The organism is Azospirillum brasilense (assembly GCF_005222205.1).
In the GTDB taxonomy this organism is placed as follows: domain Bacteria; phylum Pseudomonadota; class Alphaproteobacteria; order Azospirillales; family Azospirillaceae; genus Azospirillum; species Azospirillum brasilense_G.
In genome coordinates this window covers 1,289,227-1,400,808 of record NZ_CP032346.1, presented here as the reverse complement: position 1 = coordinate 1,400,808, position 111,582 = coordinate 1,289,227, and the positions used below count along the sequence as shown (strand labels likewise).

106 protein-coding genes, 1 tRNA gene and 2 riboswitches (2 of these 109 cut by a window edge) are annotated in these 111,582 nt (G+C 70.1%); of the genes, 36 read left to right on the top strand and 71 right to left on the bottom strand.

The window, feature by feature from the left end:
* From D3869_RS20400 to D3869_RS20380, 5 genes are all read left to right on the top strand, one after another.
* Positions 1-185, top strand: partial view of a PTS sugar transporter subunit IIA gene (locus tag D3869_RS20400; protein WP_014199776.1) — the 3' end only. Its footprint begins 217 nt before the window's first position; 185 of the gene's 402 nt are visible here — the last part of the coding sequence; the start codon falls outside the window, past its left edge; its stop codon occupies positions 183-185.
* 4 nt (positions 186-189) lie between these two features.
* Positions 190-531, top strand: coding sequence for an HPr family phosphocarrier protein (locus tag D3869_RS20395; RefSeq protein ID WP_247895808.1), 342 nt, complete (start codon positions 190-192; stop codon positions 529-531).
* Entirely contained in the window at positions 521-2,293 is a 1,773-nt protein-coding gene (gene ptsP / locus D3869_RS20390) for a phosphoenolpyruvate--protein phosphotransferase (RefSeq protein ID WP_137141656.1), read from the top strand. The genes D3869_RS20395 and ptsP (D3869_RS20390) overlap by 11 nt, the downstream gene beginning before the upstream one ends.
* 297 nt (positions 2,294-2,590) lie before the next feature.
* On the top strand, positions 2,591-3,319 hold the full coding sequence (locus D3869_RS20385) for a hypothetical protein (protein WP_137141655.1): 729 nt from the start codon (positions 2,591-2,593) through the stop codon (positions 3,317-3,319).
* An 8-nt stretch (positions 3,320-3,327) separates the two neighbouring features.
* Positions 3,328-3,897 (top strand): hypothetical protein, encoded by a 570-nt coding sequence (locus tag D3869_RS20380; RefSeq protein WP_247895807.1) that lies wholly within the window; start codon positions 3,328-3,330, stop codon positions 3,895-3,897.
* Positions 3,898-3,915: 18 nt separating this feature from the next.
* Here the strand turns inward: D3869_RS20380 and D3869_RS20375 are convergent, their stop codons facing one another.
* Both D3869_RS20375 and D3869_RS20370 read right to left on the bottom strand, forming a co-directional pair.
* Positions 3,916-4,695 (bottom strand): hypothetical protein, encoded by a 780-nt coding sequence (locus D3869_RS20375; protein WP_137141653.1) that lies wholly within the window; start codon positions 4,693-4,695, stop codon positions 3,916-3,918.
* A gap of 198 nt (positions 4,696-4,893) precedes the next feature.
* Complete coding sequence (locus D3869_RS20370; RefSeq protein WP_137141652.1) at positions 4,894-5,940, bottom strand: TerC family protein; 1,047 nt, start codon at positions 5,938-5,940, stop codon at positions 4,894-4,896.
* 658 nt (positions 5,941-6,598) lie between these two features.
* Between D3869_RS20370 and D3869_RS20365 the strand changes: the two genes are divergently transcribed.
* The 6 genes from D3869_RS20365 to D3869_RS20340 all read left to right on the top strand — a co-directional run bounded on the left by D3869_RS20365 (position 6,599) and on the right by D3869_RS20340 (position 12,721).
* Entirely contained in the window at positions 6,599-7,057 is a 459-nt protein-coding gene (locus D3869_RS20365; RefSeq protein WP_137104512.1) for a hypothetical protein, read from the top strand.
* A 53-nt stretch (positions 7,058-7,110) separates the two neighbouring features.
* Positions 7,111-7,329: riboswitch (cobalamin riboswitch) on the top strand.
* Between the two features lie 116 nt (positions 7,330-7,445).
* A complete protein-coding gene (locus D3869_RS20360; RefSeq protein ID WP_137141651.1) occupies positions 7,446-9,359 on the top strand; it encodes a TonB-dependent receptor plug domain-containing protein in 1,914 nt (637 codons plus the stop codon).
* Positions 9,356-10,204, top strand: coding sequence for an ABC transporter substrate-binding protein (locus D3869_RS20355; RefSeq protein ID WP_137141650.1), 849 nt, complete (start codon positions 9,356-9,358; stop codon positions 10,202-10,204). Before D3869_RS20360 ends, D3869_RS20355 begins: the two co-directional genes overlap by 4 nt.
* Positions 10,201-11,208, top strand: a complete 1,008-nt coding sequence (locus tag D3869_RS20350; RefSeq protein WP_137141649.1) for a FecCD family ABC transporter permease — start codon at positions 10,201-10,203, stop codon at positions 11,206-11,208. Before D3869_RS20355 ends, D3869_RS20350 begins: the two co-directional genes overlap by 4 nt.
* A complete protein-coding gene (locus D3869_RS20345; RefSeq protein ID WP_137141648.1) occupies positions 11,208-12,011 on the top strand; it encodes an ABC transporter ATP-binding protein in 804 nt (267 codons plus the stop codon). Before D3869_RS20350 ends, D3869_RS20345 begins: the two co-directional genes overlap by 1 nt.
* Complete coding sequence (locus D3869_RS20340; protein ID WP_137141647.1) at positions 12,008-12,721, top strand: DUF6925 family protein; 714 nt, start codon at positions 12,008-12,010, stop codon at positions 12,719-12,721. Before D3869_RS20345 ends, D3869_RS20340 begins: the two co-directional genes overlap by 4 nt.
* A gap of 61 nt (positions 12,722-12,782) precedes the next feature.
* Here the strand turns inward: D3869_RS20340 and D3869_RS20335 are convergent, their stop codons facing one another.
* The 9 genes from D3869_RS20335 to D3869_RS20295 all read right to left on the bottom strand — a co-directional run bounded on the left by D3869_RS20335 (position 12,783) and on the right by D3869_RS20295 (position 19,239).
* Positions 12,783-14,921, bottom strand: coding sequence for a heavy metal translocating P-type ATPase (locus D3869_RS20335; protein ID WP_137141646.1), 2,139 nt, complete (start codon positions 14,919-14,921; stop codon positions 12,783-12,785).
* Complete coding sequence (locus D3869_RS20330) at positions 14,918-15,280, bottom strand: YtxH domain-containing protein (protein ID WP_137141645.1); 363 nt, start codon at positions 15,278-15,280, stop codon at positions 14,918-14,920. The genes D3869_RS20335 and D3869_RS20330 overlap by 4 nt, the downstream gene beginning before the upstream one ends.
* A complete protein-coding gene (locus D3869_RS20325) occupies positions 15,273-15,617 on the bottom strand; it encodes a hypothetical protein (protein ID WP_137141644.1) in 345 nt (114 codons plus the stop codon). The genes D3869_RS20330 and D3869_RS20325 overlap by 8 nt, the downstream gene beginning before the upstream one ends.
* The gene (locus tag D3869_RS20320; protein ID WP_137141643.1) at positions 15,614-15,988 is read right to left on the bottom strand and encodes a hypothetical protein; all 375 of its coding nucleotides are present in this window, start codon (positions 15,986-15,988) and stop codon (positions 15,614-15,616) included. Before D3869_RS20320 ends, D3869_RS20325 begins: the two co-directional genes overlap by 4 nt.
* A complete protein-coding gene (locus D3869_RS20315) occupies positions 15,985-16,326 on the bottom strand; it encodes a cation transporter (protein ID WP_137141642.1) in 342 nt (113 codons plus the stop codon). The genes D3869_RS20320 and D3869_RS20315 overlap by 4 nt, the downstream gene beginning before the upstream one ends.
* Before the next feature lie 17 nt (positions 16,327-16,343).
* Positions 16,344-16,820: an HMA2 domain-containing protein gene (locus D3869_RS20310; RefSeq protein WP_137141641.1), complete on the bottom strand. Its 477-nt coding sequence runs from the start codon at positions 16,818-16,820 to the stop codon at positions 16,344-16,346.
* Positions 16,821-16,976: 156 nt separating this feature from the next.
* Positions 16,977-17,303: a DUF3325 domain-containing protein gene (locus D3869_RS20305; protein ID WP_137141640.1), complete on the bottom strand. Its 327-nt coding sequence runs from the start codon at positions 17,301-17,303 to the stop codon at positions 16,977-16,979.
* Positions 17,300-18,919 (bottom strand): PepSY-associated TM helix domain-containing protein, encoded by a 1,620-nt coding sequence (locus D3869_RS20300; RefSeq protein WP_137141639.1) that lies wholly within the window; start codon positions 18,917-18,919, stop codon positions 17,300-17,302. Before D3869_RS20300 ends, D3869_RS20305 begins: the two co-directional genes overlap by 4 nt.
* The gene (locus D3869_RS20295; RefSeq protein ID WP_137141638.1) at positions 18,916-19,239 is read right to left on the bottom strand and encodes a DUF3649 domain-containing protein; all 324 of its coding nucleotides are present in this window, start codon (positions 19,237-19,239) and stop codon (positions 18,916-18,918) included. Before D3869_RS20295 ends, D3869_RS20300 begins: the two co-directional genes overlap by 4 nt.
* A gap of 280 nt (positions 19,240-19,519) precedes the next feature.
* Here D3869_RS20295 and D3869_RS20290 point away from each other — a divergent pair, with 280 nt between their 5' ends.
* Positions 19,520-19,876 (top strand): hypothetical protein, encoded by a 357-nt coding sequence (locus D3869_RS20290; protein WP_137141637.1) that lies wholly within the window; start codon positions 19,520-19,522, stop codon positions 19,874-19,876.
* Positions 19,877-19,990: 114 nt separating this feature from the next.
* Here the strand turns inward: D3869_RS20290 and D3869_RS20285 are convergent, their stop codons facing one another.
* From D3869_RS20285 to D3869_RS20275, 3 genes are read right to left on the bottom strand one after another with little or no spacing between them, the layout of a single operon-like run.
* Positions 19,991-20,773, bottom strand: coding sequence for an ABC transporter ATP-binding protein (locus D3869_RS20285; RefSeq protein WP_137141636.1), 783 nt, complete (start codon positions 20,771-20,773; stop codon positions 19,991-19,993).
* A complete protein-coding gene (locus D3869_RS20280; RefSeq protein ID WP_137141635.1) occupies positions 20,767-21,762 on the bottom strand; it encodes an ABC transporter permease in 996 nt (331 codons plus the stop codon). Before D3869_RS20280 ends, D3869_RS20285 begins: the two co-directional genes overlap by 7 nt.
* 1 nt (position 21,763) lies before the next feature.
* Entirely contained in the window at positions 21,764-22,801 is a 1,038-nt protein-coding gene (locus tag D3869_RS20275) for an ABC transporter substrate-binding protein (RefSeq protein ID WP_137141634.1), read from the bottom strand.
* 132 nt (positions 22,802-22,933) lie between these two features.
* On the opposite strand from D3869_RS20275, the gene D3869_RS20270 reads away from it, so the two are divergent.
* Positions 22,934-23,245: a hypothetical protein gene (locus D3869_RS20270; protein WP_137141633.1), complete on the top strand. Its 312-nt coding sequence runs from the start codon at positions 22,934-22,936 to the stop codon at positions 23,243-23,245.
* A 15-nt stretch (positions 23,246-23,260) separates the two neighbouring features.
* Here D3869_RS20270 and D3869_RS20265 read toward each other — a convergent pair whose 3' ends face one another.
* From D3869_RS20265 to D3869_RS20245, 5 genes are all read right to left on the bottom strand, one after another.
* Positions 23,261-24,460 carry a sensor histidine kinase gene (locus D3869_RS20265; protein ID WP_175426534.1) on the bottom strand — a complete coding sequence of 400 codons (1,200 nt, stop codon included), beginning with the start codon at positions 24,458-24,460 and terminating at the stop codon, positions 23,261-23,263.
* The gene (locus tag D3869_RS20260; RefSeq protein WP_247895806.1) at positions 24,457-27,519 is read right to left on the bottom strand and encodes a hybrid sensor histidine kinase/response regulator; all 3,063 of its coding nucleotides are present in this window, start codon (positions 27,517-27,519) and stop codon (positions 24,457-24,459) included. Before D3869_RS20260 ends, D3869_RS20265 begins: the two co-directional genes overlap by 4 nt.
* Positions 27,519-29,039 carry a bifunctional metallophosphatase/5'-nucleotidase gene (locus tag D3869_RS20255; protein ID WP_137141630.1) on the bottom strand — a complete coding sequence of 507 codons (1,521 nt, stop codon included), beginning with the start codon at positions 29,037-29,039 and terminating at the stop codon, positions 27,519-27,521. Before D3869_RS20255 ends, D3869_RS20260 begins: the two co-directional genes overlap by 1 nt.
* A 145-nt stretch (positions 29,040-29,184) precedes the next feature.
* On the bottom strand, positions 29,185-29,511 hold the full coding sequence (locus D3869_RS20250) for a DUF2218 domain-containing protein (protein ID WP_137141629.1): 327 nt from the start codon (positions 29,509-29,511) through the stop codon (positions 29,185-29,187).
* Between the two features lie 54 nt (positions 29,512-29,565).
* A complete protein-coding gene (locus D3869_RS20245) occupies positions 29,566-30,201 on the bottom strand; it encodes a PadR family transcriptional regulator (RefSeq protein WP_137141628.1) in 636 nt (211 codons plus the stop codon).
* Positions 30,202-30,442: 241 nt separating this feature from the next.
* Between D3869_RS20245 and D3869_RS20240 the strand changes: the two genes are divergently transcribed.
* The 4 genes from D3869_RS20240 to D3869_RS20225 are packed head-to-tail and all read left to right on the top strand — an operon-like array spanning position 30,443 to position 34,090.
* On the top strand, positions 30,443-31,372 hold the full coding sequence (locus D3869_RS20240) for a siderophore ABC transporter substrate-binding protein (protein ID WP_137141627.1): 930 nt from the start codon (positions 30,443-30,445) through the stop codon (positions 31,370-31,372).
* 12 nt (positions 31,373-31,384) lie between these two features.
* Positions 31,385-32,362, top strand: a complete 978-nt coding sequence (locus D3869_RS20235; RefSeq protein ID WP_432613426.1) for an ABC transporter permease — start codon at positions 31,385-31,387, stop codon at positions 32,360-32,362.
* The gene (locus D3869_RS20230) at positions 32,352-33,335 is read left to right on the top strand and encodes an iron chelate uptake ABC transporter family permease subunit (RefSeq protein WP_175426533.1); all 984 of its coding nucleotides are present in this window, start codon (positions 32,352-32,354) and stop codon (positions 33,333-33,335) included. The genes D3869_RS20235 and D3869_RS20230 overlap by 11 nt, the downstream gene beginning before the upstream one ends.
* Positions 33,332-34,090 (top strand): iron ABC transporter ATP-binding protein, encoded by a 759-nt coding sequence (locus D3869_RS20225; protein WP_137141625.1) that lies wholly within the window; start codon positions 33,332-33,334, stop codon positions 34,088-34,090. Before D3869_RS20230 ends, D3869_RS20225 begins: the two co-directional genes overlap by 4 nt.
* Positions 34,091-34,249: 159 nt before the next feature.
* On the opposite strand, the gene D3869_RS20220 is transcribed toward D3869_RS20225, so the two are convergent.
* The 8 genes from D3869_RS20220 to D3869_RS20185 form a co-directional block, all read right to left on the bottom strand.
* Positions 34,250-35,338: an alpha-hydroxy acid oxidase gene (locus D3869_RS20220; protein ID WP_137141624.1), complete on the bottom strand. Its 1,089-nt coding sequence runs from the start codon at positions 35,336-35,338 to the stop codon at positions 34,250-34,252.
* Between the two features lie 121 nt (positions 35,339-35,459).
* On the bottom strand, positions 35,460-36,197 hold the full coding sequence (locus tag D3869_RS20215) for a tetratricopeptide repeat protein (protein WP_247895805.1): 738 nt from the start codon (positions 36,195-36,197) through the stop codon (positions 35,460-35,462).
* Complete coding sequence (locus tag D3869_RS20210; protein WP_137141623.1) at positions 36,197-36,883, bottom strand: Fe2+-dependent dioxygenase; 687 nt, start codon at positions 36,881-36,883, stop codon at positions 36,197-36,199. The genes D3869_RS20215 and D3869_RS20210 overlap by 1 nt, the downstream gene beginning before the upstream one ends.
* An 82-nt stretch (positions 36,884-36,965) precedes the next feature.
* Positions 36,966-39,269 (bottom strand): TonB-dependent receptor, encoded by a 2,304-nt coding sequence (locus D3869_RS20205; RefSeq protein ID WP_137141622.1) that lies wholly within the window; start codon positions 39,267-39,269, stop codon positions 36,966-36,968.
* Between the two features lie 370 nt (positions 39,270-39,639).
* On the bottom strand, positions 39,640-41,166 hold the full coding sequence (locus D3869_RS20200) for a glycosyl transferase family protein (protein ID WP_137141621.1): 1,527 nt from the start codon (positions 41,164-41,166) through the stop codon (positions 39,640-39,642).
* Between the two features lie 135 nt (positions 41,167-41,301).
* On the bottom strand, positions 41,302-41,673 hold the full coding sequence (locus D3869_RS20195; protein ID WP_137141620.1) for a hypothetical protein: 372 nt from the start codon (positions 41,671-41,673) through the stop codon (positions 41,302-41,304).
* Positions 41,674-41,695: 22 nt separating this feature from the next.
* The gene (locus tag D3869_RS20190; RefSeq protein ID WP_247895804.1) at positions 41,696-42,250 is read right to left on the bottom strand and encodes a hypothetical protein; all 555 of its coding nucleotides are present in this window, start codon (positions 42,248-42,250) and stop codon (positions 41,696-41,698) included.
* 89 nt (positions 42,251-42,339) lie between these two features.
* Positions 42,340-43,098, bottom strand: a complete 759-nt coding sequence (locus tag D3869_RS20185; RefSeq protein WP_137141618.1) for a phosphatase PAP2 family protein — start codon at positions 43,096-43,098, stop codon at positions 42,340-42,342.
* A 220-nt stretch (positions 43,099-43,318) separates the two neighbouring features.
* On the opposite strand from D3869_RS20185, the gene ahcY reads away from it, so the two are divergent.
* Positions 43,319-44,623, top strand: a complete 1,305-nt coding sequence (gene ahcY, locus D3869_RS20180; protein ID WP_137104541.1) for an adenosylhomocysteinase — start codon at positions 43,319-43,321, stop codon at positions 44,621-44,623.
* A gap of 214 nt (positions 44,624-44,837) precedes the next feature.
* On the opposite strand, the gene D3869_RS20175 is transcribed toward ahcY, so the two are convergent.
* The 5 genes from D3869_RS20175 to D3869_RS20155 form a co-directional block, all read right to left on the bottom strand.
* Positions 44,838-45,425, bottom strand: coding sequence for a hypothetical protein (locus D3869_RS20175; protein WP_137141617.1), 588 nt, complete (start codon positions 45,423-45,425; stop codon positions 44,838-44,840).
* 79 nt (positions 45,426-45,504) lie between these two features.
* The gene (locus tag D3869_RS20170; RefSeq protein WP_247895803.1) at positions 45,505-46,452 is read right to left on the bottom strand and encodes an Hsp33 family molecular chaperone; all 948 of its coding nucleotides are present in this window, start codon (positions 46,450-46,452) and stop codon (positions 45,505-45,507) included.
* A gap of 111 nt (positions 46,453-46,563) precedes the next feature.
* The gene (gene argF / locus D3869_RS20165) at positions 46,564-47,478 is read right to left on the bottom strand and encodes an ornithine carbamoyltransferase (RefSeq protein WP_137141615.1); all 915 of its coding nucleotides are present in this window, start codon (positions 47,476-47,478) and stop codon (positions 46,564-46,566) included.
* The gene (locus D3869_RS20160) at positions 47,478-48,632 is read right to left on the bottom strand and encodes an aspartate aminotransferase family protein (protein ID WP_137141614.1); all 1,155 of its coding nucleotides are present in this window, start codon (positions 48,630-48,632) and stop codon (positions 47,478-47,480) included. Before D3869_RS20160 ends, argF begins: the two co-directional genes overlap by 1 nt.
* A gap of 150 nt (positions 48,633-48,782) precedes the next feature.
* A complete protein-coding gene (locus D3869_RS20155; protein WP_094306504.1) occupies positions 48,783-49,586 on the bottom strand; it encodes an ABC transporter permease in 804 nt (267 codons plus the stop codon).
* An 80-nt stretch (positions 49,587-49,666) separates the two neighbouring features.
* Between D3869_RS20155 and D3869_RS20150 the strand changes: the two genes are divergently transcribed.
* On the top strand, positions 49,667-50,227 hold the full coding sequence (locus D3869_RS20150) for a regulatory protein RecX (protein WP_137141613.1): 561 nt from the start codon (positions 49,667-49,669) through the stop codon (positions 50,225-50,227).
* Between the two features lie 85 nt (positions 50,228-50,312).
* The gene (locus tag D3869_RS20145) at positions 50,313-51,086 is read left to right on the top strand and encodes a hypothetical protein (RefSeq protein ID WP_247895802.1); all 774 of its coding nucleotides are present in this window, start codon (positions 50,313-50,315) and stop codon (positions 51,084-51,086) included.
* Positions 51,087-51,282: 196 nt separating this feature from the next.
* On the opposite strand, the gene rpmB is transcribed toward D3869_RS20145, so the two are convergent.
* The 5 genes from rpmB to D3869_RS20120 all read right to left on the bottom strand — a co-directional run bounded on the left by rpmB (position 51,283) and on the right by D3869_RS20120 (position 56,342).
* Positions 51,283-51,585 (bottom strand): 50S ribosomal protein L28, encoded by a 303-nt coding sequence (gene rpmB, locus D3869_RS20140; protein WP_094306502.1) that lies wholly within the window; start codon positions 51,583-51,585, stop codon positions 51,283-51,285.
* Positions 51,586-51,748: 163 nt separating this feature from the next.
* On the bottom strand, positions 51,749-52,591 hold the full coding sequence (locus D3869_RS20135) for a phasin family protein (RefSeq protein ID WP_137141612.1): 843 nt from the start codon (positions 52,589-52,591) through the stop codon (positions 51,749-51,751).
* A gap of 196 nt (positions 52,592-52,787) precedes the next feature.
* A complete protein-coding gene (gene meaB / locus D3869_RS20130) occupies positions 52,788-53,786 on the bottom strand; it encodes a methylmalonyl Co-A mutase-associated GTPase MeaB (protein WP_137141611.1) in 999 nt (332 codons plus the stop codon).
* Between the two features lie 81 nt (positions 53,787-53,867).
* A complete protein-coding gene (locus D3869_RS20125; RefSeq protein ID WP_137141610.1) occupies positions 53,868-54,440 on the bottom strand; it encodes a biliverdin-producing heme oxygenase in 573 nt (190 codons plus the stop codon).
* 42 nt (positions 54,441-54,482) lie between these two features.
* Positions 54,483-56,342, bottom strand: coding sequence for an ABCB family ABC transporter ATP-binding protein/permease (locus D3869_RS20120; protein WP_094306498.1), 1,860 nt, complete (start codon positions 56,340-56,342; stop codon positions 54,483-54,485).
* Positions 56,343-56,587: 245 nt separating this feature from the next.
* Here D3869_RS20120 and D3869_RS20115 point away from each other — a divergent pair, with 245 nt between their 5' ends.
* Entirely contained in the window at positions 56,588-58,657 is a 2,070-nt protein-coding gene (locus tag D3869_RS20115; RefSeq protein WP_137141609.1) for a methyl-accepting chemotaxis protein, read from the top strand.
* 134 nt (positions 58,658-58,791) lie between these two features.
* On the opposite strand, the gene D3869_RS20110 is transcribed toward D3869_RS20115, so the two are convergent.
* From D3869_RS20110 to D3869_RS20100, 3 genes are all read right to left on the bottom strand, one after another.
* Positions 58,792-59,253 carry an SH3 domain-containing protein gene (locus D3869_RS20110; RefSeq protein ID WP_137141608.1) on the bottom strand — a complete coding sequence of 154 codons (462 nt, stop codon included), beginning with the start codon at positions 59,251-59,253 and terminating at the stop codon, positions 58,792-58,794.
* A 134-nt stretch (positions 59,254-59,387) separates the two neighbouring features.
* A complete protein-coding gene (locus tag D3869_RS20105; RefSeq protein ID WP_088123940.1) occupies positions 59,388-59,711 on the bottom strand; it encodes an AzlD domain-containing protein in 324 nt (107 codons plus the stop codon).
* An 11-nt stretch (positions 59,712-59,722) separates the two neighbouring features.
* Positions 59,723-60,451 (bottom strand): AzlC family ABC transporter permease, encoded by a 729-nt coding sequence (locus D3869_RS20100; protein WP_137141607.1) that lies wholly within the window; start codon positions 60,449-60,451, stop codon positions 59,723-59,725.
* A gap of 225 nt (positions 60,452-60,676) precedes the next feature.
* On the opposite strand from D3869_RS20100, the gene D3869_RS20095 reads away from it, so the two are divergent.
* The gene (locus D3869_RS20095) at positions 60,677-61,564 is read left to right on the top strand and encodes a phytanoyl-CoA dioxygenase family protein (RefSeq protein ID WP_137141606.1); all 888 of its coding nucleotides are present in this window, start codon (positions 60,677-60,679) and stop codon (positions 61,562-61,564) included.
* Positions 61,565-61,634: 70 nt separating this feature from the next.
* Positions 61,635-62,294, top strand: coding sequence for a PAQR family membrane homeostasis protein TrhA (gene trhA / locus D3869_RS20090; RefSeq protein WP_137141605.1), 660 nt, complete (start codon positions 61,635-61,637; stop codon positions 62,292-62,294).
* Positions 62,295-62,347: 53 nt separating this feature from the next.
* Here the strand turns inward: trhA and clpB are convergent, their stop codons facing one another.
* The gene (gene clpB / locus D3869_RS20085; protein WP_137141604.1) at positions 62,348-64,978 is read right to left on the bottom strand and encodes an ATP-dependent chaperone ClpB; all 2,631 of its coding nucleotides are present in this window, start codon (positions 64,976-64,978) and stop codon (positions 62,348-62,350) included.
* Between the two features lie 238 nt (positions 64,979-65,216).
* On the opposite strand from clpB, the gene D3869_RS20080 reads away from it, so the two are divergent.
* Complete coding sequence (locus D3869_RS20080) at positions 65,217-65,771, top strand: NUDIX domain-containing protein (RefSeq protein WP_137141603.1); 555 nt, start codon at positions 65,217-65,219, stop codon at positions 65,769-65,771.
* Positions 65,772-65,844: 73 nt separating this feature from the next.
* Positions 65,845-66,639, top strand: a complete 795-nt coding sequence (locus D3869_RS20075) for an MOSC domain-containing protein (protein WP_137141602.1) — start codon at positions 65,845-65,847, stop codon at positions 66,637-66,639.
* Between the two features lie 79 nt (positions 66,640-66,718).
* Here the strand turns inward: D3869_RS20075 and D3869_RS20070 are convergent, their stop codons facing one another.
* Both D3869_RS20070 and prmC read right to left on the bottom strand, forming a co-directional pair.
* On the bottom strand, positions 66,719-67,159 hold the full coding sequence (locus D3869_RS20070) for a DUF4167 domain-containing protein (protein ID WP_137104554.1): 441 nt from the start codon (positions 67,157-67,159) through the stop codon (positions 66,719-66,721).
* 287 nt (positions 67,160-67,446) lie between these two features.
* On the bottom strand, positions 67,447-68,301 hold the full coding sequence (prmC, locus tag D3869_RS20065; RefSeq protein WP_137141601.1) for a peptide chain release factor N(5)-glutamine methyltransferase: 855 nt from the start codon (positions 68,299-68,301) through the stop codon (positions 67,447-67,449).
* 146 nt (positions 68,302-68,447) lie between these two features.
* Between prmC and D3869_RS20060 the strand changes: the two genes are divergently transcribed.
* Complete coding sequence (locus D3869_RS20060; RefSeq protein WP_137141600.1) at positions 68,448-68,807, top strand: endonuclease domain-containing protein; 360 nt, start codon at positions 68,448-68,450, stop codon at positions 68,805-68,807.
* A 9-nt stretch (positions 68,808-68,816) separates the two neighbouring features.
* Here D3869_RS20060 and prfA read toward each other — a convergent pair whose 3' ends face one another.
* The 7 genes from prfA to D3869_RS20025 all read right to left on the bottom strand — a co-directional run bounded on the left by prfA (position 68,817) and on the right by D3869_RS20025 (position 78,818).
* Positions 68,817-69,890, bottom strand: coding sequence for a peptide chain release factor 1 (gene prfA / locus D3869_RS20055; protein ID WP_094305560.1), 1,074 nt, complete (start codon positions 69,888-69,890; stop codon positions 68,817-68,819).
* Positions 69,865-71,208, bottom strand: a complete 1,344-nt coding sequence (gene hemA / locus D3869_RS20050) for a glutamyl-tRNA reductase (RefSeq protein WP_137141599.1) — start codon at positions 71,206-71,208, stop codon at positions 69,865-69,867. The genes prfA and hemA overlap by 26 nt, the downstream gene beginning before the upstream one ends.
* 115 nt (positions 71,209-71,323) lie before the next feature.
* Complete coding sequence (ispG, locus tag D3869_RS20045) at positions 71,324-72,460, bottom strand: flavodoxin-dependent (E)-4-hydroxy-3-methylbut-2-enyl-diphosphate synthase (RefSeq protein WP_137141598.1); 1,137 nt, start codon at positions 72,458-72,460, stop codon at positions 71,324-71,326.
* A gap of 132 nt (positions 72,461-72,592) precedes the next feature.
* Positions 72,593-73,945 carry a helix-turn-helix domain-containing protein gene (locus D3869_RS34505; protein WP_282190175.1) on the bottom strand — a complete coding sequence of 451 codons (1,353 nt, stop codon included), beginning with the start codon at positions 73,943-73,945 and terminating at the stop codon, positions 72,593-72,595.
* A 217-nt stretch (positions 73,946-74,162) separates the two neighbouring features.
* A complete protein-coding gene (ptsP, locus tag D3869_RS20035; RefSeq protein ID WP_137141597.1) occupies positions 74,163-76,463 on the bottom strand; it encodes a phosphoenolpyruvate--protein phosphotransferase in 2,301 nt (766 codons plus the stop codon).
* A 1-nt stretch (position 76,464) separates the two neighbouring features.
* Positions 76,465-77,556: an NAD(P)H-dependent flavin oxidoreductase gene (locus D3869_RS20030; RefSeq protein ID WP_137141596.1), complete on the bottom strand. Its 1,092-nt coding sequence runs from the start codon at positions 77,554-77,556 to the stop codon at positions 76,465-76,467.
* A gap of 26 nt (positions 77,557-77,582) precedes the next feature.
* On the bottom strand, positions 77,583-78,818 hold the full coding sequence (locus D3869_RS20025; protein ID WP_137141595.1) for an aspartate kinase: 1,236 nt from the start codon (positions 78,816-78,818) through the stop codon (positions 77,583-77,585).
* 156 nt (positions 78,819-78,974) lie between these two features.
* On the opposite strand from D3869_RS20025, the gene ubiG reads away from it, so the two are divergent.
* Positions 78,975-79,736, top strand: a complete 762-nt coding sequence (gene ubiG, locus D3869_RS20020) for a bifunctional 2-polyprenyl-6-hydroxyphenol methylase/3-demethylubiquinol 3-O-methyltransferase UbiG (RefSeq protein WP_137141594.1) — start codon at positions 78,975-78,977, stop codon at positions 79,734-79,736.
* Positions 79,737-79,877: 141 nt separating this feature from the next.
* On the opposite strand, the gene ptsN is transcribed toward ubiG, so the two are convergent.
* From ptsN to D3869_RS19975, 9 genes are all read right to left on the bottom strand, one after another.
* The gene (gene ptsN / locus D3869_RS20015; protein ID WP_137141593.1) at positions 79,878-80,336 is read right to left on the bottom strand and encodes a PTS IIA-like nitrogen regulatory protein PtsN; all 459 of its coding nucleotides are present in this window, start codon (positions 80,334-80,336) and stop codon (positions 79,878-79,880) included.
* 34 nt (positions 80,337-80,370) lie between these two features.
* The gene (gene hpf, locus D3869_RS20010; protein ID WP_137141592.1) at positions 80,371-80,967 is read right to left on the bottom strand and encodes a ribosome hibernation-promoting factor, HPF/YfiA family; all 597 of its coding nucleotides are present in this window, start codon (positions 80,965-80,967) and stop codon (positions 80,371-80,373) included.
* 123 nt (positions 80,968-81,090) lie between these two features.
* Positions 81,091-82,668: an RNA polymerase factor sigma-54 gene (gene rpoN / locus D3869_RS20005; RefSeq protein WP_137141591.1), complete on the bottom strand. Its 1,578-nt coding sequence runs from the start codon at positions 82,666-82,668 to the stop codon at positions 81,091-81,093.
* A 16-nt stretch (positions 82,669-82,684) separates the two neighbouring features.
* Complete coding sequence (gene lptB, locus D3869_RS20000) at positions 82,685-83,509, bottom strand: LPS export ABC transporter ATP-binding protein (protein ID WP_175426532.1); 825 nt, start codon at positions 83,507-83,509, stop codon at positions 82,685-82,687.
* Positions 83,510-83,528: 19 nt separating this feature from the next.
* Positions 83,529-84,440, bottom strand: coding sequence for an LptA/OstA family protein (locus D3869_RS19995; protein ID WP_247895801.1), 912 nt, complete (start codon positions 84,438-84,440; stop codon positions 83,529-83,531).
* Positions 84,437-85,174, bottom strand: a complete 738-nt coding sequence (lptC, locus tag D3869_RS19990) for an LPS export ABC transporter periplasmic protein LptC (RefSeq protein WP_137141590.1) — start codon at positions 85,172-85,174, stop codon at positions 84,437-84,439. Before lptC ends, D3869_RS19995 begins: the two co-directional genes overlap by 4 nt.
* A 26-nt stretch (positions 85,175-85,200) precedes the next feature.
* A complete protein-coding gene (locus D3869_RS19985; protein WP_137141589.1) occupies positions 85,201-86,229 on the bottom strand; it encodes a KpsF/GutQ family sugar-phosphate isomerase in 1,029 nt (342 codons plus the stop codon).
* Between the two features lie 200 nt (positions 86,230-86,429).
* Positions 86,430-87,056, bottom strand: a complete 627-nt coding sequence (locus D3869_RS19980; RefSeq protein ID WP_137141588.1) for a ribonuclease D — start codon at positions 87,054-87,056, stop codon at positions 86,430-86,432.
* A gap of 123 nt (positions 87,057-87,179) precedes the next feature.
* Positions 87,180-87,266: transfer RNA gene (locus D3869_RS19975), tRNA-Leu, on the bottom strand.
* A 228-nt stretch (positions 87,267-87,494) separates the two neighbouring features.
* Here D3869_RS19975 and D3869_RS19970 point away from each other — a divergent pair.
* Complete coding sequence (locus tag D3869_RS19970; RefSeq protein WP_137141587.1) at positions 87,495-88,484, top strand: complex I NDUFA9 subunit family protein; 990 nt, start codon at positions 87,495-87,497, stop codon at positions 88,482-88,484.
* 172 nt (positions 88,485-88,656) lie between these two features.
* Positions 88,657-89,832: an MFS transporter gene (locus D3869_RS19965; RefSeq protein WP_137141586.1), complete on the top strand. Its 1,176-nt coding sequence runs from the start codon at positions 88,657-88,659 to the stop codon at positions 89,830-89,832.
* A 34-nt stretch (positions 89,833-89,866) separates the two neighbouring features.
* Here D3869_RS19965 and D3869_RS19960 read toward each other — a convergent pair whose 3' ends face one another.
* Positions 89,867-90,667, bottom strand: coding sequence for an undecaprenyl-diphosphate phosphatase (locus D3869_RS19960; protein ID WP_137141585.1), 801 nt, complete (start codon positions 90,665-90,667; stop codon positions 89,867-89,869).
* A 392-nt stretch (positions 90,668-91,059) separates the two neighbouring features.
* On the opposite strand from D3869_RS19960, the gene D3869_RS19955 reads away from it, so the two are divergent.
* The 5 genes from D3869_RS19955 (at position 91,060) to D3869_RS33155 (ending at position 98,921) form a co-directional block, all read left to right on the top strand.
* Positions 91,060-92,508 carry an NAD(P)-dependent oxidoreductase gene (locus D3869_RS19955; RefSeq protein WP_137141584.1) on the top strand — a complete coding sequence of 483 codons (1,449 nt, stop codon included), beginning with the start codon at positions 91,060-91,062 and terminating at the stop codon, positions 92,506-92,508.
* Positions 92,509-92,642: 134 nt separating this feature from the next.
* Positions 92,643-97,190 carry a glutamate synthase large subunit gene (gltB, locus tag D3869_RS19950; protein WP_137141583.1) on the top strand — a complete coding sequence of 1,516 codons (4,548 nt, stop codon included), beginning with the start codon at positions 92,643-92,645 and terminating at the stop codon, positions 97,188-97,190.
* Between the two features lie 187 nt (positions 97,191-97,377).
* Positions 97,378-97,833, top strand: coding sequence for a GNAT family N-acetyltransferase (locus tag D3869_RS19945; protein WP_137141582.1), 456 nt, complete (start codon positions 97,378-97,380; stop codon positions 97,831-97,833).
* A gap of 101 nt (positions 97,834-97,934) precedes the next feature.
* The gene (locus tag D3869_RS19940) at positions 97,935-98,603 is read left to right on the top strand and encodes a glutathione S-transferase family protein (protein ID WP_137141581.1); all 669 of its coding nucleotides are present in this window, start codon (positions 97,935-97,937) and stop codon (positions 98,601-98,603) included.
* Positions 98,604-98,750: 147 nt separating this feature from the next.
* Positions 98,751-98,921, top strand: coding sequence for a hypothetical protein (locus D3869_RS33155; protein WP_014198041.1), 171 nt, complete (start codon positions 98,751-98,753; stop codon positions 98,919-98,921).
* 36 nt (positions 98,922-98,957) lie between these two features.
* Here the strand turns inward: D3869_RS33155 and chrA are convergent, their stop codons facing one another.
* The 4 genes from chrA to D3869_RS19920 all read right to left on the bottom strand — a co-directional run bounded on the left by chrA (position 98,958) and on the right by D3869_RS19920 (position 102,818).
* Positions 98,958-100,349, bottom strand: coding sequence for a chromate efflux transporter (gene chrA, locus D3869_RS19935; RefSeq protein WP_137141580.1), 1,392 nt, complete (start codon positions 100,347-100,349; stop codon positions 98,958-98,960).
* Between the two features lie 92 nt (positions 100,350-100,441).
* Positions 100,442-101,815 (bottom strand): sensor histidine kinase, encoded by a 1,374-nt coding sequence (locus D3869_RS19930; protein WP_137141579.1) that lies wholly within the window; start codon positions 101,813-101,815, stop codon positions 100,442-100,444.
* Complete coding sequence (locus D3869_RS19925; RefSeq protein ID WP_137141578.1) at positions 101,812-102,471, bottom strand: response regulator; 660 nt, start codon at positions 102,469-102,471, stop codon at positions 101,812-101,814. The genes D3869_RS19930 and D3869_RS19925 overlap by 4 nt, the downstream gene beginning before the upstream one ends.
* Before the next feature lie 5 nt (positions 102,472-102,476).
* On the bottom strand, positions 102,477-102,818 hold the full coding sequence (locus tag D3869_RS19920; protein WP_137141577.1) for a PepSY domain-containing protein: 342 nt from the start codon (positions 102,816-102,818) through the stop codon (positions 102,477-102,479).
* A 148-nt stretch (positions 102,819-102,966) separates the two neighbouring features.
* Here D3869_RS19920 and D3869_RS19915 point away from each other — a divergent pair, with 148 nt between their 5' ends.
* Entirely contained in the window at positions 102,967-103,173 is a 207-nt protein-coding gene (locus D3869_RS19915; RefSeq protein ID WP_109069165.1) for a DUF6494 family protein, read from the top strand.
* Positions 103,174-103,294: 121 nt separating this feature from the next.
* Here the strand turns inward: D3869_RS19915 and D3869_RS19910 are convergent, their stop codons facing one another.
* Genes D3869_RS19910 through D3869_RS19885 form a run of 6 tightly spaced genes read right to left on the bottom strand, consistent with a single transcriptional unit; the run spans position 103,295 to position 109,120 of the window.
* Complete coding sequence (locus D3869_RS19910) at positions 103,295-104,062, bottom strand: 3-oxoacyl-ACP reductase (protein ID WP_137141576.1); 768 nt, start codon at positions 104,060-104,062, stop codon at positions 103,295-103,297.
* A gap of 17 nt (positions 104,063-104,079) precedes the next feature.
* Complete coding sequence (locus D3869_RS19905; RefSeq protein WP_137141575.1) at positions 104,080-105,057, bottom strand: ABC transporter substrate-binding protein; 978 nt, start codon at positions 105,055-105,057, stop codon at positions 104,080-104,082.
* A gap of 7 nt (positions 105,058-105,064) precedes the next feature.
* Positions 105,065-105,811: an ABC transporter permease gene (locus D3869_RS19900; RefSeq protein WP_137141574.1), complete on the bottom strand. Its 747-nt coding sequence runs from the start codon at positions 105,809-105,811 to the stop codon at positions 105,065-105,067.
* On the bottom strand, positions 105,811-106,581 hold the full coding sequence (locus D3869_RS19895) for an ABC transporter ATP-binding protein (protein WP_137141573.1): 771 nt from the start codon (positions 106,579-106,581) through the stop codon (positions 105,811-105,813). Before D3869_RS19895 ends, D3869_RS19900 begins: the two co-directional genes overlap by 1 nt.
* 11 nt (positions 106,582-106,592) lie before the next feature.
* Positions 106,593-108,041 (bottom strand): acyl-CoA reductase, encoded by a 1,449-nt coding sequence (locus D3869_RS19890; protein ID WP_137141572.1) that lies wholly within the window; start codon positions 108,039-108,041, stop codon positions 106,593-106,595.
* Positions 108,041-109,120 carry a long-chain fatty acid--CoA ligase gene (locus tag D3869_RS19885; protein WP_137141571.1) on the bottom strand — a complete coding sequence of 360 codons (1,080 nt, stop codon included), beginning with the start codon at positions 109,118-109,120 and terminating at the stop codon, positions 108,041-108,043. The genes D3869_RS19890 and D3869_RS19885 overlap by 1 nt, the downstream gene beginning before the upstream one ends.
* Positions 109,121-109,196: 76 nt before the next feature.
* A riboswitch (TPP riboswitch) is annotated at positions 109,197-109,325 on the bottom strand.
* Positions 109,326-109,666: 341 nt separating this feature from the next.
* On the opposite strand from D3869_RS19885, the gene D3869_RS19880 reads away from it, so the two are divergent.
* Positions 109,667-111,391, top strand: a complete 1,725-nt coding sequence (locus tag D3869_RS19880; protein ID WP_137141570.1) for a DUF5672 family protein — start codon at positions 109,667-109,669, stop codon at positions 111,389-111,391.
* Positions 111,392-111,406: 15 nt separating this feature from the next.
* Here the strand turns inward: D3869_RS19880 and D3869_RS19875 are convergent, their stop codons facing one another.
* On the bottom strand, positions 111,407-111,582 hold the final stretch of the coding sequence (locus D3869_RS19875; protein WP_137141569.1) for an acetylornithine deacetylase/succinyl-diaminopimelate desuccinylase family protein. 1,108 nt of this gene lie beyond the right edge of the window; only the last 176 of its 1,284 coding nucleotides appear in the window; its start codon lies beyond the right edge, outside the window — the gene reads right to left on this strand; it ends in the stop codon at positions 111,407-111,409.

Genomic DNA, 111,582 nt, shown 5'->3' with positions numbered 1-111,582 from the left:
CCAACCTCGCCATCTCCATCATGGACAAGGCGAAGGTCGAGGTGATCGCCGGCGTGAACCTGCCGATGCTGATCAAGCTGGCCAGCGTGCGCCGCCAGGAGACGCTGACCCACGCCGTGACCGCCGCGCGGGAGGCCGGTCAGAAATACATCAACGTCGCTTCCTCGCTGCTGTCGGACGGGTGACCCGATGAGTTCTCCAGACGAGAAGGCGCCCATCCAAGGCGCCCCTGGCATTGACGGACAGAATCCGGAGAGGAATCCCGAAATCTGCCAGACCGTCACGATCAGCAACCAGCGCGGCCTGCACGCCCGCGCGGCGGCGAAGTTCGTGAAGCTGGTCGCCACCTTCGATTGCGAGATCGAGGTGCGGCGTGGCGAGACGCAGGTGTCGGGCGAATCCATCATGGGCCTGATGATGCTGGCCGCCGGCCCCGGCACCTCGGTGGAGCTGTACGCCTATGGCCGCGAGGCCGAGGAGGCCATGGCGGCGCTCGTGGATCTGATCACCCGCAAGTTCGATGAAGACTGACGTTCCGGCCGCCGGCCAGGGGCGGTCGTTGCGCGGGCTGGGCGTTTCGCCCGGCATTGCCATCGGCCCGGCCCATGTGGTGGAGAGCGGCGCCGTCCGCGTTCCCGAATACACGCTCGCCGCCGATCAGGTGGAGGCCGAGGCCGCGCGCTTCGCCGACGCCTGCGGCAAGGCGCGCCGCCAGATCCGCAAGCTGAAGGCCAAGGCGCTGGTGCTGCCCGGCTCGGCGTCGGAGGAGATCGGCTTCCTTCTGGACGCCCATCTGGCGATGGTCACCAACTCCCGCCTGACCCGCGGCGTCGAGCGTCGCATCCAGCAGGAGATGGTCAACGCCGAGGCCGCCGTCCAGGCCGAGATCGCCACCATCGCCCAGACCTTCGCGAGCATGGAGGACAGCTACCTCGCCGGGCGCATCGCCGACGTGCGCGAGGTGGGACGGCGCCTGATCCGCAACCTGATGCGCCACGAGTATCAGGCCTTCTCGATGCTCAACCCCGGCGCGGTGATCCTGGCCGAGGAGCTGACCCCGGCGGACACCGCCCTGCTCGACCCGCGCCGCGTCGCTGGCTTCGCCACCGTGCTCGGCGGCGCCGAGGGGCACACGGCGATCATGGCGCGCTCGCTGGGCATTCCGGCGGTGCTGGGCGTCGGCGGGCTGCTGTCCGGCCTGAAGAACGGGATCACGGTCATCGTCGACGGTGTCCAGGGGCGCGTCATCATCGACCCCACACCCGAGGTGCTGGAGGACTACCGGCAACGCCGCGCCGAGCGCGAGCGCGAGCGCGAGCAGCTGAAGGGCCTGCGCAAGCTGCCGGCGGTCACCCGCGACAACACCGCGGTGACGCTCCAGGCCAATCTGGAGCTGCCGCGCGACCTCGACCACGCGCTGGAGAACGGGGCGCAGGGCATCGGGCTGCTGCGCACCGAGTTCCTGTTCATGAACCGCGACCAGTTGCCGGACGAGGACGAGCAGTACACCGTCCTGCGCTCCATCGTGGAGGGCATGGGCGGGCGCACCGTCACCGCCCGCACCATGGATGTCGGCGGGGAGAAGCTGGCCGGCTGGATGGCGGGCCGCTACGGCGAGCCGGCGAACCCGGCGCTCGGCCTGCGCGCCGTCCGGCTGGGCCTGCGCGAGCCGAAGCTGCTGGAGACGCAGCTCGCCGCCATGCTGCGGGCCGGCGTCCACGGGCCGCTGCGCATCCTGCTGCCGATGATCTGCTCGGTCGCCGAGGTGCAGCGCGTGCGCGAGATGATGGGCCAGGTGGCCCGCCGCCTGCGCCGTCGCGGCGTGCCCATCGCGGACCCTCTGCCGCCGGTCGGCGTGATGGTGGAGGTGCCGGGCGCGGCCCTGTCCGCGGACGCCCTGGCCTACGCCGCCGACTTCTTCTCCATCGGCACCAACGACCTGACCCAGTACACGCTGGCCATCGACCGCGGCGACGAGCAGGTCGCCTCGCTCTACGACCCGCTGCACCCGGCGGTGCTGCGCCTGATCCAGTTCACCATCGAGGCGGCGCTGCGCGCCCGCATCCCGGTGTCGGTCTGCGGCGAGATCGCCGGCGATTCGCGCTACACCGCGCTTCTGCTCGGGCTGGGCGTGCGCGACCTGTCGATGGTGCCGCCGGCCATCCCCCTGGTGAAGCGCCGGATCCGCAAGCTGGACCTCCAGGAGGCCACCCGCCGCGCCCGCGTCATCATGGACCAGAGCGACAGCGGGCGCATCGCCGCCCTGCTGGACGACTTCAACGCCGTGGGCTGACGCGGTCGGCCATCTCCGCGCCCGCCGGACCGGAACCGGCCGACCGGCGGCGCGCGCGACCGGCCGATCCGCCAGCCCGCGACAGGCCGGCCCCCGACACGCCCGGCCGCAGCCCTGATGCGCATTCCGATCGCGGAGACTCCCCGATCGAGCGAATGCCCGGGTTGTTGACAACCCCCCATTGTGAAATACTGGCTCGCCCATCCGGGGAAGCGCGGCTTCCGGCGGACAGACCGGAACCGGCGGGCCTCCATCTTCAGGAACGTGGGTCTTCAGGATCACGGAAAGGCAGGCAGGATGCGCTCTGGGCAACGGAACGGCGGCCGCGCGCCGGATGCCGCCCTTGATCTGACCAAGGCCTTCGACCGGCGCGACACGCTGTTCACCAGAGCCGCGGAGCAGATGTCCGACATCGTCGCCAACCCGCCGAGCGGCCCCCATGCCTTCGACCTGCTGAACGGCGGCATCCGCGAGTTGTCGAGCCTGATGGTCCGGCAGTTGCCCCTGTCGACGGCGCGCGAGGCACGCCTCGCCCACGCCCTCTGCCAGGAGGGGATCGTCGAGGACACGAAGGCCCTGGCCCTCGGGGAGGGCGTGGCCCTGTTCCTGGACCAGCTCCAGGCCGCCGCCGAGCAAGCGGGCATCGGTCCGGCCGTGGGCCGGAATCCGGTGCCGGACGCCCTGGCGGCGGCACCCGCCCAGGACCTGGCGGGGGTTCTCGCCACGCTGCGGGCCTGCCGCGCCGCGATGGCGGACCAGGGAGCCGGCGCCGAGCGGCTGCTCCCCCTTCTCGACGATGCCGTGACGGCTCTGGAGCGCATCGCGCAGCGCGAGGCCATCGCCCGCTTCGACCAGGCGGCCGACGCCATCGAGGCCGCGATGCCGAAGGCCCTGCCGACCAAGCCGACCGGCCGGATGCTCGCCGCCGGGGCCAAGGCGGGGAGCGTGGCCCTGGACGCGGCGCGGCGGATCTATCAGGCTATGGCGTCGGAGTTCCTGTCGCCGAGGAAAGAGGTCGGGGAGTGACGGTTGCCTTGCCCATCACACCGCCGTCAACCGGGTTTCTCAAGGATCGCATCGCCGGGCCGCTTGCCCGCGGTCTGGTGACGATCCTGCGCGGTCGCCGCGGCGATCCGCCCCCCGCCGAGCCGGCGGCGACCCGCGTCGACATCCACCGGCAGCCGTTGCGCACGGCGCTCGACTGGCACCAGGACATGATCGCCGTGTGGAAGCGGAATCCCACGTTCGGTCCGGGCCTGCACGACGACCTGAAAAGCACCGGGCTGCTGCCGCGCTGCGTCATCCTGACGGCGCGGGACGGCGGGCCATTGTGCTTCCGCTACATCGGGGAGCCGACCCGCCGGGTCTTCGGCGACCGCTGGGCCGACCAGAACATCGGCAAGCCCCATCTCGAGGACGTGCACAGCGCCTACGCCCAGGCCATCGACGCGCAGTACCGGGAGGCGGTGGAGGGCGGGGAGCCGGTGTACAACCATCTGGTGATCACCGGACTTCCCCGTCCGCCCGTCAATTACCGGCACCTCCTGTTCGGCTGGTCACTGGGCCACCGCCGTCAGGCCCTGCTGGCGCTGATCGACGGCTGAATCAGGCGGTCCCTCGCGTCACGCCGCCTGGGCGAGGTCCGCGGCGAGCTGCGCCAGATCGCCGAGGAACTGCGCGCGGCTGAAGCGCACGAGGTGCATCGGCAGCGTCTTCAGGCCGATCTGGTTGTAGGTGATGGCCGGCTCGTCGTCGATGTGGCGCGGCCCCATCTTCCGTTCCGCCCAAACCGGGACGATGTCGGGATCGACGACCGAGATGAACCAGGTCGGCGACCACAGCAGCCACGCCGCCAGCTTGTTCACCCGCTGGCAAATCGGGAACAGCCCGCGACCCTGGAAGTCGGGCCGCGTCCATCCCGCGTTCGTCCACACCACCCGACCGCGCGTGCCGTTGGCGGTGTCGGACGTGCAGGTGCACCATTCGCCGTCCGGAGCCTGGGTGGCCGGGTCGTCGTAGAACACCGTCATGGCGTTGAAGCGGTCGCCGATGGACTGGGCGGTGCAATCGTAGAGCAGCCCGGCCTGGGCGGTGACCACGTCGCCGGAGGCGGCCGTCCCGCGGATCCAGAAGGCGTTGGCCGGGGTCAGGGAGCGGCAGGCCGGATGGGCCGCCGGAAGCATCGGCTCCCAGGAGCCAGCGGCCACCGCCGCCTCGTTGACCCGCACCAGCTCCGGCATGTCGAACGCGACGGAAAGCGTGACCCCGCGGCCGGACGCCAAGGCGACGAGTTCGTCGCGGGCCGCCTGGAGCAGGCCGGACAGGGGTCCCGACGGGATGGGAAGCGCGGACAGGGCGATGGAGGCCGGTTGAGCGCCGTTGAACTGCGTGCCGATAAGCATGGATGTCTCTTCCTTGGGTTGGAAAGGGTTGGCGAGGATCGCCAAGCGGGGCGCCATCCGCCCCGCACATCCACATCATCGTCGTCGTGAAACCGGCATTACCACTTTTGCGAATACCATGGCCCGGAAACGCGCGGGGCGCCCGATCCACCGGACCGGACGCCCCGCCTTTTGCCCTTGCCCTTTGGACCGGGCGTCTTACCGGCCCTTGCCGTCCGAGGACGCCGCGGCCGCCTCGCTGGAGGACGCCGGGGCCGAGCCGCCGGCACCCTTGGCCGGGCTGCCGGGCACCCACCAGCGGCGGGCCTCGCCGTCCGCGGCCTCCGGAGCCGCCTCGCCACGGGTCTTCAGCATCGAGAAGACGATGGAGCCGCCGACCAGGACGGCCGTGATGCCCAGCGCCAGCGCCGTCGGCATCTTGTAGATGTCGACCAGCATCATCTTGGCGCCGACCACCACCAGAACCAGCGACAGGCCGTACTTCAGGTAATGGAAACGGTGGATGATCGAGGCCAGCGCGAAGTAGAGCGCGCGCAGGCCGAGGATCGCGAAGACGTTGGAGGTCCAGACGATGAACGGGTCGGTGGTCACCGAGAAGACCGCCGGGATGGAGTCGACGGCGAAGACCAGATCGGTGAACTCGATCAGGATCAGCACGAGGAACAGCGGCGTCATCATCCGCACGCCGTCGCGCATCACGAAGAAGTTCTGCCCCTCGTAGCCGTCGGTCATGCGGAAGCGGGAGCGGACGAACTTGACGATCCGGTTGTTCTCCATATCCGGCTCGTCGTCCACCGACATCAGCATCTTGATGCCGCTGAAGATCAGGAAGGCGCCGAAGATGTAGATGATCCAGTGGAATTCCTGGATCAGCGCCGTGCCCGCCACGATCAGCACGCCGCGCATCACCAGCGCCCCCAGGATGCCCCAGAACAGCACCCGGTGCTGGTACTGCGGCGGCACCGCGAAATGGGTGAAGATCAGCGCGATGACGAAGATGTTGTCGACGCTCAGGCTGTATTCGATCAGGTAGCCGGTCAGGAACTCCAGCCCCTTCTGCGACCCTTGGAAATGAAAGACGCCGGCCGCGAAGATCATCGCCAGAGTGGAATAAGCCGCGCAGCGCATCAGCGCCTCACGGCCGGAAATCACATGGGATTTCTTGGAAAATACACCAAGATCAAAGGCCAAAAGCACGGCAACGAAGACGGCGAAGCCGGCCCACATTAAAACGATCTGGTCCATGGAACTGTCCCTTGCTTCATGCACTCCGCTCCCGCAAGCGGAGACTTCGATCGTCACATGAGCAGTCCGACATCACCGGTGCGCCACGGCGGGACGCATCGGCCAGAGGGGCCCGGACTGGAAACGAGGCCGCGGGTCTGCGGCCAACGCAAAGACGCGCGCAACGGCTCGGCCGCGGCGCGTCGGAACACCCGCCTCCATCATTCGTCGTGGAGGCGTGGCGGTCAGTCAGGATGTTGGTTCGCTGCGGTCCATGTCGATGTCTCCCAAAGGCCCGTCGGGTGCCATCGTCCGGCGGTGGACCTTGTGGGGAGCAGGACCCATGGGAAATGTCGGGGCCAGCTTCCGCAAGGCCGCGCCAAGGCGACGGCTCTATGGGAAGTCCGACATCACAGCGCCGGGCGACGCTGCCAGAGGGGCCCGGACCTCAACCGTCATGTAGTCAGGCCCTCTCCCGGCGACAAGAGGGGGGCGCGTCCTTTCCGGATCGTGGTCGGTGCGATGGCCGCAGGCAACGACACCAGCCGGTTGATCGCCCATGGGTTGCCGGCGTTCCGGTCCGGGAGCCGGCTTTGCGAATTCCGTGTCGCCCATGGATGATTCCGAACCGGTGGGTTGTTCGTAGCGATTGACGGTAATTCACGGCAGGACACCCACAATGATGCGGCGTTCCATTCTGCTCGGCTGCCTGCTGGCAGCCGGATTGGCCGGTTGCGGCCCGCGTTTCGAGACGGTCGCAAGCTATTTTCCACCCGTCAGCGAGGCGGGAAAGCTCTGTGTCGCCCAGTGCAAGCAGGCGCAGACGATCTGCCAATCCGCGAAGGAGCTGGCCGTTCAGACCTGCCGGGCCGAGGCGACGACCCGCGCCCAGGGCGAATATCAGGCCTATCTCCGTTCCTTGCCCAAGGATGCGGACAAGAAAAAGATCAAGACATTCAGCGATTTCGACCGGAACCCCAGCTGCTACAGCAATCTCACCTGCTCCTCCGATTACAATGATTGCTATAAATCCTGTGGCGGCCGGATCGAAGCGCAGACCTATTGCGTGGGCAATTGCAAGGAGATGGTGCCGCCCATGCCGGATGGGTCCGCGGTCGGGCCGAGAACCACGCTCTGACACAGGCTGGACGAAAGGAACGGATTGCGGCTTGACCGGAGCCGCTCCGTCCGCGTAGCGTCGCACCCGACGGTTGCCCGAAAGGGCTGAAAATGGGAACACGGTGCGGACTCCGCGGCAAAACGCCGTGCGAAGGTCCAACGCCGGGGCTGCCCCCGCAACTGTAAGCGGCGAGTCGTCCATCGGAATGCCACTGGGATCGCGATCCTGGGAAGGCGATGGGCCGACGATAACCCGCGAGCCAGGAGACCTGCCGTCAGTCGTGGTCACACGCGAACACGTTCGGGCGGGGTGCACCGAAGGTCGTCGAACCGGGACTCCGTTCGTGGAGCGTCCGGTGGGACTTCGTTCGCGGTGACGTGCCACCGGCGTCCCGCCCGAGGTCTCAATGAGTGTCCGCATTCCCCGCCTTCACCGGACGGCGTCCTTCGCCGCCCTTCTGGGAAGCCTTGCCTTCTCCACCTCGGCCTTCGCCGATTCCACCACCATCACGACGCTTCCGCCGGTCTCGGTGACCGCCAACCGCGTCCCCACCGCCGCCGAGGAAACCGGCAGCGCCCTGACCATCATCACCCATGAGGAGCTGGAGCAGCGCCAGACCCGTCTGCTGTCCGACGCGCTGCGCGCGGTGCCCGGCGTCGCCGTCAACCGCACCGGCCCGATGGGCACCCTGACCCAGCTCCGCATCCGCGGGTCCGAGGGCAACCAGACGCTCGTCCTGATCGACGGGATCGAGGTGAACGATCCCGCCGCCGGTTCCGAATACGATTTCGCCAATCTGCTGGCCGGCGATGTTGAGCGCGTCGAGGTGCTGCGCGGCCCGCAGAGCGCGCTCTACGGCTCCGACGCGGTCGGCGGCGTCATCAACATCGTGACCCGCCGCGGCGCCGGCGCCCCCCGGTTCCGCGCCGCCGTCGAGGGCGGGTCCTTCGGCACCGCCGCCGGGCGGGCCTCCTTCGGCACCGGGACCGACCGCTACGATCTGTTCCTCAGCGGCCAGGGCGTCACCAGCGACGGCGTGTCGGTCGCCGACAAGCGGCTCGGCAACCCGGAGAAGGACGGCTACCGCAACGGCACGCTGACCGGAAACGCCGCCGTCCGGCCGACCGAGCGCAGCGAGATCGCGGTGACCGGCCGCTACACCCGCTTCCGCACCGACACCGACGGCTTCATCGGCGGGCGCGGCGCCGTCGATGACGGGACCAGCACCGCCGGAGAGCAGTATTTCGGGCGGCTCCAGGGCAAGATCGCCCTTCTCGACGGGAAGTGGGAGCACATCGTCGGCCTGACCCATGGCCGCCAGCAGCGCGACTACCGCGACGACGCCAAGACGGTGACCAGCCGCTACGACGGGCGCAAGACCAAGGCCGACTACCAGACCAACCTTACGCTGAGCAGCGGCCCCGCCGACCATGTGCTGACCGCCGCCGTGGAGCATGAGGAGGACAAGGCAATCAGCCGCAGCGCCTACTCCAGCTTCGACCGCTCCATCGGTTCCACCGGGCTGGTGGGGCAGTACAAGCTGGGCCTGTTCGACCGGCTGACCCTGACCGGCAGCGTCCGCCACGACGACAACGACCTGTTCCGCGACGCCACCACATGGCGCACCACGGCGGCCTACCTCATCGAGGAGAGCGGGACGAAGCTGCGCGCCTCCTACGGCACGGGCGTCAAGAATCCCACCCTGTTCGAGCTGTACGGCTACACCGCCACCTACGCCGGCAACCCGAACCTGAAGCCGGAACGGGCGCGCGGCTGGGACGCCGGCTTCGATCAGGCGCTGTGGGGCACCCGGGCGTCGGTGGACGGCACGTGGTTCGACCAGCGCATCCGCGACCTGATCACCGGCACCGGCCGAACCTCCGTCAATATGCCGGGCGAATCCCACATCCGCGGCTTCGAGCTTGGCCTGTCGGTGGAGCCGCTGGACCGGCTGACCGTCCGCGGCTCCTACACCTGGACCGACGGCGAGGATTCCACGGGGGCGGAGCTGGTGCGCCGGCCCAAGCAGCTCGCCAGCCTGAACGTCAATTACCGCTTCCTGGAGGACCGGGCGAACGCCAACCTCGGCGTCGTCTACAACGGGCGGTCCAGCGACTGGGCCTACGATCCCTTCTACAACCGTCAGGTCGTGAATCTGGCACCCTACACCCTGGTCAACATGGCCGGGTCCTACGCGCTGTCCGAAGGAGTCGAGGTTTTCGGGCGCGTGGAGAACCTGTTCGACCGCCGGTACCAGGAGGTCTGGACCTACGGCGCTCCGGGACGGGCCGGCTATCTCGGGCTGCGGCTGTCGCTGTGAGGCCCGTCCTTATCGGGCTGGCCGCCGCCCTCCTGCTGATGGCGGGAGGGCCGGCGGCGGCGTGGGAGGCACCGCCCGGCAAACCGCAGCGCATCGTCTCCCTGAATCTCTGCGCCGACGAGCTGCTGTTGCGGCTCGTCGGGCCGGAGCGCCTCGCGTCGGTGACGTGGCTGGCGCGCGATCCCCGCGCCTCCACGGTGGCAGAGCCGGCGGCGCGGGTGCCGGTCAACCACGGGACGGCGGAGGAAATCCTGCCGCTCAACCCCGACCTGATCGTCGCCGGGCGCTACACCACGCGGGTCGCGGTCGGGCTGCTGAGGCGGCTGGACACGCCGCTGCTGGAGCTGGATGTCCCGCAGAGCGTGGCGGGGGTGGCGGAGCAGATCCGCGGCCTCGCCCGCGCTGTCGGTGAGCCGGAACGGGGGGAGGCGCTGGTCGCCGACCTGCTCTCGCGCCTCGACGCCCTGCCCCCCGCCGCGCCGGGACCGCGCCCGACCGCGGTGGTCTTGCGGCCCAACGGCTTCGTCGCCGGGTCCGGGTCGCTGGTCGACGAAATCCTGAGCCGCGCCGGTTTGGAGAACATGGCCGACCGCCTGCCGCTGGGCAGCCAGGGCGCCATGCCGCTGGAGGCCATCATTCTGGGCGGCGCGGACGTGCTGATCGTCGACGCCGCACCCGACGCGCCGCCGTCGCTGGCCGTCGCCCTTCTGCACCACCCCGCCCTGAAGGCTCTGAACCACCGGGTCCGTACGCTGTCGCTGCCCACCCGCCTGTGGACCTGCCCCGGCCCGCAGATCGCCGAGGCCGCCGAGCGGCTGGCCGCCGCGCTGGAGGCGCTGCCATGATCCGGGACTCGCGCATACCCTACCCTGCCCTGGTCGCCGGGCTGACGCTCCTGGCGCTGGTGCTCTGCGCGGTGTCGGCGGCGGTCGGCTATGTGCCGTTCGACCTGGGCGCCGCTTTGTCCGACTGGCTCGCCGGGCGCCCCACCCTGGCCGCTCTGGTGCTGGCCGAGCTGCGCCTGCCGCGCGCTCTGCTCGGCCTGCTGGTCGGCTTCAGCCTGGGGCTGACCGGCGCGGCGATGCAGGGCTGGTTGCGCAATCCGCTGGCCGAACCGGGGCTGGTCGGCGTGTCGAGTGCCGCGGCGCTGGGCGCGGTGATCGTCTTCTACAGCGGCCTGTCCGCCACGCTGTCGCTCGCCCTGCCGCTGGGCGGCATGGCCGGGGCCGCCGCCGCCGCGGTGCTGCTGAACCTGATGGCGGCGCGGGGGGCCGGAACGACGGCGCTGGTCATCGGCGGCATCGCCATCAACAGCCTCGCCGGGTCGCTGACCGCGCTGGCCCTCAACCTCGCCCCCAACCCCTACGCGGCGCTGGAGATCGTGTTCTGGCTGATGGGGTCGCTGGCCGACCGCGGCACCGACCAGCTCTGGCTCGTCCTGCCGCCGATGCTGGCGGGCTGGGCGCTCTGCCTCTCCGGCGCCCGCGCGCTCGACGCGCTGACCCTGGGGGAGGACGCGGCGCGCAGCCTGGGCTTCGACCTCACCGGGCTGCGCGTCCGGCTGATCGCCGGGGCGGCGCTGGCGGTGGGCAGCGCGGTGTCGGTCACCGGCGCCGTGGGCTTCGTCGGGCTGGTGGCCCCGCACCTGATGCGCCCGCTGGCCGGAGCGCGGCCCGGTCGGCTGCTGCTGCTTGCGGGCCTCGCCGGGGCGTGCCTGACGCTCGCCGCCGACATCGCGGTCCGGCTGCTGCCGACGCGGCCGGAACTGAAGCTGGGCGTGGTCACCGCCCTGATCGGGGCACCCTTCCTGATCGTCCTGATCGCCCGGCTGCGGCGGGAGGAGGCGTGATGCGCATCGAAACCCACGGCCTCTCGGCCAAAGCCGGCGGGCGCACCATCCTGACCGACGTCAGCCTCGCCATCGAGCCCGGCGCCTTCACCGGGCTGATCGGCCCGAACGGCGCCGGCAAGACCACCCTGCTGCGCCTCCTCGCCGGCCTCGCCGAGCCGGCGGCGGGCTGCGTCACCTTCGACGGGCGGTCCGCCGCGCAGACCGGGCGCCGGGCGCTTGCCCGCGGCATCGCCTATCTGCCGCAGAGCGGCCCGGTGCATTGGCCGCTGCGCGCCGAGGCGCTGGTCCTGCTGGGCCGCCTGCCCCACCGCGGCGCGCTGGGCGGGATCACCGCGGCGGACCGCGCGGCGGTGGAGCGGGCGCTCGCCACCGCCGACGCCGCGCACCTGCGCGACCGGATCGTCGGCACCCTGTCAGGGGGCGAGCGGATGCGCGTCCTGCTCGCCCGCGCGCTGGCGACCGAGGCGCCCGTGCTGCTGGCTGACGAGCCGGTCGCCGCGCTCGATCCCGGCCATCAACTGGCCTGCATGGCGCTGCTGCGCGACGCCGCCCGCCGGGGCAGCGGCGTGGTGGCGGTGCTGCACGACCTGACCCTGGCCGCCCGCTTCTGCGACCGGCTGATCCTGCTGTCGGGCGGCGGCGTGCTGGCCGACGGGCCGCCCGGCCGGGTGCTGACCGACGCCCATCTGCGCGCCGCCTACGGCATCGCCGTCCACCGGGGCGAGGCCGGCGGCGAACCCTTCCTGCTTCCCTGGCGCGCCCTGCCATCCCCGATTCCCGACACGGAGACGACCCGATGAGCGACCTGCCTTCCCTGCTGCGCGACGCGCTGAACAACCCGGCCACCGGCTGGAGCCTCGGCGCCTTCGGCGCCATCGCGGAGTTCATCCGCGACCCGGACGAGCCCGTCGCCCTGCGCGACGACGGCGTGGAGCTGGAGGCGCGGACCGCCCGCGGCGGGCTGCGCCTGCGCCCCACGCCGGCCATCCGCCCGGTGCCCTACCGGACGCGCGGCGGCAGCCTCGCCGTGGCCCTCTGCCTGCCCCGCCACGTCGGCGCGATGAACCGGCGCGGCGTGGTGACCGAACTGGGTCCCGACGACGCGGCCATCGCCGAGGCGGACCGCGGCGCCCGGCTGTTCGACCTCGGGCTGGGCGTCTTCCAGACCGACGTCTGCGTCCGCAGCGCCGACCCCGCCACCATCGCCCGCCTGCGAGCGGTGGTCGGGACGGAGCTGCTGGCGCCGGGCAACCCCTTGCCGCCCGACCTGCCGGCGCTCAGCCCCGACCGCGTCTTCATCGGCCCCTTCGGCCGGATCGAGGTCAGCCAGCCGATCCCGCCGCCCGACGGCCGCAGCCCGGAGGGTCCGCACACCCACGTCCTGCCGAAGCTGCTGGCCCACAACCGGACCCACGCGGCGACCGTCCCGATTCCGGACGGCTGGGTGCCCAGCCTGTACCTGTCGCCGCCGGCGGAGTCCTTCGCCGCGTGGGAGGGGTTGGGGCGCTGAGGTCCTGCCCCCTCCCTAACCCTCCCCCTCTGCGAGGTGGAGGGAACTGCCGCCGATTCGCCTAAGCCTCCCTCTCCCGCGAAGCGGGGGAGGGTTGGGGAGGGGGCAACGACGCCGCCGGCGCGCGGCGCAGCGCGTTGAGCAGAATCCCGATCGTGGTCCCGTTGTGCAGCACGGCGGTGCCCACCGGGGACAGCAGGCCCAGCGCGGCGGCGCCGAGGATCGCGCTGTTCAGCCCGACCGTCAGGCGGTAGTTGCGGGCGATCAGCGCCATGGCGGCGTTCGCCGTCTCCTTGGCGTCGGCCACCCGCTCGATCCGGTCCTCCAGAAGCGCCACGTCGGCGGTCAGCCGGGCGATGTCCGCCCCCTTCTGCATGGCGATGCCGACATGGGCGCCGGCCAGCGCCGGGGCGTCGTTGATGCCGTCGCCGATGAAGGCGATGCGCGCGCCCGCGCGGCTCAGGTCCTCGATGATGCGGGCCTTGTCGGTGGGCAGCAGGTCGGCGTGGAAGCCGTCGAGGCGCAGCTCCGCGGCCAGCTCGGCGGCGCGGTCGCGGTGGTCGCCGGTCAGCATCAGCACCCGCTTCACGCCGGCCCGCCGCAGCCGCGCGATGGTCGCCGCACTGGCCGCCCGCACGCTGTCCTTCAGCGCCAGCACGCCGGCCAGCACCCCGCCGAAGCCGATGAACAGCAGCGTCTTGCCGTCGCGGTGCAGCGCGTCGATGGCCGCGCGGTGGGCCGTGGTGTCGATGCCCTCGTCGTCCTCGATGAAGTGGCGGGAGCCGACGACGATGCGCTTGCCGTCGATGACGCTGGCCACCCCGTGGGCGACGATGAACTTCACCTCCTGATGGTCAAAGTGGCGGTTGTGCGTTTCCTTGGCGGCGTTGACCACGGCCATCGCCAGCGGGTGGAAGTAATGCTCCTCCACCGAGGCGGCGAGGCAGATCAGGTCGTCGGGGCTGAAGGTCGGGTCGAAGGCGATGGAATCGGTCACCTGAAGGTCGCCGGTGGTCAGCGTGCCCGTCTTGTCGAAGATCACCGTGTCGGCCTGGGCCAGCCGCTCCAGCGCGTTGGCGCCCTTGATCAGGATGCCCGCCTGCCCCGCCCCGTACATGGCCGACTTGAAGGCCACCGGGGTCGCCAGCTTCAGCGCGCAGGAATAGTCGGCCTGGAGCACCGACGCCGCGCTTCGCCAGTCGCCGGTCATCAGGAAGGACCCGCCGGCCAGCTTCAGCACCGTGGGCACCAGCCGGTCGGCCAGCCGCGCCGCGTCGAGCTGCGCCTCGCTCTTGGCCGTCAGCGACTGTTCGACGTAATCGGCGATGCGGGCGGCGGCGGTGTGGCTGCCGACATGCTCGGCGTAGACGACCAGCCGACCCTCCTCCATCAGCGTGCCGGAGAGGACGGCGGAGCCGCGCTGCTTGACCACCGGGGCGCTCTCGCCGGTCATGGCGGCCTCGTTGACGGTCGCCTCCCCGCTCAGCACCGTGCCGTCCACCGGGATCACCGTCCCGGCGCCGATGACCACGCTGTCGCCGACCAGGACGGTGTCGGCGGGCACCTGGACCTCCACCCCGTCGCGCAGCAGCCACACCTGATCGCTCGACGGGCGGAGCAGCCGTTTCAGCAGCGCGTCCGACCGGCGGGCGATGGAGTCCTCCATGTATTCGCCGAGCGCCAGCATGAAGACGGTGGTGTTGGCCGCGGTGAAGTCCCGCCGCGCCAGGGAGATCGCCACCGCCGCCGCTTCCAGCACGTGGGAGTTGACGCCCTCCCGCCCGTAGATCGCCACGCCCTCGCGCAGCATCGGCAGGGCGACGGCCAGCGACAGCGGCAGGCGCAGCGGCATGGGCAGCAGGAAGCCGCCGGCCAGCGTGGCGAGGCTGCGGACCAGCGTCGCGCCGTGATTCTCCCCGCCATCCGCCGCCGGGGAGGGCGGAGCCGCCTCAGGGATCGGCAGGGCGGCCAGCGTAAGGCACAGCGCCGTGGCGTCGGTCACCGCCGGGTCGTAGCGGATGACAAGCGACCGCGCGGCGCGGCTCGCCCGGACCGACGCCACGCCGGCGACCGCCTCCACCACCCGGTGCAGGGTCGCCTCGTCGGCGGGGGTGCCGGGACGGCAGGCGTAGCGCAGGCGGATGCGCCCCGGAACCCGATGGACCGGCTCCAGCCGCAGGAACCAGGGCGGGCCGCTCATAACGCTCCGGCCTGTTCCGCCTCCAGCTCGGCCTGGAGGTCGGCCATCTGCTCCTTCATCTCGGCGAGGCCGCCGGCGAGGTTGCCGTAGAGCTTCAGGCCGGACTTCACGATCTTGCCGCGCAGCTCCTCGTCGGACAGCACATAGGCCACCGCCGCCCCGACCAGAAGCCCGACCAGGAACTGCTCGGACCGGCGCGACGGCAGCAGGCCGGTCAGCCCGCCGAGAAGCCCCTGCCCCCGCGCGGCATTGGCCCCCATGCCACCTCCAATGGGGGCGCCGCCGGCGGCCACGGCGGCTTCGTACTGGCGCTGCTGCTTCTTCAGCTTCTTCAACGCCTTCTTGATCTTCTTAGCCATGGGGGTCCTCGTTTTTCGGCCGTTCTTGCGGCGGCTCGTCCGCCGGATTCAGCAGATGCTCGATCATGACCACGCCCGCCGCCCCGGCGGCGACCGCCAGGGCGAGGCGCGCGTAGTCGCGGGTGCGCAGGGCGTCGGCGGCGACGCTGGCGGCGGCCAGCGCCGCACCGCCCTGCAGGCCATGGCGCAGGATGGTGCGCGGCGCGGGGGGCTCGGCGCCCGTCACCCAGCGGTCCTGGACGGCGGTCAGCAGGCCGGTCGCCACCATGCCGCGCGTGAAGTCGGCGGCGAGCGTGCCGGAGCCCCGCGCCTTGCCGCGCCGCTTCCCGCGTTTCACGCGGCCCCCGACGGGCTGGCGGGCGGCGTCGGCTCGGTCTTCACCGGCTCCGCCGCATTTTCCTTCACCGTCTCCGCCTCGGCGGGCGCCGCCGCGACGGGGGCTTCCTCCACCGGCGTGGCGAGGCGCGTGCGCAGACCGGCGGAGGTCCGCTCGATGGCCAGCAGGCCGCTGACCGCGGCCTCGCGCACCGCGGTCTGGGCCTTGCCGGCGCCCTCGCGGGCGGCGGCCTTCACATCGGCAGCCTTGAGGTTGGCGGCCCTGAGGTCGGCGATCTTGGAGTCGGCCTTGGCTTTGGCGTTTTTCACCATCCGGACGCCGAGGGCCCCGGCGATCACGCCGGACGCGAATGTCAGAAGCGGCAGCATCATGGTCTCCTTTCCGGCGCACCGCCCGCTAACCCGGCGGTGGCGATGCGCAGCAGCGTCCCGGCCGCCGCGCTGGCTTCCCCGCTCAGCAGATCCGGCCACGCCGAGGGCGGGATCACCGTGGGGTCGTATTCGATGGTGCAGGAGCGGGCGAGCGGGTTCAGCGCGACGGAGCGGATGCCCTCCGCCCCGGAGAGCGCCCGGTGCAGCGCCCTGGCGTCGTCGGCCAGCGCCGCCAGACTGCGCTCCGCGGCGCCGTCGAGCTTCAGCCGCACCCGGCCCGGAATGTGGTGCGCAATGGTCAGGGCGGCGGCCAGCCGGCTCAGGAAATCGTTGGGCATGCTCGGGTCGTGGTCGGTCATTGGAAGAGGCGTTTGCGCTGCACGGTCATGTGGACGAGCATGAAGGCGACGAACAGCGTGCCGAAGCCGGCGTGGACGCGCTTGCCCACCCCCAGCGCCGCCAGGGTCGCCGCCATGCTGCCCATCATCCCGATCTTGGCCGCGCGGTTGATCCGCCATTTCAGCTCGGGAGCGGCCGGCTTGCCCTCCGCGACGGGCGCCGGAGCATCCGGCGGCGGAGCCTCCGCGGGGTGCAGGACCGCCGACAGCAGCGCCTCCACCTGGGACCGGGCATCCTCCGGCGTCACCACGGCGGGGTCGTAGCTCAGCAGGACGCTGCCCACCGCCGGGTTGCTCTCGGTCACACGGACGGTATCCAGCGCTTCCAGGCGGCCCAGCGCCTCCTGGAAGCGGTTGGTCCGGCGCAGCAGCGGGTGGCGCACGCGGATGCGTCCGGGCACCGCCGATGCGATGGGAGAGGTCCGTCCGGTCATTGCCCGTTGTTCTCCTGCGTCAGCCGCGGTCCGCCCACACGGCCGGGGGCATTCCATGGTTGTGCAGAATATCCATAATTTCACAAGGGTGAAACATTTCCTCGGCTTCGCGCACAGGCGCCGGACGCAAGGCGGCGTTGCGGAAAAACCGCGTCCTCAGCCAAGAAGTGCAGGGAACGGGGCGCAGAGCAGCGCCACCGGGCCGAGCCTCAAGGCAGCCCGCGGCGCGTGGGGAAACAGCAGGACCAGCGCCGCGGCGGCCACCGTCAGCAGCCCCAGCCAAGCCGGAATGCCGACCGCCCATCCCCACCCGATCACCGCGGGCGGCAACGACAGCGCGAGCCCCAGCCATCCTGCCCATCCCAGCAGGCGGCTGGTCCGGGCGGAGGGGCGGCGGGCGAAGACCTGCTCGTGATGGCGGTCCATGGCGAGCGCCAGGGCGAGCAGGCCCGCATAAGCGACGCACAGCGACGACAGGATCATGTCAGTTCCTCCACGACAGCCCCAGCGGGCAACGCAGAGGCCGGCGCGGCCTTGCGGGCAAAGACGTTCCGCCCGACCTTGCGCGCGGCGAAGCCCAGCAGCAGCCCGACCGCCAGCGCCGTCAGGTCGAAGCCGGCCAGCAGCCAGTTCCCCGCCGGCAGACTGTTGCCCAGATGCCCGGCGGCGGTGGCGAGATTCAGCATGGGCAGCAGAGCGAACAGCGCCGCCCCGGCCCACAACTGCTCCGCCCAGCCGCGCCGCGACGGGCGCAGGGGGGCGTGCAGCAGGGCGGCGGCCCAAGTCAGGAAGAACACCCCGATCTCCCAGCCCGCGCGCTCCTCCAGACCCGCCGGCAGCAGGCGGTTGGCCCAGAAATAGGCGGCGACGGCCAGGGGCAGGCCCGCCACCACGCCGATGTTGAGCCGGTCGGCCAGCCGGTGCCCGAAGGGTTCGGGACCGTCCGCCCAAGTGTCCGCCCGGCCGCGCTGCGACCGCCGCTTGACCACCCAGAGGATCAGGCCGCTGCCCACCATCACCGTCCCGGCGACGCCGGAGATAAAGAACAGCCAGCGCATGCCCGTCCCGGCGAAGCGCGCCAGATGCAGCCCCATCAGATAGTTGCCGGTCGCCATGGCCGCCGGCTGCGGCTCCGCCGGTGGGGCCTCCAGCGTCCGTCCGGTCACCCCGTCGAACAGCAGCCGTTCCGTCGCGGCGCCGCGCCCGATGGAGTCGGACTCCGCGGGCCGCAGCTCGATGGTGGCGTTGGCGCGGCCGGGGTTGGTGACGGTCAGGCTTCCCACCCCGCCACGGCCGGCCCAGCGCCGGTCGGCCTCGGCGAGCAACGGCGCCACCGGAGTCAATGGCGCGACCTGCGGCGCCGGACGCGGCGGGGGCGGCGCGCGGCGGAACCCGCTCTCGGCGAAATAGGCCTGCCGGTTGCCGTCGTAAGCGAGGTCGACCGCCCAGGGCATCAGCATCGTCATGAACAGCAGCAGGCCGGAATAGGTGATCATCAGGTGGAAGGGCAGCGCCAGCACCGCCGCCGCCACATGCCCGTCCATCCAGGAGCGCAGCGCCGACTTCTCCGGCCGGAACGTGAAGAAATCCTTGAAGATGCGGCGGTGGGTGATGATGCCGCTGACGATGGCGACCAGCATCGCCATGGTGGCGATGCCGACGATCCACCGCGCGACCTCGCGCGGCATCCCGTACAGCTCGAAATGGAAGCGGTAGAGGAAGTTGCCGCCCGCCGTGTCGCGCGGCTCCAGCACCGCACCGGTCCCGGCGTCGAGCGTGGCGCGCTTCAGGGCGGCGCGGTCGTTCGGCTTGGCGTCCACCGGGCGCCAGGACACCGACACCGCGGGCGACCGCTCGCCGGGCAGCGTGATGGTCCACTGCGCCGCGTCGGGGGCGAGTTGGCCCATCCGCTCCACCGCCCGCTCGGCGGTCCCCGCGTCGGGGATGGAACCATGAAGTTCCGGCTGCATCCAGACCGTCACCTCCTGCCGGAAATAGGCGATGGTGCCGGTCAGAAAGACGGCGAACAGCAGCCAGCCCAGCAGAAGCCCCGACCAGGTGTGCAGCCACGCCATGGACTGGCGGAACCCGTCCTTCATGACGGCGCCCCCGATTGCAGGCCGTGCAGCAGCCAGGTTCCGCCGCCCAGCAGCAGCGTCGGCGCCAGCAGGCCGGGCCAGACCCGCCGCGACCGGACGGCGAAGGCCCAGACGAAGGCCCCGGCGTGGATAGCGAAGGACAGCATGGTGGCGGTGTAGACCGCCTCCGCCCGCGGCATCGGAAGCGTCAGGGCCAGGAACATTGCCGCCACCGCCGCCAGCGCGTAGCCGCCGACGATCCCGGCGAGGCTGCGGGACGCCACGTCCAGGCGGCGCAGCCCATCCGGCCCGAACCTCAGCCGGGAAGGGAGAGTCGTCATCAAAGGAGTCACCCAAGCGTTCAGGACGGTCCGCCGCGTGGCGCCGGGATTGCCCCGGCGGCGAGCGGGGCGCCCGATCCGGCCCCCGCGTCACGCTCGGTGGTCATCATCGTGGAAACGACGCGAAGCGTCCATAGAAATGCGAATGACTCGCATTCTCTTAAAAGAGGGCTCTGACGGCACGCCCGATCATCAAACATGTGAAATTCAAAAAACAGCTTTGAATAACACAGTTGATCTGTAAACTATATCATACTAGTAGATTTTTCATGAGCGACCCATGCGCGCCCCGATGTCCCGCCTCGCCCCGACCGTGAGCTTCGGTCTGACCACCCTGTCCATCGGCACGGTGTCGACGCTGCTGCTGTGGAGCGTCATGGCGCAATGGCCGCATTGGACCCGCCATGGCGAGCCGCTGGCCTGGTTCAACGTCGGCTATGGGCTGGAACGTCTGGGCCTCGATCTGGCCTGGGTGGAAGCCTGCCGCGCCGACCCGTCCTGGCAGACGTTCCACCGCGCCGCCAGTTGGGTTCTCGGCAGCAACCTGACCGTCGGTCTGCTGGTCGCGGCGGCGGTGCTGATCCCGCTGTCGGTCTGGGGGGCGAACGCCGTCGAGCGCACGCTCCTTGAACGCTAAGCCAATCCGACGTTGCCCCCACCCCGGCCCTCCCCCGCTTCGCAGGGGAGGGAGATTAGTCCCCCCTGCGCCAGCGGGGGAGGGTTAGGGAGGGGGCAACACGCCCCCCCACACCTACCAGCTCCCGGCAAGGCCCAGCAATTCCAGCGCCTTGTGGCGCAGCTCCACCAGCACCGGATCGTCGCGGTGGCGGGGATAGGGGCGGTCGACGGCGATCTCCGCCTTGATGCGGGCCGGGCGCTCGCTGAACACGATGACGCGGGTGGCCATCAGCAGAGCCTCCTCCACATCGTGGGTCACCAGCAGGGTGGTGAAGCCGGCGCGCCGCCACAGCGCGACGATCTCGCCCTGCATCTGGATGCGGGTCAGGCTGTCGAGCTTGCCCAGCGGCTCGTCCAGCACCAGCAGGCGCGGGTCGTTGACCAGCGCGCGGGCCAGCGCCGCGCGCTGCGCCATGCCGCCGGAGAGCTGGTGCGGATAGGCCTTGGCGAAGCCGTCCAGCCCGACCAGCCGCAACGCCTCGTCCACGCGGTTGCGCCGCTGGCGCAGCACGCCCTGCGCCTCCAGCCCCAGCGCCACATTGTCCCAGACGGTGCGCCAGGGGTAGAGCGTCGGGTCCTGGAAGACCACCACCCGCGACGGGTGCGGCCCGGTGATCGGCAGGCCGTCGGCCAGGATCCGGCCCGAGCGCGGCGGCTCCAGCCCGGCGACCAGCCGCAGCAGCGTGGACTTGCCGCAGCCCGACGGGCCGAGCAGCGCCACGAACTCGCCCGGCTTGGCGTGCAGGCCGACCGTATCCAGCACGGGCAGCGGCGCACCGTGCAGGTCGAAGGCGTGGCTGACGCCCTGGACCTCAAGCTCCAGACCGGCCGGCAACTCCTGTTCCAGCGCTACCATTTCAGCAATCCCTTCTGCCAGGCGAGCAGCCGGTCGCGCGCCTTGAACAGCAGCGTGACGAGGCTGGAGCACACCAGCGCCATCACCAGCAGCGCCGCGTACATGTTGGCGTAGGCCGCCCAGCCCTGCGCCCATTGCAGGTACCAGCCGAGCCCGGCCTTGACCCCCATCATCTCCGCCACCACCAGCACCGCGAAGGAGGCGCCGAGCCCCATGAACAGGCCGACGAAGACGTGCGGCATTGCCGCCGGCACCGCCACCTTCAGCACCAGGAAGCGCGGGGACGCGCCCAGCGTGCGGGCGATGTCGTAATAAGCCGGGTTGACGCCGGACACCCCTGACCAGGTCAGGATGGTCACCGGCACGCCGGTCGCCAGCGCGATCAGGAAGACGCTGGCGCTCCAGCTCGACGGGAAAGCGAAGAAGGCGATGGGCAGCCACGCCGTGGCCGGCAGCGGCCCGATCAGCCGCAGCACCGGATGCACCCAGTAGCCCACCGCCCGCGACCAGCCGATGGACACCCCCGTGACGAAGCCGACGAAGGCGCCGATCCCGTAGCCGAGCAGCAGCAGTTGCAGCGACGCCACGGTGCATTCCAGCAGCCGCGGCCACTCGTCCAGATAGACCTCCAGCAGAGCCTGCGGCGGCGCGAAGAAGGGACGCGGCAGCAGGTCGAGCTTGGCGGTGACCAGCTCCCAGCCGATCACGCCGAGCGCCAGCACGACCAGCCAGGGGGCGGCGGCCCGCAGCCGCTCCCCCGCCGCGCCGAACAGGCGCAGCAGCGGCACGGCGAAGGCCAGCGCGCCGCCGACGACCGCCAGCAGGCTGGCGAATTCGCCGGTGCGCACCCACTCCTCGCCTTCCGGCCACAAGGCGGTCAGGGCGGCGGCGGCCAGCCAGGCGGCACTGGCCGCCAGCCCGCCCAGCCACAGGCGCGGGGCGGCGGGGCGGTCCGCCACCAGCACCGCGGCGTCATCCAGGCTGCTCATCTCAGCCCAGCACGTCGGCGTAGACGCGGTCGGCGAACTTCGCCGTGTCGGTGCCCGGCTTGAAGACCTGCACGCTCTTCAGCTCCTCCGCGTAGAGGGCGATCTCGCGCTTGATGTCGGCGCCCACCGGGTTGTGGTCGTGCGTCTGGCTGCTGAGCTGGGCGGCGAGGTCCTCGATGCTGCTCTTGGGCGAATATTGCTGGTAAACCTTGGCGGCCTCCACCGGGTTGGCGGCCGAGTAATGCTGCGCCTCGAAAACGGCGCGGGTCACCGCGGCGGCGGCGGCCTTGTCCTCGCGCAGCAGGCTGCCGCGCGCGCCGAGCACGCAGCAGACGCGGTTGGCGAATTCGCCCGACAGGTTGGTGGAGATCTCCACCAGATTGCCGGACTTCAGGAAATTGTAGGTCACCGGGTCCCAGTGGGCGACGGCCTGCGCCTCACCCTTGTCGACCGCGACGGCCAGCAGGTCGCCGGGGAAAACGCGCCATTCCACGTCCTTGTTCGGGTCGATCCCCTGCTTGGCGAGCTGGATGGAGAACAAATGCTTGGCCGGGCTGGACAGGTCGCTGATTGCCACCGTCTTGCCCTTCAGCCCGGCAAGGCTGGTGATCCCGCCGTTCTTGGCGGCCAGCAGGCGCATGCAGCCGCCATGCACGCCCGCGATGATGCGCACGTCGAAGCCCTGCTCCAGCGGCTTCAGCCAGCGCAGCGCCATGCCGTGGCCGATGTCCGCCTTGCCGGTGGCGAGCGCCTCCAGAAGCTGCTCCGTCGTGCCGGCGAAGTTGACGAACTCCACATCCAGCCCGTGCTTCTCGAAGAAGCCGTTGTGCTTGGCGACCGCCACCGGGGCACCGCACACCGCGCCGGTGTTCCAGGCGAGCTTCAGCGGCTTCAGCGCGGCCGGCGTCGGGGCGGCGACCAGCCGGGACGCCACGCCCGCGAAGGGCAGCGCCACCGCGCCCGCCGCCGCCGCCTTCAGCAGCCCGCGCCGCGAGGGCGCCAGCGTCGATATGCCCGAACCGTTCCGATGCGTGCTCATGGTCGTCGTCCTTCGATCGAGACGTATTCACTTATCAAAAATGTGAATACATGATTTTCATGGACTATATTCAACGGCCTTGCGTTATAATGTCAACCTATGAAGTAGAGAAACAACGCATGGAGGGCCGCCATGATCACCGCCATCGTCCGCTACCGCCTGCCCGCCGCGATCGGACGGGAAGAGTGCCGGGCGCATTTCCTGTCGATCGCGCCGGGTTTCGGCGATGTGCCGGGTCTGATCCGCAAGCAGTTCATCTGGAGCGGGAGCGGCATCGCCGGGGGCGTCTACCAGTGGGAACGGCGGGAGGACGCCCACCGCTTCTATCAGGGGCCATGGCTGGACGGCATCCGGCGGCGCTACGGCACCGATCCGGAGATCGAGTATTTCGAGACCTTCGCGGTGACCGACAATCCGGGCGGGGTGGTGCTGGTGCCGGAGTGAGGGGGCAGATTCCGCCTACAAATCCGGCGGGGTGCGGGCCGGCAGGTGCAGCGTCGCCAGGGTGCCGCCCCCGGTGCGCGAGGCGATGGTGAAGGACCCGCCCAGCCGGTCCGACGCCAGATTGTCCACGATGTTCAGCCCGAGCCCGACCGAGCCGGTGCCGCGGCGGGTGGTGAAGAAGGGCTCCAGGATGCGCCCGGCACTCCCCTCCGCGATGCCGGCGCCGTCGTCGGCGACGGACAGCAGGACCGTGTCCGGCCCCGACGCCGCGGCCCCGACCGTCACCAGCCCGTGCCGCCCCGCTGGGAAGGCGTGCTCCAGCGCGTTGCGGACAAGCTGCTCCAGGATCGCGGACAGGATCGCCGGGTTGCTGACCATGCGCAGGTCGGCGGGGCAATCCACGGCCATGCGGTGCCCCAGCGGCTCCCACTGCGGGCGCAGGCTCTCCGTCACCTGCTCCAGGAAGGGCCTCAGCGCGATGGTCTGGCGCAGCCCGCCATGGTCCGCCGCCACACCCTTGAAGCAGCGCACGATCTCGCCGGCGCGGGCGATCGTGCCGGACAGCAGGGCGGCCAGTTCCCCGGCGCTCGCCAGGAAGCGCTCCAGCTCGGCGCGGCGGAGCTGGTTGGCGGCCAGCCGCTCCGTCATCGCGGCGACCCGGTCGCCGAGGTGGGACGCGCTGCCCAGCGCCACGCCGATGGGCGTGTTGATCTCGTGGGCCACGCCGGCGACCATCTGGCGCAGCGCCGCCATCTTCTCGCGCTGGGCCTGGGCCAGCTTGCGCGTGCGCTCGCGGACCAGCGCCTCCAGATGCTCGTTCTCGTCCTTCAGGCTGCGGTTGGCCCGGCGCAGCGACAGGTGGGTGGCGACGCGGGCGCGCACGATGGCCGGGCTGAAGGGCTTCGTCACGTAATCGACGGCCCCGGTCTCCAGGCCGAACGCCTCCTCCTCCGGGCTGGACAGTGAGGTGATGAAGATCACCGGGACGTCGGCGGTGGCCGGGTCGGTCTTCAGCAGCCGGCACACCGCGTAGCCGTCCAGCCCCGGCATCATCACGTCGAGCAGCACCAGCTCCGGCGGGTCGGCGGAGGCCAGCTCCAGCGCGCGGCGGCCGGAGGTCGCGAAGCGCACCTCGTGCCGGTCCTCCAGCACGCTGGCCAGCGCGCGGATGTTGGCCGTGTCGTCATCGACGATCAGAATGTGACCACCGCTCACGGCGTCGTCTCCCGGTCCCGTTCCCTGGTCCATGCGGCGGTGAGCCGTTCCAGCGCCGCGCGGGCCGCGGCGAAATCCAACTCCTCCACAGCCCGCCCCACCTTGTCCACCGCCTCGTCATGGCCGCGCCCGGCCAGCAGGCCACGCAGGGCGGCGAAGCGGGCCGCCGCCGACAGGCTGCCGCTGCGCAGCGCCTCCTCCAGCGCGCGCAGCGCCTCTCCCAGCCCGTCAGGGTCGAGGAGCGGAACCACCGGAACGTCCGGCACCCCTTCCACGGCGATCTCCAGGCCGCGCAGCGTTTCCGCCGAAGCCAGCGCGGGACCCAGCGCGGCGGACAGGTCGGCCACAAGCGCCGGTATAGCGTCCCACCGCTCCGCGCGCGCCGCCAGTTCCAGCGCAGCGGCGGCCTCGCTCGCGGCCATCGCGCCGACCGTTCCGGCGCTGCCGCGCAGCCCATGGGCGAAGCGTTCCAGCGCCGGCCCGTCTCCCGCGCTGCGCAGATGCTCCAGCCGGACCAGGGCATCGCCGTAGCGGTCGAGGAAGTCCAGGATCGCCCGGCGCAGCGTGCGCGCCCGCCCGTTCATCCGCGCCAGCGCTGGGGCGAGGTCGAACCCCTCCAAGCTGTCGGGAAGCCCGGCCTTCGTTTCCACGGCCTCGGCGGGCGGCAGAGCTTCCCGCCGCCCGAACGGCTTCAGCCAGCGGTTCAGCACGGCGACGAGGCGGTGCGGCTCCACCGGCTTGGCGATGTGGTCGTCCATGCCCGCGTCCAGACAGCGCCGCCGCTCCTCCTCCAGGGCGTGGGCGGTCATGGCGATGATCGGCAGGCGGTCGGGACCGCACCGGCGGCGGATCGCCCGCGCCACCGCGAAGCCGTCCATGTCCGGCATCTGGACGTCGGTGAGCAGCGCGGCGTAGCCCGCCCCCGGCTCCAGCGCCAGCCGCACCGCCTCCCCGCCGCTGCCGACCGCGGTGACGGCCAGCCCGGCGTCCTCCAGCAGCTCCCGCGCGACCAGCCGGTTCACGGCGTTGTCGTCGGCGACCAGCACGCGCAGGCCGCGCAGCGGCTCGTCCACCCGCAGGCCCGCAAGCCCCGGATCGGCCAAGGCCGGATCGACCGGGACGGGCAGCGCCGCCGTGGCGCCGTCCTGCACGCCGACCGTCACCGTGAAATGGAAGGTGCTGCCCAGGCCGGGCGCGCTGTCCACGGCGATGCCGCCGCCCATCATGACGGCCAGCCGCCGGCTGATCGCCAGCCCCAGCCCGGTCCCGCCGTAGCGCCGGGTGGTCGAGCTGTCGGCCTGGGCGAAGGGCTGGAACAGGCGGGCCACCTGCTCCGCCGTCATGCCGATGCCGGTGTCGCGCACGGCGAAGCGCAGCTCTGTTTCCGTTTCCATCTCCGCTTTTTCCGCCGCCCGCGGCGCGGCGCTCACGCCGAGGACCACGCTGCCGCTCTCGGTGAACTTCACCGCGTTGTTGACGAGGTTGAGGAGCACCTGCCCCAGCCGCAGCGGGTCGCCCAGCAGGGCGGTGGGCACGTCGGGGGCGACCTCCAGCCGCAGGACGAGCCCCTTCTCCTCGGCGGAGAGGGCGGCGGTGCCGGCCACCATGTCGAGCACGGCGGAGAGGTCGAAGGGGACGCGTTCCAGCGTCAGCATGCCCGCCTCGATCTTCGAGACGTCGAGGATGTCGTTGATGATCCCCAGCAGCGCGGTGGCCGAGGCGCGGATCCGCGTCAGGTAGCCGCGCTGGCGCGGCAGCGGCCCGGCGCGCAGGGCGAGGTGGCTGAGGCCGAGGATGGCGTTCATCGGCGTGCGGATCTCGTGGCTCATGTTGGCCAGGAAATCGCCCTTGGCGCGCGACGCCTCCTCGGCGCGATGGCGGGCCTCCTCCACCTGCTGCTGGCGGCGCGCGATCTCGTCGAGGAAGTGGCGGATCGAGCGGGAGATGGTGGCGATCTCGTCGGTGCCGCCGTCGGGCAGCGGCGTCTCCCGCCCCTCCACCCGGTCGAGCACCGCGTCGTTCAGCCGGACCAGACGCAGGGTCAGGAAGCGGCGCAGATACAGATACACACCGAGCGCCACCAGGAAGCCCAGCGCCCCCAGCCCGACCAGGATGCGGTTCTGCGTCGCGGCCAGTTCCGACAGGCCGTCCGCCTCGTCCGCCGCCGCCGCGTTGATCCGTTCGAACAACGCGTGGGAGATCTTCACGACCTCCTCGACCATCACCAGCACCTGGTTGGTCAGCGCCTTGCTGCGGGCGATGGCCGCCTGCCGCTCCATCAGGCTGGGCAGCAGGCCGTTGGTGCCGAGCAGAGCCGTGTCCAGCCGCCGGTGCAGGGCGGCGAAGCGCTCCGCCTGCTCCGGCGGCAACCCGGCGTGGAGCGCCGGCAGGGCCGACAGCGCCGCCGCCGCGTCCCGCTGGGCGCGCGCGATCTCGCGCTGGAAGCGGCTGTTGCCGGCGTGGGTGCTTTCGTTGAGCACGCGGTTGACGGTGTTGGTCCAGGCGGTCAGCGGCCCCAGCCGGTCCGGCGGCAGCGTCGGCAGCACGGCGGCGACCAGCGCGCCGGCCTCCGCCGACAGGCGGCGGGTCTCGTCCAGCGCGTCGTCGCTGCGCGCCGCCGCGTCGATGCGCTCGGCGACCAGCCGGTCGAGGTCCGCCAGCGTCGGGACGAGCGTCCCCAGCACGCCGGCCAGCGTGGCGCCGCCCTCGATGTCGGACAGCGCCTGGGCCGACCGGGTGACGGCGGTCAGGTTGGCCGTCAGCTCGGCCAGGGTGACCCGCCGCTCGGGGTGGCTGGTCGCCCCGCCCAGCCGGGTCGCCTGCGACAGCACCTGCTGCAGGCCGCCGTTCAGCACCGCCCCGGTGGTGATGCGCGGCAGCGCCCCGTTGGACAGGCCCGAGAGGGCGTGCCGGAACTGCGCCAAGTCGTAGAGCGCCGCACCCGACACGCCGAGCAGCACGCTCACCATGACCAGCAGGCCCAGCCCGACGCGCCGCCCGACGCCGCCCCGGAAGGGCGCACGCGGGACCGGCGCGGTCGAGGCGGGCTCCGTCGTCATCAACGCTCGGTGATGCGGCCGTCGATGCGGGGCGACACCGTCCCGCGGTCGGTCAGGTGCTGGGCCATGATCTCCCACAGCAGCTTGCCGCCGGCCCCGGGAGAGGAGGGGGAGGCACCCGGCGATTTCAGCATGCCGTAGCCGTCGCCGCCCTGGGCGAGATAGTTGGGCAGGGCCACCGAATAGCGGACGTCCGGGTCGAGCGGCTTGCCGCCCACCGTGACGGAGACGACGCGGCTGCCCGCCGGCTGCTTCAGGTCGTAGACCACCGCCATGTTGGACGGGTGGAGGAAGCTGCCCTTCTGGTTGTCCACCCCGGCGGCGCTGACCTCCAGCGCCTCGCGCAGGGCCTTGCCGGGCAGGGTCACGGCGATGATGGTGTCGCGGAAGGGCAGCTCGCGCTGGATGTCGCGGCGGGTCAGCACCGTCCCCGCCTCGTACTGGCGGTTGCCGCGGATGTTGCCGCCGTTGATGAAGGCCGCGTCGGTGTTGAAATGGCCGCGCATGGCGTCGGCGACCAGCGAGGCGAAGGCGTTCTCGCCGGTGCGCACGGCGGCGCGGCGGGTGTCGAGCGGGGTCGCCGTCGTCCCGATGTTGATGTCCAGCAGTTCCGACAGCCGGGCCAGATAGACGCCGACCCGCTTTTCCATCGCCGGGTCCGGCGGCAGCCCGGCGAGCGGCACGATGTCGGCGCCGGCCAGCGCGGGCGGTGCCTTGCCGTCGCCGTCCAGCCGCAGGACGAAGGCCGATCCCTTCACGTTGACATGGACGCCGAAGAGCTTGCCCTTATCGGCCTCCAGCACGTCCTTGCCGGTGGCGGAGAGCTGGAGCAGCGCGTCGATGGCGGACTCGCCGCGCAGCGCCTCCACCGCCTCCGGGGAATTGTCCAGGATGGCGACCACATACTCCGCCCCCTGGGCGCGGAGCGCGCGGGCCTCCGCCGCGATCGTCGCGGGCGGACGCACCTCGATGTCCGGCACGATGTACTGGACGGTCAGTTCCGGCGAGACCGCCGAGACCACGCCGATCTTCCCCACCGGCGTGTCGAGCAGCACCGACGGTTCCAGCCCCTCCATCACCTTGCCGGTGTTGCGGTCGATGGTGGTGGCGCTGACGAAGGGGAAGCGCGCCTCGTAGCTACGCAGCGTCAGCTCGTCCTTGCCGAAGCCGAGGTCGCGCTTGGTCACCGCCATCATGTCGGGCTGAAGCTCGTTCAGCAGGTCGATCATGTGGGCACCGCGGTCGAAGGTGGACAGGACGCCCGCGGTCAGTGACGCGCCACCGTGCAGGAACAGCGTGTTGCCCTCCGCCCGCTTGGTGCGCAGCAGCGTGGCGAGGTTGGCGAGGCCGCCCTCGCCCTCCACCGGTTCGATGTCAGCCATCGTCGAGGTGAAGACGATCGACAGCTCCGCCGCCGACACGGCCGGCGCGAAGGCGCCGAGCGCCGCGACGGCGCAGGCGGCCGCAACGGCCCGCCAGCCGGAAAAACGCCCCGTCTCCCCATTGCCGCGCTTCGGCATGGTTACCCCCTCCTGCCATCCCTGTTCCTTCAGGATGGTTCTTCCCGTATTCGGGCGGGGGAGTTCAAGGCATATCCATACATGCCGGGGAACATTCCGGTGACAAAATCCCCTGCCGCAACAAGGACAAAGGGGAATGTCCGGATCAGACCGGCTCGTCCTGCCAGGGGTAGGACAGCGGAACCTCGCGGAAGGCGAAGCGGTCGAGGTGGCGTTCCAGCGCTCCCTTGAGGGCGGCCAGATGCTCGGCGGAGCTGGCGTCCAGCCGGCAGTCCAGCGCGTCCGGCCGGGCCTGGAGCGTCAGGGTGGCGTCGCCCGGCCAATCGGCGCCGCGGGCGTTGTGCGGGAAGACGACGCTCCCCGCCTCCGGCGTGTACTCCACCGTCAGATTGTGCGCCCAGTGCTTGCAGAGCTGCTGGAGGTAGCGGCTGCCGTTCGGGGTCGGGACGCGGACGCTGCTGGCGTGTCTCATGATGATCCTTCTGTCTGGTGCCGGTGATTCAGGCCAGTGATTCAGGCCGGTGATTTAGGGAAGACGTTCGATGCGCTGAGCCGCCTCGTCGATGATCGAGACGGCGGCGTGCACCGTGTCGGCATCGACGCCTTCGCGCCCCAGCCGGTGCATCAGCACGGCGCGCAGATTCTCCATGGCGCGGCGGATCGGGGCGCCGTCGGTGTGGGCGCGCCGGGTCGCCAGGGCGGCGAGGCGGGCGAACAGGGCCTCGACGGTGGCCGCGTCCTGGGCAAGCTGGGCGGTGCCCTCCGGGGTCACGGCGAAGGGCTTGCGCGCGCCGTCGGCATCGGCCTTGGCGATGTGGCCCATCTCCTCCAGCAGCGACAGGGTCGGGTAGATCACGCCGGGGCTGGGGACATAGCCGCCGCCGGTCAGTTCCTCGACGGCGCGGATCAGGTCGTAGCCGTGCCGCGGCTCGTCGGCGATCAGCCTCAGCAGGACCAGCCGCAGTTCCGACGCCTCGAAGACGCCGCGTCGCCCGCCGCGCCCGCCGCGCCGCTCGTGATGCTCATGGCCCCAACCGCCCTCCGCCGCGTGACGGCCACCGCCATGGGGGCCGCCATGGGGGCCGCCATGGGGTCCATCGCCGTGCGGGCCGGGATGATGGCGGCGCGTCCGGCCGCAGAATGGATGCGGGAAAAACCTCATGACAGAGGCTCCTCTGTGTTTCGATAGGTTCAAGATATATCGTGACATGTCGAACCACAAGACCCCGAGACGCTTTTTTCCTATTCCGCCCCGGGAGAGGGAAAGCATGAATCCTCAGCTAAGCCCGGCAAGCATACTGCGAATGCGAGCAATTCGCATTGACGATCCGCAGCATTCCGGACCACAGTGCGCCCGCCCTTCCGGCATAGGCCGTCCCGGCAAAGTTGAAGGAGATTCAAGGATGAAGCTGACCCGACGCCACGCCCTCGCCATGACCGCCGCCGTGGTCGGCCTCGCCGCCCTGGCGCCCGGTGCGGGCTATGCCCAGGGCATGACGGTGCGGCACGCGCAGGGCGAGACCCGGCTTCCCGCCAAGCTCGACCCCGTCCTGGTCTTCGACATGACCTCGCTGGACACGCTGGACGCGCTGGGCGTCGCGATCGCCGGCGTGCCCACGGGGCTGAAGCCGCCGCACCTCGCCAAGTATGACGGGCCGTCCTACGCGAAGATCGGCACCATGTTCGAGCCCGACTACGAGGCGGTGAACGCCGCCGAGCCCGGCCTGATCATCGCCGGCGGCCGGTCGGCCCCGAAATACGCCGAGCTGTCGCGCATCGCGCCGACGCTCGACATGACGACCGACCAGACCGACTTCCTGGCCAGCTCCATCGCCAACGCCGAGACGCTGGGCCGCATCTTCGGCAAGACCGCCGAGGTCAAGCAGAAGCTGGACCGGCTGCGCGCCTCCATCGCCGAGCTGAAGGCGGTGGCGGGCAATGCCGGGAAGGGCCTGCTGGTCCTGACCACCGGCGGCAAGATGAGCGCCTACGGGCCGGGATCGCGCTTCGGCATCCTGCACTCGGAGTTCGGCATCCAGCCGGCCGCCCCCGGCCTGAAGGTCGCCAACCACGGGCAGGCCATCTCCTTCGAATTCATCCTGGAGACCAACCCGGACTGGCTGTTCGTGATCGACCGCGACGCCGCCATCGGGCAGGACGGCAAGCCGGCCCGGCAGTTCCTCGACAACGACATCGTCCGCCGCACCACCGCCTGGCAGAAGAATCAGGTCGTCTATCTGAACGGCGGCAACTGGTACATCGTCGGCGGCGGGCTGTCGGCGCTCCAGCAGGATGTGGACGATCTCCTGGCGGCGCTGTCTAAGAAGTCCTGACCCGTGAAGACCCTGCCAATCGCCACACTCCCGCTGGCGACCGTGGGCATCGGCCTGCTGGCCGTCTGGAGCCTGTTCGTCGGCGTCAGCGACGTCAGCCTCGCGACGCTGTTCGGCGGCGCTCCGGGTGGCGCCCCGGACCAGGCCACGCAGGTCCTGCTGGTCAGCCGGCTGCCCCGGACGCTGGCACTGATCCTGGCCGGCGCGGCCATGGCGGTGTCGGGCCTGCTCCTCCAGATGCTGGTGCGCAACCGCTTCGTCGAGCCCTCCACCGCCGGGACCGCGGAATCGGCCATCTTCGGCATGATGATGGTCTCGCTGCTGGCGCCGGAGATGCCGGTGTTCGGGCGCATGGCCGTCGCCAGCCTGTGCGCGCTGGCCGGGACGGGGCTGTTCCTGGCGATCCTGCGGCAGGTGCCGCTGCGCTCGCCGCTGGTGGTGCCGCTGGTCGGCATCATGCTGGGCGGGGTCATCACGGCGATGACCGAGTTCGTCGCCTATCGCCAGGACCTGATCCAATCGGTGCGCGGTTGGGAGACGGGGGACTTCTCGGCCATCCTGCTCGGCCGCTACGAGCTGCTGTGGCTGAGCGCCGCCCTGACCGGCGTCGCCTATCTGGCGGCCGACCGCTTCACGGTGGCCGGGATGGGGCGGGACGTCGCCACCAACCTGGGCATCGACCACCGCAAGGTGATGGCGCTGGGGCTGGTCATCGTGTCGATGACCACCGCGGCGGTGATCGCGACCTGCGGCATGATCCCCTTCCTGGGGCTGATCGTTCCCAACGTCGTCAGCCTCGTCCGCGGCGACAACATGCGCGGGTCCCTGCCCTGGGTCGCGGTGATGGGGGCCGGGCTGGTGCTGGCCTGCGACATCGCCGGGCGGCTGGTGATCCATCCCTACGAGATTCCGATCGGGACGATGATGGGGGTGATCGGCAGCGCCCTGTTCCTCTATCTCCTGCTGCGGAGGAACGGCCATGCCGGCTGACCGCCGCATCCTCTCGCCGATGGTCGTCCTGGGCGGCCTGTCGGCGCTGACCCTGCTGTCCATCACGCTGTTCATGACGCTGGGCGCGCGCGGCAAGTGGGACTTCATCCTGGCCTTCCGCGGCACCAAGATCGCCGCGATGGTGCTGGTCGGCTACGCCGTCGCGGTGTCGACCGTCCTGTTCCAGACGATCACCAACAACCGCATCCTCACCCCCTCGGTGATGGGCTTCGACCATCTCTACCGGATGATCCAGACGCTGCTGGTCTTCCAGTTCGGCAGCGGGCTGGTGGCGTCGCTCGACCCGCGGCTGCGCTTCGGGGTGGAGGTGGCGTCGATGGTCGTCTTCTCCGGCCTGCTCTACTGGTGGCTGTTCAACGGGGCGGGGCGCGGCGACAACCGGCGCAGCCTGCATCTGCTGCTCCTCGTCGGCATCGTCTTCGGCGTGCTGTTCCGCAGCCTGACCAGCTTCCTTCAGCGCATTCTCGACCCCAACGCGTTCCTGACGGTGCAGGACCGGCTGTTCGCCAACTTCAACCGGGTGGACGTCGAGCTGCTGACGGTGTCGGCGCTGGTCGTGCTGGCGGTGTCGCTGGTCGGCTGGCGGTGGCGGCGCACCTTCGACGTGCTGGCGCTGGGGCGCGACGCCGCGATCAACCTCGGCGTGGAGCACCGGCGCGCGGTGATGGCGGTGCTGGTGATGGTGTCCATCCTGGTGTCGGTGTCCACGGCGCTGGTCGGGCCGATCACCTTCTTCGGGCTGCTGGTCGCCAACCTCGCCTATCTGGTGGTCCGCTCGCACCGGCACGCGCTGATCCTGCCCGCCGCGGTGCTCCTCGCCGTGCTGACGCTGGTCACCGGCCAGCTCGTGCTGGAGCGGGTGTTCGGCTACAACGCCGCGCTCAGCATCGTCATCGAGTTCGTGGGCGGTCTCGCCTTCCTCTTCATCCTGGTGCGGGGTTCGGCCCGATGATCGACGTCAAGAACATCACGAAGCGTTACAACGGCACCGTCGTCGTCGACGGGGTGTCCCTGTCCCTGCCGGCGGGCGGGGTGATCTCGCTGATCGGGGCGAACGGGGCGGGCAAGTCGACGCTGCTGTCGATCATCAGCCGCCTGCTGCCGATGTCCTCGGGCACGGTGGCGATCGACGGGCTGGACGTGACCACCACGCCGGGCGAGGTGCTGGCCCGCCGCCTGTCCATCCTGCGCCAGGACAACCAGATCATGTCCCGCCTGACGGTGGAGGACCTCGTCGCCTTCGGCCGCTACCCGCACAGCAAGGGCCGCCTGACCGACGCCGACCGCGTGCACATCCGCAACGCGCTGCGCTATCTGGACCTGGAGCCGCTGGCCGGCCGCTTCCTGGACGAGCTGTCGGGCGGCCAGCGCCAGCGCGCCTTCATCGCCATGGTGCTGTGCCAGGACACCGAATACATCCTGCTCGACGAGCCGCTGAACAACCTCGACGTCAAGCACGCCGTGGCGATGATGAAGCTCTTCCGCCGCACCGCCGACGAGTTCGGCAAGACCATCGTTCTGGTGCTGCACGACATCAACTTCGCCTCCTGCTACTCCGACCGCATCGTCGCGATGCGCGACGGCCGGGTGGTGCACCAGGGGCCGCCGGAGGTGATCATCACGCCCGAGGTGATCCGCGACGTCTACGGCGTCGAGGCGCAGGTGATGGAGAACGCCGGCCAGCGCATCGCGCTGTATTACCAGTAAAGACCACCAATTCCCCTCTCCCGCCCCGGGAGAGGGTGGCCCAGAGGGCCGGGTGAGGGTCGCACGAGGATCAAGGCCCTGATCCTTGCCGGAACCCTCACCCTTCCCGCCCTCCGCGCGGGTCCCTTCCCTCTCCCGGGACAGGAGAGGGAAATCCGATCAGCGATGCGGCGGGTCGAAGATCACCGAACGGTCGATGTCGGCCAGCCGCGCCCGTCCGCTCAACGCCATGGCGACCTCCAGCTCGGTCTGCAGGATGGTCAGCATGTGGGCCACCCCCGCCATGCCGCCGACCGCCAGGGCGTGCAGCACCGGCTGGCCCACCATCACCGCATCGGCGCCCAGCGCCAGCGCCTTCAAAATATCGGTGCCGCGCCGGATGCCGCCGTCCGCCAGGATCGGCAGGCGGCCCGCCGCGCGGGCGGCGACCAGCGGCAGCACCTCCGCCACCGCGGGCAGCGTGTCGAGCGTCCGCCCGCCATGGTTCGACACGATGATCCCCGCCGCCCCGGCCTCGATGGCGGGATCCACGTCGTCGGGGTTCATGATCCCCTTCAGCAGCACCGGCAGGTGCGTCTGGGCGCACAGCCAGCGCACCGTGTCCCAGGTGGCGGCGGCGTGCAGCATGCCCTGGAAGACCGGGCTGCCGGGCCGGGCTGGGGTGAAGCTGTCCGGCGCCAGACCGGCCAGATTGACCGGGGCGACGCCGTCCGGCAGACGGAAGCCGGCGCGCTGCTCGATGTTGCGCAGGCCGCTGACCGGCGCGTCCACCGTCAGCACCAGCGCGCGGTAGCCCGCGGCCTCCGCCCGCCGCACCAGGGCCAGCGTGTCCTCCGGGCGCGGCTGGGTGTAGAGCTGGAACCACAGCGGCCCGCCGGCCGCCGCCGCGACCTCCTCCAGCGTCACGCTGGCCTGGGTGCTGACAGTCATCCAGGTGCCGGTGAGGCTCGCCGCCTGCGCGGTCGCCCGCTCCCCGTCGCGGTGGACCAGACGGTGGAAGGCCATCGGCGCGATCAGGATGGGATAGGGCATCGCCTGCCCGAACAGGGTCGTGGCGGCGCTGGCCTGCGACAGGTCGCGCAACGCCCGCGGCATCAGGCGCATCCGGTCGTAGGCGTCGCGGTTGGCCTGCCGGGTGATGCCGTCCGCCCCGGTCCCCGCGATGTAGGCGCGGGTCGCCGCATCGACGCGGGCGGTGAAGTGGCGCTCGTAGTCGTAGAGCGAGACGGTGTCGGCGGGAACGCTCATCGCGGGTGTCCTTCAAACGCATGTGCCGCCAAGCCCCTCTCCCGTCACGGGAGAGGGTGCCCGCGAAGCGGGCGGGTGAGGGTAAAGCCGAGTATCAAAGAGCCGATCCTTGGCTGTACCCTCACCCTTCCCGCGCTTCGCGCGGGCCCCTTCCCTCTCCCGGGACGGGAGAGGGACAGCTGCCCTCAGCCAACTCGCGCGCCCGCCGCGCCAGAGCGCGCAGACGCGGGTCGGGCTGGTCCGCCAGGGCGGCGGCCATGCCGCGGTAAAAGTCGGGGAAGCCGGTTTCCAGCGCCCGCGCGAACCACGCCAGCGCCTTCTCCGTGCGGCCGTCCTGGAGCAGCAGGCGGGCGTGGTTGAAGCGGCCCCAGCAGTCCCCGCTCTCCGCGGCGGCCTGAAAGAGCTGGCGGGCGCCCGCCCCGTCCTCCGCCACCGCACGCCCGGTCTCATGGAACAGGCCCAGCATGTTCAGCGCCTTCACGTTGCCCTGGCGGGCCGCGGCGGCGTAGAGCCGGTAAGCTTCGGCGTCGTCCGCCGGAACGCCCACGCCGCGGCAATGCAGGTCGGCCAGATTGAACAGCGCCCAGGCATCGCCCAGCTCGGCGGCGCGGCGGTAATAGGCAGCGGCCTGGACGGGATCGGCGGGCACGCCCCAGCCGTGCTCGTGGCAGCGGCCCAGCATGTTGACGGCGCGGGCGTCGCCGCTGCGCGCGGCGATGCGGAACCACTCCACCGCCTGCGCCCGCTCGGCCCCGCCGCGGTCGAGGCATTGCTGCCCCAGAGCGAGCTGCACGTCGATGATGCCCAACCCGTCCGTCGACCGGGCGGCGGCTACGCCGTCCCCCATGGCTTGGGCCATCACACCTCCGCCCAGCGCCGCAGCAGGTTGTGGTAGTGGTTCACCAGGGCCAGCACGGACGGGTGCTGGTCGCCCAGCTCCCGGCGCAGGTCGATGATCGCGACGTCGAGGTCGTAGAGCATCGCCCGCAGTCCGTCGTCCTTGACCAGCGACTGCGTGAAGAAGAAGGAGGCCCAGCGCGAGCCGCGCGTCACCGGGGTCACCCGGTGCAGGCTGCTGGACGGATAGACCACCGCGTGCCCCGCCGGCAGCTTCACGCCCTTGGTGCCGTAGGTGTCCTCGACGATCAGATCGCCGCCGTCATACTCGCCGGGATCGCTGAGGAAGATCGTGGTGGAGACGTCGGCCCGCATGCGCATGCCGCCGGTGCCCGGAATGGCCCGGATGGCGTTGTCCACATGGTTGCCGTAGGTCATGTCCAGGTCGTAGCGGTTGAACATGGGCGGCAGGACGCGCAGCGGCAGCGCCGCGGAATTGAAGGCCGGGTTGCGGCCCAGCGCCTTCAGGATGACCACACCCAACTCGCGGGCGGTGTCGCTCTCCTCCGGGATCTGCAGGTTGTTCTTGGCCAGCACCGCCTGGGAGCCCGCGGTGACGCGGCCATCGACCCAGGGCGACGCCTCCAGCACCGCGCGGCAGTGGGCGACCTCGTCGGCGGTCAGAACGTCGGGAATTTGCAGAAGCACGGGGAGGAATCCTTTTGCAGAAGAAGAAGGCCGGACCGGCCCCCGGCGGATGGTCCGGGAGCGCGGTCCGGCCTGGCCGGAATCAGAAGGTGACGCCGGCGGTCAGCATGAAGGTGCGGCCCGAAGCCGGCACCGCGCGCGAGGCGTTGAAGGCCGAGGCGTAGTTGCGGTGGTCGGTCAGGTTGTACGCGTTGAGCGCCAGGGACAGGTTGTTGATCTCGTAGGACACCACGCTGTCCAGCGAAACCGTCTCCGGCACGCGGCCGGTGTTGGCGCTGTCGGCCCAGTATTCCGAGGCGTACTGGATGCCGCCGCCGACCATGACCTTGCCGGGCACGACGCCGGGGGCGAACTCGTAGGTCGACCACAGGCTGGCGTTGTGCTTCGGCACGTTCGGGGCCTCGTTGCCGACGACCGCGGCGTTGGTCCGCGACTCCTTGATCTCGCCGTCGAGGTAGGCGTAGCTGGCGTAGACGCTCCAGCCCTCGACCACCTTGCCGCTCACCCCGGCCTCGAAGCCGCGGATGCGGGTGCCCAGGCCGGCCTCGGAGAAGCCGTCGGTGACCGTGCCGGTGGCCGGGTCGACCGAGTAGGTGTTGCTCTTCTCGATCTGGAACAGGGCGCCGTTCAGACCCAGCCGCCCGCCGAGGAAGTCGGCCTTGCCGCCGATCTCGTAGAGGTCGGTCTTCTCCGGATCGAAGTCACGCCCGTTGCGCGGGGTCTCCGCCGTGCCGTTGGTGAGCTGCGCGGCGATGTCCACGCCGATCGGCTTGTTGGAACGCGCGTAGGAGAAGTAGAGCGACGCGTCCTTGGTCGGCTCGTAGATCAGGCTGGCCGACGGGCTGAGCGTGCGGGTGCTGGCGCTGCCGCCCGCCACCGTCGGGTCAGAGGCGCGGAAGGTGCTGCGGAAATAATCCCAGCGCAGGCCGCCCTGCACGGAAAGCTGGTCGAACAGCCACACCCGGTCGGTGACGAACAGGCCGGTGTTGGCGACGCTCGATTCACGCACGCCGGTCGCCGGGTAGGTGAGGAAGGCGTTGGCCGGGTAGTTGTGGCTGGGGTTGCGGATGGTCTGGGTGTTGGTGCGGTTGACCCAGGTGCCGCCGCGCCGCTCGTCCTTCTGGTAGCTGAGGTCCAGCCCGCCGTTGACCTTGTGGTAGAGGCCGAGGAAGGTGCCCTCCGCCTTGGCGCCCGCGACGTTCTGGACGCCCCAGCCCTTCTGCTTGAAGGCCAGGCCGCCGCCGGCGCCGTAGGCGATCACCGGGTTGCCGCCGTTCAGGAAGAGCGTGCTGTTGGCCGCGGTCAGCGCCGCCGGGGCCGTGGAGACGAAATCGCGCTCGTAATGGCTGTAGCGGCTGTCGTTGTAGAAGGACAGGGTCTTGCTGACCTCGTGGGCCAGGGTCGAGGTCACGACGTGGTTGTGGGTGTCGTCGCGGTCCTTGTCGCGGACGTAGGACGTGGAACGGTCGAGGCCGAACTCGGGCGCCGGGCGGAACGTGCCGTCGCGGCCGCGGATCATGGGCACGCCCATGTCCGGGATCTTGTCGCCGTCGAGGTAGGAGTAGTTCAGGTGCCAGGTCGTCGGGGTGCCCAGCCCGACGCCGAGGTCGGCGGCGATGCCCTTGCGCTTGGCCTCGACCTCGTCGCGGTCGGCGACGTCCTGGTCGTGGTACAGGCCGTTGATGCGCAGCGCCGTCGTCTCGTTGATCGGCTGGTTCACGTCCACCGTGGTGCGGTAGGTGGGGCCGGAGCCGACCGACTGCTCGACCTTGTAGCGCTTGTCCAGCCCGGCCTTCTTGGTGCCCTGGTTGATGACGCCGCCGGAATTGCCGACGCCGAAGCCGTTGCCCGACGGCCCCTTGAAGACCTGCACCGTCTCGGTGTTGAAGACGTCGTGGGTGTAGACGCCGAAGTCCTTCAGGCCGTCGGTGTAGATGTCGCCGCGGGCGGTCAGGCCGCGGATGCGGAACTGGTCGCCGTTCTGGCCGCCGTTGCCCTCGCCGGTCGAGATGGTGATGCCGGGGACGTTGCGCAGAACCTGCTCCAGCGTCGTGGCGCGCTGCTGCTCGATGATCTCTTCCGGAACGACGTTGACGACGCGGGGCGTGTCCTTGACGGTGTCGGGCAGGCGGGAGATGCCGGTGGGCTTGGCGTTCACGTTCCCGGTGTCGGCCGGACGGTCGGCGCCGACCCGCACCGGGTCGAGAACGGTGGCGGCGCCGGCCGCGGTGCCCGGCGCGGTCCCCGCGCCAGACCCGGCCCCCGTTCCGGCCGTCTGAGCCTCGGCCACCGTCGCCAGGGTGGAGAAGGACATCGCCAGCCCCGCCGTCGCGGCGGCGCCGGCGATGATGGGTCGGAGGCGGTCGGGGACATTCGATTGCAACATGAGGCTCTCCCGAAAAATCGTCGTGGCGGATGCGCCGATCAGCGGCGGGTATCTACCAAGCGGGGAGGCAGCCCCTTCAACGGCGATCATTCAGAATAATTCTAAATTGCAAAATCGCCTCCATTCAGCCCCAGCGCATGCAGGGATATGCCGTTTGGCGAAGACCCATGACGCTCCCCGGCGGGACCCGCGAAGGCCTCGCCAAGAGCGCCATTTTCTCAAGTGATACAATAACTTAAAGCGCCTGTTCAGACGTTTGCGGAGGCGTCGGCGGGGGTGCGCGCGGCCGGACTGTTGCAAAGGCGCAACATCGATAATAAGAATTATTCTCAATATACGGCCGCGCCGCCGGACAAACGTCTTTTATACGTCAGCTCGGATTCCGCCCGGCCACGGCGGCCTGCCCGAGGCGGGCCTTCCACAGCCCTTCGGCCAGCCGCAGGGCGTCGCCGAAGGCCGGCCCAGTGGCTCCGGGAAGGGCGAACAGGGCGAAGGCCGCGGTGCCGATGATGATGCGTTCGGCCCGCGCGTCGCGCACCGCGCCGGTCCACACCCCCTGCCAATATTCCAGGCTGGTGCCGCGCGGGCGCGGCGTCGGCGGCGGCTCCTCCATGCAGGCGGGCAGGATGAGATCCTCCGCCTCGCCGTTGACCAGACGGTGGATGGAGGAGGAGCGGAAGGGCGAGAACTGGGCGACGTCGCGCACGCTGCCCAGCACGGCCATGTGCTTCCAGCCGAGGATGCGCGCGGCGTCGCGGTGCAGTTCCCGGTAGGTCGGCTTCGCCGCGCCCAGCAGGGAGGTCTTGGCCTTGGCCGGCTTCAGCAGATGCACAGCCTCGAACACGGCGGAGCGGGTCTGGGTCAGCCGGTGCAGTCCGATCAGCCGGTAGATCTGCGGCGACAGGGCGGCCAGCGGCGCGTAGGCGATCCGCTGCGTCGCCAGCGCCGCGGCGATCTCCCGCGCGTTGGTGCAGACCGGGATGCCCACGGTGGGCGCGATGAACTCGTAGCGGCCGGACGCCGCGCTGCAGCCCGTGCTTCCATGCAGCAGAACCCGGTGGCCGGCCTGCGCGACCAGCCGCGCCGCGTGGAAGAACCAGGGCGGGTTGTGGTAGTTGGGCGAGGTGAAGCAGGGCCAGTCGATGTCCGTCTGGATCGTCCGCCCCAGCCCGGCGGCGACATGCGCCCGCATCGCCCGCACCATCCCGGCCAGCTCCGGCGCGGTCGAGCCGCGCATCCGCATCATGCCGAGAAGCGCGCCGACCTGGACCGGATCGGCCTCGCCCGCCAGGACGATGGCCATCGCCTCCTCCGCCTCCTCGGCGGTCAGCGGGCGCCCGTGCCCACCCCCGGCGACGCCCAGCACGCCGATGTGACGGGCCAGCCGGTCCTGCGCGGGAGCGTCCGGCGCGATTCCCTCCAGCTTGGCGTCGATCTGGGCCGGCGACGGCTGTCCGTCCAGCAGGCCGGCCGGCCGGACCTGGAGCGGCGGCGCCTCGATGCCGGTCGGCACGTTCCAGCGGGGATCGAACGTCTCGTCGAGCGCCGGGCGCGCCGTCGACGGCTCGAACAGGGCGTCGATTCCGCGGGCCAGCGCCTGGACGCGCGGGCGCAGCGCTTCGGCGAAGGGCGTCGGCACCAGCCCACGGCCCGAGCGGATGAACAGGGGATCGCCGAACTCCTCGCGCATCTGCGCCAGGAGCCGGCTGAGCGCGGAGGTCTGCAGACCGAGATCGCGGGCGGCCAGCGTGACGTTCCGTTTCGACAGCAGCGCGTCCAGCGCGGCGATCAGACGGCCACGCGACAGGCGGTTCTCCTGGGTGTCGGGAGCCGTCGGGCGCGGACCGGACGTCTCCGGTTCCGGGCGCGCCGCGGCGTCCTGCCTTTTGAGCGTCATGTGATTTCAGCCCGACTGCGGTTGCTTGGCCGGTTCACGGCTGCATACCATGATAATGATACGCATTCGCATACCGATGCAACACGCACGCCCCTCCCCTTTCGCTCGGAGGAGGGGGCCGGGGGCTTGTGGTCCTTAGTCCTCGGACTCCGCGGGCTTGGGGGCCGCGGCCTGCTCCGCCTGGATCCGCTCGACGATGCGGGTCAGCGCCGCCGCGTCCAGGGGGCTGTCCATGTTCAGGTCCTGGGCGAACTTGCGGATCACGCCGATGGCGCGGCGCCGGGTCACGATCTCGATGTCACCGGGCCGCGTCCGCTCGACCACCGGCCCCTTGTAGTAGCCGCTGCCGACGCGCCACTGGCGCTGGCCGTCCGCCCGCCATTTGGTGCCGTCGGACAGCACCATGCAGCGGTTGCCCTCGGTGAAGGCATCGACGGTGGCGATCCTCTCCGGGCCGGTCTGGCTGTTGTGGATCGTCACCTGATCCCCGACCCTGAACGCTGTCATTCTCTGATCATCCTCATCTCGGTCAATCGCTGTCCGGCACCGGACCGCCGGACCGGAACCGCGCGCCCTGGTCGCTCTCGCGCCGCTCCTCCACCGCTGCCATCAACCGCGACTTCGCGGTGGCCCGGCTGTCAGGCGTCCCGTCCTCCGTCCCTTGGCCCGGCGGCTGGCTCCGGGAGGCGGAGCGCACGCCGTTCAGCGCCGCCAGGAAACCGGTGGCCGGACGCATCGTCCTGCCGCCGCGAAGGCCGGGCGGCGGTCCCGAAGGCAGCCCCACAGCCGGTGATGCCGGCGGCTGCGGCTTCGCCGCGGCAATGGGCACAACCTTGGCCTCCACCTCCTCATGCGGCGCCCGCCGCTCGGCGGCCTCGGCATGGGCGAGGCTGGTGGCGCGCTCCACGACCAGCGTCCGGCATTCGCCGTCCAGCGTCTCGTAAACGCGTTTGGCCTCGTTCAGTTCATGCAGGTCTTCCGTTTCCAGCGTGCGGCTCAGCGCGCTGGAGAGCAGGCGGAACTCCAGCACGCCGGGCACCCGCGCCTCGTCCACGGCGCGCTTCAGCACGCCGACGGCTTGCAAGGTATCACGGTCCAAACTGCCTTCGCGCATCGACATGCTGTGGGTTGATCGGCGGGATCACCCGAAATATCGGCTGAGGACCGGTGGGGTCAAGTGCGATCCGGCACCGGTCCGGCTTCATCCTCCGGTTCGACCGCACCGCGTCTTTGCAGCCACAGGGCGATGAGCCAGCACAGCGTGGCCCAGCCCGCCCCGACGCACCAGCCCGCCAGGACATCGGTCGGCCAATGGACGCCCAGATAGACGCGGCTGCACCCGACCAGCAACGTCACCGCCATCGCCACGACGAGCACATAGGCCTTCTGCCGCCGGCGCTCGACGAAGCGGGCCAGCATGGCGCCCAGCGTCAGGAAGACGACCGCCGACAGCAGCGAATGGCCGCTGGGGAAGCTGGCGGTGAAGACGATGTCGCCGTGGGGAACGATGTCCGGGCGCTCCCGTCCGATCTGGTTCTTCAGCAGGCCGCTGATCGCCATGCCGCCGCCGACCGACAGCAGCACCAGGAGCGACGCCCCGCGCTTCCCCTGGAGCAGCAGAAACCCCACCGTCACCGCGGTGATCAGCGACAGCACGGTGATGCTTCCCAGCGCCGTGACGTCGCGCGCCGCGTTGTGAAGCCAGGGCGGCCCCAGCGGCGTCGCCGGATCGCCGGCCACCCGCAGCGCCATCAGCACCGCGCGGTCGAAGGCCGCGGTCTCGCCCTCGATCACCTCGCCGGCCAGCAGGGCGAAGGCCAGGATCAGCCCGGCGCTGACCGCCATGCCGACGAGAAGCCTCAACTCGTGCCGGCCGAGCCTCGTCCAGAAGCCGGGTGCCCTCAATCCTGCCAGCGCCATCGCCCGTCCCATGCCTCCCGTCCGTCGCAGACCGGTTATGGGAACGCCGGCCTCCGGCAAAAAGGTCCGCCGGGACGAAGCGGACGCCGCCGGACGATAGACCCCGCAAACATAAAGATATCTTTATGCTTGCGGGGGCCGGGTGGCGCTGCTACACCACCCTCACGAGCGGGCCGGTGCGCCCGCCCCGAACCATTGCTGTCCCGCAAACAGCCGCCCAGGAGACCCCCCGATGGCCGCGCCCGCCAACTTCACCGACTACAAGGTCAAGGACATCAGCCTCGCCGAGTGGGGCCGCAAGGAAATCACCATCGCCGAGACCGAGATGCCCGGCCTGATGGCGCTGCGCGCGGAGTTCGGCGAGACGAAGCCGCTGGCCGGCGCCCGCATCGTTGGCTGCCTGCACATGACCATCCAGACCGCCGTGCTGATCGAGACGCTGACCGCTCTCGGCGCGACCGTCCGCTGGTCGTCCTGCAACATCTTCTCGACCCAGGACCAGGCCGCCGCCGCCATCGCCGCCGCCGGCATCCCGGTCTTCGCCTGGAAGGGCGAGACGGAGGAGGAGTTCTGGTGGTGCATCGAGCAGACCCTGCGCGGTCCCGATGGCTGGACCCCGAACATGATCCTGGACGACGGCGGCGACGTCACCCAGATCATGCACGACAAGTATCCGGAGATGCTGGCCGAGGTCCGCGGCCTGTCGGAGGAGACCACCACCGGCGTCCACCGTCTCTATGAGATGATGAAGAAGGGCACGCTGAAGGTTCCGGCCATCAACGTGAACGACAGCGTCACCAAGTCGAAGTTCGACAACCTCTACGGCTGCCGCGAGTCGCTGGTCGACGGCATCAAGCGCGCCACCGACGTGATGGTGGCCGGCAAGGTCGCCGTGGTCGCCGGCTACGGCGATGTGGGCAAGGGTTCGGCTGCCTCGCTGCGCTCGCAGGGCGCGCGCGTCCTGGTGACGGAGATCGACCCGATCACCGCGCTCCAGGCCGCCATGGAAGGCTATCAGGTCGTCACGATGGACGAGGCCGCTCCGCAGGGCGACATCTTCGTCACCGCGACCGGCAACGTGGACGTCATCACGCTGGACCACATGCGCCAGATGAAGGACCGCGCCATCGTCTGCAACATCGGCCACTTCGACAGCGAGATCCAGATCGAGGCTCTTCGCAACTACAAGTGGGAAGAGGTCAAGCCGCAGGTTGACGAGGTCGTCTTCCCCGACGGCAAGCGCCTGATCGTCCTGGCCCAGGGCCGCCTGGTGAACCTGGGCTGCGCCACCGGCCACCCGAGCTTCGTGATGAGCGCCAGCTTCACCAACCAGGTGCTGGCCCAGATCGAGCTGTGGACCAACGCCGCCAGCTACGAGAACAAGGTCTACGTCCTGCCGAAGCATCTGGACGAGAAGGTCGCCCGCCTGCATCTGGACAAGATCGGCGCCAAGCTGACCACGCTGTCGGCCAAGCAGGCCGAGTACATCGGCGTGAAGGTCGAAGGCCCGTTCAAGCCGGACCACTACCGCTACTAAGCGGTTCCGGACGGATCGGAACGGAAAGGGCCGCCCAATGGGGCGGCCCTTTTTGTGTTTGCAGGGTTGTTGAAGGTGGTTGCCCCCACCCTTCCCACGGCTTCGCCGCGGGCCCCTTCCCTCCCCCGCTGACGCAGGAGAGGGAGTAATGTCCCCTCCCCTGCAAAGCGGGGGAGGGCCAGGGAGGGGGCAAGACCTCCCCTGCCGCCGAACCCTACCGCCGCACCATCGGCGCCAGATCCTTGCGGATGCCGGCGTCCAGCCGGGCGTTCAGATCGTCCATCATGCGGCGGACGAGGTCCTGCAAGGTCGCCTCGCGGTCGGCCACCGAGATGTTCTCCGGCACCGTGGTGGACTGGGTCACCGTCGCCTTGGTCATGCCGCGGAAGGTCGTCTCGCCGGGCAATTCGCCGCTGACCTCGACCTCGATCCGGCCGTCGTAGCGCTGGGCCTGATCGTTGGTGAAATAGCCCTTCACCCCGCCGGTCTTGGGAAGCTGGACCTCGACGATGCTGGCGTCGCGGATGGTGACGCGGACGCGGCCCGGCCCGCCGGCGGCCTGGAGCCGCTCGTTGGCCCAGCGGCGCACCGCCTCGGCGGGCGGCAGGGGAATGCGCTGGTCGACGGTGGTGCCGGCCGGCCGGTGGGCGTCCACCACGTCGACGCCGCCCGCGTTCAGGACGATCGGGCCGAAGTTGGAGTAGTCGATGGGCCGGGCCGCCGGACGCGGCGGCGTGCTCTGGCAGGCCGTCAGGGCCACGGTGGCGAGAGCGGCGGCGAGAACGAAACGGCGGGTGGGCATGATCGCTCCGGTGAGACGGAAAAACGGCGCGGCACTATAGCCGCGCCGCCTCATTAGCGCATCCGGAACCTGGAGCCCCCTACTTCGCCGTCCCGTAGACCCGGTCGAGGTCCGCGTCGTCGAAGTGGTAGGCGGTGGAGCAGAACTGGCAGACCACCTCGACGCGTCCGTCGTCGATCTTCAGGCTCTGCACCTCGTCCCGCGGCAGGCTGGACAGCATGTCCGACACCCGCTCGCGCGAGCAGCGGCAGCCGAAGCGCAGGGCCTTGGGCTGCCACACCCGCACGCCGTCCTCGTGGAACAGGCGGAACAGCAGGTCGCGGGCCGGCAGGTCGGGGTCGAGAAGCTCGTCACCGGTGGTGCTGGACAGCAGGACCATGGCGCGGCGCCACGCGTCCTCGTCGCCGGAGCCGAGCACCTTCTCCGTGGCGTCCTGTGGCAGGCGCTGGATCATGATGCCGCCGGCCCGCCAGGCGCCCTTGCTGCCGTCCGGCAGGGTCTCCTGGTCCACCGACACGGTCAGGCCGGTGTCGATCTGCTCCGACTGGCGGAAATAGTGCTGCACGCAGTCGGCCAGCGTCTTGCCGTACAGCTCGACGATGCCCTGGTAGCGCTCGGTGTTCGGCCCCTGGTCCACGGTGAAGGCGATGTGGCCCTTGCCGAGCAGGGCCGGCGCCGGGGCGATGGCCACGTCGTCGCCGGCCTTGGCCAGCGCTTCCTCGTCGAACTGGGCGTAGGCGCGGATGTCGCCGACCGAGGTGATGTCCGCCACCATCAGCCGGACCGGCCCGTCGCCCTTGGTCTGGAGCGTGAAGATGCCGTCGTACTTCAGCATGCTGGACAGCAGCATGGCGAGCGTCATCGTCTCGGCCAGGAAGCGGGCGACCGGCTCCGGATAGGCGTGGCGGGTCAGGATTTCGTCCAGCGCGGGGCCCAGCTTCACCATGCGGCCGCGCAGGCGCGACGCCTCGATCTGGAAAGGCAGAACGAGATCGTCGGTGATCGGTTGGACGGAAGGATCGTCCATGATGTCCTCGAAGTTACGACAGGCCATGGCCCGGCGCCGCCATCCCGCTCATCGCGGGGGGCGGCGCCGGGCCATGACTCCAATTCCAAGGGCTCTCAGCCCCAAGTGCTCTTAGATAGTGGCGCCGAGGCACCATGCCAGTATGGCCTTCTGGGCGTGCAGGCGATTTTCCGCCTCGTCCCAGACGACCGAGTGGCGGCCATCGATCACCCCATCGGTCACCTCCTCCCCGCGGTGGGCGGGCAGGCAGTGCATGAACAGGGCGTCGGGGGCGGCGAGCGCCATCAACGCCTCGTTGACCTGATAGGGCGTCAGGATCGCCGCCCGCTCGTCCACGTCGGTGTTGTGCATGGAGGCCCAGGCGTCGGTGACCACGCAGTCGGCGCCGCGCACGGCCTCCTCCGGCGAGGTCGTGACGGTGATCCGCCCGCCCTCGCGCTTCACCCAGTCGAGCAGCTCCGGCGCCGGGCCGTAGATCTCCGGGCAGCCGAGGCGGATCTCCACGCCGAGGCGCACCGCGACATGGACCCAGCTCACCGCCACGTTGTTCACGTCACCGATCCAGGCCACCGTGCGCCCTTCGATGGGGCCGCGATGCTCCTCGAAGGTCATCACGTCGGCCATGATCTGGCAGGGGTGCGACTGGTCGGTCAGGCCGTTGATGATCGGCACCGAGGCGAACTCGGCCAGCTCGTGCACGCGCTCCTCGCCCATGGTGCGGACCATCACCGCGTCCACGTAGCGGGACAGCACGCGGGCGGTGTCGCCGATGGTCTCGCCGCGGCCGAGCTGCATGTCGTCGGGCTTCAGCACCACCACGTCGCCGCCGAGCTGGCGCATGCCCACCTCGAAGGAGACGCGGGTGCGGGTGGACGGCTTCTCGAAGATCATCGCCAGCGTGCGGCCCGCGAACAGCGAGCGGTAGGCCGGGATGTCCTTCTTGATGGTCGCGGCCATGTCCAGGATCTGGCGCAGGGTCGCCTTGTCCAGCCGGTCGATGTCGAGGAAATGACGGACGGCGGACATCACACCAGCTCCTTGGCGGTCTTGGCGAGGATGGCCACGGCCTCCTCGACCTCGGCTTCGCCGATGTTCAGCGGCGGCAGCAGCCGGACCACGTTGTCACCGGCCGGAACGGACAGCAGGCCGTTGGCGCGCAGCTTCGCCACCACATCGCCGACCGCCGGGCCGCAGGCGAGGCCGAGCATCAGCCCCTTGCCGCGCACGCCCTTGAAGACCGACGGGTTCTCGGCCACCAGCCCGGCCAGACGGTCCTGGAGCAGGCCGCCGATGCGCTGCACATGGTCGAGGAAGCCGGGCTCCAGCACCTTGTCCAGCACGGCGTTGCCGACCGCGGTGGCCAGCGGATTGCCGCCGTAGGTCGAGCCGTGGGTGCCGGCCGTCATGCCCGACGCGGCCTTTTCCGTCGCGAGGCAGGCGCCCAGCGGGAAGCCGCCGCCGATGCCCTTGGCCACCGCCATGACGTCCGGCGTGATGCCGGCCCATTCATGGGCGAACAGCTTGCCGGTGCGGCCCATGCCGCACTGGATCTCGTCCAGGAACAGCAGCAGCCCGTGCTGGTCGCACAGCTCGCGCAGGCCGCGCAGGAACTCCACCGAGCCGGCGCGGATGCCGCCCTCGCCCTGGATCGGCTCCAGGCAGATGGCCGCGGTGCGGTCGGTGATGGCGGCGCGCACCGCCTCCAGGTCGCCGAAGGGCACGAGGTCGAAACCGTCGAGCAGAGGGCCGAAGCCCTTGATCAGCTTCTCCTGCTGCGCCGCCGACACCGCCGCCAGCGTGCGGCCGTGGAAGGCCTGCTCGAAGGTGATGATGCGGGTGCGGGCCTTGTCGCCCTTCTCATAATGGTATTTGCGGATCAGCTTGGCGCCGCATTCCCACGCCTCGGCGCCCGAGTTCGTGAAGAACACGGTGTCGGCGAAGGTCGCCTCGGTCAGCCGCTTGGCAAGGCTCTCCTGCCCGGCGACGCGGAACAGGTTGGAGGTGTGCCAGAGCTTGTGGGCCTGGGCGGTCAGCGCCTCGACCAGATAGGGATTCGCGTGGCCGAGGACGTTCACCGCCACACCGGCGGCGAAGTCGAGGAATCGTCGCCCGTCGGTCGCGTACAGATACGGACCTTCGCCGCGCTCGAACACGATGTCGGCGCGGGCATATGTGGGCATGACGACCGGAATCACAGCGAAAACCTCCGAATGAGGAAAGCCCGGCGGACACCCTCGCCCGCCGGGAACCGTCGAATATCAAGATGTCACTTCACGCTGTCAACGGATTGGCTACGCCGACCGGCTGAATTCGGCCGGATCCGGGCGGATTTACGCCTTCAGCTTGTAGCCCGTCTTCAGCATGCGCCAAGCCAGCCACCACAGGCCGCCGTTGACCGCCAGCATGACGAGTATCCCGATCCCCAGCGTGCCGTCCGACCGCCCGATGAAGCCGTAGCGGAAGCCGTCGATCATGTAGAAGAACGGGTCGACATGGGCGATCCACCAGAAGACCGGCGGCAGCGTCTCCACCGAATAGAAGGTGCCGGACAGGAAGGACAGCGGCGTCACCACGAAGTTGGTCACCGCCGCGATGTTGTCGAACTTCTCCGACCAGATGCCGCCGACCAGCCCGAGCAGCGACAGCAGCATGGAGGCCATCAGGGCGTGGAAGATCACGAACTCCGGATGGGCGATGCGCACCGGGACGAAGGCCCAGATCGCCAGACCGGTGACCAGCCCGACCAGCAGGCCGCGCGTCACCCCGCCCATGACGAAGCCGAAGGCCAGCTCCAGCGGGGCCATCGGCGGCATCAGGATGTCGACGATGTTGCCCTGGACCTTCGCGATCACCACGGAGGAGGAGGTGTTGGCGAAGGCGTTCTGGGCCATCGCCATCATGATCAGGCCGGGGGCCAGGAATTCCAGGTAGGGCACCGTGCCGATCATCCGCACCGCACCGCCCAGCGCCAGCGCGAAGACGGCGTAGAACAGCAGGGTGGTGACCACGGGCGCCCAGACGGTCTGCTGGTGCACCTTCAGGAACCGGCGCACCTCGCGCGCGTAAAGGGTCCACAGGCCGACCCAGTTGACGGCGCCGACCTGGCGGGGCATGGGAGGGAGAGGATGAGTCATCGCACCACGATTCACAGGAATGGACCGGACTTTAGGGCGCGCCGCCCGTTCCGGCAACCGCCCCCGGACGGGAGACAGCCATGACCCGCGACCAGCCGCCGGCCCGCAAGCCGCCGCGCCGTGTCACCGCCCAGTATCTGGAGAACGCGGCCCTGCACTATCTCCAGCGCTTCGCCAGCTCCTCGGCCAGCCTGCGCCGCGTGCTGATGCGCAAGGTCGAGCGCTCCGCCCAGGCCCACGGCACCGACCCGGCGGAGGGGGCGCGCTGGATCGAGGACCTGATCGCCCGCTACCTGCGCAGCGGCCTGCTCAACGACGCGGCCTACGCGGAGATGCGCGCGGCCAGCCTGCACCGCCGCGGCACCTCGACCCGCGCCATCCGCGAGAAGCTGTCGGCCAAGGGCATCGGCCGCGACGAGGCCGACCGCGCGCTGGAGTCGCTGGACGAGGAGGTGGAGGGCGACCTGAACCTGACCGCCGCCCTGGCGCTGGCCCGCCGCCGCCGGCTCGGCCCCTACCGCCTGCCGGAAAAGCGCGCGGAGTTCCGCGACAAGGATCTGGCGGCGCTGGGCCGCGCCGGCTTCGCCTACGACATCGCCCGGCGGGTGGTGGACGCCGAGGACCCCGACTCGGTGGAGTAACCCCCTCCCCGCCGCGGCCCGTTCGCCCCGCCCGGCTGTTGTTCGGCAAACGCCTTCGGGAACGCCACCGGTCGGGGAAACAGACATGCGCCACGCCGCCCTCGCGGGCCTCACCCTCGCCGCCGGGCTGCTCGCATCCGTCGGGACCGCCCGCGCGCAGGACGACAAGCGCTTGGCGCTGTCGTCGGAACTGCCGGTCACCGTCGAGGACGCCGCCGCCATCGAGAAGGGCAGCGTCGACGTCAAGGTCCGCGCCTTCTTCGAGCGGCTGAAGGGGGACGGCGGGCGCAACCGCCTGTCCTTCGATCCGGAACTCCAGGTCGGCGTCGCCGACGGCCTGGCGCTGAAGCTCAACCCCGGCTACCGCGTGGGCAACGCCGACGACGCGCAGCGGGGCGACGTCGGGCTATCCGCCGAATACAACATCCGCGAACCGTCGGAAGGACGGCTGGGCCTGTCGGTGGAGCCGCTGGTCAGCATCCCCTACGGGTCGGGGAGCAAGACGACCGAGGCCGGGATCACCGGGCGTCTGACCCAGCCGCTCGGCACCGCCGCCAGCGCGCCGCGCCTGCACGCCAACCTGTCCTGGCGGCATCGGTTCGATCCGGAACCGGGCGAGCGCGACAACCGCTTCATCATGGCCGCCGGGATGAACGCTCCGATCGGCCCCGCCACCGCCGTGGCCTTCGACGTGGTGCGCGAGCAGTCGGAGGAGCGCGGCAAGGCCGACAATTTCGTGGAGGCCGGCGTCCGCCATCTCATCGGCGAGAACCTCGCCGTGGGTGCCGGTGTCGGCGTCGGGTTCGGCCCCGATTCGCCGCGCTACCGCCTGCTGCTGGGCGTGCAGCGGTCGTTCTAGACTCGTTGTCCGGACACGACAAAACGCGCGCAACGCCTTTCGGCGATGCGCGCGGCACTCTCAACCGGGGTTCGGTGCAACCGAGAGTCGGAGTCGTCCTGGTGTGGGGTTCAGCACCCGACCGCGGAGTTTGCCGCCCCGCGGTGACGTCACCAGAATCGCCTGGACGCGCTCCGGCGCCTCCAGGCGGTCAGCCTCAGGCCGCGGCGGCCTGCTGCTTGTCCTGGGCCTTGGCGATGCGGCGCTTCAGGCGGCGCGCTTCCAGGCTGAGGACGTCGTCCTTCGCGTCGAGCAGGAAGGCGTCGAGGCCGCCCTTGTGCTCGATCGAACGGATCGCGTTGGTGGAGATACGCAGGCGCACCATCTGACCCAGAGCGTCGCTCAGCAGCGCGGTTTCCTGCAGGTTCGGCTGGAAACGGCGGCGGGTCTTGTTGTTGGCGTGGCTGACGTTGTTGCCAAACTGCGTGCCCTTACCGGTCACGGAGCACCGACGTGCCATCGGACTGATCCTTTATTTTAGCAAATGAAACCCGGTCCCGGGCAGCATTCCGCCCGAAGGAGGCGGCGTTATAGTCGAACAAGCGCGCGCCCGTCAAGGAAGGAAGAGACGGGCGCGCGCCGATCGACGGTCCCCGGGCCGGCGGGGACCGCGATCCGGTGAATCACTGGGCGGCGGGAGCGGCGGCCTTCTTCTCCTCGGCCTTCGGGGCGGCCTTGGGCGTTTCCGGCTTCGGCGCTTCCGCCTTGGTGGCCTCGGCCTTGGGGGCCTCCGCCTTCACGTCCGTCTTCTTTTCCTCGACCTTCGGAGCGGCCTTCACGTCAGCCTTCGCGTCAGCCTTCACGTCGGCCTTCTTCTCCTCCGCCTTGGGCGCCGGGGCGGCAGCCGCCTCGACCTTCGGCGTTTCGGCCTTCACCGGCTCCGCCTTCGGAGCGGGCGCCTCGGCCTTCGGGGCAGCCTTGGGAGCGGCGGCCTTGGCCGGAGCGGCCTTGCGGGCCGCCGGAGCCTTCTTCGGCGCCGGGGCGGGGGCCGGCTCGGCCTTCACCTCGGCCTTCTTCTCCTCAGCCTTGGGCGCTGCGACCTTCGGGGCCTCCGCCTTCGGGGTGGGAACCGGCGCCGCGACCGGGGCGGCGACCGGAGCGACCTTGGGCGCCGGGGCGGCCGGCGACAGGGTCACCGGGCTGACGCCCAACTCGGCGGCGATCTTCGAGGAGACGTCGAGGACGGTCTGCACTTGGTTGACGACCCGGGCCTGGGCGACGGTCGCCCATTCGCGCTGCACGGCGACGAGGTCCGCCGGGCTGCGCACCTTGGCGAGTTCGCCGGCGAGGTGGGTCGTCTCGCCGATGCCGGCGGTCACGCCGTCGAGCAGACGGCGGTAGCCGTCCTGCACCACGCCGGCGACGCGCGTGCCGCGGGCGGCGTAGGTCTCGGCGTTCGCCTTGCCCAGCGGCGACAGGGCGAGGGGATTGAAGCGTTCGAAAAGGTCCAGAAAGTTGGCGGCCATGTCCTAAGGTCTCCCGTTGACGACTCGACGCGGAGGCGGTGTCGGACAAGTCAACTCCGGCTCATACCCCAGGAGACTGCGGGCAAACCTCTCGCCCAAGCGCCGCGAAGACGCTCCTTTCCCGCCCATGTCACCATAGGCACGGGAGAATCGCGGCGCAACAAGAAATGTTGCGGTGCAGCATACCCGAAAGGACCTACTCCACCGAGCGTCCGAGGAACTTTTCAAGAAGAATGCGTGCGGCGGCGGTGGGGGTGACGGCGCCGCCGGTCACACGGGATTCCAGCGCGGACAGGTCGGCGCGCACCGCGGGATGCGCCCTGAAGGCGTCCACCAGCGTCTCGCGGATCTCGCTCCACAGCCAAGCGCGCGCCTGCTCGGCGCGGCGCGTGGCGCGGACGCCGGACGCCTCGGTGATCGCCTTGTGCTCCCCGATGGTGTCCCACACCGAATCGATGCCGGCCCTGGTGATGGCCGAGCAGCTCAGCACCGGCACGCGCCAGTCGCCGTGGCGCAGCAGGGTCAGGGCGTGGCGGTAGTCCGCGACGGTATGCCGCGCCGTGTTGGCGAGGTCGCCGTCCGCCTTGTTGACGACCACGAGGTCGGCCAGTTCGACGATGCCCTTCTTGATGCCCTGAAGCTCGTCGCCCCCGGCGGGCAGCAGCAGCAGCATGAACAGGTCGACCATGTCGGCCACCGCCGTCTCCGACTGGCCGACGCCCACCGTCTCCACGACGATCACGTCGAAGCCCGCCGCCTCGCAGACCAGCATGGCCTCGCGCGTGCGGCGGGCCACGCCGCCCAGCGTGGCGCCGGCGGGCGATGGGCGGATGAAGGCGTTCGGTTCGCGCGACAGGTCCACCATGCGGGTCTTGTCGCCCAGGATGGAACCGCCGGTGCGCTGCGACGACGGGTCGATGGCCAGAACCGCCACCTTGTGCCCGCCCGCGATGACGTGCTGCCCGAACGCCTCGATGAAGGTCGACTTGCCCACCCCCGGCACGCCGGAAATGCCCACCCGCACCGAATTGCCGGTGTGGGGCAGCAGCGTTTCCAGCAGGGCGTCGGCCTGGGCGCGGTGGTCGCGCCGGGTCGATTCGATCAGCGTGATGGCGCGGGCGAGCGCGCGGCGGTCACCCCGCAGCACCGCGTTGGCGAGCGCGGCGGGGGTGTTGAGGGCGGGGGCGGTGGTCATGCAGGGAACCTAGCGGGCGCGGCGGGCGCGGTGAAGCCCCCGCGTCGATCCGCTGCGTCGATCCACCGGCTTCGATGAGCGTCACGCCGTCTTCGGAACCAGACCGTCCAGCCAGACCTCCAGCGCGGCGAACAGGGCGACCGCCGTGGCACAGGCGGCCTGCGCCGACTCGGGCGCGTCCAGATCGCTTTCCAGCCGGGCGAGCAGCGCCTTCCACCGGCCGGCCATGTCGATCCCGGCCGAGGCCAGGAAGCGCGCCCCGCGCGTGGCGTCGAAGCCCAGCGCGCGGGTGACGTTGGGCAGCATCGCCCGCCCGCCATGGGCGGAGCCGTCCAGCACATAGCGCGCCGCCAGCCGCGCCGGCAGGCTGTCCAACGCCGGCAGCGACCCGGCCACCGGCAGGGCGTCCGCGTCCACCCCCAGATCGGCCAGATCGGCGCGCAGCAGGTCCAGCCGCTCGGCCCCCTCGCCCAGCGCCCGTTCGCCCAGCGCCCGTTCGATGGGAGCGTTGAAGCCGTGCAGGGCGATCAGGGCGTCGCGGTACTCGTCCACCGTGATGGACGGGCTGGTCAGCGGTCGCAGGACCACCGCCCGGTCGAGCCGTTCATGAATGTCGCGGGTCGCCTCGCGCAGCGCCTGCCGTACCGGTCCCAAAGGGATGCTCCGTCGTGATGATGGGATGAGGTGGGAAGGGGCTCAGGTGGGAGCAAGGACTTCCGGAACCGGTTCCGGCCCCTGGGAGGATTCCTGCTGCCGCGCCCACAATGCGGCATAGGCGCCGCCGCGCGACAGCAGTTCCATGTGGCGTCCCCGTTCGATCACACGCCCGGCCTCCATCACCAGGATCTCGTCGGCGTCGATCACGGTGGACAGCCGGTGCGCGATGACCAGCGTGGTGCGGCCCCGGCTGACCTCGCGCAGGTTGGCCTGGATCTCCCGCTCGGTGTGGGTGTCGAGCGCCGAGGTCGCCTCGTCGAACAGCAGGATCGCCGGGTTCTTCAGGATGGTCCGGGCGATGGCGACGCGCTGCTTCTCGCCGCCGGACAGCTTCAGCCCGCGCTCCCCCACCGTGGTCTCGTAGCCGTCGGGTAGCGCCATGATGAAGTTGTGGATGTGGGCCAGCCGGGCCGCCTGCTCGACCTCCGCTGGGCTGGCGCCGGGGCGGCCGTAGGCGATGTTGTAATAGACCGTGTCGTTGAACAGGACCGTGTCCTGCGGGACGATGCCGATGGCGCCGCGCAGCGATTGCTGGGTCACCTCCCGGATGTCCTGCCCGTCGATCAGGATGCCGCCACCCGACACATCGTAGAAGCGGAACAGCAGCCGTCCGATGGTCGATTTGCCCGCCCCGGACGGCCCGACAATGGCCACCGTCCGCCCGGCGGGCACGGTGAAGCTCACCCCCTTGAGGATCGGGCGCCGCGGGTCGTAGCCGAACTCGACCCCGTCGAAGCGCAGCTCGCCCCCCGTGATGGCCAGCGGGGGCGCGCCGGGCCGGTCGGCCACCTCGCGGTCCACGGACAGCAGCGTCACCATCGATTCCACGTCGATCAGCGCCTGCTTGATCTCGCGGTACACCACCCCGAAGAAGTTCAGCGGCTGGTAGAGCTGGAGCAGGTAGGTGTTCACCAGCACGAAGTCGCCCAGCGTCATCGTGCCGTTGACGATGCCGCGCGCCGCCATGCCCATGACCACCGCCAGCCCCAGCGAGATGATCGCCGACTGGCCGATGTTCAGCAGCGACAGGCTGCGCTGGCTCTTGACCGCCGCCTGCTCGTAGGAGGCCAGCGCCTGGTCGTAGCGCCGGGCCTCGTGCCCCTCGTTGCCGAAATACTTGACGGTCTCGTAGTTCAGCAGGCTGTCCACCGCCTTGGTGTTGGCCTTGTTGTCGGTCTCGTTCATGGCGCGGCGGAACTGGATGCGCCATTCCGACACGAAGAAGGTGTAGGCGATGTAGCTGCCCACCGTGGCGAAGGTCGCCAACGCGAACCAGCCGTCGAACATCCGCCACAGGATCACGCAGACCAGCGTGATCTCGACCAGCGTCGGCACGATGGAGAACAGGGCGTAGCGCAGCAGCGTCTCGATGGCGCGGGTGCCGCGCTCCAGCGAGCGGGTCAGGCCGCCGGTCTGCCGCTCCAGATGGAAGCGCAGCGACAAAGCGTGCAGATGCTGGAAGACCGACAGGGCGACCTTGCGGATCGTGCGCTGGGCGACGTTGGCGAACACCGCGTCGCGCAGCTCCGCGAAGACCAGCGACATCACCCGCGCCAGACCATAGGCGACGATCAGGCCCAGCGGGATCGTCACCAGCGCCCCGGCGTCGCCCGGCGACAGGGCGTCCACCGCCCGTTTGTAGAAGATCGGCACCCAGACGTTCGCCACCTTGGCGCCGACCAGCAGGACCAGCGCCACCACCACGCGCAGCTTCGTCTCGAAGGAATCCCGCGGCCACAGATAGGGGACGAGCGAGCGCAGCGCCGCCATGTCGCCGGTGCTGGACGCGGCTTCCGCGTAGGAGGGGGCCGGGCTGGGGTTGCTGGTGCGGCGGCGCATGGAAGGGTCCGGGAAAGGGGTCGGTTGCCAGAAGCGGCTGCCCTAAACTAGGGCCACTTGCCGCGCCAACCAAGGAAGACGGGCCGTGCGCCGGCTGCATGGCGCTCCGCCGGAGCGGTTTCCACACGCGAAGCGGGAATCGGTCTCCGAAAAATTGCACGCGGACGAACGGATAAAGCCGTATTAGACTTATTGTCTATCTCCGTTGGCGAGGGCTGCGGAGCGATTGCCGCATAGGGCCGAACGTGCTGAAAAACCTCTCCCTGACCGCCAAACTGTCCCTGCTGAACGTGCTGGGGCTGTTCATCCTGGCCATCGTGCTGACTCTGGCCTCCAACCAGGTGCTGAGCGACCGCAGCGCCGCCTCCGCGCAGGAGCAGCGGGAGCGCAGCATGGCGCTGGCCCATATGCTGCTGAAGCAGAACGGCGCCGACTACAGCCTGCGCGACGGCGCGCTCTACATCGGATCGGTGCGGGTCGACGGCGACACCCGCATGGTCGACCAGCTCCGCGAGCTGACCGGCGGTGCGGCCACGGTGTTCCGCGGCGACACCCGCGTCGCCACCACCGTGCAGAACCCCGACGGCAGCCGGGCCAACGGCACCAAGCTGGGCGCCGGGCCGGTCTTCGACAGCGTCATCACGCAGCGCAAGCCCTACCGCGGCGAGGCCGACATCCTGGGCGAGCGCTACTTCACCTCCTACGATCCGCTGCTCGACGCCTCCGGCTCGGTGGTCGGCGTGCTGTTCGTCGGGCTGAAGCGGGCCGACGTGATGAGGGTGGTGGACGAGGTGGAGCGCACCATCCTGGTGGTGGCGCCGCTGGTCACGCTGGCCTTCGGTCTGGTCAGCTTCTTCCTGGTCCGCCGCCAGATGGGCGCGGTGCGGGCGATGAGCGCGACCATGCACGACCTCGCCGCCGACAAGCTGGACGTCGCCGTTCCCGGCCTCGACCGCGGCGACGAGATCGGGCAGATGGCCCAGGCGGTGCAGGTGTTCAAGGACAACGCCATCCAGAAGAAGGCGATGGACGAGGCCGAGCGCGCCCGCCTGGAGGCCGAGCGCCGGGCCGACGAGGCGCAGCGCGCCCGCGAGGCGGCGATCGGCGAGGAGATCGCCGCGCTGATCGACGGCGTGTCGAAGGGCGACCTGTCGCGCCGCCTCGACCTGACCGGCAAGGACGGCTTCTACAAGACCATGTCGGCGGGCATCAACCGCCTGACCGACACGGTGGAGGCGGTCATCGCCGACCTCGGCGCGGTGCTCAGCGCGCTCGCCCAGGGCGACCTCAACAAGCGGGTGCAGCGCGACTATGAAGGGGCCTTCCAGACGCTGAAGACCGACGTCAACGCCACCTCCGCCAAGCTGTCGGAGATCGTCGGCCAGATCACCCAGGCGGCGGACACCATCGCCTCGGCGGCGGGCGAGGTCTCCATCGGCTCCTCCGACCTTGCGGAGCGGACGGAGCAGCAGGCCTCCTCGCTGGAGGAGACGGCGGCGAGCATGGAGGAGCTGGGGGCGACCGTGCGCTCCAACGCCGACAACGCCCAGCGCGCCAACGGCATGGCCGCCGACGCCCGCACCGCCGCGGAGTCCGGCGGCACGGTGGCGGACTCGGCCATCGACGCGATGAAGCGCATCGAGGCGTCGAGCCGCAAGATCACCGACATCATCGGGGTGATCGACGAAATCGCCTTCCAGACCAACCTGCTGGCGCTGAACGCGGCGGTGGAGGCGGCGCGGGCCGGCGACGCCGGGCGCGGCTTCGCCGTGGTGGCGCAGGAGGTGCGCAACCTCGCCCAGCGCTCCGCCCAGGCGTCCAAGGAGATCAAGGGCCTGATCCTCGACAGCGACAGCCAGGTGAAGGACGGTGTGGAGCTGGTCAAGAAGGCCGGCGACGCGCTGGAGGGCATCGTGTCGGGCGTCCAGCAGGTCGCCGGGCTGATCGCCGAGATGGCCTCGGCCTCGTCCGAGCAGGCGGCGGCGCTCGACGAGATCAACGCCACCGTCTCGCAGATGGACGAGATGACCCAGAAGAACGCCGCGCTCGTCGAGGAAACCACCGCCGCCGCTCAGGCCATGGCCGGTCAGGCCAACGACCTGAAGGGGTTGATCGGCTTCTTCAAGCTGGACCCGCGGGCCGTGCCGGTGGCCGTGTCGGTCGCGGTTGCGACCACCGCTGCGGCTCCGCGGCACGTCGCGCCAGCGACCCGTCCGGCCCGCGCTGCGACCAAGCCGGCGGCCCGCGCGGTGGCTCATTCGGGCGCCGCGCTCAAGCGCAACGTCAGCGAGGATGACGACTGGAAGGAGTTCTGAGAGCCGAAGTCATCATTGCCCCCTCCCCGGCCCTCCCCCGCTCCGCAGGGGAGGGAGAATCCTGAGAAGCGGCGGCAGTCCCCTCCCCTGCGAAGCGGGGGAGGGTTAGGGAGGGGGCAAAACCACCCCCCGCCTCAGTTCGAAATCGGCGTCGCCTCGATCCTGCGGCGCGGGGCGGCCTTGATCGAGGGGCCGGCGTTGTCTTCCGGCTTGGCTACGGTGGTCGTCGTGCCGCGGGCGGTCTGGATGGGCGCGCTGCCGCGCAGGCGCAGCAGATGAATCCGCACATAGGCGGTCGACCCCGCGGCCTGGACAGCCACCCAGTCGGTGCCGCGGGCGCGGCCCAGAACCTTCAGGGGCTGGCTGGGCGGGAAGGTCGCGACGATGGGCGCGCTGTTGCTCGGCTGCGAGCGCAACGCAGTGGTCTTGTCGGTTTCCCAGTCCCCGGAGACGGTGTCGAATCCCGCCGGGGAGGCGCTGGCGGTCCCCTGCACCACGGGCGCGCGGTTGGTCCGTTCGCCCGTCTGGCAGGCGGTCAGCATCACCGCGCAGGCCACGGCGAGGGAGACGGGAACGAGGCGCAGGCGTCTGGTCATCACGGACTCGGTTGGGTAGCCCTTTCGATCGGGCGACCATACAGGATGCGCCCCCACCCGCGCCACCGCGCCGCGGCAGAACGGCTATGCACTGTTTGTGGCAGGAAAGTGGCGCCGGCTTTCGCACCCGCCCCCTAGGCGAGGACACCCAGCTGCCAGGTGAAGAAGACGCCCAGCGCCACGGCGATGGTGAGGAGCTGCTTGCCCGTCACCACGCAGGCCAGCACGGCGGCCAGCGCGCCGACGAGCTGCGGGTTCGTCCAGGTCAGCTCCAGCCCCTCGCCGTTCGGCGACAGGATCATCGGCACGATGATGGCGGTCAGCACCGTCACCGGGACGAAGCCCAGCGCCTGCTTCAGCAGCGGCGGGAAGACCACCCGGTCGCCCAGCACGAACAGCGCCGCCTTCACGAAGACGGTGACCGCCGCCATGCCCAGGATCATGACGGTGTTGGTCAGGACGGTCCCGGTCATGCCGCCTCCTCCTCCCGCCGTCCGGCCTCCAGACCGCCGGAGCGCCAGCGCTGCAGGGCCATCCCCACGGCCACCCCGGCCACCACGGCGGCCATCAGCCCCAGCTTGTAGGGCACGTCCTGCCCCAGATAGGCCACGGCGCCCGCCGCCACCGCCGCCGCGAAGTTGGGCAGGCTGGCGAGCTGCGGGACGACGATGGCGATGAAGGTGGCGACCATCGCGAAGTCCAGCCCCAGCGACTGGAGCTGTGGGAAGGCCGCGCCGAACAGCAGGCCGACCAGGGTCCAGAACTGCCAGTTCGCGTACATCGACAGGCAGGAGCCCAGGAAGTACCAGTGCCCGAGCGGCGCCCGCGGGTGCCGGGCGTAGTAGCCGGCCATCACCGCGAAGGTCTCGTCGGTCAGGAAGAAGCCCAGCGTCCAGCGCCAGCGCGCCGGCAGATGGGCGACGTGCGGCAGCAGCGTGGCGGCGTAGAGGGCGTGGCGCAGGTTCACGATCAGGGTGGTCAGCCAGATCACCGCCAGCCCGGCGTGCCCGGCCACGAGCCCCAGCGCGATGAACTGGCTGGACCCCGCATAGACCGACAGGGACATGAGCTGCCCCTGCCACGCCGCCAGCGGCCCGGCGGCCACCAGCGTGCCGAAGATCACCCCGAAGGGCGCCGCGCCGATGACCATCGGCAGGGTGTCGCGGGCGCCGGCGGCGAAGCTGGATCGTCTGGTCATGATCGTTCTGAAGCGTCTTCTTGAACCGTTCCTTGGAACAGCGTCGGGTTGCGGACCATAGCGCTGCGACGAGCGCGCCGCCCGCCTTTTATTGTCCGGGAGACAAGTCCATCCACCCCACCCCGCGCAAAATGCCGCATGCGAACGAACGATGAAAAGCTCCCGTATTTGGAGTATTCCTTGGGAACTCTCGCACTCGCTGTGTCTGCCGGGGAGCCCGCTCGCGTGAAGGTACCGTTCAACAACAAGGCCCGTTGGATCGACGACGTCATCTGGCATCAAATCCCGCGCCTGAAGATCGAGCCGCGGCGCAAGCTCGCCGCGTCGCTGGTCGCGCCCTTCCGGCCCCGCACCCCCGGTTTCACACCGTCCGAACGGGCGTTGAGCCTCAAGACCCAGTTGGAGACGCGCGGCTACACCGACGCCTTCCGCCTGATGACCGACGAGCAGGTCGCGGCGATGCGGCGCTATTTCGAGGAACAGCCCTGCTTCGACGGCGGCCACCGGGAATACGGCTCCTTCACCATCGGCAAGGTGCCGTCACCGGACATCCAGATGGCCCGCTATGTGGAGGAGCAGTTCTTGGCCGCACCGCACCTGCTGGACACCATCAACCACCCGCTCGTCCTGGAGGTCGCGGAGGCGTTCCACGGCTGCAAGCCGACCATCGACGGCATGTCGGTCTGGTGGTCGCTGGCCCGGCCCAACCCGCGGATCAGCACGCAGAACTACCACCGGGACTACAACCAGGTCCGCCACTTCAAGATGTTCCTGTACCTGACGGACACCGACATGGGCGGCGGGCCGCACATCTACGTCCCGGCCTCCCAGCACGGGCAGGAGCTTCTGGAGCGGCGCAACCATTCCGACGCCGAGGTCGAGGCGGTCTACGGCGCGTCGGCGCCCGTCGCGCTGACCGGGCGGGCGGGCGACTGCTTCCTGGCCGACAACAGCGGGATGCACAAGGCTCTCCAGCCGACGCACAGCGACCGGCTGATCGTCGTCACCGAATACACGCTGCTGCGCAACCGCTTCGGCCCGCTCCAGCCGGTGCTGCCGAATCCGGACCGCCGTTACGACCCCTACATCAACCGGGTCTATCTGCGGAGTTAACGATTCCGATGGGGCCGGCGTGCCGGGGAGAGGGCTTTCCATTCGCCCGCCTTTCCGGCAGGCTGGTCCCATGAAACCCGATTCCAGCTTCGAGTTTCCCGTCCACACGGCGGGCGAACGTGCGGCGGACGCGGTCATCCACGCCATCGGCGTGATCGCCGGCCTGATCGGCGCGTCCTGGCTGCTGGCCGTGACGGCGGGCCATGTTTCCGCGACCGAGATGGTGTCGCTGGTCGCCTACGGCGCCGGGCTGGTCGGCATGCTGAGCGCGTCGGCCGCCTACAACCTCGCTCCGCCGGGGCGGCGCAAGGCGGTGCTGCGGCGGCTCGACCACGCGATGATCTATGTGATGATCGCCGGCAGCTACACCCCCTTCACCCTGAACCGGTTGGACGGCGCCGCGGGAATCCCGCTGGGCGTCGCGGTGTGGGTGGTGGCGCTGGGCGGGGTGGCGTTGAAGCTGTTCGCCTCCTGGCGGTACGAACGGCTGGGCTTCGTGCTCTATCTCGGGCTCGGCTGGGCCATCCTGTCGGTGGCCGAACCGCTGTGGCGGTCGCTGTCCCCGACGACGCTGCTTCTGCTGGCGGTGGGCGGGGTGGTCTACACGGTGGGCGCCTTCATCCACACGCTGGACCGCCTGCCCTACAACATCCCGGTCTGGCACGCGCTGGTCATCGTGGCGGCCTCCTGCCACTTCGCCGCGGTGGCGCGGGAGTTCGTGGTGACCTGACGACCGAGGGGCCTCGCGAAAGGCCCCTCGCCCGCATCGTCAATGTGCCGCCGTCAGTGGACGGTGGTCACCGGCTGGGTGGCCGCGCTGCGCACCTGGGCAGAGACGGGCAGGCCGTTGATGGTCAGCTCGCCGCCTTCCGCCCCCACCTTGACCGTCTGGCCGTCGGCGACGCGGCCCTCCAGGATCATGGTGGCCAGCGGGTTCTGAAGCTCCCGCTGGATCACCCGCTTCAGCGGACGCGCGCCGTAGACCGGGTCGTAGCCGGCCTCGGCCAGCCACTGCGTCGCCGCCTCGTCCACCTCCAGCGTGATGTCGCGGTCGGCCAGCATGCGGACCAGCCGGCCGAGCTGGATCGTCACGATCCCGCCCATGTGGCTGCGGTCCAGGCGGTGGAACAGCAGGATCTCGTCCAGCCGGTTCAGGAACTCCGGCCGGAAATGGGCACGCACCACCTCCATCACCTCGTCGCGCACGGCGCCGCTGTCCTGGCCTTCCGGCTGGGCCGCCAGCACCTCGGAGCCGAGGTTCGAGGTCATGATGATGACCACGTTGCGAAAATCCACCGTCCGCCCCTGCCCGTCGGTCAGGCGCCCGTCGTCGAGCACCTGGAGCAGCACGTTGAAGACGTCCGGGTGGGCCTTCTCGACCTCGTCGAACAGGACGACCTGATAGGGCCGGCGGCGCACCGCCTCGGTCAGCGCCCCACCCTCCTCATAGCCGACATAGCCCGGAGGCGCGCCGATCATGCGGGCGACCGAGTGCTTCTCCATGTATTCCGACATGTCGAGCCGGACCATCGCCGTCTCGTCGTCGAACAGGAACTCGGCCAACGCCTTGGTCAGCTCGGTCTTGCCGACGCCGGTCGGGCCGAGGAACAGGAAGGAGCCGATCGGCCGGTTGGGGTCCTGCAGGCCGGCGCGGGCGCGGCGGACGGCGTTGGACACCGCCACGATGGCCTCGTCCTGGCCGATCACGCGGGTTTTCAGGCGGGTTTCCATCGCCAGCAGCTTCTCCCGCTCGCCGGCCAGCATCTTGTCCACCGGCACGCCGGTCCAGCGGCTGACCACGGCGGCGATGTCGCTGTCGCGCACCTCCTCGTTCAGCATGCGGTTGGCGGCGTGGGCCTCCGCCTCCTTCAGACGCTTCTCCAGGTCGGGGATGACGCCGTAGGCCAGCTCGCCGGCCCGGCCCCAGTTGCCGTCGCGCTGGGCCTGCTCCAGCTCGGTGCGGGCCTTCTCCAGGTCCTCCTTGATCTTCTGGGCGCCCTGGAGCTGGTCCTTCTCGGCCTGCCACTTGGCGGTCAGCTCGGCGGATTCCTGCTCCAGGTCGGCCAGCTCGCCTTCCAGGTTGGCGAGCCGGGCGCGCGAGGCCTCGTCGGATTCGCGCTTCAGCGCCTCCCGCTCGATCTTGAGCTGGATGATCCGGCGGTCCAGCTCGTCGATGGTCTCCGGCTTGCTGTCCACGGCCATGCGCAGGCGGCTGGCCGCCTCGTCGATCAGGTCGATGGCCTTGTCGGGCAGGAAGCGGTCGGTGATGTAGCGGTTCGACAGGGTCGCCGCCGACACGATGGCGCCGTCGGTGATGCGCACGCCGTGGTGCACCTCGTAGCGCTCCTTCAGGCCGCGCAGGATGGAGATGGTGTCCTCCACCGTCGGCTCCGGCACGAAGACGGGCTGGAAGCGCCGGGCCAGTGCCGCGTCCTTCTCGATGTGCTTGCGGTACTCGTCCAGCGTGGTCGCGCCGACGCAGTGCAGCTCGCCGCGCGCCAGCGCCGGCTTCAGCATGTTGGAGGCGTCCATGGCGCCGTCCGCCTTGCCGGCGCCGACCAGCGTGTGCAACTCGTCGATGAAGACGATGATCTCGCCCGCCGCCGCCTGGATCTCCTGGAGCACGGCCTTCAGCCGCTCCTCGAACTCGCCGCGGTACTTGGCCCCGGCGACCATGCCGGCAAGGTCGAGCGACAGCAGCTTCTTGTTCTTCAGCCCTTCCGGCACGTCGCCCTTGACGATGCGCTGGGCGAGTCCCTCGACGATGGCGGTCTTGCCGACGCCCGGCTCGCCGATCAGGACGGGGTTGTTCTTGGTGCGCCGCGCCAGCACCTGGATGGTGCGGCGGATCTCCTCGTCGCGCCCGATGACGGGGTCGAGCTTGCCCTCGCGCGCCGACTCGGTCAGGTCGCGGGTGTATTTCTTCAGCGCGTCGTAGCCCTGCTCGGCGCTGGCGGTGTCGGCGGTGCGGCCCTTGCGGACCTCGTTGATCGCGGTGTTCAGCGCCTGCGGGGTGACGCCCGCGCGCTTCAGCACGGCGGCGGACGGCGTGCCGTCGGCCATGGCGAGCGCCAGCAGGATGCGCTCCGCCGTGACGTAGCTGTCGCCCGCCTTCTTGGCGACCGCCTCCGCCTGCTCGAACACGCGGGAGAGTTCCGGCGTCAGATACACCTGACCGGCCCCGGCGCCTTCCACCTTGGGCTGCTTGTCCAGCTCAGCGTCCACGCCCGACAGCGCCAGGGCGGGGTCGCCGCCGGCCGCACGGATCAGGTTGGAGGCCAGCCCTTCCTTGTCGTCCAGAAGGGTCTTCAGCAGGTGTTCCGGCGTCAGCCGCTGGTGGCCGCGCCGCAGGGCCAGGGTCTGCGCCGCCTGCACGAAGCCACGGCTGCGCTCGGTGTATTTTTCGAAGTCCATGATGTGCTCCCTTCATCGCCGACCGTCCGCGAGGCAGCCCGGTCAGTCCGATCCACGTTACCAGTGCGATCCGCAAGGATGCATGCGTCGCCGTAGATGTGGGAGAGGCCCATCCGTATGCAAGACCCCCCGGTACGCGTGGTTATTGCTTTTGTCGGACCCGCGCCGAAAGGGTGGCTTTCCGCGGCCCGCCGGAAAAGGCTAGGGTTTTGCGCCAATGCCACGGACTCCCGCCTTCATGACGGCCACGCCCACCAGCACCCCACCCGGCACCCCGCGCGACCCTTCGCCCAAGGCCCTGCGGCCCGCCCTGACCACCCCCCTGATGCGGCTGGCCTGGCACGGCCGCAACATGTGGCATTGGGTGGCGCGCCCGCTGACCATGGGGGTGCGGGGGATCATCCTGGACGACTCGGACCCTGGGGGCGGGGCGGCCTCGGTCCTGCTGATCCGCCACAGCTACGTCGGCGGCTGGCATTTTCCGGGCGGCGGAGTCGGAAAAGGCGAGACGCTGGTGGAGGCCATGCGCCGCGAGGTGCGGGAGGAGGTCGGGTTGACGGTGGAAAGCGGCCCGCAGCCCTTCGGCGTCTACGCCCGCTTCCGGCACGGCGCGAGCGACCATGTGGCGGTCTTCGTCGCGCGCGGGTGGTCGGGAACGCCCCGGGCCGACGGGGTGGAGATCCTGGAGGCGCGCTTCTTCCCGCTGGACCGGCTGCCGGAGGACACCTCCCCCGCGACGCGGCGGCGAATCGCCGAGTTCCAGGGTCGGGAGCCTTTGGCCGAGCGCTGGTGACGGCTAGCGCTGGTGACGGTTTTCGATTGCAACGGTTGACAGAAGCAAACCGGTCCCACCATTGTGCGATGCAATGCCCGCGACCGTCGCCGCCATACGCCGCTACCCCGTGAAGGGGCTGAGCGGCCAGGACCTTCCCGCCGTTGACCTCGTCACCGGCCAACCCATCCCCTTTGACCGGCGCTTCGGCCTGCTGCACGGCCCGGCCGCCCTGAGCCCGGACGTCGAGGGCTGGCGCCCCAACGAGGATTTCTTCACGCTCGACCGGAACGAGAAGCTGGCGCTGCTCGACACCGAGTTCGACGAGGCCACCCAGTCGCTGATCATCCGGCGCGGCGGCAAGCAGGTGTCGCGTGGGCGTCTGGACCAGCCGATGGGCCGGATGCTGGTGGAGCAGTTCTTCGCCGCCTATCTGGCCGGCGCGGCCCCCGGCCTGCCCAAGCTGGCCGAGGCCAGGAATCCCGCGCAGGGCGGCGGCGTCTCCTTCACCGACCGGGAAGAGGCGGCGGTCTCCATCCTCAATCTCGCCAGCGTGCGCGATCTGGAGGAACGGGTGGCCAAGCAGCCGGTCGATCCGCGGCGCTTCCGCGCCAACCTGATGATCGACGGGCTGGAGCCCTGGGTGGAACGCCAGTGGATCGGCGCGCTGCTGACCGTCGGCGAGGTCACCCTGCGCATCTGCGACCACAAGGACTGCCGACCCTCCAGCGAGGTCAACCCGGCGACCGGCGCGCGCGACCTCAACACGCTCCCCATTCTGGAGCGCGGTTACGACCACACGCAGTGCGGCGTCTATGCCCGGGTGGTGCATGGGGGCCGGATCGCGGTGGGCGACCCGGTGGCGCTGGCCGAAGACCTGCCGTCCTGAAAACCCGCCAAGCCTGAAACCCGCCGGTCCTGAAGCCGGAACCCCCCGGCCTCAGGACTGACGGTTACCAAACGGATTGTCAGGCGCTCATCGGGGTGCGTTCGTCGGCGGCAGCCTCGGACTCGTCGCCCATCTCGCCGCCGTCCTCGTCCTCCGCCGAACCGCCCAGGCTGGGCTGCGGGCCGAGGCCCGCGGCGCCGGCGTTGCCGCGCTGGCGGTTCTCGGATTCCTGGATCTGGTTGATGATGCGGAAATAGTGCTCCGCATGCTGAAGGTAGTTTTCCGCCTGGACGCGGTCGCCGGACGAGGAGGCGTCGCGGGCCAGCGCCAGATACTTTTCATGGACCTGCCACGCGTTGCCGCGGATGCGCACGTCCGGACCATTGCTGTCGAAGGTCTGGTGACGCAGCGGAACGTTCTGCCGGCGGTTGCCACCGCCACCTCCGCCGCCGCCACCTCCGCCACCACCGCCGCCGTTGCCACGACCGCGCGAGCGCCTGGAGTTCGGTCCTTGTCTCATTTGGCTCTTATGGCCCCATGTAAGAGAAGTGCAATCCCGCGAACGCCCTGGCTGACCATCCGGTCGCCGGGCCCGCCGCGGAACCAACCGCGGATGGGTCGCAGGGATCAAATCGACGCGCCCAACCGATCAACCGGTCTGCCTTCTCGGACGTCCGCCCAACCGCGCGGGGTTTCCGGAGGCCATGGGTACGCCCTGGGATGATCGTCCCCGGGCCATCGTCGTCCTTGCACCCTACTGGGGACCGCGCGTCAATCCAACCTTTTTTTTGGGGGGATGGGGCGAAATCACGACCGCTTCCACCCCAGGACGCAGCGTTCCACGCCGCCCAGATCGCGGAAGACGCCCGCCGGCTCCAGCCCGGCAGCGGTCAGCAGCCCGGCCACGTCCGCCGCCTGCCCCTGCCCGACCTCCAGCCCGGCCAGACCGCCCGGCTGGAGCAGGTCCGGCGTCTGCGCGGCGATGATCCGGTAGGCGTCCAGCCCGTCGGCACCACCGTCCAACGCGCGCAGCGGATCGTGCTCGCGCACCTCCGGATCGAGGGCGGCGATGTCGGCGCTGGGGATGTAGGGCGGGTTGGAGACGACGACGGCGAACCGCTCGTCCAGCCCGGCGCCCCAGTTGCCGGTCTGGAAGCGCGCCCGCTCCGCCAGCCCGTTGCGCGCCGCGTTCTCGGTGGCGGCGGCCACCGCACCGGGGCTGAGGTCGACGCCGAGGCCGCTGGCGTTGGGCAGTTCCGCCAGCAGGGCCAGCAGGATGCAGCCGGTCCCGGTGCCGAGGTCGAGCAGCCGCAGCGGGGCGTTGCGGTCGGACAGGGTCTTCAGCACCGCCTCGACCAGCGTCTCGGTGTCGGGCCGGGGTTCGAGGGTGTCGGGGTTGAGGGCGAGGTCGATCGTCCAGAACTCGCGATGGCCGAGGATGCGCCCCACCGGCTCCCGCGCCGCCCGGCGCTCGACCAGGGCGAGGAGGCGCGCCGCGTCGGGCTCGGGGATGGCGTCGTTGGCCCGGGTGAACAGGTCGTGGCGGGTGAGGCCCAGCGCGTGCTCGACGAGCAGGCGCGCGTCGAGGTCGGGCGTGTCCACCCCGGCCTCGCGCAGGCGGGCCTCAGCGGTGCGGCGGAGTTGGTGAAGCGTGATGGTCATGGCTTGCCCCCACCCTCCCCATGCGCCGCATGGGTCCCCTCCCTCCCCCGCTGCGCAGGGGAGGGCGATCGATGCGACGCCCTGTTCCCTCCCCTGCGCAGCGGGGGAGGGTTAGGGTGGGGGCCTGTGTTGCCACACGAGCGCCTATGCGAAACTCCAAGCTGAAATACCGCGCTCGTGACCTGCGCACTCAGCCCACCGACGCCGAACGGACGCTCTGGCGCCAATTGCGCAGCGAACAGCTCAGCGGATGGAAATTTCGCCGTCAGCACCCCATTCCCCCCTACATCGCCGATTTCGCCTGCATCCAAGCCAAGCTGGTTGTCGAAGTCGATGGCGGTCAGCACGCCGACTCCGCTTACGACTCCGCCCGGGACGAGCATTTGCGGCACCATGGCTGGCGAATCCTGCGCTTCTGGAACAACGACGTGCTGAACAACCCGGAGGGCGTGGCGGCGACGATCCTCGCCGCCATCGGCGGGCCGAAACTCCCACAAGGAGATTGACGAAACCGCCTACTGCAGTTCCGACAGCCGCGCTGCCTCGTCCTCGGCCGTCAGCGCGTCGATCAGCTCGTCCAGCGCCTCGCCGGCCATCACCTTCTCGATCTTGTAGAGCGTCAGGTTGATGCGGTGGTCGGTCACCCGCCCTTGCGGGAAGTTGTAGGTGCGGATGCGCTCCGAGCGGTCGCCGGAGCCCACCTGGCTCTTGCGGTCGGCGGCGCGGGCCTTGTCCTTCTCGGCGCGCTCCCGCTCGTAGAGGCGGGCGCGCAGCACCTTCAGGGCCTTGGCCTTGTTCTTGTGCTGGCTCTTCTCGTCCTGCTGGCTGACCACGAGGCCGGTCGGCAGGTGGGTGATGCGCACCGCGCTGTCCGTCGTGTTCACCGACTGGCCGCCGGGACCGCTGGAGCGGAACACGTCGATGCGCAGGTCCTTCTCGTCGATGTGGATGTCCACCTCCTCCGCCTCGGGCAGCACCGCGACGGTGGCGGCGGAGGTGTGGATGCGCCCCTGGGTCTCGGTCGCCGGGACGCGCTGCACGCGGTGGACGCCCGATTCGAACTTCAGCCGGGCGAAGACGTTGCGGCCGGTGATGTTGGCGATGGCCTCCTTGTAGCCGCCGATGCCGGTCTCGCTGACCTCCATCGTCTCGAACCGCCAGCCCTGGAGCCCGGCGTAGCGGCGGTACATCTCGAACAGCTCCGCGGCGAACAGGGCCGCCTCGTCGCCGCCGGTGCCGGCGCGCACCTCCAGAATGGCGTTCTTCTCGTCCGCCTCGTCCTTGGGCAGCAGGGAAATCTGCACCCGGCGCTCCAGGGCGGGGATGCGGCGGGTGAGGTCGGCGAACTCCTCCTCGGCCAGCGCCTTCATGTCGGCGTCGCCCGCCGGGTCGGCGATCATGCCGGCGAGGTCGGCGGCCTCCGCCTTCGCCTTCTTCAGCTCCGCGATGGCCTCGGCCACCGGGGTCAGGTCGGCGTATTCCTTCGACAGCCGGGCGAAGTCCGCCGGGTCCACCGTCCCCGCCGCCATCGCGTCCCGCAGCTCGTCATGGCGGGCCACGACCCTATTGAACTTCTCGTCCAGGCTCACGTCGCTCGTCCTTATCCAAATCACTCCCGGCGCCCGGGCCGACTCCCAGACCGGCTCCGGCGGACTCGTCCAACCGGAACAGCCGGAACAGCAGCCGTTCCGCCGCCGCCCGCTCCGCCAGCCCGGCCCCGTCCGGGTCCGCCGCCATGGCGCGCAACGCCTCCGACGGACCATGCAGCAGCCGGTTGACCAGCAGCCGCGTCGCCGACGCCGCGTCCAGCCCCCGCTGCTCGTCCAGCAGGCGCCGCCGCTCCGTCTCGAAATGCGTCCGCAGCGCCGCCACGGCGGGCACCGCGGCGCGCTCGGCCCGGTGGCGGGCGAAGGCCGCCAGGGCGTCGTCCACGATGGCCCAGGCCGCCTGGGTCGCCGCCTCGCGCCCCACCCGCCCCTGCAGCGCCACGCGCTCCAGGTCGGCGAGGTCGTAGACGAAGGCCTCGTCCAGCCCGGCGACGTCCGGATCGACGTCGGCGGGGATCGCCGCGTCCACCACGAACACCGGGCGCCGGCGGCGGCGCTTCAACGCCGCCCCCAACTGCGGCGCGGAGAGGATATAGCGCCCCAGACCCGCCGCGGTCACCACGATATCCGCGCTGGTCAGCGCCGAATCGAGATCGGCCCAGGGCACGAAGTGGCTGTCCATGCGCCGCGCCGCCGCTTCCGCCCGGCGGTCCACCGGGGCGGCGACGGTCAGCCGGCCGAGTCCCGCCTCCCGCAGCCCCTCCAGCACCAGGGCGCCCATGTCGCCCAGCCCCATCAGCAGGCCGGTGCAGCGCTTCAGGTCGCCGTGCAGGTCGCGCGCCACCTGGACCGCCGCGGCGACCAGCGAGGTGGCGCCCTCGGCGATCGGCGTCTCGCGGCGCACCCGCTTGGCGGCGCCATAGGCGGCCTGGAGAAGCCCCTCCAGCTCCGGCCCGGACAGGCCGGCGGCGGCGGCGTGGCGGTGGGCGGCCTTGACCTGCCCCAGGATGTGCGGCTCCCCGACGATCTGGCTGTCGAGCGAGCAGGCGACGGCGAAGACGTGGCGCACCGCCGCCGCGCCGGTCAGGGTGTAGAGCTGTCCGGCGAGGTCGGGCTCGCTGAGCCCCACCCGCTCCGCCATGATCCCGGCGATGGTCAGCGCGGCCTCGTTCGGGCGCTCGTGCACCGCCTGGACCTCGACCCGGTCGCAGGTGCTGAGCCACATCGCCTGGCTGACGCCGGCCGCGCTCAGCCGCTCCAGCATCGCCGGCACCTCCGCCTCCTCCGTCGTCAGACGGTCGCGGATCGCGCCGGAGCAGGACCGGTGGCTGGCGCCGATGACGAAGTAGGAAGCGGTCACTCTGACTCTGGCCCAGGCCGCGGCACGGCCGACAAGGATGATATGGTTGCCGCGGATTTAAGCACGGATGGCACGGAGCGTCCCTAGTTCAAATTGTCCGCCCGCGCCGGTTCTGTCACTCGGCGGCCTTCTCCGCCGCTTTTTCCGCCGCCTTGGCCGCCTCGATCTCGGCGGCCTTCTTCTCGACCAGCCCGACGAGGTGGTCCACGATGTTCTGGTCCTTCAGCCGGTGGTCGGTGACGCCGGACAGATAGACCTGATGGGTGTTGTTGCCGCCGCCGGTCAGGCCGATGTCGGTCTCGCGCGCCTCGCCGGGGCCGTTGACCACGCAGCCGATGACCGACAGGGTCAGCGGCGTGGTGATGTGGGCCAGCCGCGCCTCCAGCGTCTCCACCGTCTTGATGACGTTGAAGTTCTGCCGCGCGCAGCTCGGGCAGGAGATGACCGTGACGCCGCGCCGCCGCAGGCCCAGCGACTTCAGCATCTCATAGCCGACCTGGACCTCCTCCGCCGGCTCGGCCGACAGGGAGACGCGGATGGTGTCGCCGATGCCCGACCACAGCAGCATGCCCAGCCCGATGGACGACTTCACCGTCCCGGCGCGCAGGCCGCCGGCCTCGGTGATGCCGATGTGCAGCGGGTAGTCGCAGGCCTCGGCCAGCCCCTGGTAGGCGGCGACGGCCAGGAACACGTCGGACGCCTTCACCGAGATCTTGAACTCGGTGAAGTCATGGTCCTCCAGGATCTTGGCGTGATTCAGGGCGCTCTCGACCAGCGCCTCCGGGCAGGGCTCGCCGTACTTCTCCAGCAGGTCCTGCTCCAGCGAGCCGGCGTTGACGCCGATGCGCATGGAGCAGCCGTAATCCTTGGCCGCCTTCACCACCTCGCGCACCCGCTCGGCCGAGCCGATGTTGCCGGGGTTGATGCGCAGGCAGGCCGCCCCGCTCTGCGCCGCCTCGATGGCGCGCTTGTAGTGGAAGTGGATGTCCGCGACGATCGGCACCGAGACCTGCGGCACGATCTGCTTCAGCGCCAGCGCCGATTCCTGGTCGGGGCAGGAGACGCGCACGATGTCGGCGCCCACCCGCTCCGCCGCCTGGATCTGCGCCACCGTCGCCGCCACGTCGGCGGTCGGCGTGTTGGTCATCGTCTGCACCGAGATCGGCGCATCGCCGCCGACGAGCACGTTGCCCACCCGGATCTGGCGGGACTTGCGGCGAAGGATCTGGCGGTAGGCGCGCACGCTGCTCATGGGCTGAGGCCTCGGGGCATGAATCGGGTCCGGCGCGTCTTATAGCGCAGCCGGCGTTACGCCTGAAGTGCGGTCCGCCGCGCCGGATTCAAGGGAAAAAGCCGTCGCTGGCTCGTCTTTGGCGGCCCGTCCTCAATGGGCGGGGGCGGCGCCGCGCAGGGTCGGGGCGTGCTGGTCCAGCGACACGTCGCGCAGCACCTGCCCCACCGCGCCCATCGGCGCGCCGTCCACCCCGTCGGTGACGACGATGAGCCCGCCGGCGTTGCCGGTGCGCACGCGGATGCCCGAACGGTCGGGCACGCGGTAGACGTCGCCCGGCTTGAGGACGCGGGTGAAGATGATCTCGCCGCTGTTGTCGCGCACCTGGATCCAGCTGTCCTGCGTGGCGCGGAGCTGGATGCGCGAGGCCGCGTTCTGCGTGCCGTAGACCTTCGACGGCAGCGCTCCGTCCGCGGCGGGCGGCGGCGCCGTGGGAGCGGCGGGCGGCAGGCTGGCGATGGCCGGGGCGGCGGGGGTGAGCGGAGTCGGCTCCTGCGCGGCGCCTTCGGCTTCGTCGTCCTCGGCCGGGGGCGGCGGGACGTTCACCATGGCCGAGGGCGCGGCGGCAGGAGCGGGGGCCGGAGCCGCCGCGGGAGCGCTCGGCTTGGCGGGAGCGGCCGGCGCCGGCTGGGCGACCACCGCCGCAGGGGCCGGGGCGGGCTTCGCCGGAGCCGACAAGGCTGGGACTTGGGCGGTCGGGGTGGGAGCCGATGCCACCGGAGCGGGAGTCGCCGGAGCGGGATTCGCCGGAGCAGGCGTTGACGGGGCGGGCACCGCCGTGGACGCTCCCCCGGCCGCAGGCCCGGTGGACACCGGAGGAGCCGCCGGAGCGGACGGGGCCTCCGCCATCACGGTCGGGACGGACGCCGGAGCGGCGGGCGACTCGACCGGGGCCGTGGCGTTCTGCACGCCGCCGTTCTGCCCACCGCCGTTCTGGCTGGCGTTGAAGGGCAGCGTGTCGAGCAGCGAGACCAGCCGGTCGGGCAGGGTCGGGACCAGATCGACCATCGAGCGGTCGGTCGCCGACAGATAGTACCAGCCGCCATAGACGATGCCCGCCAGCACCATCGTGCCGAGCAGGACCGTGCCGCCGGGGATGCGGCCCTCCGGTACCGGAGTCGGGAAATAGAGCTGCTGGCTGCGCGTGCGGCCCGCCGCCTCGTCCTTGTAGCGGGTGAGGATGGTGTCCGGGTCGAGCCCCAGGCATTCCGCGTAGGAGCGCAGGAAGCCGGCGGCGTAGGTGGTGCCCGGCAGATCCTCGAACCGGCCCGCCTCGATGGCCTGCAGGTAGGGGTAGCGGATGCGCAGCATCGTCGCGACCTCGCGCAGGTCGTAGCCGAGGCTCTCGCGCGTCTCGCGCAGGGTGTCGGACACGCTGGGGCCGGTCTGCGCCGGGCCGTCCTGCGCGGGGTCGTAGGAGCCGAAAACCTTGCGCTTGGCCATCATCTCAACCGTACCGTCGCCTCGGATGACTTGTGGTCGCACCCCCGGCATGGGTACGCCAGCCGCGGGGGCGGCGCAACCGGGAATGACCGTGATCCTGCCATCTTGTATACGCCCTTCGCCCGAACCGCTGTAACAAAACGCCGCCACGGCACGGCGCAACGCCGGATATGGCTCCGGGGTGGAGGAAGCGACCGCGGGCGCCAGCTTGGGCGGAGCCTCAGATGAGGACGCCGTGGTCCTTGGCGAAGCTGCGCAGCTTGTCGCGCAGGCTGTGGTCGCCGCGCAGATAGAGCCCGTTCATGTACTGGCGCAGCGCCGCCACGTCGAGCGAGCGCAGCATCGTCTTCACCGGCCCGACCGAGGGGGGTGACATCGACAGGGTGCGGAAGCCGATGCCGATCAGCGCCATGGCGTCGAGCGGACGGCCGGCCATCTCGCCGCAGATGCTGACCGGGACGTTGGCGTCGCCGCAGGCCTCGACCAGCCGCCGCAGCAGGCTGAGCATGGCCGGGGACAGCGGGTCGTAGCGGCCGGAGGTGCGCGGGTTGCCGCGGTCGCTGGCGAAGATGTACTGGGTCAGGTCGTTGGAGCCGACCGACAGGAAATCCACCCGCGGCAGCAGGGCGGGCAACTGCCAGAGCAGCGCCGGCACCTCGATCATCGTGCCGACGCGCACACGGCTGGGCGGCTCGCCGCCCTGGCCTTCCAGGCGGGCGATCTCCAGGTCGAGCAGGCGGCGGGCGGCGTCGAACTCCGCCACCTCCGCGATCATCGGGAACATCACCGACAACGGACGCCCGGCGGACGCCCGCAGCAGGGCGCGCAGTTGCTGGCGCAGCAGCGAAGGGTGGTCCAGCCCGATGCGGATGGCCCGCCAGCCGAGCGCCGGATTCTCCTCGCCCTCGCTGGCCGCGATGTAGGGCAGCATCTTGTCGCCGCCGACGTCGAGCGTGCGGAAGACCACCGGCTTGTCGTCGGTCTGGTCGAGGATGCGGGAATAGAGGTCGGTCTGGGCGTGGACGTCCGGGTAGGTCGAGCGCACCATGAAGGGGATTTCGGTGCGGTAGAGGCCGATGCCCTCCGCCCCGCTGGCCTTCAGATGCGGCAGGTCGATCAGCAGGCCGCAGTTGAGCTGAATGGAGATCGGCACGCCGTCCCGGGTGACCGAGGGCAGCGCGCGGATCGTTTCGTACATCTGCTCCTTGCGGGCGCGCAGGGCCACGGCCTCCGCGAAGGCCATCTGGATGTCCTCGGCCGGGCGGACGAAGGCCTGCCCGTGGTCGCCGTCGACGATCACCGGGTCCAGCGGCTCGATCCGGTTCAGCGCATCCGGCGCCTGCACCACCGGGATGTTCAGCGCGCGGGCCACGATGCAGACGTGGCTGGAGGGCGATCCCTCCTCCAGGATCACGCCGCGCAGGCGGCGCTGGTCGTAGTCGAGAAGCTCCGCCGGCCCCATGGACCGCGCGACCAGGACGATGTCCTCCGGCAGCGTGCCGCCGTCGGCCTCCGACTTGCGCCCGGCGAGGTGCTGGAGCAGCCGGTTGGTCAGATCCTCCAGATCGAGCAGCCGCTCGCGGATGTAGGGGTCGGTCAGGTGGCTCATGCGGGCGCGGGTGTCGTTCTGCACCTGCTGCACGGCGCCTTCGGCCGTCAGACCCATGCGGATCGCCTCGCGGATGCGCGACAGCCACCCGCGGTCCTCCGCGAACATGCGGTAGGTTTCCAGGATGTCCTTGGGCTCGCTCAAGCCCGCCAGCGCCGCCGCGTTCAGCAGGTCGTCGATGGCGCTGTGCATGGTCGCAATGGCGGCGTTCAGCCGCGCCAGTTCGCTCTCCGCGTCCTCGGAGACCATCTGGCGGACGGTGAGCTGCGGGCGGTGGATCACCGCCAGCCCCATCGCCAGACCGCTGGCCAGCGAGGTGCCCGACAGGCGGGCCGGCAGCAGCGCCGGATCGCCCGTGGAGGCGACCTCCTGCGGGTTGACCAGCTCGCCCTGGGCGACCAGCTCGGCCACCACCATGGCGATGGTCTGGAGCGTCTCGACCTCGACCTCGGTGTAGCGGCGGCGGTCCTTGTGCTGGATGACCAGGACGCCGCGGACCTTGCCGCCGCGCAGGATCGGCACGCCGGCCAGCGACAGGAAGGGGTCCTCCCCCGTTTCCGGGCGGTAGGCGAAGCTGGGGTGCGACGGCGCGTTGTCCAGCGCGATGGGCCGCGCGTGGCCGGCGATGTCGCCGACGATGCCCTCGCCCACGCGCAGGCGGGTGTTGTGCACGGCGTCCTGGTTCAGGCCGAGCGTGGAGAACAGCTCCAGCACCTCGCCCGCCCGCATGACGTAGCAGGAGCAAACGTCCGCCCCCATCTCCATGCCGATCAGCGTGACGATCTTGTCCAGCCGCTCCTGGCCGGAGCCGGAGCCCGCCATGACGTCGCGCAGCCGCGCCAGCAGGCGGCGCGAGGCGGCGCCGTCGAAGCCCGGCGAACCGGCGGGGATGTCGCCCACGACGCCGTTCATCTCACGCCGCCCCCAGGATGGCCGATGGACCGATGACCGGCTGCTCTTCGGCGTCAATGCGCGGGCAGCGGGCGGCCAGCGCCGATTCGGCCTGGGCGATCAGGTCGCCGATGATCTCGGCCACCGGCTGCTCGCGCGTGACCAGCCCGACGCTCTGCCCGGCCATCAGCGAGCCGCTCTCCACGTCGCCGTCGATCACCGCGCGGCGCAGCGCGCCGGCCCAGAAATGCTCGATCTCCAGGATGCCGGCGTCGCGCGTCGTCTCGCCGCGGTCCACCCGGGCAATGACCTCGCGCTGCAGCTCCATGAAGCGTTTGGACCCGGCGTTGGCCAGCGCCCGCACCGGGATCACCGGAAAGCGCGGGTCGATCTGCACCGACGCCTGGGCGTCGCGCGCCGAGGCCTTGATGAAGACCTGCTTGAAGCGCGGGTGCGCGATGGATTCGGTGGCGCAGACGAAGCGGGTGCCGATCTGCACGCCCGCCGCCCCCTGCTCCAGATAGGACAGGATGGCCTCGCCGCGCCCGATGCCGCCGGCCACGAAGACCGGGACCTCGCGCAGGTCGGGCAGGATCTCCTGCGCCAGGACGGTGGTGGAGACGGGGCCGATGTGGCCGCCGGCCTCCGTGCCCTCGATCACCAGGGCGTCGATGCCGAGCTTGACCATCCGCTTGCCGCTGACCAGCGTCGGGGCGAAGGCCATGGCGCGGGCGCCGCCGTCCTTGATCCGCTTGATGGTGGCGCCGCTGGGGAAGCCCCCGGCGATCACCACGTGGCTCACCGCCAGCTCCCGGCAGACATCGATCAGACGGTCGAGGTCCGGGTGCATGTTGATGAGGTTGACGCCGAAGGGCTTCGCGGTCAGCGCCCGCGTGGCGGCGATCTCCGCCGCCAGCAGGTCCGGCGGCATCGAGCCGCAGGCCAGCACGCCGAAGCCCCCGGCGTTGGAGATGGCGGAGACGAGGTGGCGCTCCGACACCCAGCTCATCGCACCGCCCATGATGGCGGTGCGCGTGCCGAGGAAGGCGCAGCCACGCTCCCACAGCCGGTCGAGTCGGGCGCCTGCGACCGCGTCGGACCTGGCGTCGGTCATCGCCGCCCCTCCCCCTTCACCGCGACTCAGGCCGCGTCCAGCCCGTAGGCGGTGTGCAGCGCGCGCAGCGCCAGCTCCGCATACTCCTCGGCGATCAGGACGGAGATCTTGATCTCGGAGGTGGAGATGACCTGGATGTTGATGCCCTTGTCGGCCAGCGCCTTGAACATGCGCTGCGCGACACCGGCGTGGCTGCGCATGCCGACGCCGATCACCGACACCTTCACCACGTTGGCGTCGGAGACGATGCGCTTGTAGTTCAGCTCGGCCTGGGCGTCCTCCAGCACCTTGACGGCGCGGGCGATGTCGGCCTTGCCGACCGTGAAGGTCATGTCGGTGGACTTGCCGTCTTCCGACACGTTCTGGACGATCATGTCGACATTGACGGCGGCGTCGGTCAGCGGACCGAAGATGCTGGCCGCCACGCCCGGACGGTCGGCGACGCCGATGAGGGTGATCTTCGCCTCGTCGCGGCTGTAGGCGATGCCGCTCACAACTTCCTTTTCCACGATCTCGTCCTCGTCAACAACAAGGGTACCGGGAAGCGCGCTGCCGGCGGCCTCCTCGAAGCTCGACAGAACCTGCACGCGCACGCGGTGGTTCATCGCCATCTCGACCGAGCGGGTCTGCAGGACCTTCGCCCCCTGCGACGCCAGCTCCAGCATCTCCTCGTAGGTGATCTTGGAGAGCTTGCGCGCCTTGGTGACGATGCGCGGGTCGGTGGTGTAGACGCCGTCCACGTCGGTGTAGATGTCGCAGCGGTCGGCCTTCAGCGCCGCCGCGAGGGCGACCGCCGAGGTGTCGGAGCCGCCGCGGCCCAGCGTGGTGATGCGCCCACCCTCGGTCACGCCCTGGAAGCCGGCGACCACGGCGACCTCGCCGGTGTTCATCCGCTTGTCCAGCTCCGCCGTGTCGATGGACACGATGCGCGCCTTGCCGTGCGTCTCGTCGCTGTAGATCGGAATCTGCCAGCCGAGCCAGGACCGCGCCTGGATGCCGAGCGACTGCAGCGCGATGGCGAGGAGACCGGAGGTCACCTGCTCGCCCGAAGCGACGATGGCGTCGTACTCGCGCGCGTCGTGCAGCTTGTCGATGTCGTTGCAGTATTTCACGAGCTGGTTGGTCACGCCGGACATCGCCGACACGACGACGGCAACCTGATGCCCCGCCTTGACTTCCTGCTCGACCTTTCGGGCCACGTTCTTGATGCGGTCGATGTCGCCGACCGACGTGCCGCCGAACTTGAGGACGATCCGCGCCATACCTCACACCATGTCTGGGCCGGCGAAAAAGCCGGCAGTCCGCGCCCCCGCTCTACCGTTGCCGGCGCGGGGCGGCGTATCCATACTCTGTCGCTCACAGCGAGGCAAGTTCGCCCCGCAATTGTTCTCGCAATCCAAGCATACGGGATTTCTTTCATGACCGCGACCGCCGGAACCGCAGGCACCGCAGGCACTGTCGACCCCCAGGACATCGCCCGCTTTTCGGCCATCGCCGCGGAATGGTGGGACCCCACCGGCAAGTTCCGGCCCCTGCACCGGCTGAACCCGCTGCGGCTGGCCTACATCCGCGACACGCTGTGCCGCCGCCTGGGCCGCGACCCGCTGGCGGCGGAGCCGCTGAAGGGCCTGCGCATCGTCGACATCGGCTGCGGCGGCGGCCTGCTGTCGGAGCCCGTCGCCCGCATGGGCGCCACCGTGGTGGGCGTCGACGCGGCCGAGCGCAACATCCGGACCGCCGCCGCCCACGCCGCGGAAACCGGCACCCCCGTCGATTACCGCGCCACCACCGCCGAGGCGCTGGCCGCCAGCGGCGAGCGCTTCGACGCCGTGCTGGCGATGGAGGTGATCGAGCATGTCGCCGACGTGCCCCTGTTCGTGAAGTCCTGCGCGGCCCTGACCGCGCCGGGCGGCGCGCTGTTCCTGGCGACGCTGAACCGCACGCCGAAGTCCTTCGCGCTGGCCATTGTCGGGGCGGAGTACATCCTGCGCTGGCTGCCCCGCGGCACCCACAACTGGCGCCAGTTCCTGCGCCCCGGCGAACTGGCCGCCGCCGTGCGCGCGGAAGGGCTGGCGATCCGCGACCTGACCGGCATCACCTACAACCCGCTGTCCGACGAGTTCCGGCTGAACCCGCGCGATCTCGACGTGAACTACATGGGCTGGGCCGAGCGGGCCTGAACGTACAGGGCATCGGCGGGCGTACGTACAAACGTACGCCCGCCGCTCCTGTGAGGACGCGATGATCTCGGGATGCCGCAAAACGAAAAACGGGAGAGCCGCCGGCCCTCCCGTTTTTTTGTGTTCTCAAGGAAACGCGCCTTACGCCGCGTGGCTGGCTTCGTGCTGGGTCAGCAGCGCGTAGATCGCGTCCGCCGAGTCCGAACCGCGCAGCTTCTCGCACATGGACTGGTCGCGCAGCAGGCGCGACACACGGGCCAGCGCCTTCAGATGGTCGGCGCCGGCATGATCCGGAGCCAACAGCAGGAAAATCAGATCGACCGGCTGCTCATCGATCGCATCGAAGTCGATGGGCCGCTCCAGCCGGGCGAAGACGCCGTGGACGCGGTCGAGGTTGGACAGCTTGCCGTGCGGGATGGCGATGCCATGCCCGACGCCGGTGGTGCCCAACCGCTCGCGCTCCAGAAGGACGTCGAAGATCGCCCGTTCGTGCTGGCCGGTCAGCTCGGACGCCTTGCGCGCCAAGTCCTGCAGGGCCTGCTTTTTGCTGCCGGCCTTCAGGTTCGGGAGAATGGCGTGCGGCGTGATGAGATCGAGCATGACGCTATGGGTGTGGTTGGAACTGAGACCGGACTCAGGCGCCGGCCTTCTCCGCCGGGTCCACCCAACCGATGTTGCCATCGGCGCGGCGGTAGACCAGGTTCAGGCGGCCATGGGCGCCGTTGCGGAACATAAGGGCCGGAGCGTCGGCGAGTTCCATGCGCATGACCGCCTCGCTGACCGCCAGGGTCGCGATGTTGGTTTCCATCTCGGCGATCACAATGGGCTGCGCCTCTTCGGCGGCGGCCTCGTCGCTCTCCACATGGGCCTCGTCCTTCTCCGCTTCCAGGATCTGGTAGCGGGCCGGGAAGGCTTCCTGCGCGGGGGCTTCGACGCTGTGGTGGTCGCGCAGGCGGCGCTTGTAGCGGCGCAGGCGCTTGGCCAGCTTCTCGCACGCGGTGTCGAAGGCGGGGTACGGCTCGGTGGCGTCTGACGCGCTCTGAAGGACGATCCCACGACCGACATGGACCTGAATGTCGGCCTTGAACAGATGCGCTTCGCGCGTCAGGACGACGTTGGCCTCGATCGGCTTGTTGAAATACTTGCCGACGATGGTGTTCAGGCTGTCCGCGACGTGGGTGCGCAGAGCGTCGCCAACGTCAAGCTGCTTGCCTTTGACGGTCAGTTGCATTTTGGGATGTTTCCAATCTGGTCCGCGATAGACATAGGACGACGGAAGGCCGCCACGTGCGGACGGGGACCATAGTGACGGCGGTATGGGCTGTCAATCAAGGACGACCCCCTCCCGGCCCGGTTACATGCGTGACATCTTGGCACGGCGTCGCTGCACCGATGACGGAATGCGCATCGCTTCACGATACTTCGCGACCGTCCGGCGCGCAATGTCGATCCCTTCCCCACGAAGGATTTCGACGATTTTATCATCCGACAGCACGTCGTCCGGCTTCTCGGCGTCGATCATCGCCTTGATGCGGTAGCGCACGGCTTCCGCCGAGTGGGCCGCCTGCCCGTCGGCCCCCTGGATGGCGGAGGTGAAGAAATATTTCAGCTCGAACACGCCGCGCGGCGTCGCCATGAACTTGTTGGTTGTGACACGGCTGACCGTGCTCTCGTGCATGCCGATCGCCTCGGCGATGTCGCGCAGGATCAGCGGCTTCAAATGCGAGACGCCGTGGATGAAGAAGGCGTCCTGCTGCCGGATGATCTCGCTGGCCACCTTCAAAATGGTGGTGGCGCGCTGGTGCAGCGACTTGACCAGCCAGTTGGCCGACTGGAAGCGCTCGGTGATGTATTCCTTGTCCGCCTTGTTGCGGGCGGTGCCGGAGATGCGCGCGAAATAGCGGTGGTTGACCAGAACCCGCGGCAAGGTGTCCGGGTTCAGGTCGATCAGCCAGCCCCCGCCGGGGTTGGCGCGCATCAGGATGTCGGGGGTGACCAGCTGGGCGGGCGTGTGGTCGAAGCTGAGCGCCGGCTTGGGGTTCAGCTTGCGGATCTCCGCCACCATGTCGGCGACGTCCTCGGCGTCCACGCCGCAGACCTTCATCAGCGCCGGCAGATTGCGCGCCGCCAGCAGCTCCAGATGGTCGAGCAGCGCTTCCATCGCCGGGTCGAAGCGGTTCTTCTCGCGCAGCTGGATCGCCAGACATTCCTTCAGCGACCGCGCGAAGATGCCCGGCGGGTCGAAGCGCTGGCAGGCGGCGAGCACGCGCTCCACCCGCTCCGGCGCGCAGCCGAGCTGCCCCGCGAGGCTCTCCACCTCCAGCCCGGTGATCCAGCCGGCCTCGTCCAGCAGGTCGATCAGCGCCAGACCGATGAGCTGGTCGCCGAGGTCCGGCAGGTCGATCTTCAGCTGCTCGGTCAGATGGTCGCGCAGGCTCTTCTGGCCGGTCAGGGTCGCTTCCAGGTTGGACTCGTCGTCCTCGAAGCCGCCGCGCCCGCCGCGCTCCTGCCAGGAGCCATAGACGTCGTTGGAGCCGTCCGTCCCGTCGGAGAAACGGTCGTCGGAATAGACATTCTCGAAATCGGTGTCGAGCGGCGCGTCGGAGGCCGATCCCATCGTCTCCGACGCCGTCATCTCCACCGTGTCGCGGGTGCGCCCGTCGGTCATCGGCGGCTGGCGCTCCTCCGGCCCGGCGAGGTCCACCGCTCCGGGCTCGCCCCCGCCGTCACCGGCACCGTCGCCCCCGGACTCGCCGCCGCCCTCGCCGGGGCCGCTGTCGCGCTCCAGCAGGGGGTTCTGCTCGATCTCGCGGTCCACGAAGTCCGACAGTTCGATGTTCGACAGCTGCAGCAGCTTGATGGCCTGCTGCAGCTGCGGAGTCATCACCAGGGACTGGGTCTGACGAAGATCGAGGCGTTGGCTGAGCGCCATGGGCAGGGAAACCGCACTAGAGGCTGAACCGGTCGCCGAGGTAGACCCGGCGCACGTCCTCGTGCGCCACGATCTCGGCCGGCTCTCCCTCCATTAGTACCACACCATCGTGCAAGATGTATGCCCGATCGACGAGGTCGAGCGTTTCACGCACGTTGTGGTCGGTGATGAGCACGCCGATGCCGCGGTCGCGCAGGTGGCTGACCAGTTCGCGGATGTCGTTCACCGCGATCGGGTCGATGCCGGCCAGCGGCTCGTCGAGCAGGATGAAGTGCGGCTGGGAGGCCAGCGCGCGGGCGATCTCGACGCGCCGCCGCTCGCCGCCCGACAGCGCCAGCGCCGGGGCCCGGCGCAGGTGGGTGATCGAGAACTCCGCCAGCAGCTCGTCCAGCATCTGCTCGCGGGTGTCGCGGTTGGGCTCCACCACCTCCAGCACGGAGCGGATGTTGTTCTCCACCGACATGCCGCGGAAGATCGACGCCTCCTGCGGCAGATAGCCGATGCCCAGCCGCGCCCGGCGGTACATCGGCAGCGCCGTGATGTCCTGTCCGTCGAGCAGGATGGTGCCGGAGTCGGCGGCGATCAGCCCGGTGATCATGTAGAAGCAGGTCGTCTTGCCCGCCCCGTTGGGGCCGAGCAGGCCGACCGCCTCGCCGCGCTGGACCGTCACGGTCACGTCGCGGACCACCGGACGCTTCTTGTAGGCCTTGCCCAGATGCAGGGCCACCAGCCCTTCGGTCGGGCGCACGTCGGTGGCGGGATGACCCGCCGGGTGACCCGACGCGTTCGGGGCGGAAAGGGTCGGACCGCCGAGGTTCCGGTCTTCGATGTCCATGGCCATTGATTCGCTGCCGGGTCCGTCAGGGCTTCGCGGCGGGCGTGCCGCCCGTCTGCGCGGTGGGCTTGGCGCCCGTCGGCGCGGTGGACCGGCCGCCGGGGGCCCCCGGCTCCTGTCCGGGAATCAGAAGGCCCATCACCCGGCCGCCGGTGGCGGGGCCGGCGATCACCCGGTTGACCTTGGTCTTCATGTTCATCTCGGCGGCGTCGCCGTTGAGCTGGTTGTCGTTGCGGGTGATCTTGACGTTGCCGAGCAGCACCGCCGTCTCGTCGGCCACCGAATAGACCAGCTTGTCCGACAGCGCCACGTCGGTCGCGGTGGTCACCACCACACTGCCCGCGCCGTCGATGCGCTCCATCTGGGTCGAGCCGTCCGGCATTTTCTTCAGCTGGCCGATCAGGATGTCGGCGCGCAGCCGGTCGCCGTTGGCGATGCGCACGGCCACCGCGTCGCCGCGGGCCACCGTCAGGTTCTTCGCCTCGTAATATTCCAGCGTGTCGCGCGCCGTCACGATGTCGGTGCGGGTGACCAGCTTAAGGTTGCGCCCGGTGACCACCGCCACCTGCTTGTCCACGTCGTAGACGCCGCGTTCGCCGAAAACCTCCTGGGTCGGGCTGACGATGCGCACGTTGCCCTCGGCCAGGAGCTGGAACACCTCGTTCCCCTTGCCCGGCACCTCGCGGTAGTAGGCGGTCAGCACGTCGGCGTAGACGGTGCTGTCGGCGCGCTTGGCCGAGGCGTTGCCGCGCGCCACATAGGCGCGCACGTCCTGGTGCCACTCGATGGCCTTATCGGCGTTGACCTCGACCGGGTTGGGGCCGCCGCCGAGGCCGGGCAGCCCCTGGGCCGCCGCCGGGGCGGACATCCCCGACAGCAGGAGGAACGCGGCCAGCAGCGGGGCCGCAAGGGTGGCTGCAGGTGTGGCTGCACTCAACGCGTCTTTCCTCCCGGGCTTTCGGCGGCCTGGACGTCGGCCTTGGACTGGTTCAGGAACACCATCGTCTTGCCACGGTCGGACAGGCGGAAGCCCTCGGCGTTGATCACGCCCTGCGGCCCCTGGCCCACGACATGGACATCGCCCCAGGCGGTGCCCTTGCGGATGTCGGATTCCGCTTCCTCGGTGGTGAATTCGTTGCCGTCGTCGCGCATGACGCGGACATGGCCGCGCATCTTCAGGATGCCGGTGACCTGGTTGTACCAGCCCTTGTCGGAGCGGATGGTCACCCAGGTGCCGTCGGTCTGGGTCATCTCGGCCTCCGGCTGGTCGAGCAGGACGATGTCCGGCTGGTCGGCGATCCGGTCGGCCTTGGCCGCGACCAGCGAGAAGGGCTGGTTGTCCTCGTCGACCGCAATGTAGCGCGGCTTGATCATCTCAAGCTGGCCCTTGTCGGCGGAAATGCGCAGGGTCGGCAGCTCGGTCAGCGAGGGCCAGACGGCGATCAGCGCCATCACGGCCAGCGCCAGCGCCGGCAGCGCGAACTTCATTCCGGTGACGAAACGGCTGTAGACGCGGCTGACCGGGCGGATCTCCCGGCGCCGGTGGACGCGCTTGGCCGCCTCGCCCTCCGGCTCCGCTCCCGGCATGGCCATGAGCTGAGCCGCGAGGGAAGGCGCATCCGCGCGCCGCTCCTGCGTGTTCACCGTCCGATCCTTCAGGTCGCTGTCCATGGCGTCAACCGTCCTCCGGCTGCCCGTCACGCCGCCCCGGCGCGCAGGCAATCGTGAATGTGCACAACACCGAGCGGCCGGTCCGCTTCCACCACGAACAGGCTGGTGATCTGCTTCGCGTTCATTTCCCGCAGCGCCTCCTCGACCAGCGCCTTGGGGCGGATCGTCTTGGGGCGCGGCGACATGATGCTGTCGGCGCGCTCGGCCCACAGCTCCGGCGTCAGGTGGCGGCGGAGGTCGCCGTCCGTGATGACCCCGGCCAGAGCGCCGGTGGCATCGACCACGCCGACGCAGCCCAGCCGCTTGGCCGTCATCTCGAATATGACGGTGGAAAGCGGCGTATCCAAGGCGCACAGCGGCATATCCTCGCCCTTGTGCATCACGTCGGTCACCTTCAGCAGCGCCCGGCCGAGCTGGCCACCGGGATGGAACTGCTTGAAGTCCGCCGCCGTGAAGCCGCGCCGTTCCAACAGCGCCACCGCCAGGGCGTCGCCCAGCGCCAGCATCATCGTGCTCGAGGTGGTCGGCGCCAGCCCCAGCGGACAGGCCTCCGGCGCCGGCGGCAGCACCAGCGCCACGTCCGACTGCTCCGCCAGGGAGGAGCCGGCGCGCCGGGTGATGCCGATCAGCGGAATGTCGAAGCGGCGGGTGTAGGCGACGATGTCCGACAGCTCGTGCGTCTCGCCGGAATTGGACAGGGCGATCACCGCGTCCTGGCGGGCGATCATGCCGAGGTCGCCGTGGCTCGCCTCGCCGGGATGGACGAAGAAGGCCGGCGTGCCGGTGGAGGCCAGGGTCGCGGCGATCTTGCGCGCCACATGGCCGGATTTGCCCATGCCGGAGACGACGACGCGCCCGGCGATGCCGGCCAGCCGGTCCAGGGCGCGCACGAAGGCGCCGTCCAGCCCGTCCGCCAGCGCGGTCAGGGCCTCGGCCTCCATCCGCAGGACGCGCCGGGCGCTCGCGATGTCGCGGTCGGCCGCGGCGTCCGGCGGGACGTCGGCCGGGCGATCGATCAGGCTGGGTGCCAGGCTGGATGCGGTCAGGCTCGTCAAGGCGGTGCTTGCCTCTTCTGGTTGGCCCATGGGGCCGAGAAAGGGTACTCCGGCTGGCGGCGCGCGTATCCGCGACAACGGGTCAGCCGCCGCGCGGGCAGTATGCCCACCCGCGCGCGTCCGGTCAAATCAACGTCCGGAGGGCTTGACCTATTCCACCGGGGCTCATGTCCCGGCGCCGGCCGTCAACGCGAACGGCCTCAATGCGACAGAATGTCCGGCTGCTCCCAGCCGCCGAGGTCAAGCTCGCCGCGGGCCGGCAGGAAGTCGAAGCAGGCCTTGGCGAGATGGGTCCGCCCCTCGCGCGCCAGCATGACGTCGAGCTTCTCCTTGAGGTCGTGCAGGTGCAGCACGTCGGAGGCGGCGTATTTCATCTGCTCCGGGGTCAGCTCCGCGGCGCCCCAGTCGGAGGACTGCTGCTGCTTGGACAGCTCCACCCCCAGCAGGTCCTTCACCAGATCCTTCAGCCCGTGCTTGTCGGTGAAGGTGCGGACCAGCTTGGACGCGACCTTGGTGCAGTAGACCGGCTGGCAGACGACGCCGAGATAGGCCCGCATCACCGCCACGTCGAAGCGGGCGAAGTGGAACAGCTTGGTGACGTCGGGGTCGGCGAGCAGGCGCTTCAGGTTCGGCGCGTCGTATTCGCCCTTGCGGAACTGGACCAGATGGACCGTGCCGTCGCCGGGGGAGAGCTGGACCAGGCACAGCCGGTCGCGGTGGGGGTTCAGCCCCATGGTCTCGGTGTCGATGGCGACGGCGCCGCCGCGGGCGAGGGACTTCAGGTCGAGACCGTCCGGCAGGTCGCCGTCATGAAGGTCGATGGGCATTGGGTGGCTTCCCGCTCAATAGGACGGCCCCCGGCCACGGACCCCAGAAACGACGAACGCCGCTCTGCTACCTGTCCGTCCCGCTGGGGGAGGCTCGTAGCATGCGGCGCAGCCGGGTAGATATGGTGCCCAGGAGAAGACTCGAACTTCCACGACATTTCTGCCACAGGTACCTGAAACCTGCGCGTCTACCAATTCCGCCACCTGGGCTCGGTGTGGGCCGCTTATGTAGCCGTCCGGCGGAGACCCGTCAACAGCTTTTTTTCACTTTCGCGCGGAAAGCGCCGCCGGGCGCGAAATGGGCCGCGGGCGGCGCGGCAGGCCCTAGCCTCCTCCGGGAGGTTTCTATATAAGCAACCCCCGATCCGGTCGCCCCGCCCCGCCGGCGGGCGGCCCGGAGGGAAGAATTTGCGGGCCCAACGGCACGGGAGAAGGTCGATGTCCTATCGCTCTGAAGTGGTCACGGTGTTCGGCGGTTCGGGATTCGTCGGCCGCCATCTCATTCGTCGCCTCGCCAAGACCGGCGCCATCGTGCGCGTGGTGTCGCGCCATCCGAACAAGGCCAACTTCCTGAAGACCGCCGGCTCGGTCGGGCAGATCGTGCCGATGGCCGCCGACGTGAAGGACGACCAGTCGGTCGCGCGGGCCATCCAGGGTGCGGACACCGTCATCAACCTGATCGGCACGCTGTACGAGCGCGGGGCCTGGAATTTCCAGACCGTGCATGTCGACGCCCCCGCCCGCATCGCCCGCATCGCCAAGGCCAGCGGCGTGCGCCGCCTGGTCCATGTCTCGGCCATCGGCGCCGACGCCAAGTCGGCCTCGGCCTACGCCAAGTCCAAGGCGGCGGGCGAGCAGGCGGTGGCGCAGGCCTTCCCCGGCGCCACCATCATCCGCCCGAGCATCGTCTTCGGGCCGGAGGACGGCTTCTTCAACAAGTTCGCCGCCATGGCGCAGGTCTCCCCGGCGCTGCCGCTGATCGGCGGGGCGACGAAGTTCCAGCCGGTCTATGTCGGCGATCTGGCCGACGCCATCGCCGCCGCGGCGACGCTGGACTCGGCGGCCGGCCGGACCTTCGAGCTGGGCGGCCCGCGCGTCTACAGCTTCAAGGAGCTGATGCAGCTCATGCTGCGGGAGATCCGCCGCAAGCGTTTCCTCGTGCCGATTCCCTGGAACATCGCGGAGACGCTGGGCGGCCTGCTGGAAAAGGCGCCGCCCATCGTCGCCCCGCCGCTGACCCGCGATCAGGTGGAGATGCTGAAGACCGACAACGTCGCCGCCGCCGGCGCGCCGGGCTTCAAGGATCTGGGCATCACCAACCTGTCGAGCTGCGAGGTGGTCCTGCCGACCTACCTGTCGCGCTTCATCGTCGGGGGCCGCTCCAACACGATGCCGCGCGACGCCGGCAACCATTCCGGCGCGCACTGAGTCCTCGGTTCCACACCATCGAAATGAGAGCCCCGGCCTGCCGCCGGGGCTTTCGCCGTTTTGGGTTCCGACCGCCCTCGCAAGGGTGCCCTGCGGCGCGCGGCCTTGATTCCCGCGCCGTCCTGCCGCATCTGGCCCCTTCATCGGGGCGACGGAAGGGACGTGGAAAGTCATGCAGGCCGCAACGCAGGATTTCACCATACGGGAATTCGCCGACCGCGCCCCGGGCGCCCGGCTGGCCTCCCTGGCGGCCTTCTTCGTCAACGGCTCGGTCTTCGGCGTCTGGGCCACCCAGATCCCGGCGATCAAGGATCATCTGGACCTCAGCCCCGGCGTGCTCGGCGTCGCCCTGCTCTGCCTCGCCGCCGGGGCGCTGACCGCGATGATCGGCACCGGCGCCCTGCTCGGCCGCGTCGGCAGCGCCCCGGTGATCCGGATCACCGCCCTGTTCTTCGCCCTGATCCTGCCGCTGCCGGCGCTGATGCCGGACCTGCTGGCGCTGTGCGCGGTGCTGTTCCTGTTCGGGGCGGCGGGCGGCACCATGGACGTGGCGATGAACGCCCACGGCGCCCTGGTGGAACGCCATCTCGGGCAGCCCATCATGTCGTCGCTGCACGGCATGTGGAGCCTGGGCGGCCTGTTCGGCGCCGGGGCGGGCGGTCTGCTGCTGCAGATCCTGCCGCCGCCGGTCCAGGCCTCGATCCTCGCGGCGGCGCTTCTGCTCCTGTTCTTCGCGCTGCACCGCCGCTTCCTGCCCGGCAGCGCCGACCAGCAGGCGGAGCCGTCGGGCCTCGCCCTGCCCGACCGCGGCACGCTGCTGCTGGGGGCGCTGACCTTCCTGGCCTTCATGAGCGAGGGCGCGATCCTGGACTGGAGCGCCGTCTATCTGCGCGAGGATCTGGGGGGGGCGGCGTCGATCGCGGCGCTGGGCTTCGCCGTCTTTTCCGGCGCTATGGCGGTGGGCCGCTTCTGCGGCGACCGGCTGCGCCAGCGGTTCGGCGGGCCGCTGCTGGTCCGGGCGGGCGCCGTGCTGGCCTTCGCCGGGCTGGCCGTCGCGCTGACCGGCGGCGGGCCGGTGGTGGCGGTCGCCGGCTTCGGGCTGACCGGCCTCGGCCTGTCGAACGTGGTGCCGGTGCTGTTCAGCGCCGCCGGGGCCAAGGCGGAGGGGGAAGCCGGCCAGGCCATCGCCGCGGTGGCGACCCTCGGCTACGCCGGCGTGCTGACCGGCCCGGCCCTGCTCGGCTTCGTGGCGGAGGCCAGCACGGTGGGCTTTTCCTTCGCCCTGGTCGCCGCGTTGGCCCTGGTCATCGCCGCGGCCTCCTCGCGCGCCGTCGCCCGGCAGGGCTGAGGCGCGCAGGAAGCCAACTTTTACAGCCGGCTCTTTACAGATAGAGGAACGCCAGCATCCCCGACCCGATGGCGATGCGGTACCAGGCGAAGGGCGCGAAGCCGTAGCGCCCGACAAAGTCCACCAGCACCTTGACCACCAGCGCCGCCGCGAGGAAGGCGGTGACGAAGCCGACCCCGATCAGCAGCGCGGAGTCGACGGTCATCAGGCTCCAGTTCTTGTAGAGGTCGTAGACCGTGGCCCCGGCCATGGTCGGGATCGCCAGGAAGAAGGAGAATTCCGCGGCGGTCCGCCGGTCCACCCCCATCAGCAGCGAGCCGAGGATCGTGGCGCCCGAGCGCGACACCCCCGGCACCAGCGCCAGGCACTGGCACAGCCCGATCTTCAGGGCGAGCGGCGCCGGGAAGCGCTCGATCTGGTGATAGCGCGGGACCGGCACCAGCCGCTCCGCCATCAGGATCGCGACGCCGCCCAGGATCAGCGCGACGCTGACCACCGTCGGGTTGAACAGCACCGCCTTGATGACGCCGTGCAGCGCCGCCCCCAGCACCATCGCCGGCAGGAAGGCCAGGATCACCGCCATAGCGAAGTGGCGGGCGCCCGGATCGTCCTTCAACCCGGTGACCACCTTCCACAGCCGGGCGAAATAGACCGTGCAGATCGCCAGGATCGCACCGAGCTGGATCACGACCTCGAACACCTTGCCCGGAGGGCCTTCGAAGCCCAGCAGGGTGTCGAAAATGATCAGGTGGCCGGTGGACGAGACCGGCAGGAATTCGGTCAGCCCTTCGATCAGGCCGAGCAGAGCGGCATCCAGATATTGGTCGATCAACATGCGGCGCGGGGCCTCTGACAAGATTGCGGGGGGCAATGTCCGGCTTATAGCAGCGCAACATGGCGAAGGCGACGACCCATGGGGCGATACCCCGAATTGAGCGATAGTCCCGGATCGGACCTAATTTTCTTGCTTGTTTTTCAGGCACTCCGGCCGCTCCCGGAGGCGTCCGCGACATCGAGTCACGGTTTGGTCAACTATGCTGTCCTAACGGTGAAAATATGCTCGCGCGGCGCCTTCTCTTGCGGTATATGACGTTCAGACCGCGTGACCGCGGGCTTTCGTTTTCACTGCGGCCACGCCCCTCGCCATGCCCCACCGGCACGAAGAAGGGTCTCCCGGCCGCCGGCGCCGTCCCCATGCACGGGACACGGGAAGAAGGAGCAGGCGTTATGGCGAACCAGAGGATGTTGGGCTTCGTGCACACCGCGCAGCGGATGCCCGACAAACGCCCGGCCACGGAGCGCCGCCAGGATTTCGCCGAGATCTACGCCCGCTTCAGCGACGAGCGCGCCAACGAGCAGGCCAACCGCTGCTCGCAGTGCGGCGTTCCCTTCTGCCAGGTGCACTGCCCGGTCTCCAACAACATTCCCGACTGGCTGAAGCTGACCTCCGAGGGCCGGCTGGAGGAGGCTTACGAGGTCTCCCAGGCCACCAACAACTTCCCGGAGATCTGCGGCCGCATCTGCCCGCAGGACCGCCTGTGCGAGGGCAACTGCGTCATCGAGCAGTCCACCCACGGCGCCGTCACCATCGGGTCGGTCGAGAAGTACATCAACGACACCGCCTGGGATCAGGGCTGGGTGAAGCCGCGCAAGCCGTCCCGTGAGCTGGGCGTCTCGGTCGGCGTCATCGGCGCCGGTCCCGCCGGCCTCGCCGCCGCCGAGGAGCTGCGCGCCAAGGGCTACGAGGTGCACGTCTACGACCGCTACGACCGCATGGGCGGCCTGCTGGTCTACGGCATCCCCGGCTTCAAGCTGGAGAAGTCGGTGGTCGAGCGCCGCGTGCAGCTTCTGGCCGACGCCGGGGTGATCTACCACCCGAACTTCGAGGTGGGCCGCGACGCCTCCCTGCCGGAGCTGCGCCGCAAGCACGTCGCCGTCCTGGTCGCCACCGGCGTCTACAAGGCGCGCGACATCAAGGCGCCGGGTTCGGGCCTGGGCAACATCGTGGCGGCGCTGGACTATCTGACCACCTCCAACAAGGTCAGCCTGGGCGACAAAGTGGAGGCGTACGAGAACGGCTCCCTGAACGCCGCGGGCAAGCATGTGGTGGTTCTGGGCGGCGGCGACACCGCCATGGACTGCGTGCGCACGGCCATCCGCCAGGGCGCCACGTCGGTCAAGTGTCTGTACCGCCGAGACCGCAAGAACATGCCGGGCTCGCAGCGCGAGGTCGCCCACGCCGAGGAAGAGGGCGTGGAATTCATCTGGCAGGCCGCCCCGGAAGGCTTCACCGGCGACACGGTGGTGACCGGCGTGCGCGCCGTGCGCATCCATCTGGGCGTCGCCGACGCCACCGGCCGCCAGACTCCGCAGGTGATCGAGGGGTCGGAGTTCACCGTCCAGGCCGATCTGGTCATCAAGGCGCTCGGCTTCGAGCCGGAGGACCTGCCCGCCCTGTTCGGCGAGACGGAGCTGAAGGTCACCCGCTGGGGCACGCTGCTGGTCGACCACCGCAGCAAGATGACCAACCTGGAGGGCGTCTTCGCCGCCGGCGACATCGTGCGCGGCGCCTCGCTGGTGGTGTGGGCCATCCGCGACGGCCGCGACGCGGCGGAGGGCATCCACGCCTACGCCAAGGCGAAGGCCGAAGCGCCGGTCGCCGTCGCGGCCGAATAAGCCGCCGCCGGACAGCGGGCTGAATAAGCCAAGCAATCCATAATTCCGCGGGTTCCAGGGGTCCATTTCGGCCCTTGGCGGGGGTGAAGGGGCGAAGTCCCCTTTCCGAACAGACTGATTGAAAGGGTCCACCGATGACCACCGAGTTGAACCAGGGTGAGCAGTTCGTCGCCGACTTCCGCGCCAACGCCGCGGCGCTGACCACTGCCAACGCCTACAACCCGGAGGATGAGCACGACGCCTGCGGCGTCGGCTTCATCGCCGCGATCGACGGCAAGCCCCGCCGCTCGGTGGTCGAGAAAGGCATCGAGGCGCTGAAGGCCGTCTGGCACCGCGGCGCCGTGGACGCCGACGGCAAGACGGGCGACGGTGCCGGCATCCACGTCGCCGTGCCGCAGAAGTTCTTCAAGGACCATGTGAAGGTCATCGGCCACCGCGCGCCGGACAACAAGCTGGCCGTCGGCCAGGTCTTCCTGCCGCGCATCAGCCTGGACGCGCAGGAAGCCTGCCGCTGCATCGTCGAGACCGAGATCCTGGCCTTCGGCTACTACATCTATGGCTGGCGCCAGGTGCCGATCAACGTCGACATCATCGGCGAGAAGGCCAACGCGACCCGTCCGGAGATCGAGCAGATCATCGTCGGCAACAACAAGGGCGTGTCCGACGAGCAGTTCGAACTCGACCTCTACATCATCCGCCGCCGCATCGAGAAGGCGGTGAAGGGTGAGCAGATCAACGACTTCTACATCTGCTCGCTGTCCGCCCGCTCGATCATCTACAAGGGCATGTTCCTGGCGGAGCAGCTGACCACCTTCTACCCGGACCTGCTGGACGAGCGCTTCGAGTCCGACTTCGCCATCTACCACCAGCGCTATTCGACCAACACCTTCCCGACTTGGCCGCTGGCCCAGCCCTTCCGCATGCTCGCCCACAACGGCGAGATCAACACGGTCAAGGGCAACGTCAACTGGATGAAGGCGCACGAGACCCGGATGGAGCATCCGGCCTTCGGCACCCACATGCAGGACCTGAAGCCGGTGATCGGCGTCGGCCTGTCGGACTCCGGCTCGCTCGACACCGTGTTCGAGGTGATGGTCCGCGCCGGCCGCACGGCCCCGATGGTCAAGATGATGCTGGTGCCGCAGGCGCTGACCAGCTCGCAGACCACGCCGGACAACCACAAGGCGCTGATCCAGTACTGCAACTCCGTCATGGAGCCGTGGGACGGCCCGGCGGCGCTGGCCATGACCGACGGCCGCTGGGTCGTCGGCGGCATGGACCGCAACGGCCTGCGCCCGATGCGCTACACGATCACCACCGACGGCCTGATCATCGGCGGGTCCGAGACGGGCATGGTGAAGATCGACGAGACCCAGGTCATCGAGAAGGGCCGCCTCGGCCCGGGCGAGATGATCGCCGTCGACCTGCAGTCCGGCAAGCTCTACCGCGACCGCGAGCTGAAGGACCATCTCGCCACGCTGAAGCCGTGGGACAAGTGGGTGCAGAACACCACCCATCTGGACGAGCTGGTCAAGACCGCCTCGCTCAAGGGCGAGCCGTCGGACATGGACAAGGCCGAGCTGCGCCGCCGCCAGCAGGCCTTCGGCCTGACCATGGAAGACATGGAGCTGATCCTGCACCCGATGGTGGAGGACGGGAAGGAGGCCATCGGCTCGATGGGCGACGACAGCCCCATCGCCGTGCTGTCCGACAAGTACCGCGGCCTGCACCACTTCTTCCGCCAGAACTTCTCCCAGGTCACCAACCCGCCCATCGACAGCTTGCGTGAGCGCCGGGTGATGAGCCTGAAGACGCGGCTCGGCAACCTCGGCAACATCCTGGACGAGGACGAGACGCAGACCCGCCTGCTGCAGCTCGAATCGCCGGTCCTGACGACCGCCGAGTTCCGCGCCATGCGCGACTACATGGGCGACACGGCCGCCGAGATCGACGCGACCTTCCCGGTCGACGGCGGTCCCGACGCGCTGCGCGACGCGCTGCGCCGCATCCGCCAGGAGGCGGAGGACGCGGTGCGCGGCGGCGCCACCCACGTCATCCTGACCGACGAGGCGATGGGCCCGGCGCGCGCCGCCATCCCGGCGATCCTCGCCACCGGTGCGGTGCACACGCACCTGATCCGCTCCAACCTGCGCACCTTCACCTCGCTGAACGTGCGAACGGCGGAGGGGCTGGACACCCACTACTTCGCCGTGCTGATCGGCGTCGGCGCCACCACGGTCAACGCCTATCTGGCGCAGGAGGCCATCGCCGAGCGTCACCGCCGCGGCCTGTTCGGCTCCATGCCGCTGGAAAAGGGCATGGCCAACTACAAGAAGGCCATCGACGACGGCCTGCTGAAGATCATGTCCAAGATGGGCATCTCGGTCATCAGCAGCTACCGCGGCGGCGGCAACTTCGAGGCCATCGGCCTGTCGCGCGCGCTGGTCGCCGAGCATTTCCCGGCGATGGTCAGCCGCATCTCCGGCATCGGCCTGAACGGCATCCAGAAGAAGGTGCTGGAGCAGCACGCCACCGCCTACAACGAGGAGGTCGTGGCCCTGCCGGTCGGCGGCTTCTACCGCTTCCGCAAGTCGGGCGACCGCCACGGCTGGGAAGGCGGCGTGATCCACACGCTGCAGCAGGCGGTGACCAACGACAGCTACACCACCTTCAAGAAGTACAGCGAGCAGGTGAACAAGCGCCCGCCGATGCAGCTCCGCGACCTGCTGGAGTTGCGCTCCACCAAGGCCCCGGTGCCGGTGGACGAGGTGGAGAGCATCACCGCGATCCGCAAGCGCTTCATCACGCCGGGCATGTCCATGGGCGCCCTGTCGCCCGAGGCGCACGGCACGCTGAACGTCGCCATGAACCGCATCGGCGCCAAGTCCGACTCGGGTGAGGGCGGCGAGGATCCGGCGCGCTTCCGTCCGGACAAGAACGGCGACAACTGGAACAGCGCCATCAAGCAGGTGGCGTCGGGCCGCTTCGGCGTCACCGCCGAGTACCTGAACCAGTGCCGCGAGCTGGAGATCAAGGTCGCCCAGGGCGCCAAGCCCGGCGAGGGCGGCCAGCTCCCCGGCTTCAAGGTGACCGAGATGATCGCGCGGCTGCGTCACTCGACGCCGGGCGTGATGCTCATCAGCCCGCCGCCGCACCACGACATCTACTCGATCGAGGATCTCGCCCAGCTCATCTATGACCTGAAGCAGATCAATCCGGATGCGAAAGTGACGGTGAAGCTGGTCAGCCGTTCCGGTATCGGAACGATTGCCGCGGGTGTGGCGAAGGCCAACGCCGACATCATCCTGATCTCCGGCAACAGCGGCGGTACGGGCGCTTCCCCGCAGACCTCGATCAAGTTCGCCGGCCTGCCCTGGGAGATGGGCCTGTCGGAGGTGCATCAGGTCCTGACGCTGAACCGCCTGCGCCACCGCGTGCGGCTGCGCACCGACGGCGGCCTGAAGACCGGCCGCGACATCGTGATCGCCGCGATGCTGGGCGCGGAGGAGTTCGGCATCGGCACGGCCAGCCTGATCGCCATGGGCTGCATCATGGTCCGCCAGTGCCACAGCAACACCTGCCCGGTCGGCGTCTGCGTGCAGGACGACAAGCTGCGCCAGAAGTTCGTCGGCACGCCGGAGAAGGTCGTCAACCTCTTCACCTTCCTGGCGGAAGAGGTGCGCGAGATCCTGGCCGGCCTGGGCTTCCGCTCGCTGAACGAGGTGATCGGCCGCACCGACCTGCTCCATCAGGTCAGCCGCGGCGCCGAGCATCTCGACGACCTCGACCTGAACCCGCTGCTGGCCCAGGTCGATCCCGGCGAGAACGCCCGCTACTGCACGCTGCAGGGCCGCAACGAGGTGCCGGACACGCTGGACGCCCGCATCGTCGCCGACGCCCGCCCGCTGTTCGAGGAGGGCGAGAAGATGCAGCTCGCCTACAACGCCCGCAACACGCAGCGCGCCATCGGCACGCGGCTGTCCTCGATGGTGACGCGCAAGTTCGGGATGTTCGGGCTGCAGCCCGGCCACATCACCATCCGCCTGCGCGGCACCGCCGGCCAGTCGCTGGGCGCCTTCGCGGTGCAGGGCATCAAGCTGGAGGTGATGGGCGACGCCAACGACTATGTCGGCAAGGGCCTGTCGGGCGGCACCATCGTCGTCCGTCCGACGACCTCCAGCCCGCTGGAGACCAACAAGAACACGATCATCGGCAACACGGTCCTCTACGGCGCGACGGCGGGCAAGCTGTTCGCCGCGGGCCAGGCCGGCGAGCGGTTCGCCGTCCGCAACTCCGGCGCCACCGTGGTGGTCGAGGGCTGCGGCTCCAACGGCTGCGAGTACATGACGGGCGGCACGGCGGTCATCCTCGGCCGCGTCGGCGACAACTTCGCCGCCGGCATGACGGGCGGCATGGCCTATGTCTACGACCTGGACGACAGCCTGCCGCTCTACATCAACGATGAGAGCGTGATCTTCCAGCGCATCGAGGTCGGCCATTACGAAAGCCAGCTCAAGCACCTGATCGAGGAGCATGTGACGGAGACGCAGAGCCGCTTCGCCGCCGAGATCCTCAATGATTGGGCGCGTGAGGTGACCAAGTTCTGGCAGGTGGTTCCGAAGGAAATGCTCAACCGCCTGGAAGTGCCGGTCCATCTGCCGAAGGCCATTTCCGCGGAGTAAAACCCACGGAGTAAATCTCAGGTCGATTGCGCATATGCGAAACGGCGGTCCGGTGCAACCGGGCCGCCGTTTTTCACGTCGGCGTCGCCATGGCCGTCCTTTTCAGGGCGCCGGTTCTTGGAATAATCTGGTGCGGAATGGGTTGTTAGGACCGCCTGGGGCATCCGCAACCACATGGGAGGGCGTCATGCCGGCAGAGGACGGCTTGCGCATCGACATTCGCTTCGCCACGGCGGCCGACGGGCCGCGCTGCGCCGACATCTTCCTGCATGGGCGCCGCGCCGCCTTTTCCTGGCAACCCGAGGACCGGTTCGGCCTGGACGACTATTACGACTGCGTGGATGGGGAAGAGGTGCTGGTGGCGGAAGTCGGCGGCGCCGTGGTCGGCTTCATCTCCGTCGATGTGGCGGACCGCTTCATCCACAACCTGTTCATCGCCCCGCTGTGGCGCGGGCGGGGCATCGGCAGCGCGCTGCTGCGCGAGGCGCTGACCCTGCTGCGCGGCTCCGCCGAACTGGCCTGCGCCTCGCGCAACGCGGCGGCCCGCGCCTTCTACGAGCACAACGGCTGGACCCCGGTTCCCGCAACCGAAAGCGGAGGGGATGCGGAACCCCTGGTGGTCTACCGCAAATCCGCCCTTTGACACCCTCTCGGCACGGTTAATCCATAAGCCGAAGGAGCGGCGTCACAGGCCAAAGCGCAGACTGTTTTCCACGCTCCCCATACGCTACAGTCCGGCCCGGCATGCGGACACTCCATCACCACCCCCTCCATCCCTTGTCCCGCGTCGCGCGGGTGATGCTGGCCGAGAAGGGTCTTCCCTTCGACTCGGTCATCGAGAAGCCGTGGGAACGGCGCGAGGATTTCCTGATGCTGAATCCCGCCGGCGAGCCGCCGGTGCTGGTGGAGGAGGACGGAACCGTCGTGGCCGGCGGGCTGCCTGTGCTGGAGTATCTGGAGGAGGCCTATCCCGACGTGGCCCTGATGCCGCGGGAGGTGGCGGCCCGCGCCGAGGTGCGCCGGATCGTCGATTGGTTCACCCGGACCTTCGACCGCGAGGTGACCGAGAATCTGGTCGGCGAGAAGCTGATCAAGCGGCTGTCCGGCCAGGGTCACCCCTACGCCCCGGCGATCCGCGCCGGGCTGGCGAACATCCAGTACCACATGGAATACATCGCCTTCCTGTCGGAGCGCCGCCCCTGGCTGGCCGGCTCCAGCTTCACGGTGGCCGACATCGCGGCGGCGGCGGCGCTGTCCTGCGTCGATTACGTGGACAACGTGCCGTGGGACAAGGTGCCGGAGGCCAAGGACTGGTACGCCCGCATCAAGTCGCGCCCCAGCTTCCGCGGCCTGCTGTCCGACAGCATCCCCGGTTGCCCGCCCCCCCGCCATTACGCCGACCTGGATTTCTGAATTCCCCCACGATCTCTGCGGGAAAATTCCGGATCCGGCTCTCGCCGCCCGATCTGTCCGACCGGGATAGGCCCCGCCAAAGGAGGGAACCCCATCCGTACCGGTCTGTTTCGCTTTGGTTGCAGAATGGCTGAGGAGGACGGGGGCATGGCCCAACACGACTACGTGCGTCACACGCTCGATTGCCTGGAGGAGGCGCAAGCGGCCCTGCGGCTTGCCCAACGCAAGGGCCAGATCGCGCCGGAGGACGAGGACCAGCTGTCCCGCCGCCTCGAAGGAATCACCGAACGCATCGCCCAGGTTCAGGAGATGCATTGAGCCGGGCCCGGCGCGGTCTGCGGCGACCCCGTCGCCTCAGGCCACCCCCGCCATGCGCAGCGCCACGCCGGCCAGCGCGCAGGCGCCCAGGGTGGGCAGCATCCCCGCCTTGAAGCGGAACACCGCCAGCACCGCCGCCACGGTCAGCGCCAGGGCGGGCAGGTTGACGCTGGCGAGAACGGGCAGGTCCAGCCTCATCCCGGCGACGGACACCGGTTCCAGGCGGGCGAACAGCGTGTGCAGGGCGAACCACAGCGCCAGATTAAGGACCACCCCGACCACCGCGGCGGTGATCGCCGACAGGGCGGAGCCGAGCATCCGGTTGCCGCGCAGCGCCTCCACATAGGGCGCGCCGAGGAAGATCCACAGGAAACAGGGCACGAAGGTGACCCAGGTGGTCAGCAGCCCGCCCAGCACCCCGGCCAGCAGCGGCGGCAGCGCCCCCGGATCGCGCAGCGCGCCGAGGAAGCCGACGAACTGCACCACCATGATCAGCGGCCCCGGCGTCGTCTCCGCCATGCCCAGCCCATCGAGCATCTCGCCGGGACGGAGCCAGCCGTAGGTCTCCACCGCTTGCTGCGCCACATAGGCCAGCACGGCGTAGGCGCCCCCGAAGGTCACCACCGCCATCTTGGAGAAGAAGACGGCGATGCCGGTGAAGGTGTTGTCCGGCCCCAGAGTCAGCAGTAGCGCCAGCACCGGCCCCAGCCACAGGGCGAGGCACACCGCCCCGACCCGCAGCGACCAAGCGGTGGAGGGGCGCGCGTGGTCCGGCGTGTCCTCGCCCAGAAGGCTGCTCCCGCGCGTGGACGCAGCCGCCCCGTGCGGCATCGGCCGGAAGGCGGAGACGCCCAGCCGCGCCCCACCCAGCCCGATCAGGGCGGCGGTCAGGATGATCAGCGGGAACGGGACGTTGAAGGCGAAGATCGCCAGGAAGGCCGCCGCCGACAGGGCGACCATCGCCCCGTTCTTCAGCGTGCGCCGCCCGACGCGGACCACCGCCTCCAGCACCACCGCGAGGACCGCCGCCTTCAGCCCGAAGAACAGCCCCTGCACCGGCCCGGTGTTTCCCAGGGTGGCGTAAAGCAGGCTGAGCGCCATGATGGCCAGGGCGCCGGGCAGGACGAACAGAACGCCGGCGATCAGCCCGCCCACCGTCCGGTGCATCAGCCAGCCGATGTAGACGGCCAGCTGCTGCGCCTCCGGCCCCGGCAGCAGCATGCAGTAGTTCAGGGCGTGGAGGAACCGCTCCTCCCCGATCCATTTCTTCTCGTCCACCACCACGCGGTGCATCATGGCGATCTGGCCGGCCGGGCCGCCGAAGCTCAGCGCCGCGATCCGCGCCCAGACCCGCGTGGCCTCGCCGAGGCTCACCCCGTGGCCGGCGGTGTCCACACCGGGTGCGTTGGCGCTGTCCGCCTGGGTCATGCGTCGTCTCCGGAGCACGCGAAGGGGCCCCATTCAGACCACAAGGGACGGTCGGCCGCCAGCGCGGAGATGTGACGGAAGTCTTGCGCCGGTCAGGACGGCGGCGTCGCCGGCAGCACCAGCTCCACCCGCAGGCCGCCGAGCGGCGACTCGCCCAGCCGCAGGTCGCCGCCGTAGAGCCGCGCCACGTCGCGCACGACGGCGAGGCCGAGGCCGCTGCCCGGCGTGCTTTCGTCCAGCCGCACGCCGGGGGCCAGCACGGCGTCGCGCCGGTCGGCGGGCAGGCCCGGCCCGTCGTCCTCGACCACCACCGCCAGCATGCCGCCCGCCTCCAGCCGCGACGCGACCTCCACCCGCGACCCCGCCCACGTCATGGCGTTGTCCAGCAGGTTGCCCAGCATCTCGTCGAGGTCCTCGCGCTCCCCGGCGAAGACATGCTCGCGCGGGACGCGGACGGTGACCGTCACACGTCCTCCACCCTGGCCTCCGCCCCGGCCCCCACCCTGAAGCTTCTCCAAGACCCGTGCCAGCGCCCCGGCGCTGTCGGCCACCGGGGTGGCGACGCCGGGCAGGCCGCGGGCGGCGGCGGCGCGGGCGCGGGCCATGTGATGGTCGATGTGGCGGCGCATTTCCGCCACCCGCCGGACGGCCGCCTCCCCCTCCGCCTCGTTCGCCAGGACGGCGAGGTTGGTCTTCAGCGCGTGGGCGAGGTTCCCGGCCTGGAGCCGCGCCCGCACCACGACCTCCTCCGAATGGTCCAGCAGGGCGTTCAGATCGTCGAGCAGCGGCTGCACCTCGCGCGGGGAGTCGCCGCCGAAGCGCTTCCGGCGCCCGGCCCGCACCGCGGCCAGCTCGGCGCGCAGCCGCACCAGCGGGCGCAGCCCCACCGACACCTGGACCACCGCCGCGGCGATCAGCGCCAGCGCCAGCGCCCCCAGCGACAGCCAGAGCACCCGGTTGAAATCCGCCACCACCGCCCGCAGTTCCGCCTCGTCCTGCGCCACCGCCATGCGCATGGGCGCCGTCCCGTTGGGGAGGGTCACGGCGCGCTCCAGCACCGACAATTGGCGCCCGGCGGGCCCGACGACGCTGTGGCGGTGGATGTCGCCGTCGGCAACCTCGTCCGGCGGCAGGGCCAGCGCCTCGTCCCACAGGGAGCGGGAGCGCAGGGCGGGCGCATTCCCCGGCCCGACCTGCCAGTAGAGCCCCGACAGCGGCCGGCGGAAGCGCGGGTCGCTGAGCGGCTGGCGCAGCACCGGCGCGCCGTCCGCTCCCAGCTCGGTCAGCGCGGCGAGCTGGTCGAGATGGTTGGTCAGCTCCGCCTCGAAGCGGCGGGCCACATGGTCGCGGAACAGCCCGGACAGCACCAGCCCGGCCAGAGCCAAGGCCAGCGCGATCCACACCGCCGCCCCGGCCAGCAGGCGGAAGCGCAGCGACCCGGTCAGCCGCCGCCCACCCCCGCTCACGGCGCCTCCAGCTTGTAGCCGAGCCCTCGAACCGTCTTGATCAGGTCGGCGCCCAGCTTGCGGCGCAGACGGCCGACGAAGACCTCGATGGTGTTGGAATCGCGGTCGAAATCCTGGGCGTAGATGTGCTCGGTCAGCTCCGTGCGCGAGACGAGCTGGCCCTTGCGGTGCATCAGGTAATCGAGCACGCGAAACTCGTGCCCGGTCAAATCCACCGTCTGCCCATTCAGCGTGACCCGGCCCGAGCGGGTGTCCAGCACCACCCCGCCGCAGGCGATCTCCGCCGAGGCGTGGCCCTTGGAGCGGCGGATCAGCGCGCGGATGCGGGCCAGCAGCTCCTCCATGCTGAAGGGCTTGGCCAGATAGTCGTCGGCCCCGGCGTCGATGCCCTGAACCTTCTCCGTCCAGGCGCCGCGGGCGGTCAGGATGATGACCGGTGCCGTGATGCCCTGCGCGCGCCAGGAGCGCAGCACCGTCAGCCCGTCCACCCGCGGCAGGCCGAGGTCGAGCACGATGGTGTCGTACGGTTCGGTCTCGCCGAGGAACTGCCCGTCCTCGCCGTCGGCGGCGCGGTCCACCGCGTAGCCCTCGCCCTCCAGCCGTTCGGCGAGCTGCTGGGCGAGCGCCGGATCATCTTCGACGACGAGCAGGCGCATGGCGCTCACCTCTTTCCATGATGGCCGCCCTCGCCTTTCCCGTTGCGCCCGCGCACCCGCAGCAGGTCGCCGGTCGCGGCGTCGTATTTCAGCTTCAGGACGCGGCCTTCGGCGGTGATGGTCTTGATCTCGTAGACGATCTGCCCGTCCTCATCCTCGAACTCGACGTCCAGGATGTCACCGGGGAAATCGGCCTGCGCGCGGGCAACGATGGCCTCCAGCGGCAGCGCCCGGCCCGACCGGAACGCCTCCCGCGCCCGCTCGTGGTCGCGGTCGTCATCCGCGCCCGCCGGCAGAGTGGCAGCGAGGAGGATCAGGGACAGCAGGACGGCGCGGGCGGCGATCATGGTCGGAACCGGCGGGCGAAGGGACGCTCCCAGTTAGCACAAAGCCGCCTGAACGGCACCTGAATGGCCCGCATAGAGCGGCAGGGGCGCGGGACAAAGCGTTGCCGCGACGGTTGTCTTCGGGAGCGATCAGAGAGGGAGGAGCATCATGGACCACGACACCTTCAACATGGGCATCCGGAAGTACCTGAAGGTCGTCGGCGTCACCTCGCAGCGCGAGATCGAACGCGCCGTGACCGAAGCGATCGAGGCCGGCAAGCTGAAGGGCAACGAGACGCTCCAGGCCCGCGTCGTGCTGACCATCGAGGGCATCGGGCTGGAACACGAGATCAAGGGGGAGATTGCGTTGGAGTAAGCGTCGGCACCGGTTGCCCCCACCCTCCCGCTTCGCGGGTCCCTCCCTCCCCCGCTGCGCAGGGGAGGGCCAGAATCCCCCTCCCCTGCGCAGCGGGGGAGGGTTGGGGTGGGGGCAAGGGTCACCCCATCACCAACCCGCCATCCACATACAGCACCTGCCCCGTCATGAACCGGCTCCAGCCTGACGCCAGGAACAGCACCGGGCCGGTCACGTCCTCCGGCGTGGCGATGCGGCGCAACGGAGTCTGGGCGACGATGGCGTCCTTCACGTCCTCCTTCGTCGCCCGGCTGGCGTCGGTGGGGTAGACCAGCCCCGGCGCCACGCAGTTGACGCGGATGCCCAGCGGCCCCAGCTCGGCCGCCAGATTGCGGCTGAATCCGACCAGCGCCGCCTTGGCCGTCGTGTAGTCGTGATAGGGCACGGTGGGCCGGGCGACGAGGTCGGTCGCCATGTTCACGATGCTGCCGCCGGGCCGCCGCCGCATCACCGGCAGCACCGCCCGGCAGACGTTGTAGGTGCCGAGCAGCGCCCCGTCCACCTGCCCCCGGTAATCCGCCCAGTCGGTGTCCCAGAACAGCTTGCGCTTCTCCGGGTCGAAGGCGTAGGGGCGGAAGGCGTTGTTGACCACCACGTCGATCTTGCCGAACTCCTCCGCCGTGCGCTCCACCATGCGGTTCACCGCGTCGGCGTCGGTCACGTCGGCCTGGACCGCCCAGGCGTCGCCGCCCGCCTCGCGGCAGGCCGCCGCCACCGCCTCGGCGGCGTCCGCATTCTGGAGGTAGTTGACGGCGACCGCCGCCCCCTCCGCCGCGAAGGCCTTGGCGATGGCCGCACCGATGCCGCGGCTGGCGCCGGTGACGAGGACGGTCTTGTCGCGGAAATCCATGGTGGGCCAAGCCTTCCTTACTCGGGGATCAGGTCGGACTGGACCAGCTTGGCCATGTCGAGGTCCGCCGCGATCAGGCCGAGCTGCTTGAAGGTGTCCGCCCCCTTCTGCATCAGCGCCGGATCGAAGTGGCCGAGGCCCTTCGCCTTGGTCGTCTCCGACACACTGGATTCGTTGCGCAGCTTGATGATGGCGAGGTTGGTGGCCTCGTCACGGCCGTTGATGGCGCGGGTCACGGCGAGGCGGGCGGCTTCCTCCGGCTCGGCGATCATCCAGGCGGCGCTGTCGCGGTAGGCGGCAAGGAAGCGCTTCAGAACGTCCTTCTTCGTGCGGTAGGTCTCCTCCGTCACCACGAAGATGTCGGAGGGCAGGTTGAGCGTGTCCTTGACCTCGATGACGTTGATGTCCTTCAGCCCCTTCTGCATCCCGACATACAGGCCGGTGTCGGTCGCCGCGGTGGCGTCCACCTGACCCTGGATGACGGGGGCGAAGTTCAGCAGGCCGGTCACCTCGATGGTCACGTCGCTCTCGCTCAGCCCCACCTGATGCAGCAGCACCTGGAGGTTCTGGCGGGTGCCGCTGGACAGGCTGTAGACCCCGACGCGCTTGCCTTTGAGATCCTCGGGCTTGGTGATGTTGCGCTCCTTCGGCGACACCACGTTGAAGACGTTCTGCGGGTAGATGTTGTAGATGGCGATCAGCTTCTCGCCCTTGTCGAGTGCCAAGTAGAAGGAGGCCGGGTCGGTGAAGGCCACGTCGGCCTGACCGGTCAGCATGTTCTGGATGGCCGAGCCGCCGCCGGTCCCCGGCACATAGCCGAGATCGATCCCCTTGGCCTTGAAGAAGCCCTTGTCCGGCTCGACCAGCAAGTTGGTGATCTCGCTGATCGGCTGGCTCCAGCCCGCCACGGTCACCTTGTCGAGCGCCAGCGCGGGAGAAGACAGGAGCAGGGCGGAAACGGCGACGGCACCCAGGGTGCGCAGGAACCCGAACATCGTGTGATTATCCTTTCCACGGACGGCGCAGCAGCCACCGCTCAAGCCCGGCGGCGGCCTGATAAACGATCATGCCCAGCACCGTGATGACGATGAACAGGGCGAACATCATGGTCGAATCCATCATCCCCTGCGCCGCGATGATCGAGGCGCCCAGCCCCTGCCGGCCGCCGATGAACTCGCCGACGACGGCGCCGACCAGCGCCAGCACCACGGCGACGCGCAGGCCGGCCAGGATCACCGGCAGGCCGGAGGGAATCTTGAGGCGCAGCAGGGTTTGCAGGCGCGTCGCCCGCAGCATCCGGAACAGCTCCCGCTTGTTGGGATTGACCTGCTGGAGGCCGGTCATGGTGTTTTCCAGCAGCGGGAAGAAGCAGATCAGCGCCGTGATGACGACGGTGGAGGTCATGCCGAAGCCGAACCAGACGATGAACAGCGGCCCCAGCGCCAGCTTCGGCACCACCTGGCTGGCGAGGATGTAGGGGTAGAACAGGCGGCGCAGCACCGGCACCTCGGCCAGCAGCACCCCGGCGAGGAAGCCGATGGTGCAGCCGACGGCGAGGCCCATCGCCATCTCCGCCGTGGTGACCCAGAGATGCGGCAGCAGATAGCCGCCGGCCAGCCCGTCCCACAGCGTGCGCAGCACCGCCGAGGGCAGCGGCACGACCAGCGCCGACACCCCCGCCACCCGGCAATAGACCTCCCACCCCGCCAGGAACAGGACGAGCAGCAGGGCGGAGGCGAGGCGGACCATCACGACGCGCGCTCCAGCGCCACGCCGGAGTCCGCGCCGTCCATGGCGTGGCGCAGCTCCAGGCACAGGGCGTTGAAACGGGGGCTGTAGCGCACGTCGCGCCCGCGCGGGCGGGCCAGCGGCACCGGCAGGGCGTGGCGCAGGTGCCCGCCTTCCATCACCGCCACCCGGTCGGCCAGATAGACCGCCTCCGCGATGTCGTGGGTGACGAACAGGACGGTGGTACGATGCCGGGCGCAAAGCGTCAGCAGGTCGTTCTGCAACTCCTCCCGCGTGATGGCGTCGAGCGCGGCGAAGGGCTCGTCGAGCAGGAGCAGCGGCGGCTCGGTGACCAGCGCGCGGGCCAGCGCGACGCGGCTCTGCTGCCCGCCCGACAGTTGGCTGGGGAAGCGCCCTTCGAGCCCGGACAGGCCGACGAGGTCCAGCAGCTCCTCCGCCTTGCGGCGGTCCGCCGGCTTCGGACGGCGCTTCAGCGACACCGGCAGCAGCAGGTTGTCGAGCACGGTCCGCCAGTCCAGCAGCGTCGGCGCCTGGAAGACGAAGCCGACCTGGGCGCCCGGCCCTTGCACCGGCTGCCCCTGGATGCGGACGGCTCCGGTCGAGGGGGCGAGCAGCCCGGCGATCAGCTTCAGCAGGGTCGTCTTGCCGCAGCCGCTGCGCCCGACCAGCGCGTGGAACTCGCCCTCCCCGATGGTCCAGTCGATGCGGTCCAGGATGGTGCCGCCGCTTGGGACGCTGTAGCCGGCCTGTTCGATGCTGACGAAGCTCATGGGCGGGCGCCTTAATCCGTGTAGGGGGCGAAGATGTCCGCCGCCCGTTCCGCCGAGCCTTCGATCTCGGTCATGGTGACGAGGTCCAGCAGGTTGAACCGCCCGTCATGGTGCCAGCCCGCCTCCGGCGCGGTCATGCGGCCGAGCGCGCAGAGGCGCGTCACCCCGACCGCCCCCAGCGCCCCGGCGAGCGCGAACAGTTCCTCCGGCGACGCGGCGATGCCCACGGTCTGGAGGAAGGCGCGGTAGGGCGCCAGCCCCGGCACCGCGTCGGCCAGCCGGTCCACCGCCACCACCGTCACCGTGCGGTTCAGCCCGCAAGGCGAGAGACCGTCCGCGGCGTCGGTGTAGGCGACGGCCCAGCTTCCCGCCGGATCGCCCAGCAGGGCGCGGCTGGGGTCGGCAAAGCCCTTCGTCTCCTCCGCGTTGCGCCAGGACGCGACGCTGCCCGCCTCGCCCATCGACAGGGGGCGGCGCGGGAACTTGCTGCCCAGGGCGTCCAGCTCATGCGCCAGATAGCCGGCGAACTCCCGCGGCGACACCCGGCCGCCGCGCTCCACGAAAAAGGTCTGGGGCGAGTAGCAGCCCTGCTGGTCGTAGCGCGCCACGTCATAGGCCGCCTGCCGCGCCACCGCCCCCGCCTTCCCGGCGTCGAGCGCGGAGCGGGCGACCATGCCGAAGCTGATCTTGTGCCCGTAGGGCAGGAAGCGCGTGGTGATCGGCACCCGCGCCCGGATGGCCTCCAGCGCGTCGTTGCCGCCATAGGCGACCACCGTGTCGGCGCGGGCCAGCCACGCCCGCTCCGCCGCCTCGTCGCCGCCCTTCCACCAGACGATGGCGATGCAATCGGCCAGTTGCGGATCGATCTCCGCCAGGATTTGCGCGAACCAGCCGGCGAACAGCGGCTCGGCGCTCGGCAGCTTGCCGACCGTGCCGGCCTTGACCAGCAGGCCGGAGATCAGGCTCCACAGCGGCAGGCCCGGCACGTTGCCCGCCCAGACATGCAGCAGCAGTTCCGGCCCAAAGGCGCGGGCGAAGCCGCCCTTGGGCATGGGCTGAAAATCGTCGAGCACCGCCGGGTTGGCGAAATCCTCGGCGATGAACTTCCGAAGCTCCGGCCCGCGGAAGGTCTTCAGATAGCCGGTCAGCCCCAGCCGGACCATCTCCGCGTCGTAGCCGGTGACCAGCGGCAGCAGCCGTTCCGCCTTTTGCCGCCACGGGTCGTCGCGGTCGAGCAGCCGGGCGACGGCGCGGTCGATGGCGGCGGCGATCTCCGCGACGGTGCGGCTTCTCAAATAGGTCCGCGCGTTGGCCCGCACCCGCGTCGCCAGCTCGGCGATCTGCGCCTCGCTCAGCACCGGCACCGCGACGTCGAGCGTCTCGGCGCCGCGCCGGAAAGTCAGCGTCCGCCAGTCCACCGCGTCGGCGGACAGCCCCGGCAGATGCCCGGCGCGCTCCATCAGGAGGCCCGCGCCGCTTTGAGGAAGTCCTCGACCGCCATGGAGCAGCCCTTGGCGTCCGCCCCGTCGGCCCGGCCGAGAAGCTGGAAGCCGCCGTCCACCTCCACCCCCGCATCCTCGGTCAGGATGGCCGACGCGCAGTTGAAATGGGCCAGATCGTGATGGACCAGAACGCCGACGCTGCCGCGCGGCACCTCCTGCCCGGTCAGCGGGTTGATGACCCGGCTGCGGATCCAGTGCGGGCCGGACTTCACCGACGGGCAGGCCTCGTTGCCGTCGTCGTAGAACTGGGTGCTCAGCTCGGTCATGCCGTACATGTTGATGCACAGCCGGCGCGGCACGCCGAAGGTCGCGGACAGGCGGCTGTAGAACTCCTCCGCCGCCATCTCGCGCGACTGGCCCTTGAAGCCGCCGGTGTCGAGGATGCGGCTGCCCGCCGGCAGGGCGAAGCTCCGCCCCCGCTCGGCCAGCGCGTCCATCAGATGCACGACGCTGAAGCTCGCCCCCAGCAGGGCATAGGGTTCGCCGGTTTCCTCGGCGCGGGACAGCTCGGCGATGGCCCCGTCCACGTCCAGCCCGGCGTCGGAGACGAAATAGCGGCTCTCCGCCGTCCCGAACGCGCTCCTGGCCAGCGCCAGATAATGGGCGAGCGAGGAGTTGGGCATCGCCTGCTCGGTCGGGAACAGGATGCCCATGCGCAGCCGGTCAAACTCGCCCATGAAGCGGCGGCGGAAATTGACGGTCATGGAGCGGTCGTAGACCGCCAGCGTCGGGTGGTGGCTCTTTCCCCGCACGCCCTTGGTCGTGCCGCTGGTCATGAAGACGTGCGGGCATTCCTCCGGCGGGCGTCCGCTCAGCGTCAGGTCCTTGAAGGCGCTGATCGGCACGGCGGGCACGTCGCGCCAGCTCTTCACCGTGCGCAGGGTGCGCGCCCGCTGGGTGGCGAAGCGGCGGTAGGGGGCGTTGGTCTCGAACTGGTGGGCGAAGACGGCGAGCGCCATGCGGTTGAACGCCTCCTCGTCCGCCTCTCCGGCGGCGATGAAGGCCAGCAGCTCTTCGACAAGTCGGGCTTCGGTCACGTCCGCACACACCTTTTGCAGCGCCAACAAACTGCTGCCGGGACAAGCGGTGTCTGGATGGAATGGGGGTACGCCGTGCCGCCCTTCAGTCCCGTCCCTACGCCGGTATGACCCGGATCAGGTTCGATGGGTCACCGCGTTGTCCGGATGAAAGCGCCGGACCGGCGGAGTCTCAGCCTCCTAGCGAGGCCCCCAGGGAACACTTCGCAAGCTAAGGGACCGGCCCCCGCCCGTCAAGGAGGTCGGGCTAACGAACGGAGGCATTGCCTTTGGAGCCCCTCTCCCGTCCCGGGAGAGGGAAGGGGCCCACGCGAAGCGTGGGAAGGGTGAGGGTACCGCCGAGAATCAGCGCCTTGATCCTTGCATGACCCTCACCCGCCCGCTCCGCGGGCCCCCTCTCCCGGGACGGGAGAGGGATTTGACGTCGAATGCGACGCCCCCGCCCGTCAAAGGAGGACCGGCGCTCCGCCCGTGGCAGCCCCACAACCGGCGTGATAGGATCCGCGCCCGCGGGCGGCCGACGCCGGCGGCAGAACGGGGAACGGCATGGTGAGGATCGAGGACTGCACGCTGGTGTTCGCCGACACGGCGAACCACGCCCTGGTCGAGATGGCCATCCGGGACAGCATCGCCGCCTGCCGCTTCTCCAGCGTCCTGCTGCTCTCCGACCGCGACCCGAAGATCCCCGGCGTCGATTTCCACCGCATCGCCCCGATCAACGACATCGACGATTATTCGGACACGATCAACGTCCGCCTGCGCCGGCTGGTGACGACGGGCCATGTCCTGGTCGCGCAGTGGGACGGCTTCATCGCCGATCCGCAGGCCTGGACGGAGGAGTTCCGCGCCTTCGACTACATCGGCGCCCGCTGGGGCTGGTACGACGACGGTATGACGGTGGGGAACGGCGGCTTCTCCCTGCGCTCCGCCGCCCTGCTCGACCGGCTGCGCGACCTACCCTTCGAGGCCGGCATTCCCGAGGACCACGTCATCTGCCGGACCGAGCGCCCGGCGCTGGAGAAGGCCGGCATCCGCTTCGCCCCGGAGGCCGTGGCCGACCGCTTCGCCTTCGAGCGGACGCCGGTGCCGGGGCCGGCCTTCGGCTTCCACGGCCTGTTCAACTTCGGCAAGGTGCTGGGCGACCGCGCGCTGGAGGAGCGGATCGAGGTCATGGACGGCCCGCTCCTCGACAGGCGGGAGTACACGGACCTGATGACCAGCCTCGCGCTGTCCGGACGCAAGGCGCCCTTCGCCTCCATGGTCCGCAAGCTGGTGGCGCGGCGGGACGAGACGTTCCTGCGCTCCCAGATCACCGAATGGACGGCCGGTGCCGCGCGGGATTATGCGCTGGCCCTGGCCGACGCCGTGCAGACGACGGCGGCGCCGGGATCGCGCTGGCCGGCGGTGGCCGCGCCGCAGCGCCGCCAGCCGAAGATCTACGACTGCTTCACCTTCCACAACGAACTCGACCTTCTGGAGCTGCGCTTCCGCGAGCTGTACGACACGGTCGACCAGTTCGTGATCGTCGAGGCCAAGCAGACCTTCACCGGCGCGCCCAAACCCCTGCATTTCATGGAGGAGCGCCACCGCTTCCTGCCCTTCCTGGACAAGGTGAAGCTGGTCGTCGCCCCGGACTTCCCGGAAACCGACAATCCCTGGGTGCGCGAGCGGGCGCAGCGGAACGCCATCGCGCTCGGGCTGGACAAGGTGGAGCCGGACGACATCGTCATCATTTCGGACGTGGATGAGATCCTCCGCGCGCGGTCGGTCGCGTCGCTGCGCGACAGTCCGGCGATGATCGCGGGATTCCGCGTGCCGTGCTTCTACTTCAAGTTCAACTTCATGAACGTCGAGGGCGAGAATTTCGACATCGTCCCCATCGCCGTCCGCGGCCTGATGGCTAAAACGACCACGCCTCAGCAGATCCGCGAATGCCGCGGCGCTCTGGACCGCTACACGCCCGAGACGCGCCCGCCCTATGTGGACATCCTGCCGCACGCGGGCTGGCATTTCTCCTACATCGGCGACGACGCCTTCATCCGGCACAAGATCAGGAGCTTCGCGCACCAGGAACTGAACCGCGACGACATCCTCCACGGCATCGACGTGCCCCGCTTCCTGGCGGAAGGCAGCGACATCTTCAACCGTCCCGGCTACCGCTGGCAGTCCGTGGAGTTGAACGACTATTTCCCGGCGGTCCTGTTGGCCGAACGCGAACGCTGGGCGGACTTCATCGCCGAGGAGGTCGGCGGCCGGGTCACCTGGAAATAGCGGGAACCGCCCCGCCTACACCTCCCGCCGCAGCAGCGACAGGGCGGCCATCGCCATCACCTGCGCGGAATGGACCATGTCGTCGATGCCCACATACTCGTCCGGCTGGTGGGCGAGGTCGAGGATGCCGGGGCCGTAGGCGATGCAGTCCTTGAGATGCCCGACCCGTGCGATGTGCTTCTGGTCGTAGG

What these genes read in the sequence shown, in the direction of transcription:
- D3869_RS20200 (WP_137141621.1), bottom strand. Translation starts at nt 41,166, where the DNA reads ATGACGCTCAAAAGGCAGGACGCCGCGGCGCGCCCGGAACCGGAGACG.
- D3869_RS19960 (WP_137141585.1), bottom strand. Translation starts at nt 90,667, where the DNA reads ATGTTGATCGACCAATATCTGGATGCCGCTCTGCTCGGCCTGATCGAA.
- D3869_RS20370 (WP_137141652.1), bottom strand. Translation starts at nt 5,940, where the DNA reads ATGGACCAGATCGTTTTAATGTGGGCCGGCTTCGCCGTCTTCGTTGCC.
- D3869_RS19940 (WP_137141581.1), top strand. Translation starts at nt 97,935, where the DNA reads ATGCGGACACTCCATCACCACCCCCTCCATCCCTTGTCCCGCGTCGCG.
- D3869_RS20255 (WP_137141630.1), bottom strand. Translation starts at nt 29,039, where the DNA reads ATGCCGAAGCGCGGCAATGGGGAGACGGGGCGTTTTTCCGGCTGGCGG.
- D3869_RS20330 (WP_137141645.1), bottom strand. Translation starts at nt 15,280, where the DNA reads ATGGCTAAGAAGATCAAGAAGGCGTTGAAGAAGCTGAAGAAGCAGCAG.
- rpoN (WP_137141591.1), bottom strand. Translation starts at nt 82,668, where the DNA reads ATGGCGCTCAGCCAACGCCTCGATCTTCGTCAGACCCAGTCCCTGGTG.
- ahcY (WP_137104541.1), top strand. Translation starts at nt 43,319, where the DNA reads ATGGCCGCGCCCGCCAACTTCACCGACTACAAGGTCAAGGACATCAGC.
- D3869_RS20280 (WP_137141635.1), bottom strand. Translation starts at nt 21,762, where the DNA reads ATGAGCAGCCTGGATGACGCCGCGGTGCTGGTGGCGGACCGCCCCGCC.
- D3869_RS20195 (WP_137141620.1), bottom strand. Translation starts at nt 41,673, where the DNA reads ATGACAGCGTTCAGGGTCGGGGATCAGGTGACGATCCACAACAGCCAG.
- D3869_RS20185 (WP_137141618.1), bottom strand. Translation starts at nt 43,098, where the DNA reads ATGGGACGGGCGATGGCGCTGGCAGGATTGAGGGCACCCGGCTTCTGG.
- D3869_RS20310 (WP_137141641.1), bottom strand. Translation starts at nt 16,820, where the DNA reads ATGACCGGACGGACCTCTCCCATCGCATCGGCGGTGCCCGGACGCATC.
- D3869_RS20145 (WP_247895802.1), top strand. Translation starts at nt 50,313, where the DNA reads ATGCGCCACGCCGCCCTCGCGGGCCTCACCCTCGCCGCCGGGCTGCTC.
- D3869_RS19970 (WP_137141587.1), top strand. Translation starts at nt 87,495, where the DNA reads ATGTCCTATCGCTCTGAAGTGGTCACGGTGTTCGGCGGTTCGGGATTC.
- ptsP (WP_137141656.1), top strand. Translation starts at nt 521, where the DNA reads ATGAAGACTGACGTTCCGGCCGCCGGCCAGGGGCGGTCGTTGCGCGGG.
- D3869_RS20135 (WP_137141612.1), bottom strand. Translation starts at nt 52,591, where the DNA reads ATGGCCGCCAACTTTCTGGACCTTTTCGAACGCTTCAATCCCCTCGCC.
- ptsN (WP_137141593.1), bottom strand. Translation starts at nt 80,336, where the DNA reads ATGCTCGATCTCATCACGCCGCACGCCATTCTCCCGAACCTGAAGGCC.
- D3869_RS19900 (WP_137141574.1), bottom strand. Translation starts at nt 105,811, where the DNA reads ATGGTCCGCCTCGCCTCCGCCCTGCTGCTCGTCCTGTTCCTGGCGGGG.
- D3869_RS19890 (WP_137141572.1), bottom strand. Translation starts at nt 108,041, where the DNA reads ATGGAGCGCGCCGGGCATCTGCCGGGGCTGTCCGCCGACGCGGTGGAC.
- D3869_RS20080 (WP_137141603.1), top strand. Translation starts at nt 65,217, where the DNA reads ATGACGGCCACGCCCACCAGCACCCCACCCGGCACCCCGCGCGACCCT.
- rpmB (WP_094306502.1), bottom strand. Translation starts at nt 51,585, where the DNA reads ATGGCACGTCGGTGCTCCGTGACCGGTAAGGGCACGCAGTTTGGCAAC.
- D3869_RS20290 (WP_137141637.1), top strand. Translation starts at nt 19,520, where the DNA reads ATGCGCGCCCCGATGTCCCGCCTCGCCCCGACCGTGAGCTTCGGTCTG.
- D3869_RS20315 (WP_137141642.1), bottom strand. Translation starts at nt 16,326, where the DNA reads ATGCCCAACGATTTCCTGAGCCGGCTGGCCGCCGCCCTGACCATTGCG.
- D3869_RS34505 (WP_282190175.1), bottom strand. Translation starts at nt 73,945, where the DNA reads ATGATGGCCAAGCGCAAGGTTTTCGGCTCCTACGACCCCGCGCAGGAC.
- D3869_RS20150 (WP_137141613.1), top strand. Translation starts at nt 49,667, where the DNA reads ATGACCCGCGACCAGCCGCCGGCCCGCAAGCCGCCGCGCCGTGTCACC.
- D3869_RS19925 (WP_137141578.1), bottom strand. Translation starts at nt 102,471, where the DNA reads ATGCGCCTGCTCGTCGTCGAAGATGATCCGGCGCTCGCCCAGCAGCTC.
- D3869_RS33155 (WP_014198041.1), top strand. Translation starts at nt 98,751, where the DNA reads ATGGCCCAACACGACTACGTGCGTCACACGCTCGATTGCCTGGAGGAG.
- D3869_RS20230 (WP_175426533.1), top strand. Translation starts at nt 32,352, where the DNA reads ATGCCGGCTGACCGCCGCATCCTCTCGCCGATGGTCGTCCTGGGCGGC.
- D3869_RS20215 (WP_247895805.1), bottom strand. Translation starts at nt 36,197, where the DNA reads ATGGCCCAAGCCATGGGGGACGGCGTAGCCGCCGCCCGGTCGACGGAC.
- D3869_RS20365 (WP_137104512.1), top strand. Translation starts at nt 6,599, where the DNA reads ATGATGCGGCGTTCCATTCTGCTCGGCTGCCTGCTGGCAGCCGGATTG.
- D3869_RS19895 (WP_137141573.1), bottom strand. Translation starts at nt 106,581, where the DNA reads ATGAGCTTCGTCAGCATCGAACAGGCCGGCTACAGCGTCCCAAGCGGC.
- D3869_RS19980 (WP_137141588.1), bottom strand. Translation starts at nt 87,056, where the DNA reads ATGCCCATCGACCTTCATGACGGCGACCTGCCGGACGGTCTCGACCTG.
- D3869_RS19965 (WP_137141586.1), top strand. Translation starts at nt 88,657, where the DNA reads ATGCAGGCCGCAACGCAGGATTTCACCATACGGGAATTCGCCGACCGC.
- D3869_RS20320 (WP_137141643.1), bottom strand. Translation starts at nt 15,988, where the DNA reads ATGATGCTGCCGCTTCTGACATTCGCGTCCGGCGTGATCGCCGGGGCC.
- D3869_RS20350 (WP_137141649.1), top strand. Translation starts at nt 10,201, where the DNA reads ATGATCCGGGACTCGCGCATACCCTACCCTGCCCTGGTCGCCGGGCTG.
- D3869_RS20220 (WP_137141624.1), bottom strand. Translation starts at nt 35,338, where the DNA reads ATGAGCGTTCCCGCCGACACCGTCTCGCTCTACGACTACGAGCGCCAC.
- D3869_RS20205 (WP_137141622.1), bottom strand. Translation starts at nt 39,269, where the DNA reads ATGTTGCAATCGAATGTCCCCGACCGCCTCCGACCCATCATCGCCGGC.
- D3869_RS19905 (WP_137141575.1), bottom strand. Translation starts at nt 105,057, where the DNA reads ATGTTCGGGTTCCTGCGCACCCTGGGTGCCGTCGCCGTTTCCGCCCTG.
- lptC (WP_137141590.1), bottom strand. Translation starts at nt 85,174, where the DNA reads ATGGACAGCGACCTGAAGGATCGGACGGTGAACACGCAGGAGCGGCGC.
- gltB (WP_137141583.1), top strand. Translation starts at nt 92,643, where the DNA reads ATGACCACCGAGTTGAACCAGGGTGAGCAGTTCGTCGCCGACTTCCGC.
- D3869_RS20250 (WP_137141629.1), bottom strand. Translation starts at nt 29,511, where the DNA reads ATGAGACACGCCAGCAGCGTCCGCGTCCCGACCCCGAACGGCAGCCGC.
- trhA (WP_137141605.1), top strand. Translation starts at nt 61,635, where the DNA reads ATGAAACCCGATTCCAGCTTCGAGTTTCCCGTCCACACGGCGGGCGAA.
- chrA (WP_137141580.1), bottom strand. Translation starts at nt 100,349, where the DNA reads ATGACCCAGGCGGACAGCGCCAACGCACCCGGTGTGGACACCGCCGGC.
- D3869_RS19955 (WP_137141584.1), top strand. Translation starts at nt 91,060, where the DNA reads ATGGCGAACCAGAGGATGTTGGGCTTCGTGCACACCGCGCAGCGGATG.
- D3869_RS19910 (WP_137141576.1), bottom strand. Translation starts at nt 104,062, where the DNA reads ATGGATTTCCGCGACAAGACCGTCCTCGTCACCGGCGCCAGCCGCGGC.
- clpB (WP_137141604.1), bottom strand. Translation starts at nt 64,978, where the DNA reads ATGGACTTCGAAAAATACACCGAGCGCAGCCGTGGCTTCGTGCAGGCG.
- D3869_RS19915 (WP_109069165.1), top strand. Translation starts at nt 102,967, where the DNA reads ATGGACCACGACACCTTCAACATGGGCATCCGGAAGTACCTGAAGGTC.
- D3869_RS20275 (WP_137141634.1), bottom strand. Translation starts at nt 22,801, where the DNA reads ATGAGCACGCATCGGAACGGTTCGGGCATATCGACGCTGGCGCCCTCG.
- D3869_RS19920 (WP_137141577.1), bottom strand. Translation starts at nt 102,818, where the DNA reads ATGATCGCCGCCCGCGCCGTCCTGCTGTCCCTGATCCTCCTCGCTGCC.
- D3869_RS20030 (WP_137141596.1), bottom strand. Translation starts at nt 77,556, where the DNA reads ATGACCGACGCCAGGTCCGACGCGGTCGCAGGCGCCCGACTCGACCGG.
- D3869_RS20300 (WP_137141639.1), bottom strand. Translation starts at nt 18,919, where the DNA reads ATGAAGGACGGGTTCCGCCAGTCCATGGCGTGGCTGCACACCTGGTCG.
- D3869_RS20335 (WP_137141646.1), bottom strand. Translation starts at nt 14,921, where the DNA reads ATGAGCGGCCCGCCCTGGTTCCTGCGGCTGGAGCCGGTCCATCGGGTT.
- ubiG (WP_137141594.1), top strand. Translation starts at nt 78,975, where the DNA reads ATGACCGCGACCGCCGGAACCGCAGGCACCGCAGGCACTGTCGACCCC.
- D3869_RS20160 (WP_137141614.1), bottom strand. Translation starts at nt 48,632, where the DNA reads ATGCCCACATATGCCCGCGCCGACATCGTGTTCGAGCGCGGCGAAGGT.
- D3869_RS20345 (WP_137141648.1), top strand. Translation starts at nt 11,208, where the DNA reads ATGCGCATCGAAACCCACGGCCTCTCGGCCAAAGCCGGCGGGCGCACC.
- D3869_RS20360 (WP_137141651.1), top strand. Translation starts at nt 7,446, where the DNA reads ATGAGTGTCCGCATTCCCCGCCTTCACCGGACGGCGTCCTTCGCCGCC.
- prmC (WP_137141601.1), bottom strand. Translation starts at nt 68,301, where the DNA reads ATGACCATCACGCTTCACCAACTCCGCCGCACCGCTGAGGCCCGCCTG.
- D3869_RS20270 (WP_137141633.1), top strand. Translation starts at nt 22,934, where the DNA reads ATGATCACCGCCATCGTCCGCTACCGCCTGCCCGCCGCGATCGGACGG.
- D3869_RS20285 (WP_137141636.1), bottom strand. Translation starts at nt 20,773, where the DNA reads ATGGTAGCGCTGGAACAGGAGTTGCCGGCCGGTCTGGAGCTTGAGGTC.
- D3869_RS20305 (WP_137141640.1), bottom strand. Translation starts at nt 17,303, where the DNA reads ATGATCCTGTCGTCGCTGTGCGTCGCTTATGCGGGCCTGCTCGCCCTG.
- D3869_RS20245 (WP_137141628.1), bottom strand. Translation starts at nt 30,201, where the DNA reads ATGAGGTTTTTCCCGCATCCATTCTGCGGCCGGACGCGCCGCCATCAT.
- hpf (WP_137141592.1), bottom strand. Translation starts at nt 80,967, where the DNA reads ATGCAACTGACCGTCAAAGGCAAGCAGCTTGACGTTGGCGACGCTCTG.
- D3869_RS20385 (WP_137141655.1), top strand. Translation starts at nt 2,591, where the DNA reads ATGCGCTCTGGGCAACGGAACGGCGGCCGCGCGCCGGATGCCGCCCTT.
- D3869_RS20155 (WP_094306504.1), bottom strand. Translation starts at nt 49,586, where the DNA reads ATGACTCATCCTCTCCCTCCCATGCCCCGCCAGGTCGGCGCCGTCAAC.
- D3869_RS19880 (WP_137141570.1), top strand. Translation starts at nt 109,667, where the DNA reads ATGGTGAGGATCGAGGACTGCACGCTGGTGTTCGCCGACACGGCGAAC.
- D3869_RS20395 (WP_247895808.1), top strand. Translation starts at nt 190, where the DNA reads ATGAGTTCTCCAGACGAGAAGGCGCCCATCCAAGGCGCCCCTGGCATT.
- lptB (WP_175426532.1), bottom strand. Translation starts at nt 83,509, where the DNA reads ATGGCCATGGACATCGAAGACCGGAACCTCGGCGGTCCGACCCTTTCC.
- D3869_RS20170 (WP_247895803.1), bottom strand. Translation starts at nt 46,452, where the DNA reads ATGGACGATCCTTCCGTCCAACCGATCACCGACGATCTCGTTCTGCCT.
- D3869_RS19945 (WP_137141582.1), top strand. Translation starts at nt 97,378, where the DNA reads ATGCCGGCAGAGGACGGCTTGCGCATCGACATTCGCTTCGCCACGGCG.
- D3869_RS20340 (WP_137141647.1), top strand. Translation starts at nt 12,008, where the DNA reads ATGAGCGACCTGCCTTCCCTGCTGCGCGACGCGCTGAACAACCCGGCC.
- D3869_RS20075 (WP_137141602.1), top strand. Translation starts at nt 65,845, where the DNA reads ATGCCCGCGACCGTCGCCGCCATACGCCGCTACCCCGTGAAGGGGCTG.
- D3869_RS20110 (WP_137141608.1), bottom strand. Translation starts at nt 59,253, where the DNA reads ATGACCAGACGCCTGCGCCTCGTTCCCGTCTCCCTCGCCGTGGCCTGC.
- D3869_RS20295 (WP_137141638.1), bottom strand. Translation starts at nt 19,239, where the DNA reads ATGACGACTCTCCCTTCCCGGCTGAGGTTCGGGCCGGATGGGCTGCGC.
- D3869_RS20100 (WP_137141607.1), bottom strand. Translation starts at nt 60,451, where the DNA reads ATGACCAGACGATCCAGCTTCGCCGCCGGCGCCCGCGACACCCTGCCG.
- D3869_RS20120 (WP_094306498.1), bottom strand. Translation starts at nt 56,342, where the DNA reads ATGCGCCGCCGCACCAGCAACCCCAGCCCGGCCCCCTCCTACGCGGAA.
- D3869_RS20175 (WP_137141617.1), bottom strand. Translation starts at nt 45,425, where the DNA reads ATGCCCACCCGCCGTTTCGTTCTCGCCGCCGCTCTCGCCACCGTGGCC.
- meaB (WP_137141611.1), bottom strand. Translation starts at nt 53,786, where the DNA reads ATGACCACCGCCCCCGCCCTCAACACCCCCGCCGCGCTCGCCAACGCG.
- D3869_RS20025 (WP_137141595.1), bottom strand. Translation starts at nt 78,818, where the DNA reads ATGGCGCGGATCGTCCTCAAGTTCGGCGGCACGTCGGTCGGCGACATC.
- D3869_RS20225 (WP_137141625.1), top strand. Translation starts at nt 33,332, where the DNA reads ATGATCGACGTCAAGAACATCACGAAGCGTTACAACGGCACCGTCGTC.
- ptsP (WP_137141597.1), bottom strand. Translation starts at nt 76,463, where the DNA reads ATGAACGGCGTCGTGGGCGACATCCCCGCCGGTTCGCCGGGCTTCGAC.
- D3869_RS20375 (WP_137141653.1), bottom strand. Translation starts at nt 4,695, where the DNA reads ATGCTTATCGGCACGCAGTTCAACGGCGCTCAACCGGCCTCCATCGCC.
- argF (WP_137141615.1), bottom strand. Translation starts at nt 47,478, where the DNA reads ATGTCCGCCGTCCGTCATTTCCTCGACATCGACCGGCTGGACAAGGCG.
- D3869_RS20260 (WP_247895806.1), bottom strand. Translation starts at nt 27,519, where the DNA reads ATGACGACGGAGCCCGCCTCGACCGCGCCGGTCCCGCGTGCGCCCTTC.
- D3869_RS20240 (WP_137141627.1), top strand. Translation starts at nt 30,443, where the DNA reads ATGAAGCTGACCCGACGCCACGCCCTCGCCATGACCGCCGCCGTGGTC.
- ispG (WP_137141598.1), bottom strand. Translation starts at nt 72,460, where the DNA reads ATGAGCAGCGTGCGCGCCTACCGCCAGATCCTTCGCCGCAAGTCCCGC.
- D3869_RS20060 (WP_137141600.1), top strand. Translation starts at nt 68,448, where the DNA reads ATGCGAAACTCCAAGCTGAAATACCGCGCTCGTGACCTGCGCACTCAG.
- D3869_RS20070 (WP_137104554.1), bottom strand. Translation starts at nt 67,159, where the DNA reads ATGAGACAAGGACCGAACTCCAGGCGCTCGCGCGGTCGTGGCAACGGC.